Below are 95519 nucleotides of genomic sequence, written 5' to 3'. Positions count from 1 at the left end.
GCTAAGCAAACCCAAGAAAAATCCGAATCAATCACAGAAGTTGAGCAAGAGGATATTATTTGTATTGTTCCCATTTAAGTTTAACGCAAAGTTTATTTTGAATACGTTTTATTTTTAAGTGAGCTAAGAAGAAAATCGATTTATAATCGATTATGATGAAGCTTGTGGATATACATTCGCTTCGTTCAATCAACGAAGTTGATTCTATTCTTTGCTCGCTAAAAGTTGGAGAGCAGGAATATAAATCTTTGCGTAGAAAAAATATGTAATACTTAAATAAGATATGGCTTAATGATAATGGACAATCAAAATTGGATAAAGCAAATTTTGTATTCCCTAAATTTTTCAACTGATAGATTTATTTGAACAAACTAAAATCCATTCCTATTGAATTGAATTAATATCGTTCAATAATTCTTATTAACTGTAGTTTTATCGAATTTCCTAGCCCTGATAGTAACGGTTACCCCACAGTATGAGCTGGAAAGAGCAAAGGCTTTGGTATTGGAATGTTAAGGCACGAGGAGTATGAGTGGATAGCAGGATACAGCTCCTGAAATAAATAATCCATTAAAATTATTTTGTTGGCACTTTCTTGTTATGTGACAATTCAGGAAGTTTATCTGTAGAACGATTTTAGAGCTCTTTTATAACCTTTCTTTATTTAAAACGACATTATTCTTTCAATAATAAAGTAAGCTGTAAAATGACCTTATATAAAGGGAAATTAATTTAAAATAAATAGAGTTCAGTTTATTTTTCCTCTTTTTAACCTTTCCATGTTAATTATGTAAGATTTATTTATAATTATAAACATATATAACCACCCCGAAAGAGTAGCTATATATTTTCTTATTTAACTGTATTTACCGTTTTATATGTCATTATTGTTGTCCGGGCATTTAAAATCGGTGCTGCAAGCTGCACATATTACTGTACCATTGCAGTAATACATACAAAACTCTTGTTCCGGAAGCTTGATTCCTCCTCCGTTAATGTCTTTTAGTTGGTTTTTCTGTAATTTTTTTAGATTTTTCATATTGTTTTAATTTTATTTTTGTAATTAATGTAAATATAATCAATTTGTATTTTGTTTTATCCTAAAATTTATTTTTTATAACATTAAAATATAACTAATGAATGATTTTTATTTAATTGTTTGATTATTAGTTAAATATATGTTATATTTAGTTCAGCGTTATCCGAAAAGCTTACAGAGTAGGAATTACCAAAACATTGATAACTATGAAAAATTTCAAAAAACTTTCAAGGGAAGATAAGAAAGGCTTAATTGCTGGAGATATCGGACCAGCTTATTGCTTTGATGGTGAGGGACCAGGAATGGGAGGATGTGCAGCAGGATATATTTGTTCTGGAGGCAAATGTGTACCTTATGAAGGTGGTCCGGGTGGTGGAGGAAATCCTGGTGGTGGTGATACTTATACATGCATCTGTCCATGGGGAACTTTTACACAGTCTACTCCATGTCCGGATTTTTATTGTATAACAGGATAACCTATTAGAGTAAATAAAAAAGTCAGTAATATTGAAATTACTGACTTTCTTCTTTTTATTTTTTAATCAATCCTAATTCGATCAGTCTCTCATGCAGGAATTCTCCGGCAGTAGTATCTTCGTATAGTTTTGGATTGTTTTCGTCAACACAGTTTTCAAGTGCATTTAAAGACATAGCACTGATAGGGTGCATAAAGAAAGGAATTGAATATCTTGAAGTGCTCCACATTTCTCTAGGCGGGTTTACCACTCTGTGGATGGTAGATTTCAATTTGTTGTTAGTATGTCTTGAAAGCATATCTCCAACATTAATCATCAATTCATCCGGTTCTGCGATTGCATCGATCCATTCTCCGTTGTGATTCTGAACCTGAAGACCTTTTCCCTGAGCTCCCATTAAAAGAGTAATAAGGTTAATATCTCCGTGAGCTGCTGCTCTTACCGCATCATCCGGTTCCTGGGTGATTGGCGGATAGTGAATAGGTCTTAAAATTGAGTTTCCTTCAGCGATCTTATCGTCAAAATAGTACTCATCTAAACCAAGGTGCAATGCTAAAGCTCTTAAAACATACTGTCCTGTTTTCTCAAGCATTTGGAATGCCTCTTTACCTACTTCATTAAATTTTGGAAGTTCTTCCACGATTACGTTGTCAGGATACTCTTTTTTGTATTCTGAATCATCAGACAGGTATTGTCCAAAGTGCCAGAATTCTTTTAAGTCTCCTTTTTTGAAACCTTTAGCCGTTTCTTTACCGAATCCTACATAACCTCTTTGTCCACCAATTCCAGGAATCTCATACTTCTGTTTTGTTTCCACTGGTTGTTCAAAAAAGTTTTTTACCTCTCCATACAAATCTTCTACTAGGTTGTCATCAAGAAAATGGCCCTTTAAGGCTACAAAACCAATTTCTTCATAAGCTTTTCCGATTTCATTTACAAATTTCTGTTTGCGTTCCGGGTTGTCCGAAAGGAAATCACGCAGGTCTACACTAGGTATTTTATCCATTTTTAGAAATTTACGAATAGCAAAATTACATATTTTTTAAATTAAATGATTTTAAAATCATTATTTATAAGTTAAATTTGCTGTATGAAAAAATATTCTTCTAAGAGAAGTATCCAAATACTTGCACATCTTCTTCAGCAGTACGGAATTGCAGACATTGTAATTTCCCCGGGATCAAGGAATGCTCCTTTGGCGATTCACTTTTCAGAAGTGGATAGTTTTAATTGTTACAGCATTGTAGATGAAAGAAGTGCTGCTTTCGTAGCAATGGGAATGGCAAAAAGTGAGAAAAAACCTGTAGCAGTGACATGCACGAGTGGATCTGCTGTGGTTAATTACTATCCTGCGATTACTGAAGCATTTTATCAGAATGTGCCACTTTTGGTACTTACAGCAGACCGACCTACGGATTTTGTTGATATTTTCGATGGGCAGACAATCAGACAGAAGGATGTTTTTCATCAGCATTCTTATGGTGATTTCCAGCTTTTGGAAGACAGCAAGGAAAATGCAGAAGATATTAATTTCGATATCATAAAAAAAGCAATCGAGCTTTGTTTTGAGAAGCAAGGTCCGGTACACATCAATATTCCTTTAGAAGAGCCTCTATACGAATTGGTTTCTGAGCTTCCTACTTTTCCAACGGTAGAAAAGACGATCAAGCATAAAGACTATGAAATTCCATCCAATCTTATTGCAGAATGGCATACGTCCCAAAGGATCATGATACTGGTAGGAACAAGGGATTATAGCCCTGAATTGGAGAATCAGTTGACCCAGTTGGTGAAGAATCATTCTGTGGTGGTATTAAGCGAAGCAAATTCTAATTTGTATCACGAGAAATTTTTCAGGCATATAGACCGCTATATCTTCAATTTTACGGAAGAAGACTATAAAACCTATGCTCCGGATCTTTTAATCACGGTAGGACAAAACGTGGTATCTAAAAAAGTAAAACAATTCCTTAGAAGCGCACGCCCAAAACAGCACTGGCATCTGGATGAAGTGTGGCAGCCGGATACTTATTATTCATTGACGGAAAAGATAGAAGTAAAACCTGAAGTTTTCTTTTCAAAACTGTTGAAATTTATTAATCTGGAACCGAGACCTTATTTCAATCTTTGGGATGTTTTAAGAGATAAAAAAGATGCTAGGCATGAGCAGTTTTTAAATACTGTTGAGTTTTCTGATTTTTACTTTTTTAATAAAGCGGCTCAGACCATTCCGGAGAATTATAATATTCATGTCAGTAACTCTTCCGGAATCAGATATGCACAGCTGTTTGATTTTGGGAAAAGGAAAGTATACTGTAACAGAGGAACGAGCGGAATTGATGGCTCAACATCCACGGCAGTAGGATTTGCCATTAAGAATGCTAACCCTACATTGCTGATTACTGGAGATTTGAGTTTCTTTTATGACATTAATGGACTTTGGAATCAATATATCCCGCCGTTTGTAAGGATTATGATTTTTAACAATGGTGAAGGAAATATCTTTAAAATCATTCCGGGACCAGGAAATGCCAATCCAAATACCCTGGATGAGTTTATCGCAACGAAGCACCGCAAGAATGCTGAACATCTTGCGAAACATTTTGGTTTCTCCTATATCAGAGTGGAAGATGAGCTTACCCTGGACAGAGTACTGGAGAATTTCTTTAAGCCAGATGCACAGCCGAAAATCCTGGAAGTAAACACCTACGGGAAAAACAGTGCAGATGTACAGAAGGCTTATTTTAATTTTCTAAAGGAAAACTAAAGGTCCAGATACTCTTCATTCCCCGGCAGATTTATAATTCTGTCGATAGGATAAATAAACATATCATCAAAGTCATTTAAGGCATTGATAAGTTGAAAGTGGCTGAATTGCTTTATATTCTGTAAAGTAATTTCAGCCTCTTTTATTTTTTTATGCTTTAAAAGATGCTGTCTTTGTACCCCGTTTAAGAGATAAGTAGTGGGAGTAAACCATTCTTTACCTTTTAAAAATAAAAGATTGGAAAATGATGTATCGGTGATATGGTTGTTTTTGACGATGATAATTTCTTCAGCTTTAGACTTCATTTTCATTTTATCCAATTCTTTACGGTCTTCAAACTTGAAAGAATAATCAAAACTGTTGTTTTCTACCAACTGGAAATTCTGTATTTCAGGAATAGCATAAGGAATCATCTGAGTCCGGATTCTTTTGTCCAGATCATAGGCAATCCTAAGTTTGAAAAGTCCGTCTTCATCATGCTGCAGATTTTTATAGATTTTTGCAAGATCAATAGAGTCATCCTTTCCGAAGTGGGAAAATGTCTGATTGATACGTTTCTGATGGAGTTCCAATAGAAAAATCTCCTTATCTTCTACCTTAATGCTTTCAATGAATTGGGACATAGATTTTATTTTTCATTTCCTGATATTCGTCTTCTAATTTACTCATGTGCGTTATACCGCCTCCGCTTTTGAAATAAAGTTGATCATTTTCCTTTTCAATAAAGCGTATCATTACACAGCTGTCGACATTTTTACCATCGAACCAGCCACAAACTCCTGTATAGTATCCTCTATCATATCCTTCAGCATCCAGAATGATTTCCAGTGTTTTCGGCTTCGGAGCTCCCAAAATAGAGCCAGCAGGAAGAAGTTTTTGCATAATGCTTCCTAACTTACCGTCAAATTCAGACTTTATTTTCCCAGAAATTTCTGAACTCATAGCATACAAATCTTTTTGTCTGGTCTTGATGAAATCAATATGTTGGAACTGATCAACTTTTACATCATCAGCCACCATACTCAAATCATTGCGGAGCAGGTCTACTACCGTATAATGTTCAGCCTTTTCCTTTTTATCATTCTTCAGAATTTCAGCCGCATTTTCTATTGAAGCATCAATGGTTCCTTTCATCGGATAAGTCAGAATTTTACCATCAATAATCTTCACAAAAGTTTCCGGAGAAAAAAATACAAAAAAATCTTTATAAAAAACCTTGTACTTTGCTTCTGAGTGATAAAAAATTTCTTTGAGGCTTAAATTGGTCTCAATTTTAGTTTTTCGGGTATAGTTTACAAGATATGAATTTCCCAGACGAATATTTTTCTGAACTTTATCAAACCCCGTTTTGAAGCTTTCTAAAGTCTCCGGAAATGTTTTCCATTCTACTTTTTTATCTAAATCATACTTCTTTTTTGTAGTTGAAAAGTTTTGAAAATCAATAAGTAAGCCTTCTTTTTCAATTTCGCTTTCCTGATAGATTTCAACATTCTCCAAAAGGAAGTCGATGACGAAGAAATAGGGAACCTTCTGAAGAGAAAGCTCATCCATTTCGATAAATTTTTGATGATTCACTGAAAACATTCCGCAAAAATAATTATTGATGTTTACTTTTGCATAAAATTTTTATGATGCAGAGCAAATATCCTCAGAAACCGGGAATAGATTTTATACTGAAGCAGGCGTTTTTTTATTGGAACAAAACACTGATCTATCAGTTGATGTTCTCAATACTATTTTTTGGAATTTTTCTTACCTCCTTTTTCCTTTTTGGTTTAAAGTATGAGATATTTGCACAAAACGCTATGCTACAAGAAGCTTTCCAGCAGGGAACTCAGGCTTATCTGGCGAAAGTAGCAGAATTAAGTGCTACAGAAAGCTATCAGATGTTTGTTCTGGCTATTTGGGCAACAGTAGCATTTCTTTATCCCCTGAATCTTGGCTTTTTTCAGATTTTCAGAAAGCTTGATCTTAAAGAAAAAATAGAATTGAGCGATTTGTTTGCAGGATATTATGGGATTAACTTCTTCAAGTATCTTGGATATTATCTGTTTTGGTTTATGATCTACAGATTTACAATACCTACAATATTCTTAGCTGTTATCTGGGTTGCGATGACCGTATTTGTTGCTCCTCTGATGTTTTTTACCAATAAGAGAATCTTTGAAGCCATTTCTTTAAATTTTAAAGCACTAAAGATGTATTTCGTTGAAATTATGGTGTGTATATTAGTTGCTGTTCTGTTTAAATATCTGGGATTCACACTATTATTAGTAGGTGGTTTGTTTACTTTTCCGTTCTGGAATGCCATGATTTATTCATTGTATAAAACAGTTTTTTCAGAAAAAGGCTAAATTTAAATACGGTTTAATATGTTTTTTTACTAAAAAAAGTTAAATTTGGTAAAATCATTAAAATATTAAACTATGTCCGAATTTAACGAATTTGACCAGCAGGGTTCTGTACCCAATAAAGAAACAGGATCCATTATCTCGCATGCACTTGAAATGTATAAGGGGGTTTTTGGCTATGCTGTTGTAGCTATGATAGTGTATCTTGTAGGAGGATTTCTTATCCAGACCATTACCGGATTCAATTCTGCAGCAATAATGGAAGAAGTACAGTCTTCAGGTGATTATGCCAACTTCAGGTATTGGGATACTCCAGGATTTTCAATGTATATGACATTTTCCAGCCTTTTCCTGCTGTTATTAACTCCATTATACGTTGGTTTGATTTATATGGTTAATAAATACAACACAAAAAATCCTATTGAATTTTCCGATCTGTTTATTGGATATCGTCAGAATTTTGTTAATATATTAATATACAGTCTTATAGCGGGTGTTATTTCTTCAATAACAATGACGTTCTGTCTTTTGCCTTTCTTTTTTGTGTATCCTTTTCTTTTAATAGGATATCCTATTTTATTATTTGAAAACGCTTCTGCTATGGAAGCTCTGAATAAATCTTTTACTATTGCGAAAGAAAATTATGGAGTTTTCTTATTAACAGGTTTCCTTGGAATGTTAATTTCTGCAGCGGGAGTTATTCTTTGCTTTTTTGGCATTATTTTAACTGCTCCATTTATCATGGTCGTAATGTATTCTACCTATTGTGCGTTTGTAGGAAAGCCAAGACAGATCATGTTCACCAAATAATAAATTAAGATTTTAAATTTTAAAATAATGAATAAAGATAAACAGATAAGCAGTGTTGCCATTAAGCAGATTTCTTTGCTGGTCATTATTTTGGTCCTGGCAGGATTGATCTGTTTTAATCTTGCATTGTTTATACCCTCTGTTTTAGGTGCTATTACCATTTACGTAGTTTGTAGAAAATATAATTTTTATCTGCAGGAAGAAAGAAAGTGGAAGCCTTCATTAGCCGCTTTTGCATTAATGTTTGCCAGTCTTATTGTTTTGATTCTGCCGATTTATTTTATTGCAGATTTAATCATTGATAAGCTTGGAAATGCTCAGGCATACATGGCTAAATTCAATATCTTTCTTGATAAAATACATGCTTATATCTATTCTAAGACAAGTTTTGATATTCTTAGTCAGGATAACATGAATAAGCTAAAGGATTCTGTTGGAAAGTTTTCAACTTCAGCCTTAAGTGGCACATTCAATACGCTTACCGTAATAATGTCCATGTATTTTATTCTATATTTTATGCTGGAAAAGCCAAGATTATTTGAAAGAATACTGACAACCTCTGCTCCTTTAAAGAGAGCAAATATCTCGTTAATTGGTGAGAAACTGAGAAAGCTTATTATGGCAAATGCCATTGGTATTCCCGTAGTTGCGATAGGACAAGGAATTGTATCTCTTATCGGGTATCTTATATTCGGAGCTCCGGGACCTGTATTGCTTTTTGCTTTGACTGCGGCTTCATCTGTGATTCCTGTAGTAGGAACGGCAATTGTGTATGTTCCTGTCTGTATCTTTATGATTGCGGAAGGAAATACAGCTCAAGGTCTTGGTCTTGCTATTTATTGCGTAGTCGTTGTAGGGCTTACAGATAATTTGCTTCGATTTACTCTTCTGAAGAAACTTGAAAATATCCATCCACTGAATACTGTTTTCGGAATTATTATGGGGATGAACCTGTTTGGATTTATGGGATTGATATTCGGACCTATACTTATCTCACTTACCTTGCTTTTGATACAAGTATACAGAAATGAATTTTCGGATGAAGAAACTCCTCCGGATTTGGAATTGCCAGAAAATAGAGATTTAGAAAATAAACTGATTTAATTATATAAAAGTGGAGGGAATAAATCCGGAAATATTAAAAGAAATTTGTGTGTTTAAAATGCCATTCGGAAAATACGAAGGAACGGTTTTGGCAGATCTTCCGATAAGTTATCTTGAATGGTTCAGCCGAAATGGTATGCCTAAAGGAAAGCTGGGAATGCAGCTATCAACCGTTTATGAAATTAAATTAAATGGTTTGATGGATTTGCTTATTCCTATCAGAGCATCAGTCAGAAATGGATTGTAAATTATAACAGACATGTTTGAAAAATATAGTTCGGGCGGCATCGAAGATGCCGCCCGAACTATATTTATTTTATCCCTAAAAGATTACGCTTTCAGGGCTGCTATTTCATCCCTTAGCTTAGCTGCTTTAATGAAGTCAAGATTTTTTGCAGCGGCTTCCATTTCTTTTTGTTTCTGCTCAACTATTTTGTCGATATCTTCACCAGTATAGCTGGCTTTTGTTTCAGCAACTTTTTGAAGAATTTCTTTTTGAGTATACTTTTCATCCGGGAAATCCTTACTTCTTCCGACAAGATTTTCAGAAATCTTTTTATTTAATGCTTTAGGTTTCAGACCATGCTCTTCGTTGTACTGCATTTGTTTGGCACGACGATATTCGGTTTCATCTAAAGTTGCCTGCATAGATTTTGTGATTTTATCTGCATACATAATGGCTTTTCCATTCACATTCCTTGCGGCACGTCCTACCGTTTGGATCATTGATCTTCTACTTCTAAGCATTCCTTCCTTATCTGCGTCCAGAATTGCTACTAATGATACTTCAGGTAAGTCTAGCCCTTCTCTCAGCAGGTTTACTCCAATCAATACATCAAAAAGCCCTAAACGTAGATCCTGCATGATCTGAATACGTTCCAGCGTTTCCACATCAGAGTGAATGTATCTCGTTCTGATTCCGAATTTTGTGAAGTATTTGGTAAGTTCCTCAGCCATTTTTTTGGTTAAAGTAGTTACTAAAACTCTTTCATCAACATCAGACCTTTTCTGAATTTCTTCCATTAGATCATCAATTTGGTTTATGGTAGGTCTTACCTCAATGATAGGATCTAAAAGCCCTGTGGGACGGATAATCTGTTCAATATAAGCACCTCCGGTTCTTTCCAGCTCATAATCTGCAGGAGTTGCTGACACATAAATAACCTGATTCTGCATGGCTTCAAACTCTTCAAATTTTAAAGGTCTGTTATCCATAGCAGCAGGAAGTCTGAAACCAAATTCTACCAATGATTCTTTTCTGCTCCGGTCGCCACCATACATAGCGTGAACCTGTGGAACAGTAACGTGGCTCTCATCGATCACCATTAGAAAATCTTTAGGGAAATAATCGATCAGGCAGAAAGGTCTTGTGCCCGGAAGTCTGCCGTCAAGATATCTTGAATAGTTCTCAATACCGGAACAATATCCCAGCTCCTTGATCATTTCAAGATCCAGTTCCGTTCTTTCCTGAAGCCTTTTCGCTTCCAAAGGTTTTTCAATAGAATTAAAAAAATCTACCTGCTTCATCATATCATCCTGAATCTCTCTGATGGCACCATTTAAGGTTTCCTTTGAAGTCACAAAAAGATTTGCCGGATAAATCTGAATCTGGTCAAAAGTAGACTCTACATTTCCTGTCACAGGATCAAAACTCTGAATTTTTTCAATCTCATCCCCAAAAAACTGAATTCTGATTGCATTATCAGCATAAGCCGGGAAAACGTCTATAACATCTCCTTTCACACGGAATGTTCCTCTTTGGAATTCATTCAATGTTCTGGCATATAAAGCATTCACTAATGAATGAAGAAGCGCGGTTCTTGTTACCTTTTCACCAATAGCAATGGAAATTAATGACTTGTGAAACTCAGTAGGGTTACCAATACCATAAATACAGGAAACGGAAGCAACAATCAAAACATCTCTTCTTCCGGAAAGAAGGCTGGCAGTAGCAGAAAGACGTAATTTTTCTACTTCTTCATTGATGCTCAGGTCCTTTTCAATATAAGTTCCGGTGGTTGCAATATAGGCTTCCGGTTGGTAATAATCATAGTAGCTCACAAAATATTCTACCGCATTATTAGGGAAAAACTCTTTAAATTCCATGAAAAGCTGCGCTGCTAAAGTCTTGTTATGAGCCAAAACAAGAGTTGGTCGCTGAACATTTTGAACAACATTGGCAACAGTAAAAGTTTTTCCGGAACCTGTTACTCCTAGAAGGGTCTGGTATTTCTCACCAATCTCAATTCCGGCTGTAAGTTTTTCAATAGCTTGAGGTTGGTCTCCGGTTGGTTTATATTCTGAATGAAGATTAAAATCCATAAGAAAGAATGTATACAACAAAAATACGAAAGAAATAATTGGCAGGATAATGTTTTGAAGGTGAATATTTTGATCAGTTATAATTAATGAGATTTATGGAAACTTTAAAATGTATAATGATGTATATTTTTTTGCCATTAATGCACGAATAAAGGATTAACAGATTAATACTATACTGAAATTTCAATGATTTTTTAAAGCCTTGTAAGAAAAGCCGTTTAATCGATAAAGGTTGAAATAATGTATGTAAAAGTTATTTAACTACTCTTTTTATCCTATTCACGAAAAAAGCGCTAATAATTAGCGCTTTTGAATTTTATGGACGAGTAAAGGTCATTGTTGCGGGAATCTTTAGAACAGATGCTACTGCTTTTCCGTCTTTTATTGCCGGTTTCCAGGTGGTTTCATTACTTATTTCGGTAATGGTTTTTTGAAATTCCTTGTTGAAGAGTTCATTATCTCCCGAAGTGGTCACATTGGTTGTTTTTCCAGCTTCATCAATATAGATATACGCCAGAGCACTTATCGTTTTACCTTTAAAATCTCCTAAGGCACCTACATCCATACGATTGCCTATTTGACTTCGAAGACCTTTTAATCCTTCAGGATATTGTGCTTCAATATAGTTTTCATTTTGTCCGGTGCTGATATTTGTATTTTTACCTTCTTTGCTTTCTGTAGTTGCTTTCTTTGGAGATAGAGTATCTGCTACAGCCTTTAAATCTTCTTTTTTTAATTCTTTTGCTTCCTTTTCAATCTTTTCAAAATAAGAATGAGGAATCAAACTAGCTTGGTCTGGCTGTGTTTTTTTCGTTGTTTCTGTCTCATTTCCTACTTTACCCGTATCGACATTTGGAAAATCATTAGTAGGGCTTCCTGCATATGTCCTTTCTGAAAATAAAGTAACTGCTGTAATAAGAGCAGCTACTCCTGTTGCTTTTTTTAGAAAACTGAATTTTGATTTTTTTGCTTTCATCATAATAAATCTTTTTTTGGTGTTATTAAAATTAAATGAGTGAGTAAGAGCTGGGTTTTGATGGATCAGAATCTCATCAAGAATTAAATTTTGATATTCTTTGATATTGATGTTTTTGCTTAATACCGATTCATCTGCTAAAAACTCATGATTGCTGATAATGGCTTTTTTATACAGAAAAATAACCGGATTAAACCATGTGAAAATTTTGAAAAGATCTGCAATGAAAAGATCTATACTGTGCTTTTGATCAAGATGACTTTTTTCGTGAAGGAAAATTCTCTGATCAATCACATTATCTTTTATATAACCTTTTCCCATATAGATTGTATTCCAAAAGCTAAAGGGTGAAAGATTATCAGGAGTAAATACAATATTGTAATTTTGATAAGATTGTTTTTCTCCCTTGATTTTTCTGATGGCTAAAAGTGCCAGAATACTTTTTGTCAATAGGAAAAGAGTAATAATACCATAAATAACCCATACAATATTCATCCAGTTTAGATTTTCCTGTTTTGAAGATACTTGGATGGTCTGCTGTATTGTCTCTTCAATGATCAGCTGTGGTTTTGTTGTAGGAGCTGCCTGTATTGTAATGGTAATAAACGGAATTACATACGAAACAATAAGTGAGCTTAATAAATAGATCCGGTTAAATCTATACATCTTCTCCTTTTCCAAAAGCAAATAATAAACAGCAATAAATATCGAAGCGCACAATATTATCTTTAGAATAATAGGTAACATCGCTATTCTTTTATCTGATCGTTAATAATATCACGAAGTTCTTTCAATTGCTTTTGGCTGAGTTTGGCATTGGAAGTAAAAAATGAAGCAAACTGAGTAACAGAGCTGTTGAAAAAACGGTCAATCATAGAAGTCATTTCTTCCTTGAAATATTCCCCTTTTTCTACTTTTGGATAGTATTCACGGGAATTTCCATATAGTGTATAGCCTACAAGTTCTTTGTTTTGCATTCTTTTTAGCAATGTAGCTATCGTGGTTGCAGCAGGTTTTGGCTCCGGGTAAGCTTCTAAAATATCTTTCATGAAGATCTTTTTCTTTTCCCAAAGAATATCCATCAGAACTTTTTCGGAATCGGTGAGTTTTATTTCTTTCATTCTACAGTTTTGTAATTTGTTCTACAAATGTAGAATAAAAATTTAATTGTGCAAATTTTATGGCATTATTTTTCCATTCAATTTATAATCACCAATCGTAATATTATGAAAATCAATCAATTTTATGTGTCCGCATTGAGTGTTTTTCTTATTTTGTCTTCATGTAAAGAAAATCACGCTAATGCCCAAAAGATAGGAATAGACGGAAGTGTTGAAACAGAAAAACCTAATTCTGAGTATCAGCCCGCGTTTAAAGGTCAAACAAGAATTAAGGCGGTAAAAACAAATACAGCTTATCAGGTGGATCTATTAAATAAAGATCTGGGAAAACCTTGGGGGATTATTAATCTGCCAGATGGAAGGTTCCTGATTACAGATAAAAGAGGATCGATGAATATCGTCTCAAAAGATGGAAAACAAATTTCGAAAATAGAGGGTTTTCCGAAAGTGGATTCCAAAGGACAGGGCGGAATGCTGGATGTAGCTCTGGATCCGGATTTTAAAACTAATAATATTATTTATTTCAGTTTTTCAGAGCCATTTGGTAAAGGAAACTTAACTTCCGTAGCAAAAGGAACACTTTCTTCAGATCTTAGAAATATTTCGGAAGTAAAAGTTATTTTCAGGGCTGAACCTTCCTATGACGGGGATAAGCATTACGGAAGCAGACTGGCTTTTGATCAAGATGGAAATCTGTTTGTGAGTACGGGGGAAAGGTCTGATAAAGTCACTCGTGTTTATGCACAGAGAACAGATAATTATCTTGGTAAAATACTTAAAATTACAAAAGATGGAAAACCGGCTCCGGGAAATCCATTTATAGGAAAATCCGGTTACAAACCTGAAATTTATGCTTACGGAGTCCGAAATCCACAAGGATTGGCTATAGATCCGAATGGGCAGCTTTGGGATGTGGAAATGGGACCAAGAGGGGGAGATGAAATTAACCTTATTCAGCCTGGAAAAAACTACGGCTGGGGTGATGTAACCTATGGCATCGAATATTCCGGAGATAAAGTAGGACAGGGAATTACTCAAAAAGAAGGAACGGAGCAGCCGGTTTATTATTGGGATCCTGTAATTTCTCCCAGCGGAGTTACTTTTTATACCGGAAATATTGAAGAATGGAAAGGCAATTTATTCATAGGCTGTTTAAGTGGTGAGCATATTAACAGAATCGTGATGAAAGATAATAAGGTTGTAGGAGAAGAACGTCTTCTAACAGATCAAAAAGAGCGTTTCAGAGATGTCCTGAATGGTAATGATGGAAATTTATACGCAGTTACAGATAGTGGAAAGCTTTATAGAATTTCAAAAAAATAATAAAAACTCCTGAATTTTCAGGAGTTTTTTGTTCAGAAAGTAAACTATTCTTTCGCTAAAACTTAAAGTTAAGTCGGGCAAATACCTGTCTTCCTGCAAAACCCATTTGTACAGGGTCAAAAATACCTCCGGATTCTGTGTTTCCAGTTGTAACCTGTGTGGTTTGCAAAGTGGGATATCTGTTGAAAATATTCTTACTTCCAAGGGTAAGATTAAAATTCTTAGAAAATTCGTAGCCAAAAGAAATATCTGTAGTTACTTTCGCATTGTAAATCTGTTCTGCATCATCATAGCCGATCAGTGTAACTTTATCAAATCTTACAAGCTGTACATTAGCATTGAATTTATTGATCTTATAATTAAGATTCAGATTAACCTTGGTCTTTGGTGCGGAAGCAAGAATAAAACCTCTTTCTCTAGGGCTGAGGTAAGTGTTTTCCTTACCTTGTAACTGCTCGGAAGTATTCACTTTTGTGATTTCCATATCATTATAATTTCCAGCAAGAGTTGCAGTCAGTTTTCCTGAGCCTAGATTTTCATTATAGCTTAGAATAACATCAACTCCTTTTGTACGGGTATTAATGGCATTGGCAAAGAATTGTACCTGATCAATATATGGATAATCGTTCTGAACATCCTTAGGTAAATCTTCCCTTGAGAAGTTTCCTGTCAAAACAATTCTATTTTTTACATTGATATAATAACCATCAATCGTTGCGGTAAATTTCCCTGTATTGAAAGCAAAACCGGCACTTCCATTGATAGAAGTTTCCTGTTTAAGCTGAGAAATACCCACTCTGTTTGCAAGATCACTATCATTAGACGCTAATTGAATGGTAACCAATTTACCACCCTGAAAATTAGTAAACTGTTGACTGTAGTACTTCTGAGCCAATGATGGCGCCCTGAACCCTGTAGAAACAGACCCGCGAAAAGCCAATTGGGGAGTAATGGCATATCGTGTCGCGAACTTTCCGTTTAATGTACTTCCAAAGTCATTGTAATTTTCAAACCTTCCTGCTGCACTGATCATCCAGTTTTTGGTAATATCAAGTTCAGTGTCTACATAAGCGGCAAAATTATTTCTGTTTTTAGCAATATCAGAAGAATAGCCAGGAAATCCCTGGGATCCGCCAGGTCTTTTGTTGTTGTCAGATGGGGCAAGGGGATTGGTAACCAATAAATAATCGGGTGTGTCAGGTGTAACAATGTTCCCGTTGATGTCATACATCGCATAAGAAGCTTCTTCTCCCTTTAGAATATCAAATTTTTCATATCTGAATTCAGATCCGAAAGCAATATTTAAACCTTCCAGAACTTTAAATTGTTTCACAGCATTAAAACCTGTCGTGTTCTGTAATAAAGAATGTCCTCCGGCATAAAATCGGGTAGGAGATTTAACACCTAAAGTGGCATTGATGGTATTGGTGATATCATAAGTGAACCTGTTGTTGCCAAAAGCATTATAAACATCCACATCCCAGTCTGCTACTTTGAATTTTAAGCCATTGTCAAAAGTAAAATCTGTAATGCTGGTATCTTCAATAGGATCAAAGCCCATCGGATAAATTTCAGGAATATTTCCATTGGCATTTGCTGTTCTGGTCCATGCATAAGCCTTAGTATTTCTATGGGAAAATCCCTGCCGTGAATAAAATTTCAAACCATCAGAAAGTGGCAGTTCAATATTTCCGAAAAAATAGACATTCTGTGCTTTTGCATCGCCAAATCTTTGCCTTGGTGCCGGATCGGGATCATTGTAAATTGCCGGATTTGCATTTCTTATCGCATAGTCTTTAGTGATAAACTCAGCTGTAAAATTACCAAATCCTCCTTTTGAACCTATTTTAGTTCCCAGATTTCCACTGAAATCGAAAGTGGTTCCGTCAATTTTATGATCCGATACAATATCATTATTTCCAGGACTTTTAAATAAATTCATTCCTGAAAAGACATTTCCTTCAAAACCTTTATCCCGATCATTCAGAATAACATTGATTACTCCTGCGATAGCATCAGATCCATATTGTGCAGAAGCGCCATCACGCAGTACTTCCACTCTTTTAATAGCTCCAATCGGAATGGTGTTCATATCATATCCTGTATTTCCTCTTCCTTTAGTTCCGAAAAGGTTGATCAATGAGGATTGATGATATCTTTTTCCATTCAATAGGAGCAGAGTCTGATCAGGTCCTAAACCTCTTAATGTCGCAGGATCTACTGCATCGGCACCATCAGATCCAGATTGTTTGTTGGAATTAAAAGAAGGAGCGGAAAATTGTAAAAGCTGATTCACTTCTACCTGCCCTGTTGACTGGCTTACCTGTTTGATATCAATAATGTCGATAGGAACGGGCGTGTTGACAACCGTTCTTTTCTTATTCCGGCTTCCGGTAATGGAAACTTCTTCAATTTTTGATTCCTTGGCTAGGGTATCCTTTATTTCCTGAGCATAGGACAGGGTAGAAGCAGCAAGAAAAATAATGCTGATGTATTTTATCTTCATAATGATAATTTTGAGTGGTGATTCTCAAAATTATCATTATTTATTTTTAAATCAATATTAAAATCGTTTATTTGTTATGAATGTCTTAATTTAATATTGTTTTTGTTATTATGATGAATATTAATAATCATTATGCTTAATTATGTGAAAATTTTAGACATTAAAGCTTGTAATGATTCTGTTAATTCCTTCTTCAAGAATTTCTTGCGAAGTTGAAAAACAAATTCTAATATGACCTTCTGCTCCTTTGCCAAACCACCTTTCTGATCCCGGAACAATAGCAACTTTTCCCTGTTGTAAAACATGCTGAGCAAACTGGTCGCTTGACATGCCGTTTTTTATTTTTGGAAATAATACAAAAGTGGCTTCCGGTAGGTTGGGAGCTACAATATCAGAATTGCTTAATAATTGATAAGCAAGGTCTCGGTTGTGCTGTAAATGATTTAAAAACTCTTTGTACCAGGGCTTTGCTTTTTCCAAGGCTACACTCCCTGCAATTTGTGATAAAGTTGAAACTCCTTCAATGGTAGAATTGAAATTAGATTTCTCTGTAAAATCTTCAAGAATATCTTTATTACTGCATAAAACAGCTCCAATTCTCAATCCTGCAATTCCAAATGATTTTGAAAACCCATACACGGTAAAACTCTTTCTTTTTGCTTCTTCAGAAACAGACGAATAGGTATGGAAATCTCTTTGATCATAAATAATATCACTCCATATTTCATCACTCATCACCCATAAATCATGAGCAGATGCAATTTCAGAAACCTTTTTCAGTGTTTCTTTAGAATAAACCTTTCCAAGCGGATTATGAGGATTACAAATGCTGATAAGCTTTGTTTTGGGATTAATCAGTGAAATCATTTTTTCAAAATCAATCGCTCCGCTTGTAGTATCTACCGGACATAGCATTACCTTTCCGCCAGCGGTTTCCACAGATTTTTTAAATAGAAAATCTACAGGATCCAGAATAATGGCTTCATCCCCTGGCTGCAAAACGTAAGATGCTATCAGATACATTCCCTGAGCAGCGCTATTGACTGCAAGAACATTTTCAGAGGAAAAATCTCCATGCTTTTCCTGATTGAAATGATCGGCAACGCTTTTCTTAAATTCCGGAAGTCCGGAAAAAGGACCATAGCTCAAATACCCGTCCTTGATGTATTCAATGATCCCCTGTTCTATCTCAGGAGCTGTTCTGAAATCAGGATCTGCTGCGGTAAGAGGGATAATTCCGTCTTCTAATGTTGCCCATCTTCCATTGTAGGCTTTTCTTTTGAGAGCTTCAAAATTAATATCGTTATTTGTAAACATTTTTATTTATAGGATATGGGTAAAATATTATCTGTATGTTGATTTGTAGGAAGCAAAAACTGGCTTAGTAAGGTTCTGCCGTTTTGGATGTGTATTTCAATCTCAGGTTTCCTTTTTGCTTCATATTTTTTGAAAATTTCGGCTATGTTTCCTCCTTCAACTAAATATTTAGTTAGCAGGTGTGCGTCTTTTAAGGCTGAAGTAACTCCTTGGCTTGTAAATGGGATTAAAGGATGTGCTGCATCTCCAATAAAAACGATATTATCTTTGTAAAACGGGTTGAGCTCTTCCAGTTCATAAACACACCATAAATGTACATTTTCATAGCTTGATTTTTGAATAATTGAGGAAACTAGCGGATGCCAATCCTCAAAAACTTCAAGCATATAGTTCTTTAAGCTGTCACAAGAGCATTCATTAACCTTGTATTTTTCATTATCAAACTGAGAATACCAAAGAATCGTATCAGCTGAAAGTTTAAGAATGCCAAAAGTAAGCCCGCCCTGATCATGATGAAATTTCATGAAATCATTTTCAATAGTATCTGCAATTTCTTTGTTTTTAATGATGTTTACAACCTCGCTTTCTCTTACAATTTTCATTTTTTCATCCTTGAAAAGGCTTCTTCTGATCCTGCTTCTGGAACCATCTGAAATGATAGCCAGATTAGCATCAATATAGGTTTCATCAGATTGTTTCAGTCTGCCGATTTGAGTTTCACAAGGAATTATTGTTGTGTTATACGTTATCCTTTCAGGAGAGATATTTTGGGCTAAAAGATTGATTAAAGAGTATCTTGAGATCGCAAAAACACTGCTGAGATCTTTTTCTCCAAGTTTTTTTCCGGTATGGGAGTATTGAATGTATTTTTTCAGAAAATTTCCATGTTTAAAAAGAAGCGAAGGATCAATAATCTGAGAGAGATATTCTATTCCTTCCTGTGGAATAAGAAAGCCATGTCCTGCAAGATCTTCCTTTTTTCTTCTTTCGTAGATATGATAGTCTATCTTGTGTTTTTCTAAGTAATTCGCCATGCTTAAGCCGGAAATACCAGCGCCTACGACAGCAATTTTGTTCATGTTCGGAATAACGGATTTTTTCAGGTTGGTGTTTAATTTATTTTTGATCTTATTTTTAGATCGTTGCAAAAGTAAATTAAAAACATTCATTATTTATAAAAAATAAAACAATTTGGTTTAAAATTATTAAAAAATAAAATGAAAAACATAAGATAAATTATATAGTAAAATATTGATTTCCTGAAACTAAAGGATTTTAAAAAATAAAAACCGGAAAGAATTCCGGTTTTGTGTGTTTATGCTTTTTCAAGCTGTACGGTAAAGTGTCTTAATATTTCTGGCTCCCAGGTAATTTTATATCCTTTGGCTACCTCTTCACGTCTTTCATATACATTTTTGATGGCAGCTGCAATATAATCCATGTGGTTGTTGGTATAGGTTCTCCTAGGAATTGCAAGACGTACTAATTCCAGCTTTGGATAACGGTTTTGTCTCGTCTCAGGATCTCTGTCTGCAAGTAAAGTTCCGATTTCTACTGTTCTGATTCCAGCTTCTTTATAAATTTCAAGACCTAAAGTCTGTGCAGGGTATTCTTCGCGGGAAACATTCGGAAGGAAATTTAAAGAATCAATAAATACAGCGTGTCCACCAATTGGTTTTTGAACCGGAATTCCATATTCAATTAATTTATTTCCAAGGTATTCTACCTGAGATATTCTGCTTTCAAGATAAGCGAATTCTGTAGCTTCATCAAGACCTACTGCCAATGCTGCCATATCTCTTCCAGCCATTCCGCCATAAGTAATGAATCCTTCGTAGATGATCGTAAAGTTGGATGCCTTTCTGAAAACCTCTTCATTATTCAATGCAATAAAACCTCCGATGTTTACCAGACCGTCTTTTTTAGAACTCATCGTCATTCCGTCACCGTAAGAGAAAATTTCTTTACAGATTTCTTTAATGGTTCTGTTTTCCTGCCCTTGCTCTCTTTTTTTGATAAAATAAGCGTTTTCTGCAAATCGAGCCGAATCAAAAAATACAGGAATTCCGTATTGATCGGAAAGAGCTTTCACGGCTTTCATGTTTTCCAAAGAAACAGGTTGTCCACCTGAAGAATTACAAGTAATCGTAATCAGGCAGAAAGGGATGTTTTCTTTTGGATGGCTTTTATAAACTTCTTCCAATTTTTCAAGGTTGATATTTCCTTTGAAAGGATGAAGGTCATTGATGTCAAAAGCTTCATCAATTGTACAGTCGATAGCGTGCGCTTTTCTGAACTCGATGTGTCCTTTAGTAGTATCAAAGTGCGAGTTACCAGGAACTACATCTCCTTCTTTTACCAATACAGAGAAAAGAACATTTTCAGCGGCTCTTCCCTGGTGTGTTGGTAATAAATATTTGAATCCGGTAATTCTTTCAACAGTATTTTGTAGCTGCTCGAATGAACGTGACCCGGCATAGCTTTCATCACCGGTCATTAATGCTCCCCATTGTCTGTCAGACATAGCGCCGGTTCCGGAATCTGTTAAAAGATCAATGAAAACTTGAGAAGACTTTAAGTTGAAAAGATTGTAATTCGCTTCTTTAAGCCATTGCTCTCTTTCAGCTCTTGTGGATGTGCGGATTTCCTCCACCATTTTAATGCGGAAAGGCTCCGCGTACGGTAAATTCATGGGTTGGTATGTTTTTAAATTGTGTGTAAAAGAAAAATCTCTTTGAAAATAATTTTCAAATTCATCAATGTACATCTAAAGCGTAAAGGGAATTATTCCGGTGCTTTAAATATATTTTCATCAGAATGGAATCCGGCTACACCGCCGCTTACTGCAAACTTCATTGCGGAAGCAGCAGTCATCCCCACTACAGGTTTGATGTTTTTTTCTTCAGTAACAATTACCCATCCAGAAATTGCATAGGAATGGGGTAAATATACCGCAACGTAATTATGCTTGTCAACGTCCGACATTTCTTTTTGAGTTAAAAAACCGATTCTCCATATTTCAGGATTCTCATTGGTTTTTACCCATACAGGATCGTTGAATTTTTTCTTGTCGCCCACAAATGAAGACATAACGTCTTTTGTAGGAGTGTAAATGTGCTTTACTCCCGGTGTCTTTTCCAAAAGGCTATCCATGGTATCGAAGAAAAATCTTCCCACCACAAATTTATTTCCAAGATATCCTAAAATAGCAGTAATTAATATTGTTGATACGAAAACGAGTCCGGGAACCTGCTTTGCAAGTGATGGTACAAGGTTGTCAATAGCACTGACAATATACCAGATCACAAAAATAGTCAGCCCGATAGGACCAATAATAACCAATCCCTGAAAAAAATTCTTCAGAAATGAATTGGCAATACTTTCAAAGCTAGGTTTCTTCAACTTTTATTCTTTACTGTTTTATATCTTAACCGTGAATGGTTTCTTTATTTCCGTAGGATTTAATGATATTGGCTTCATATTCCAGCCATGCTTCCCAACGATTGTTTACCTTGTCAGGATCTCCAAGCTGCCTTGCAAATCCAATGAAAGTAGTATAGTGGTTAGCTTCTGAAATCATCAGTTCTCGGTAAAAAACTTTAAGCTCTTCATCTTTAATGTTTTCTGTAAGAACTTTGAACCTTTCGCAGCTTCTGGCTTCAATCATAGCGGCAAAAAGCATTTTGTCTACAATAAGATCTTCTCTGCTTCCCTGAATGATAAATTTTGCCAGTTCATTGACGTAATCATCTTTCCTGGCTCTCCCGAATTTGTAGCCTCTTTTCTTGATAATCTCATGAACCTGATTAAAGTGGTCAAGCTCTTCCTGTGCAATAGCAAGAAGTTCAGTCACAATTTCAGGATATTCCGGAAGCATAGTAATCAGCCCGATAGCGTTGGTAGCTGCTTTTTGTTCGCACCACGCATGATCCGTTAAAATTTCTTCAATGTTTCCTTCTGCAATATTTGCCCACCTTGGATCGGTAGGTAGTTTCAACTTAAACATGTTGTAAAATTTTTGTAAATTTAAAACAAATTGGACATATTTGGTGCTTCCAATGGGATAGAATTTTATTTCTGTTGAGTTTTATATAACCACAAAGCTTATTTCTGTGGTATTTACCAATTATAAGTTGCTTAATTATTAACGCTCAACTGCTGTTTTTTCTCTGAGAAATTCTAAAATCTTCCAGCCAAAAGAATCCACCTTTTTCAATCCTGCTGAAATGATAAATGCCAAAGCAATATTAATAATATAAATAAGGATCATTAAAATCCACCAAGGCATATTGTCTTTTAAAGGAACAACAAGAAAATAAACTAATGAAGAGCTGATTCCCTGTGCAAAATAGAAGAAAATAGCATTTTTACCAATATGAGTGATGAGGTTTTCTTTTGTGATTTTCAATCTGTTGTAAAGTACAAATAATGTTGCCAGAGAAAAGAATGTCCAGATGATATAAGGTATCTTTGGTGGGAATTTATTTTTATTGATCTTATAAAATATTTCAGTTCCGTAATACCAGAACATCCATCCCAAGGCAATTGCAACAAGCGTGTACAGAACAGGAATGATCTTAGTAGGGATCTTTTTTCCCCGCATTTTATTTCCAATTAAAAATACAGCCAGATAAAATGCTACATATCCGACTTGTCCGGCAGGATAATATTCAGGAAAAATATTGAATATTAAAGTTAAACCAAGGCACAATCCTATAAACCAATTGATGTGTTTTGGGAAAAATCTTAAGATCAGTACTCCAAAAACAGTAAGGATATAATATACTTTCAAATACCAGAAACTACCCATTACTACAGGAAATGTATCCGCATTCGTGTATTGATGGAGATACCAATTGCCCAAATTCTGCCATTGAGGCACGGTTGAAATACTGGTGGTTGAATATTTTGAACCGAATGTAGAATAAAAACTTTGAAGTGCCTCCAGTGAAAAGAAGGTTAGTCCAAAAACCTTAAAGAAGTAATCTAAAAAGAAAAGAAAAGTCACGAAAATCATATAAGTAATCTGTAACTTTAAGAGTCTGTACAATGTTTTTTCAATATTTGCGCCGGAAGTGATTCCGCTTAAGGCATAGAAAAGTGCTACATCAAAAACCAAAGAAAATACTCTTATTTCAGCCGGAATATAAAATTGTCCCGACCAGAAAGCTGTATGGATAAAGATGATAGAGATTGTTGCCAATCCTTTGGCGAAATCAATGTAGAGGTCTCTGTTCATTATATTGAGATATGGGTCAAAAGTAAATAAAACTTCTGTTATTTTTCAAATACGCAAAAAGAGACAGAACAAATTTGTCTGCCTCCTTTCTTAAATATGCTAAAAATGAATGTTTCCTTATTTTAGGTTTTTAAATTCTTCCGCAGAAATTTCTCCGGATTGAATTTTTCTCAGCTCATCTATATATTGACTCATATAAGCATCAATCTCAGGGCTTACAGTGTTTTTAGCCATTCTGTAAGTTCCGTTAAGAACGCCCTGATAATAATAGAAAAAGTTGTAATCAAAATTTGAAGCATTAAGATCATATTGTCCTAATAAGAATCCTAGACGTACCGCAGATCTTCTTTGTGCTGGTGTGCCGTGGTGACCCGGACTGTTTGTCTGGTAATCTCCGATGCTTTGTGCAAATTCATAAGCAGCAGCAATTTCAGAGAAGTTTGTCTTATTATATCCGTTGGGTCTTCTCAGGTAATATCCTGCGAAACCATCTGCTTCAAGCTCATTTGGTCTTGCTGTATTTTCTGTTACGGAAGGAAGTCCGAAGATATATTGTAGCTGGTGTCCGTATTCATGAGCAAGGATCATCGCATTTACAATATCTCCACCTTTAGATTTCGCATCATAATAGATGGCATATCCGTAATAGATTTTTCCTGTAGAATAGGAAATAGCATTATACGTGGAGTTGTAATTAGATGGATCATCTACAAATCGAAGTGTAGGATTGCTTCTGCCCCAAAGACCTGCAATTTTAGTCATTTGTGCATTCATGAAGTTGGTGTCAGTAGAATTCTGAAGTGTGGTTTTTAATACCGCAGTAGAATTCCAATTGTTATCTACATAGTAGCAGATTTTTTCAAGATCTCCAGGTTGATCGATCTTTGCATTAAGTGTTTCTTGTTGAGGAAGAACAGCGTCTTCCATTTTGTCATCACTACATGCTGTCAGGAATGAACCAGCAATGGCGCCTGCAATTAAGCAGAGATTAAAGTTTTTTTTCATATAAATAATTTAGTTGGTGAAACGAAGGTATAAAATTATCTCTTATATATGAACACTTTATTAGAAAAAATTATTCAAAACATAGTGAATAGGATTTTAATTAAAAAAATATAGCTTTGATTGTAAGTTAATTAGAAATTAAATTGTATATTTGCACCTCGAAATAACTAAAAATTTATAAACAATGTTTGCAATTGTAGAAATAGCAGGGCTTCAATACAAAGTTGAACAAGACCAGAAGTTGTTTGTAAACCGTTTAAAAGGAGATAAAGGAGGAAAAGTTTCTTTCGATAAAGTTCTTCTTACTGTAAACGGTTCAATCACTGTAGGCGCCCCAGCTGTAAGCGGAATCACTGTAGAAGCAGAGATCCTAGACCACGTAAAAGCTGATAAAGTAATCGTTTTCAAAAAGAAAAGAAGAAAAGGTTACAAAGTGAAAAACGGTCACAGACAATCTTTAACTCAAATTCAAATTACTGGTATTACAGGATTTGACGGAGCTAAAAAAACAGCTAAGAAGACAACTAAAAAAGTTGAAGCTGAAAGCGCAGAATAATTTATAAACCAAAAAACCTTAAAATAAAATGGCACACAAGAAAGGAGTTGGTAGTTCCAAGAACGGTAGAGAATCGCACTCTAAAAGATTAGGTGTGAAGATTTTCGGAGGACAAGAAGCTATTGCCGGAAACATCATTGTTAGACAAAGAGGTACTCAACACCACCCAGGTGATAACGTTGGTATCGGTAAAGATCACACTTTGTTCGCATTAGTAGATGGTAAAGTAGTTTTCAGAAAGAAAGCAAACAACAGATCTTTCGTATCTGTAGAACCAAACGCATAATCATAAGCGTTATAAAAATTAAAGCCTCAACATTTGTTGAGGCTTTTTTTTGTTTTAAAGTTAAATTTTTCATAAATACTCTATTGAGAGTGAAATATTTATTAACAGTCAAATAATAAATTAATTACGAAAGACAAAAGCCTAAACAAATTAAAAACAAATAACTATGAAAAATCTTAAAAAACTAACAAAAAAGAATTTAAAAGAAATTAATGGTGGAGCGCAAAACTGTCCTCCTGTAGTCAGTACTTGTAATGCATGGTGTAAATGGACTTCATGGCAAAAGCTACATTGTCCCAATAATATATTTGAAGAACCTTGCGAGTATATTTAATAGAAATTATTTTTTTATTGAAATGAGAAAGCTTAAGAAAATTACAAAAAGACAGTTGAGGTCCATCAATGGGGGAAATGATTATATGTGCCCTGACTTTTTGGCATCAACATGTGTCCAGTGGTGTGGGCTTACTCTTTGGCAGCGGGAATACTGTCCCAATGCAATGGAAGAAGTTGTGCCATGCGTTTGCTGATCTTATAGTTTGAATAAAATAAAATCGGGCGGCTTCGAAGAAGCCGCCCGATTGTTATATATGTATGTTTCTTAAAATCCTACCTGGATTCCTGCTTTTACACCAAATTTTGAAATATCAGGTCTGTCTAGATAATTTCCTCGCCAGTTAAAATCAACCCTAAATAATCTCAGGTTTCCGATCCCAATATTCTCTATCCCAAATCCATATTCATAATAAATATGCTCACTAGGAGCAGAGTATTTAAATCCTTCCACATTGATAGCTTTAGAGGCATCACTTAAAGTCCCATAAGCAGCTCTGATAAAAGCAACTTCTCTCAATTTTAATTTTTTAATCAAAGGAATATAAGAGAGAATCTTTCCGTTAAAATGGTGTTCCAGATGAAGGGTTGTATAAGCATCCGCAACAAATTCATAATAGTTAAGCTGAGAGAATGTATTCGGAGCTAATCCATAAGAAAGATTAGCAGGAATAATATTTTGTAATGCTAATGGAACAGTATTGAAGTTCTTTCCTGCCTCAAAATTAACAACAGTTTTTCCTAAAGTTCCAAGTAAGAATGGCTTCTCAAACATAAACTGTAGTTTATCATAATTGAAGTCTGCATTAAATAAGCCTTCTATACCTCTTGTATATCTTAAAACAATAGTTGGGGCAAGGTTTCTAGCCTGATATCTGTCGATTCCGGTTTGGGAAAATTTTGCTCCGGGTTTTGCAATAACACTGAAGGTTACATGCGAGTCATTAACCGTTTTTCTAAGGTTTCCGTCCTGATAATACATAAGATTAAACTTCTCAGGAATTGCAGATTTTATACTTTGCATTACTCCGTCTACCCTGAACTGAATATTTTTCCAAGGTTCAATAGCTGCAAACACACTGGTTTGATTAACAGAACTCAAGGAGATATTTTCACCCCTTGCAAAGAATGTGCTGGAAGATAAAGTACGTGATGCCAGTCCGTCACCTGAGGTAAGCTGCCCTCCAAGCTGAACGATATCTCTGCTGGTTCCGGCTCCGATCATGAATCGGTTAAGTCTGTTAAACATATAACGGGCTTCAACGCCATATTTCACTTGTTGATCCTTAAATCCGTAAGCGGTATAAAACTGAACTCTCCAAGGGTCATTTAATCCAAAATATGATCTCGCCCCGATTCTGATTCTGTCTCCTTCTACATCATTTCTTCCGTATATTGAAAAGATAGGACCTAAATCTACGCCTTTAAAAGCATTATAATAACGTGAGCCAAGGGTCTCGAATAATTTTACAATTCGATTGAATTTTGGAGTCTGCTGTAGCTGATCAAGCATATTATAGACTCCTTGCTCTGATTTGGATAAGCTGTCAGGTCTTGCTTTTGTCCAGTATGTTTCATCTCTGTCTGTAAACTTATCTTCGTATTCCTCTTCCTTACGTTTAAATACATTTGGATCAAGAGGTTTATTAAATTCATAATTGGAATAATCAACTGATCTTTTAGCGATAATGCTTTTTGATCCTTTCTTCTTTGAAAAAGGGCTCATTTCAAACTCTGTAACAATCTTTTTAGGAAGGAATGTAGCGTCATCAGGGTTATCGTATTCTAATTGTGTATAAACACTATTGACAAAGTTGACATTGATTTTTTGAGTAGATCTCAATGTAGCTCCTACCACTGCATAATTATCGGTATCTATATAAAGATTTCCCTGAAATGCCAGTACATCTTTTCTTTTAGGTTGATATTTGATATGAAAAGCTTTTTCTCCACGAATGGAAATGGTATCCACCAAAGTATAATCATAGGTGCCAAACCCATCAGCACCCGCAGGGCTTTGAAATCCGATATCAAAGTAGTTTAGGGTATTATCGTAAATATTAATATCACGATATAAATTTTTAGCAGACACAGTAATTACCTGATTGTCTTGAAACCCTGAAGTCTTTTGTGCAATCAACGTTCTCTTGCTGTCTGTATTGGGCTTATTTTTACCATAATTCTCATATACGGCTTCATTCAGGAATATAGGAAGTCCTAGTCTGCCACTTGCTGTGGAATCTGCGTAGGTGAAGATAAAATCCAGTTTATTAAAGATTTTTTTCTTCATGAATGTACTGTCGATGTTGTTCAGATCATATTCGATCTTTTCGTATTCTTTGTATGAATAAGTATCGAATTTTCCAAGCCCGTTATTTCTTTTTTGTGCCCATACTTTCTGCATGATGGCATAAGCAGGGTTTTCCTTTTTGTTTTTGTATTTTGTTTTTCCTCCTTTCAAAACGATTTCCTGAATATCGCTGACTTTTGCCTGAGAGAGCTGCACGAAAATATTTTCTGCATTTTCAGGAGTGACCTCTATTATTTCCGGAGTAAAGTTCTTTCTGGAAAACTTTAGTTTATAAATGATGCTGTCAGACTGAATACTGAAGCTTCCGGATGTTGTGGTAAGGGAGGGAATAGTATTGTCATTAATAAAGATATCAACTTTACTAAGTTCTTTGTTTTTGGCATCAACAATTTTTCCGCTGGCTTTATTTTGAGCGTATACAATACTTGTAAAAGTCAGGAAAAATAATATAAAATAGTGTTTTTTTGAGTTCTTGTTTAACATCATTCGTTTCTTCAGGCAATTAGCACAAACAAAAAGTATGCAGTTTTTTAAAAAATATATAAAAAAATAAAAAAAAATACAGTTCTTTCTAAAACGGCAAATTTAACGAAAATAGTACTTGGATAACGGAAAAAATTATCAGTACTTCATTTAGCTTAAAATATATTCTGTCAGCCAATTAATAGACATTTGAAAAGTTGATGATTTTGTAGATTAATTTATTTAAATAGGCTGCTTTTTATGAAGATATAAAATAAGAACTTCGTAACGATCTTTATAAAAAAATGAATTATTTTAAAATGGCTCTAAAATAAGTCTTGGTTCAGTCTCAAAATTTGTGGATGTAGTGCTAAGTTTTTAAGTTCGGAGGATGTATATTCCTGATAAATTAGTAAAACTCTTACTTCCTGATTTTAGTAGAACACTTTGAATCAGTCTTAAAAACTGGGATTACATTGCTGAGATTTTTGGAATTTAATATGACGCAAAGTTTTATAATCTTATCTCATATTTTTAAGAAAGCAAAGGATGGAATCAATTTTATTGATTCTTTCTAAGCGTATGTTTATCCGCAGCGCTTTTTCACCGACAAAGTTGTCCTTCTTAGCTTCCTGAAAAAAACATTTGAATCTCCTTTCTTTGTGATTAAAAAGAATATATTTCTTCAATACAAAGTATGCAAGATGTTTTTTGAGTCCACAACTTATGAGACTGGTTCTAAATCTGTAGTATAGGCATAAAAAAAGACCTACATTTCTGTAAGTCTTTTTGCTCCTCCTGCTGGGCTCGAACCAGCGACCCTCTGATTAACAGTCAGATGCTCTAACCAACTGAGCTAAGGAGGAATGTCCTTTGTTTTAAGTGGTGCAAATATAATATGAATATCCGTACGAAGCAAGTTTTTATCTCTTAATATTTAAGGAAAATTGCTATCATTTTATTTTTCAATAAATTAAATTTTTATTGTTTAAATGGTGGAGTTAAATTTTATGCCGAAAAATTCATGAATAATATTTTTTGTACGGTTTGGAATAGTTAAAGATGATTCGAAATAAAATTAAAATGAGTTTTTTTGTAATATTTTACTTGTAAGTGAATTAATGTGTTTTGTTTTTTCAGTATTTTAGCCACTTCTGTAGATGTAAAAAAAATTAAATAACCGATGATAAAAGAAACTATGGTTTTATCACTGGAGAATAAATACAAGAACTGTTCATTTATTCTTACAGGAAGCTATAAGACCGGAAAGATGAAGCCAAATTCAGACATAGATATTATTATTCTGTCACCAGATGTAGCTATTTCTCACAACGAAAAATTTTATATTGAGGAAATTGATAAATATATAGACTGCCTTGTTATTCCTAAAAACAGAATAACTGAAGAACTTGAAAAGTCATACGCTAGTAAATCTGGAGCACTAATCAGGATGATTGCAAAAGGTGAGCCTCTGTTGAGTGGGGATGAATCACTAACTTCAGTTTTCGAAACATGTGATTTTCTGTATCATAAAGGAAAAGAATATGAGATAGACGAACATGATATTAAAAATAAATGCATTAAGATTTCCAACGCTATAGATGATCTTGAGGACTGTGATAACAGTATTGATAAATTTACTTTGTTTTCAAAGATTTTTGATGAAGTAAGTCAGTTGTATTGTATTGCCAATAACAGATGGGAAAGCAATGGAAAAGCAAGACTTGCAGAACTGAAGATTATCGCTCCGGATTTTGTAAAAGATTTTGATTATGTGATCAATGAATTATTCAATGAAGAAGTAGCAAGTTCTGAAACCCTTGAAATATTAAGGAAACATCTGAATATTTTCCATAATTTCCATAATCAGTATTCCACCAGAAAGGCATTTTTAGGAACACCGAAGATGACTATAGAGGTCATGGATGCAAGTATTGCTGATTATAAGGGAATTATTAATCTAATTTCATATTATTTCAATAAAAAATTTAAGCTTTATATAAAATCATTTTCATTTGAGTACAAAGAAACTCAGGCAAAAACTTTCCTGAATATAGAATTACTCAATAATGACTCTGGAGTTAATAAGGCAGATATATTTAATGCTATTAAAGCAGATGTTTTACATCCGTTAAGTAGCTACCTTACTCAGAATGTATCGTTTAAAGGTACGTTTGGAGGGGTAGTACTGAATACTAAATTCACTTCTTTTAAAGAAAGATTCTCGTATATTTTAACACAGTATCTTAAAAAAAATAATCTTGATTACAAGAAAGAAGATATCTTTGGAACAGGTTTTCTACTGTCATTGTATGTTTATAAATTGATTAACAACAATTTGAAAAACAGGTTCTCGAACTATGTGTACAATGAACTTCTTCCTTCATCTTTCGACGTTAGAGCTTTAAAGAGCTATGAGGAGCTGGTTTTTGAAAAAGAAAAGGTTGAGAACCATTTCAAATTAAAATATGAGAGTAATCAGGCTAACTTCAATAATTTTATCAATGCATTTTTAAACGATGATACCGTTGAAGCAGAAGATGTTTTGGACTCATCATCATTATTAGCAGAATTGAAAACAGATCTTAAAACAATAGTTTCCGATATTGAGAATAATGAAAAAGATTACTTTACGTTTGAGTATGATAATTTGAACCTGGCTTCTTTGGAAGACGCAAAACATCTGATTTCTTTCAAAAAATTACTAGAGTCTGTATTTAATATTCTTGGTATTCCATCTATAGACCGGACATTTATATTCTATATCCTTAATAATTATCACCATGCCTCAGGAAGAGAATAATATAGAAATTTATAGCGAAGAAGTTCAGGATATTCTTGAGAACCGTCCCAATTGGATTATAAGAAATAGTATTTTATCAATTTTTCTTATGCTCGTTATCGTTATTTCCATCAGTTTTATTATTAAATATCCTGAGTCTGCAGATATTCAAGGTCTTAAGATTGAAACTCAAACGCCAAGCTATCAGTTTGTATCTCAAAATTCCGGTAATCTTAAGCTGTTGGTAGAGAATGGTAAAAAGGTAAGTGAGGGTGAGTGGATTGCTCTCATAGAAAAGAATATTAAATATAATGATCTTTTAACTGCGTCTAAGTTTATAGAAAGCACAGATGTACTTATTAATCAGAATAATCTCGAGAAAATAAAGGTCAATACAGCTTTGAACCTTGGTGAACTTGAGATTTATTATTCTAGTTTTATTAAGAACCTTGATGAATACAGAACCTTTAAAAGTGTGGATCCTAATGCTTCAAGAGTAGATGCTTATACTCAGGACCTATCCAATAAAAAGAGTGCTCTTTCATCAAAGGATAATGAGATTAATTCTGTAAAGGAAAACCTTTCTATTCTGCAAAAAAAGGTACAGACGAATGATGAACTTTATAAGAAAGGGTATATCTCAAAAACTGATATGGATAACATCCAGAGAGAATACAATGAACTCAAAAAAGTATATCATAATCTTACTTTTCAATATAAAACGGAACAATCTGATATTGTACAGACTGCTTATAAATCTAAACAAACGATTGCAGATAATAAATTAAGTGTAAGTGATCTGAAAAGGGAATGTATCAACAGCTTTTTGGTATTTAAGGAAGAGTTTTCGAAATGGAAAGAAAAAAATATTTTTATTGCTCCTTATACCGGTGAAGTAAACTTTTTTAATGTCTGGAACAGTAATAAGTTTACCACAGTGGGAGAGCATCTGATTTCTTTACGTCCACTTTCGCAGGATATGTTGGGCAATGGGCTCGTTTCCGGGAAGTTTTTGGGAAAAATAAAATCAGAGCAAAAGGTAATTATCAAGCTGGACGGCTATGAAAGTACGGAGTATGGCTTTGTTACCGGAAAAGTGAAAAGGATTTCATCGTTTCCAAATAGTGAAGGCTTTTATAATGTAATTGTAGATCTCCCAAGTACTTTAAAGACCTCTTATGGAACCAATATTCCCTTTAGTCCTGAGCTGAGAGGAAAAGGAGAGGTCATTCTTAAAGATCAGACGCTCTTTGAACTCTTTATAAAGAATGTAAAAAAACTAATAGATAATGGAAATTCTTAACCACGGAATTGGAAGAATATGTAGTATAAACACAAATCTCGGAAATCAATTATTACACACTTCACAACACTTCAATAATAACCTATCTCATATACTGAAATTAAGCCTTGAACTTGAAAATAAGAAAGAAATAACCTTAGATAATCTTCATACGCTCAATATTTCTATTAAAGACAAAGAAATTAATAATGGTATTCAGAATATTAGACGCTCCATTTATAATAATAAAAGTATAAAATCAGGTGATTTAAAGAAAACCGTTGATTATTCGGAGGTTTATTCAGAATATATTTCTTTAAAAGATGCGTACGAAAAGGAATTAAGTCTGTTCAAAAGCGAATTCGATACAGAGATCAAAGACAAAAGAGAGGTAATAAAAGTGTTGCTGGATAACCCTTTATTACAAAATGGATTCCTGATCAGCAGTGACTCTCTTATATCTTCAATTGATAAATATGTCCCGGAAATCACAGTAAACAAAAAGAACAGACAGAGGGAGATTGGCTATTTAAAATATTTAACAAGATCTATATATAAACCAACACCATTTAGTTCACTTACACAGCTGAGCAGGGTTACTTTTAAAAAGCAAGATACTATTGTTGCAACAAATTCTTTACCGGGTAATATAACCAGTTTTATAAGAGTAAACAATATTATCTTTCAGATTTTGCGAAATTATTTTGTAAGAATTGAAGAGATATATGAATCACTAAGGATTTCTATTAATCCATCTCTTGTTGTAGATCATGAAGAAGGTAAATGTAAGATACTCATCAATAAGAATAATTATGAATACTTCCATAGTTTTGATAATAATGGGGTGATCAGTTTTATCATCAGTTTTTGTAATGAAAATCCTGACATTGCGTATTCTGAGCTGGTAAAAGTATGTATTGAAAATATTGCGGCTGATGAAGATTCTATAAAGAAATATGTGAAAAAGCTTTTCAATATAGGATTGATAGAGTTGGATTATTTTGCTTCAGGAACGGATATAGATTGGATTGAAAAGCTTTTACAGGAATTTCCCAATATTGCAGATTCTGAACCCAAAACAATGGTGATCAATCTGCTTACCATTTTAAATGACTGTAAAAATCGTTATCAGGCGAATTTTGGAAATATCAATGAAAGAAAACATATTCTGGATGAAGCCTATCAGATCTTTAAAGAAAGTATTTTTTTTCTTAGAAAATTTATTTCTAATGCTGGTAATAAAGAAGAAGGATCTGAAAAAGAAGTTGATTTTAAGTTTTTATTTAAAAAAGAAAAAATCTTTTTGGAAGATACATCAAGAGAAGATAATATAAGTTTAAGTAAGGAAATTTTTGATGAGAAACTTCAGAATTTAACAAATCTTACTTTAATCTCAAATCAGTTTTCTGGTATCAAAAAAAAGAGAAAAGAACTTTTCGATTTCTTTGAAAAAAACTATGGAAAAGAAAATGTGAATCTTCTCAACTTTTATGAAGATTATTACAGGTTTCTTAAAGAGAACACAAAAGAAAAACAGGATTCTTCTACAGTTCAAACTGCTACAAATACAAGTGCACAAAAAATTTTAGATTATCTGAATCACTTCTCAGATGAAACAGGGAATGTATCTATAGAGGCTAAAGAACATATTTATTCTGAGGAAAATCTTTCTTTATCTATTTTCTGTCAGATTGCAGGCGATAACATTATTGTTAATAGCTCAGGCTGGGGGTATGGTAGGATGTCAAGTAGATTCCTTTATATGTTTGAGACTGGCTTTCTGGATGACGTTATTCGGCTCAACAATAAGCTGGAAGATAGTGATACAATTTATTCAGAAGTAAATGATTCATCTTTTTTCAATGCAAATTTGCATCCGCCGTTATTTCCTTTTGAGTGTAATATTCCGGGAGGGCATAAAAATGTAGATGATAAGCATCAGATTAAAGTAAGTGAGCTTGTTGTAAGAAGAAATAATGAGACTAAAGAATTAGAATTATTCAGTCCCGATAAAAATAAACAGGTATATATTCATGATTCTTGTTTTCAGGGAGCAAAAGGACGTTCGCAGCTGTTTAATCTATTACTGAATTTCTCAGATAAGGTAACGCCTGCAAATGTATTTCTATTGGGTGAGGTAAATAAAAAATACAAAGTTTCTTTGAGCGAAACTATTGCAATGTATCCAAGAGTGGTATATGCAGAAAATATTGTTTTACAGAGAAAGTATTGGATGATTGATGAAAAGGAAATTACTGAACTGAATCAATTTTCTGAATTAAACGATCATGAATATTTGATTGCTCTTACGAGCTGGGCTGAAAAATATAAGATCCCGTATGAGTTTTTCATAGTACTTAATGTTGGCAGGAATAAAGACAGTAATTTCTCACCCGATGATTATAAACCTCAGTATATCAATTTGCATAATCCAGTATTTATTCATTTAATCAGAAAACTTTTAAGTAAGGCAAAAACAATTAAAATCAGTGAAACTTTGCCAAACACAAAAGACGTTGTTGGTATGGCAGATAATAAATATATCAGTGAATTCTTAATACAGTGGTACGATGGAAAATCTTACAGAAAATAAAGTGTGGGTATCTTCCCATATTTTTTATACTGATCATAATAAACTTTTGATAGAAGCATTACCGGAATTCTTAAAATATATAAAAGAAACCTTTTCAATTCATCAATATTTTTTTATCAGATATTGGGAACTAGGTCCGCATGTACGTCTTAGAATACTTGTGGATTATTATGATCAGGAAAATTTAACAAAAGAGATCAGAAGGTATTTCGATAAGTTTCTTGAAAAGAATCCATCGGTAAGAAAGATCAATGCAGACCATTTTAACCCGAATAATTCAGTTCAGTTTATTACCTATGAACCTGAAGTGGAACGATATGGAGGGGAAGAGGGAATTATCCTGGCTGAAGATCATTTTCAGGCTTCAACAGAAACAATATTGAGTTTGATGTCCCAAATTGGTAGCAACTGGAATTTAAGTATAGCTCAGGGAATCGTATTGCAATTGTCTTATATATTTTTGAAAAGTACTTCGTTGACCAAAGATGAGATCATGGAGATGTTGCATATAATGGATAACAGCCATTGGAAAAAGAAGGCACGGCAGGTTTCTAAAACTGAAAATGTAGAACTATTATTTCAAAAACAATATGAAAAAAATAAGAAAGCAATTTCTGCCAGGTTAGAAATACTTGATACTATATTTACACATGAAGAGAATACGGATGACTCTCCGATTCTTAAATGGCATCAGTATATAAAAGAAAAAGATATTCAATTGAAAAAGGCTACACTAAATAAAAAAAGACATTTTATTTATATCAGCTACCTTCATATGTTAAATAACAGAGCTGGTCTTTATAATCATGATGAAGGATATATAAGCTATATTCTGTTCAATATTTTTAACAATAATGATTAGATAATGTATAATAAGAAAAAGGAAGCTAAAATAGCTTCCTTTTTATTTTAAATAAATTTATTAGCATTTACCATCACAGCTTCCCTCTGTCTGATCACCAAACTCATCGTTTCCGGTATTGGTCGTTTCTCCACCACAGTCAGTTCCTCCTCCATAAGTGGGCTCAGTGCCTGTTGGATCACACTCTTCACCTAATGTAATCTCATCATTTGTTCCATATTCTGGATCAGTAGGATCCACTTCAGTTTCTGTTGTATCTGAATATGCTCCATTCCCTCCCTGTACTTTGATTAGTTTTGAGTTGTCAATTTCAGTTAAAAAGCTTTCTAATTTTAAATCCTCTAGTGTTAATTTTTTCTTTTCCATAAATTGGTTATTTTTTTAATTCAATCCGGCTAATATAGTATTTTTTTTGTAATTCTCAGATTCTGGATTTATGATATTTTACTTAAATAAGGTAGAATTTGTTGATCGTTTAATAAATATCAGATAATCAAAATCTTTTGATATGTCATTAGGAAAAAATTCCTGTAAATGATTAACAGAACCTGTTATTCTAAAATCATATTCCTGAATAATCCATTGGATTTTTTCATTATTATCTTCTTTAATTTTTTTTAAATCCAGAATAAAATAAGGTTCATTAATTGAGTTAAGAATATATTCATAGGTACCTTGATAGGATTTTTGAGCTTCATAAGTTGCTAACCCCTTATTTCCCATTGCAGTATATGTACCTGAATCAAAAGCGAAACCAAATGTAATATAATCGCTCCCTAGTTTTTCAGACAGATAATTACCCATTCTTTTATCTGTTTTTTTTATATGAGTATTATGAGCCCATAGAACAATTTTTGAATCCGGATTATTTTCTTTTATCCATAGAAGATTTTCAGCCATATACTGATCTCTGGTTTTTGAATTCAGATCTGTATACTGTTCCAGAATCCGAAGGTTCTGATGAATCCATGCATTGTCTTTTTGATTAAGATTTAAAGTATTGATTTCTTTTTTTAGCTGTAAGATGATAGCAAGTGCCATATCCTTATCATTTCTGAGCATGATAGCTTTCTTATCATTTCTTATTTCATTATTAAAGGTATTCAATACAATATTTAATTTGTCAATTTCATTTAATATTGCAGGTTGATTGCTAAATTTTCCTTTTAGGGTCTTTATTATCATAGCATAGCTTTGCATATCAAAGCCAGTGAAATAAACTTTATTGTTGGATGATTGATTATATTTTTTCATCCATTCTATCATATTCAGAACTTCAATTGTTTTCCAGGTCCAGAAGTGCATACCACTTAAATAATTTTTAGCAGATCCTTCCCCTCCAATTGTATAGTTGTTTACTTCATAAGATTCAGGCATTGCTGCTTCAATAGAGAAAATGGTAAAGTTGTCATTTTGTACCATGTACCTAATCATGCGGTCCTTCATTTTGAAAATTTCCGATGATCCGTGTGTAACTTCTCCCAATGCTACTGTTTTGGAGTCTCCAATTAATTTTTTGAGAATTTTGAGATCATTATTATCTGCAGAGTTTGGATCATAGGTCTTTAATGGATAAATATATTTTCTTAACAGATCTGATTCTTCCTGGGTTAGTTTTTCTTTTTTTGAAATATCTTCTATTGCATTATTATCAGCAAATATTTTAAAATCATCAAACCAAGCGGTACCATTAGCTTTAAAAAGTCCTCCTAGGGTAATTTTCTCCGCATCAGGAGAGATTTTCATTGTAACAGATACTTCTTTCCAATCGGAATTTCCTGTAACTCTTCTGTCTGACATATTATCAAAGGAAATGATTTTATTATTGGCATCATTTATTCGTACCCAGAGCCCTGCATTACCGTTTTGTGTAGATTGTACTTTTATTTTTCCTACAAAACGGAGTTCTTTTCCCCGAAATAGTTCTAAGGGAAGTGTATAAAAAAAGCTGGCAAAGTCATTGGGCTGTGGAGAATTACTGACAATCTTCAAGCTGTTGTTACCAGAAAATTTGATTGTGTTATCAATATTATAAAGATAATTATTGCCAGCTAAATTCCATTTTAAGGGTCGGTTTTCATCATTTACTTTTTCAAAATCTAAATTCAGAAATTTCTGAGCAATAATTGTATGAAAAAGTAATAAGAAAATAAGTAATATGTGTTTTTTTAAGAACATTTCTGTAAGTTTTAAGCCTATAAAAATAAAGAACAGTTTAATTTCTTATTAAACTGTTCAAAAAAAAATTAATTATTATTAGAGGCAATTTATATTAATTTACCATTGCCCGTCTAAAAATAAATATAATTAGCATTGTACCGGTCCAGAGCCACCATCACAGTCTTGACTGTTAAGTGTCTGGCAAGCATCACCATCCTGTGTAGGACAGTAATCTGATCCTCCAGTGGTATCACAATTCTGCTCACCTGTATCACAACCACCGTCTTCAGAATAATCGCCATAGGCACCATTACCCCCTTGTACTTTCACAAGTTTAGAATTATCGATTTCAGTTAAAAAACTTTCTAGTTTCAGATCCTCTAGTGTTAATTTTGTGTTCATAATTTTTTTTAATTAATGTTTGTTTATTGAAAATTTTCTAGGATATTTCTTATTTAGGAATGTATTGAGGTTTTATTTCTCAAACTATGGGCTCCCTATTGATCAGGACCAGGGCATCCGTCTCCTTCAGTACAGCCATCTGTCTCGTTACAAGTATTGCAGACCGGGTTATCTGATCCATCTGTGTCACCACATACACCCATTGTTTCCAAATCGTCGCAGTATATTCCACAAGAGTCTTCGGTTTCTCCCCCATAAGCCCCATTACCTCCTTGTACTTTTACCAATTTAGAATTGTCGATTTCAGTTAAAAAGCTCTCCAATTTAAGATCTTCTAATGTTAATTTTTTGTTCATGATTTTTTAGTTAATGTTTGTTTTTATCAAAAGTTTTCTTAGATATTTGATTAAATTAGCATCGTAATTCTGCTGAATCTCCATCACAATCGTCACTCTGCAGAGTAGGGCATTCGTCACCAAAGGTTTCTGTATAATCATCACAACTACCGCAGCCGGAAGGCATTGTAGGGTTATCGGCTTCACATCCCATACTGCAGTTATCCTCAGTTTCTCCTCCATAAGCCCCGTTACCTCCTTTACTTTTACCAATTTAGAATTGTCGATTTCAGTTAAAAAACTCTAATTTAAGATCCTCTAATGTTAATTTTTTGTTCATAGTTATTTATTTAATTTGTGTAAAATTTTCAATGGTAATTGAGCCGACTAATATAAAAACTTTTCTTTAAAGTTTCCTATATCAGTGAAAAATTGATTTTGGAAAACCCTGTTTTTTACGACTATAAATTGCTCTGTATCGTTATTTACTAAAGACTTTTCCTTTAAAAGTATGATGTTATTCATTAATATTTCTAACCAGTGTGAATCAGAAACTGAAAGTTTTTCTTCAAAATCACGGTCGGTTTTATTAAAAAAAACTTTTTCAAGAGCATAATTTCTTATCGTTTCAGCATAGAATTGATAACGAGATCTATAATCCTTATTTTTAACCTTAATCCTGAAACCGTCATCGTATTTTAATACAAAACCTTCCAAAATTTTTTCGGTTTTCATTTCATATAAATCTTTAAGTGAAAAACCTGGATTAACTTCAAATCTCTGAGGCAAATGGAAAACGTCTTTGTAAGCATGAATATTGATCTCTTCCTGTGTTTCATTATTGATAACACCAATGAGATAAAGATCCTCCGTTAGCCCGTAATCAATGACAACGCGGTTTTCGGGAATAATAATTTCAAATAGATACGTGCAATTGCGATCAAGAAGGTGAAAAATGTCAGAATATTTTTTATGTAAAACCTCAGTGGCTCTTATTGCTTGAAAAGAAGTGAAGCTTCCTCTTGTACTGATGTAAGGAATGTCTTTATACCAATACATAATGCCCAATGCGCCATCTAATTTCTCGAGAATTTCAATAGGTAGTTTTGAGGGAATAAGTGTATTCGGAAGTTGTTCGATTTCAAAAAATTTACGGAATGGAAGTGATACTATTTCTCCCTTTTTAGTAATGATCAGTCCTCTGCTATTTAAGGTTACCTCATTCCATACAGCTTCCTGAGAGGCTTTTCTTGTGTAATTTAAAATGTGTAATTCGGCATAAGGATGTTTTACAATGGAAATATAACCATTGCTGTAATTGTGCTTAATATCTTCTAAACTAATCATAAGAAATAATGAAGGATAATTGCCTGTCTCCAGAAAATAAGATTAATGGCTTCTTCTTTTGTATAAAAATTAGCTGATGTCACTTCGCTGTCCTGCAGTTTTAATGACGAAATAACATCTTCTTTATCTCTGTCGCTGATATCTACAAGAAAATAATGCAGCTTTTTGGTAACAACTTTATTATTGATATAGGGGATCATATTATAAGACGATAATATGATATTTTCCTTTTTAAATTTTAATCCTACTTCTTCATAGGTTTCCCGTATGGCTGCATCCATATAATCCTCTCCGTTTTCCATTAAGCCTTTGGGAATCGAAAAGTTTTTTCCGGGAATTCCTTTGGGCTTTATCAGAAGGATTTCTTTTTTATGCTTAATAACCAATCCGCAAGATTCTACCATAATACTATTTTTTTATACGGAAAAATTCTAATGCCTTTTCCATGTAAATATCTTTTCCATTTTTAATGTCTTCAGCTGTTTCATTTACTATGATATCCGGGATTACTCCAACGGCATGAAATAAAGATCCGTCAGGATTGGTAACTTTCATACCTGTAAATGATACCTGAAATCCGTTTGAAAGGTTAATATCATTTCTATTTCCGTTAGCTCCGGCGGTAGGTCTGCCAATAATAGTGGCCAATTTATAATATTTTACTGTTTGTGAAAACATTTCTGCGTTGCTCACACTTCTTTCATCTACCAGTAAAACAGCATTGATCTTTAATGGGTTATCCGAAATGAATTTTCTTAAACGATGCCCATTACAGGTTTCCTTATAGTATTTGAAATCCGGTAAATAAATTTGCTTGGAGCATAACCATTTTGTAGAATCTACAATAGGTAATAAATAATTTAGCAGGCGATGTTTTTGATCTGTTCTTGGGTAGCCTCTTAAATCTATAATCAGATTTTTATATTTTCTGATATTGGAAATCTCCGCTTCCATTTCTTCTTCAGAAAGCTTATCCATGTTCACATAATAGGTATCCTGATTTACTTCCTTTGCTTTTGTAACATCGTCCCGCGTATAGAAGTCTATATTAGGAACAAACTCTATATTTCTGGTTAAAGTAATTGTTTTTCCTGCCTTAAGGCTTAAATTTAATGTACTATTGTACGCTCCTCTCAATAAGGCAAGGGAAGAGTTCCATTCTCTGAAATGCTTTGATCCGGAAAGGTACTGTTGAAGACTATCCATATATTTTGCAGTAGGAATACCATTAATAGCTGTAATGATTTCTCCTTTCTGAATATCCTGAATATCCGGCTTCACATTTTTTACAACTAATACATTGTTTCTGTATCTTACCGAAATTCCAGGGACATATTTTCTTTTCTCAGTAAGCCCCTGATAAGAAACAGTCATATGCCCATCATTGAAATTGGAAATAAAACGAGATAGAGTAAGATAGTTGTCGTACTCATTGGAATCGTTATAAGCATCTTTCAAGGCTGTTTCCAGAACGTTGTCCCAATTTATTTTTACAACATCCTGATAAGGGTAAAAATGTTTAAAAATATTCCAGCAGATGATGACATTTGCAAGAGCTGTATTTCTGTTAAATGGCTGTTGTTTTAATGAAGTTTGTATAATCCTAAGTTGTTGTGGATCAGAGACGGGAAGAGTTGAAGTCTGATCAGAGTATACAACAGTTGGTATATTTAAGCTAATATTACTAGAAAGATCAAGTTTCACGTACTTATCCCAAGCAATTTCATAGGGCTTTGAACCGTTGATAGAAGTATCTTTGAATTTAAATCCTGAATCATATCTTTCCAATATAGTTTCAGAATCATTGGCTTTCCATTCTTCGCTGGTGAATGAAGGAAGGGGAGAAGAAACCCATTGTTTTTTATCATTCAGTAACCAGAGTTTCACATTTCTGAATTCAGATCCCGGTTTGGATGATAGCAAACCAAAATTGATTCTGTTAACAGGCAGGTGATTACTGATCAATAATTCTTTCTGTTGCCAATCTATTGATGTAATGGGCTCGTACTGATGAGTCTGAAAAAGTGGCTTTTGATTATCAGCTGTATAAATATTAGCATAAGCAAAACTTGTAGCGCTATTACTGCTTTTTGCTTCATAAGTAATCTTTATATCGGATTGAAAATGACTAGGTTTTATGTTAATATATACATAGCTGGATTCATTTTTGGAAGCAGTTTCCTTATTGAACCTTTTGCTGGTATAATCTTTTCTGACCTTTATATTATCTATACCCAATCCGTTATGAACCCAAAATACAGGATATAAAGAAAGAGTTGTATTCCAATGGTAAGGAGTTGTTGTAAAAGTTACAGAGGGAGCTATAGGTTGGAATAAATTTTTTAACTCTGTTTCAAATTCTTTTTGGTTTTTTGATTGGGATATTCTTTCAACTCCATAGGATGCAAAGTAGTTCCAATCAATAGAAGCTGCTTCCTCACTAGGATGGAAGTACCTGATTACTCCGTATGTTTTTGCAAAGTCTTTTAGCTTTTGTAGTTCAAAAACGGTCTGGGCATTTAAAGTGAAAAAGAATAAGGTGAATACTAATATTCTGATCTTGTGATACATAAGTGTTATTGTGAGGATTTGGAGAATAAAAATAGCCAATCAGGATTGGCTATTTTAAACCTTTGATTAACAATCAACCATGCTTTCCTCTTCTGGACAACATTCGGAAATACCGGTAGGTTCTTCTCCGGTAGTACACTCTAATCCACAAGTTTCAGCACTAGGTAATTCATCTGTGCAGCAGTCAGAACCTTCTGTAGGATGGGTTTCCATCTCTGTTTCACAACTGTCTACACAGCTGTCCTCAGTAACATCGCTACCATATGCCCCGTTTCCTCCCTGAACTTTTATCAGTTTAGAATTATCAATTTCTGTCAAGAAGCTTTCTAATTTTAAGTCCTCTAGTGTTAGTTTTTTGTTTTCCATGTTTTTGTTATTGTTTTTATTTACTGTTATAATATTTAACTTATTATATTGTGTGCTTAAAAAAGTATGATGTAATTAAACTGGAGTTTTCATCGAATTACAATTGACTGTATATATTTTAGAATCTTTTTCCAGTTGAAATCTGATTTTTATGAAAGCTTTTCGCCTAAGATTTTTGAAGGTTTTTTCTCACAGTGTTGATTTGTTGCAAAAATATAAAAATCTTATGATAGTTGTTTTTTTACCAAAGAAAAATATTTTCCGTTTTTAGCAATAAGTTCCTCATGTGTACCCTGTTCTGCAATTTTCCCCTCATCAATAACGATAATGTTATCAGCATTTCTTACCGTACTTAATCTGTGAGCTACAATAATGGTTGTTTTCTCCTTTAGAAATTCCTGCATATGATCCATGATTTGAGATTCATTTTCAGAGTCTAAAGCATTAGTTGCTTCGTCCAGAAATACAAAGTTGGGATCTTTATAAAATACTCTGGCTATTAATACCCTTTGTCTTTGTCCCTGGCTTAAGCCATGTCCTCCTTTCCCAATTCTTGTATTATAACCATATGGAAGTCCGTCAATAAACCCTTGGATATTAGCCATTTTTGCAGCCCATACTAATCTGTCTTTATCAATCATCGTGTCTCCAAGACTGATATTTTTTGCAATCGTATCGGAGAAAATGAAACTATCCTGTAAGACGGCACCACAGTTTTCATTCCACCACTGAGGATTGATATTATTGAAGTTAACACCACCAAGAGAAATCAAGCCCTTTTCAGGCAAATAGAACTTTAAAAGAAGTTTCAGTATGGTTGTTTTTCCTGAACCACTTTCTCCTACAATAGCTGTGAGTTTTCCTTCGGGAACCGTTAAACTGATATCTTTTAAAACGAGATCATCCTCATTTTTTGAATAAGAAAATGAAAGATCTTTTAAGACAATATCTTTACTATCCGGCATGATGGTAATGTAGTTTTCATTGGTTTCAGCCACATTGTTTTTAGAATAAATTTCGTTTAATCGTCTGAAACTAAGTTCTGCCATCTGATACGATCTGATGAAGGATACAAAATCTGTAATAGGAGCATTTGCCTGTGCAATGATAAATTGAATGGCAAACATAGTTCCTAAGCTGATTTCCCCATCAATTACCGACTTTGCTGCTAAAAAAGAGATCAAAATATTCTTAATCTGATTGATAAACAAAGATCCGGACTGCTGGGTCTGGTTGGCATAAAGCATTTTCTTTTTCTGCTCAAACATAGAAGCCTGAAGCTTTTCCCAATCCCATCTTTTAATTTTTTCACTGTTGGAAAGTTTAATTTCCTGTACCCCGTCGAAAAGCTGAACCAGGGAACTGGTATTTCTTGAGTTTAAATCAAATATTTTGATATCCAGTTTTTTACGGATATTCTGGAAAAAGAACACCCATAAAACATAAAGAATACTTCCGATAAAAAATACAGAGAATATCAGTTTATTATAATAAAATATGATTCCTCCGAATAGCAGAAGGTTAATCATAGAAAAAAATATGCTTAAAAATGTTCCCGTCAGAAAACTTTCAATTCTTGAATTATCATTGATTCTCTGAAGAAGATCACCTACAGAACGGCTGTCAAAGAACATAAGAGGGAGGTCTAGTACCCGTATCAGAAAGTCGGCAACAATAGAGATATTAATTTTTGTTCCGATATGCAGGAATATCCAACTTCTTACATATCCGGCAAAAGCATTACCGATATTAAGAAGAATTTGAGCAATAAGAATGAGGTAAACCAATTCAATATTACTTCCGTTGATCCCTTTGTCCACCATTGCCTGCGATAGGAATGGTAGAATAAGCTGAATAATGGTTCCTACCATTAGCCCAAGGAAAATCTGGAGTAACAGTCCTTTATGTGGTCTTAAATATTGTAGAAAATAGATGAATGAATCGAAAGATGTAATTTCACGTTTTTTCTTATTGATGTTATCGCTATAAAAAGATGGTGAAGGCTCCATAAGTAATACATTACCTTCTTCTTTAAACTCTTTTAATGTCCATCCCTCAAGGAATTCCTTATGGGTATATTTTATCTTACCGATTGCTGGGTCTGCAACGTAAACATGTTTATCAGTTTTTTTATAGACTACAATGAAGTGATTGCTTTTCCAGTGTGCGATAAAAGGAAAAATAAGTTTGTCTATGCTATCAAAAGGTACTCTCGCACTTAGTGTTCTTAATCCGATGTTCTCAGCTGCACGACTCAATCCATATAATGTTACCCCTTGGTTGGAGATGGCACTTTTATCTCTGAAGTATTCTACAGAATAGATTGCCCCATAATGTTTGGCAATCATTTTTAAACAGGTAGGACCACAATCCATCTGATCCAGCTGTTTATAGAATTTAAATTTTTTCATATTTGATTTCTAGAGCTCTGTTTTTTAATAAATAATAAACATTGCTGATAACGTTTTCTTGTATTAGTTTTTTATTATCCGGAGATTCATCAATAATATTATAAAAATGATTAATTATATCTTCTAAAAAAGTATTCTCATTACCTTTCAGATAATCAATAATGTATGTCTGAACCTTGGATAGGGAAATGAACATGTTCTCGTAATCTGGAGTAATTGCATATTCATATTGCCCGATATTGTTTTTATTATTTAAAGACCATTTTTCATTACTCACGGGGTTCCAGTCCCACTTGGTCTGAAGAATCTTGACATTGTCGCCGACATTTACCTGTATCTTGTTAAAATTATTACTTCTTATATTAGATTTAAAAAAGTTGAAATCTACTTTGTTTTTAAAAAACTCATAAGAATGACTTTCAATGCTAAGCTGAACGTCCTTTATATTTTGCTCAAACAAAAATACATCATTAATGATCTCATCTTCCAATCCTGTAACTTTTTTTCTGATATTTTCAATTTGAAGATCTTCTTTACCTAAAATCAAGTCAGGATATTTTTCGTGAATTAACGAAAAAGTTTTTGGAAATAATGCTGCTGCAAGGCTGTTGTAGATATTTTTGTTGTATATTTTAATAGAAGCGGCTGACGAAATTTTTGGATATAAAATGTTTATAGTTTCTTCACCGGAAAATTCGTTAAGATGCTTATAGGCTTTGAGAAGGAAATAGAATGTTCCCAGTTCTCCCATAAACAGCCCATATTCATTTGTTTCAGAGTCATTATAACCGTTAATAAATGATTTATGTTTATCATAATATACAATAAGTTGATTACATTTATCCTCTAGATGCTTTCTGTAAATGTCTGGGTCTATAGCTTTGTTCTCAATAAGGCAGAGCAAATTTCCTGTACCGCTATGACATAAAGAATGGTTCTTGGAAGTTTCAACAGAAAGAAGAATTTCATTAATAATATCTGAAAATATATTCTCTCTTACACCTATGATTCCCGGTGCACCATGACACCATGCGTACATATGCTTTGTTTCCAGGAAAAAATTTTTATTATTGATTCTGGCATTTTCATCAAATTGAGGACCGTCTTCAAGCTTGTATGGAAATTTTCTGAAATCCAGCCAATTTTTAATGCTTGGCTCATAATATTCATCTTCATATCTTAAAGCAGAATCGAAAATTTCTTTAAAATCCTTGTTCCCTGTGAGTTTGTAGAGCTCGTTAAATACAAAACCTATTCCTGACGCTCCATGGGAAAAGCCAGTAAGTCCTTTATTGATTCTTGCCGTTACATCCCAATAGATATTTCCGTTTTTGGATGTATAAGATTTGCTAAGAATATAATTTATATAGAAGTTAATGTCATCCAATAGCCATTGTTCCTGATAGCCATTGGCATAAATATGTAAAAGACCTAGTAAAATTCCGGAAACGCCATTCAATAAATCAATAATTGGATGCTCAATAAGACTTAAATGAATTTTACTTTTTTTAGATATCTCAACACAGTAATTTAAATATTTATCCTCTTGGGTGTGAATAAATACTTGCAAAAATGAATATGCAACCCCCATATTTCCCGTATAAAACGAGTAAGAAGCGTTTTCATTGAGGTCATTATAGATTATGTCTGCAACTTTCTGTATTTCAATTAATAGAGTTTCATCATTCGTAATGCTATATAGTTCTATTAAATAAATAATAATTCCTGATTTTCCAGTATATATTGAATTATTTTTCGTTTTTAATAAATTATTGATTGCAAAATGGCGGTTTTCCAAATTGAATTTAAGTAATATATTTGCATCCATAACGGACAAAAATATGAAAATGATTAGATTTGATAAGAATCTTTTAGATAAATATGCGAAATATTCCTCCATTAGCGTAGAGAAGCATCCTACAGAGGATTTGTACCTATATGGTTATCATTCAGGACTAGAAAGGTCCAATGTAATTTGGGATGATAATAATATCCATTGCCGAGGACTTATCATCAATGGTGAAGGTGAAGTTTTAGCAAGACCATTTCCGAAATTTTTCACTTTTAGAAGATATATTAATGAAGATACTTTACTATTGAGCGAAGGACAAAATTTTAAAATTCCCGAAACAGGATTTAAAATTTTTGAAAAAGTAGATGGAACAATGACTACTCTATATTGGGTAGATGATATGCCTTTTTTAGCAACACAGAGATCTTTTGAAAATGTTAATGCTAAAGAGGCTACAAAAATTCTTTATGAGAAATACTCTCACACATTCTCTAAGCTAAAACGGGACAGAACCTATGTTTTTGAGGCTATTTTCCCGGAAACCAATGTTCTTATTGATTATGGAACTTCGCGTGATCTCTATATGATTGGTGTTTTGGATAATGAGACAGGAGATAATCTTCCTCTTGAAGATTTAGGATTTCCAGTAGCAAAAGATTATACGGAAATCTATAAAGATGTAAAAAACTTTGAGGCTCTTCAAAATCTCAATCTCCCTAATCAGGAAGGCTTTGTTCTTGTTTTTGAATCAGGTGAAAGAATAAAGCTCAAGTTTCCTTGGTATAAAGAAGCTCACAAAATTATGGCTGAAATTATCCAGAAAGAAAAACAGCTTTATCTTATGAATAGGCAGCTTGCACAAAAATTAGGATTAAAAAACTCTTATATCACAAACCTTTTGATCTGGGATCATCTGCGAAAAGGAACAAATATTGAAAATATTCATGAAAATACACCTGAAACTTTTTTTGCCGTAGGAGTGGAACAGTGGATTATTAATACTAAAAATGATCTTGAGAATGCTTTCAATAATGCTAGAAATTCCAATCCTAATCTATCTGAGGAAGAACTTTGGCAAATGGTAAAGCCTGAAAAGGTAACATTTTTCAACTATGATAAGAAATTGTCAGAAACTGAATATTCTACCAATATGTGGAAGAGAATTAATAGACTAAAAAAAATATACAGATAATGGTAAAAAGTCTATTTCTGGTATTTATTTTTATAGGCTTTTATTCTTTTTCGCAAACCAGAACACTTTCGCTATCTGAATGTTATAGCGTTGCTAAAAGTAATAACCTGATCATTAAAAACGGAATTAAAGATTCCCTGATAAGTGCTGTTAATGTACGTAAAGCGAAAGACCGATTTCTTCCTGCTGCTACGTTCAGTGGGGCAAATAGCTATGATCTTGGAACAGCTATTAACCCATCATCAAACATCAGAGAGAATAGAAACAGAAATTCTATTACAGGAAATTTTAATTTTAACTGGACCGTTTTTAATGGTTTCAAAAGAAAACTTGATGTAGATGTTCAAAAACTGAATCAGGATGTTGTACAGGAGTCCAATAAAAAAACACTGAGGGATATTTATCTGCAGGTTCTTGAAGTATATACGGATTTATTAATTGCGGATGAACAGATAAAAGTTCAGGAAAACAATGCTAAGATCAACAATACCATTATTGATATTGTAAAATACAGAATAGAAAAAGGTGATGAGATTAAAATCAATTTAAAAAACCTTGAAGCAAGAAAGCTAAAGACAGATATTGATATCAGAAAGTACAGAAACGAAAAAGAATTACTGTATTACAACCTGAAAAGTTTATTGAATATCAATGATAATTTTGAGATTCAGAATATTGATATTGACGTAGATTCAGATGTAATAAAAGATGTTGAATCTAACTTGGATAATATTTTATCATTTCCTGAAATAAGAATAATTAACATTGCCCTGGAAAAGGAGCAAAGAAATCAGAAAATGATGCAAAACAACTATATGCCCAGAGTATCTTTGGGATATAATTTTAATAGTTTCTACTCTCATATTTTAGGTGAAAATGATGTTTTAACATCTGGAGGCAGGGTGATTGATGATAATTACACATTTTTCGAACAATTAAAGAACAATAAAAACCATTATTTGGCGCTTAGTGTTTCTGTTCCTATATTTTCACAATTTCAGAATAAAAGAGATCGCGAAATTTCAAAAATTGAAGTAGAAAAACTTAATAATGATTTGTTGAGAAAAAAAGATGAGATCACCAATACGGTTAACCGTTTTAAGAGAGATTTGGAAACCAGCTATCAGGAGCTTGATTATGAGAAGAATTATATGAATGTGCTTGTAGAGTTGCTGGATATCAATAAAGAAAAATATAAACTTGGGATCATTCCTTTATATGAATTAGAAAGATTCTCTAATGAGTATGAAAATGAGAAAGTAAACTTTTTACAAACCAAGATCAGGACATTTTATCTGTCTAATTATCTGAAGGTTTATTTTGCACAGAATTAATACTAATCATAATAAAAAACGTCTCCTCTTAATGGGAGACGTTTTTATTATGATGAAAATCATTTTTTTAAGTCCTTTAATATTTCCTGAACTGCTCTTTCTAGTTGAGGATCATTATCCGTTTGTCTGTCTATAAATGTATTTTTAACATAAATATCTGGTTTTACACCGGTTTTCTCAAGATTTTGTCCATCCAGGGTATAGGTTCCCCATGAAGGTAGTCTATAGAAAGATCCGTCAACAAGGCTTTTTCCGGAGGTGAAAATAATCCAGCGGTAAGTTTCCTGTCCGATGATTTTTCCTAATTTCAGTGCCTTAAACCCGGCTGCAGTCATTTCAGCATCACTTAATGAACCTTCATTGATAAGTAATACAATAGGTTTTCCTGAAGGTGCAAAATTAGGCTGAGCAGTCATTTTTCCTTCGCGATATTTCCATTGTAAATAAGGTTTTTGTGCCAGGAAATTAAGGACTTTATCATGAACATTTCCTCCGGTGTTAAAACGAAGATCCAGGATAACAGCATCTTTTTTGTTTTCCTGTTCCACCATATCCAGAAGGAATCGGTCAAGTTCGTCCGTAGACATGTTTTTCATATAAGAATAAGCAATCCTGTTATTGCTAAGCTGATTGACACGCTGACGGTTATTAAAGATCCAATCATCATAAAGCAATCCTTTCAACTCTGTATTGGAAATAGGATGTACTTTGGTTGTAATATTTTTCCCATTACGGTTGAATGTCAATGTAAGCTCATCCAGTTTTTTTGGAGTTGTAAAATAAATTTCATTGTTTTCTTTAGGATCAATAGTTTTTCCATTCACCGAAATCAATTCATCTCCTGGTTTGATATCTACGCCAAATCGGAATGCCGGTGATTTTCGAACGATGCTTTCAACAGTATATGGAGCATCTTTTTTAAAGATAATTCCGGTTTCGTTAGTGAAATAATTCAAATAAGTACTTTCCTCTTTTCCGCTCGATGAAAATCCAATGTGTGAAGAGTTGAGCTCACCTAAAAGATCATTCAGTAAAATTCTAAGATCATTTCTGCTGTTTACATACGGAAGATACTTTGCATATTGTTCTTTTTTTCCTTTCCAGTCGATCCCGTGGAATTTTTCATCGTAAAAATTTTCTTCCACACCGGTCCATGTTTCATCATACATCTGTGTAAATTCAGAAGCAAGATTTTTGTTAAAAGTATACTGTATGGCAATCTTTTCCGGTTTTAATGCAGAAATCGGGGTCTTGTAAATATTTCCATCTATTAATGCAAATAAGTTTTTATCATTTTTAGTGATATAATAGGCTGCTTTATCAAAGACTTTTTCAGATTTTGCAGGTTCAAAGTCAGTGAATACTTTTTTGAATAGCTGTCGTTTTCCGTTATCCTGATTAGAATTAAACAATAAAATTTCTTTTTTATCATCATTGAAAACTATAGGATCGTCCTGATATCCATATCGGTCAGTAACTAATTCAATCCTTTCAAGGGTATTTTCAGGATTTACTTTCAGTTCTTTGATGATAGGTTCTTTCTCTTCTTTTTTCTCTTTATCGTCGTCTTTTTTAGCTTTTTTATCTTTCTTATCCTTTTCTTCTTTGTCAGACTTTGTATCCTTTTTTTCTTCTACGAAAAGCTTATCGAATTTCTCAGATTTATAAGGCTCATCAAACCAGTCTAAAGCCATTCTGTAAATATTGGACTTCTGCATTCCTAAAGGATAGGAAGGGTTTGTTCTGTCGCTGGTAAAATAAATATATTTACCATTGGGTGACCATGTAGGATCTTCTTCCGAAACACCCGTGTTGGTAAGGTTAATAGTTTGCCCTTTTTTAATATTATGAATAAAAATATCCAGTTCAAAATTCCTTTTTGCAGAAAATAGGACATATTCATTATTCGGAGAGAACGACGGTCTGGAATTTTGGAATGCCCAGATTTCGTCTTTTACAATTGTTGTAGAGTTGAAGCTTTTCAGGTCTAATAACCTTACTTCATCTCTGCCGCTTAAATAAACCGCTTTTGAAAGATCATTATTAAGAGTGATGCTGCGATTATTTCGAAGATCATTTGTTAACTGTTTTAGCTGTCCTTTTCCGTCTGCGGATATAGTAAACCAGTTTTGGTAGCCCTTATCGGTTTGGTTAAAAAGCAACGTGCGGTTATCTTTCAGCCATTTTGCCTCCATGACGCGCTCTTTTCCATCAGAAACCTGTTGTGTGAATTTTCCCTCAATATCAGATACGAATAAAATTCCACGGCTCACAAATGCCATTTTTTTGCCATCCGGAGAAATATCATAATAAGAAATATTGTTTTCTACACTGAAGTTCTGCTCTTTTTCTAATGTCTTGTTCGTGTTGAGATTAACATTCAGAAGAGTTGTGTTCTTTGTGGTTATGTCGTAAGTGTAAAGCTGGTAATCTTTTTCAAATATAACTTTAGATCCGTTAGCAGCAACGAAGGGTTTTTTAATAGAAGTGTCAAACTGTGTTAATGCTGTCTTCTTACCATTTTCTATTTTAAAAAGATTGTATTCGTTGTTATTTTCGTCGGAAATAAAATAAATGATGCCATTTTTGTCTACACTTGGATTAAAATCCTTTCCTTCATAATTAGTGTGTTGCGTGTACGTGTTAGACTTTGGATTGTAGCCTAAAATATCAGGGTTATTTGCTCCTTTATAGCGTTTACGGTGGGTTTGATTGGCGCTTTCCGAAGAACTTGTAAAAAGATATTCTCCGGCTGGTGTTTCTGCAAGCCCGTTAGTATTGTTAAAATAATTGTTGAATAATTTCTCTGGAGTTTTTCCTTCAATTGTAGTCCTAAAACTTCCGAAATTGTTGTTTCTGTTTGATGTAAAATAAATGGTTTTGCTGTCCCATCCCCAGTTTTCCATATCGTCTTTTCCGGTATGGAAGGTTAATTGTTTTATAGTACCTCCTTCGGCAGGCATTATATAAATGTCATAGTTTCCGTATTGATTAGAACTGAAAGCAAGCCATTTTCCATCAGGAGAAAGGCGGGGATTGATTTCTTCTCCGTCTAATGCTGTTATTCTCGAAGCGTTTCCTCCATTGGAATCTACTTTCCAGATATCTCCGTCATAAGCGAAATACGCTGTTTTTCCATCCGGGCTTAAAGAAGGTGTTGATAAAAAATATGATTTCTCCTGTGCAGAGATTTGAATACTAGCAAAGGCTGCTAATAATGAAATAAAAATTCTTTTCATGGAATAATTTGATATGTATGCAAGTTAATAAAGAGTTTTCGAAATTTCTTTATTAAATGATGCGATAACTTCGTAAAAGTTAAAATATCTCAGTTTTATTAGTCTCAAAAATTGGGTGATAATATTGTATATCTATTTAATTTAATGCAAAGTTTTTAGCTCCTTATTGCCTATTTCAAGGGGACAAAGGATGGAATCAGTGAAATTGATTCTTTCTAAGCGTACGCGTATCTACATCGCTTCATCAGCGACTTTTGTCGCTTTCTTAGCTCCCTTATCAATAATCAATTCCATCATGTCTTTGCGTTTAAATAAAATTTAAATATAAAGCTTAGAGGAGTAAAAAGATAATTTGTTTTTTCTTCAGATTAACGAAACTTTTTACTTAGTCCACAACTTTTGCACCTGATCCAACTTTTTCCGTATGATAAGAATAGAATTAGCTAAAAGAAATAAAAAAAGACCTACATTTCTGTAAGTCTTTTTTGCTCCTCCTGCTGGGCTCGAACCAGCGACCCTCTGATTAACAGTCAGATGCTCTAACCAACTGAGCTAAGGAGGAATGTCCTTTGTTTTAAGTGGTGCAAATATAGGACGAATATTTATACCCTGCAAATATTTTTAAGAAAATTTTTAAAAAATTATAAAGTTCCCATAATCGCTTTAACAATATCGCTTCCGAAAATAAGAACCATCAATCCTAATAGGAAGATAACTCCCACCATTTGAGCGTTTTCCAGAACTTTTTGCGGAACCGGTTTTCCTACAATCATCTCATATAATGTAAATATAACATGTCCACCATCAAGCCCCGGAATAGGAATAAGGTTAAGGAATGCTAACCAAACAGAGAACATTGCTGTAAAGCCCCAGAATGCATTCCAGTCAATAGAAACACCACCTTGAGCATCTTTGCTTACTGGCATATTTTTTACGATAGCAAGCGGACCTCCAACTTTTTTGTATCCCTGAACTTTTTTGTTGAAGACTAGCTTAAACTGTTTGATTTGGTATGTTAAACTTTCAATTGTAAGGGTAAACCCTCTTGAGACTGCTCCGAAGAACGAATAATCACTGTGAACGTTGTATTTCTCAATTTCTTTGTATGATAAAACACCTATTGTCCCTTCCTTGGATACAGGAATATGTAAATCAGCTGTTTCGTTGTTTCTTGCTACTTTGAAATCAACTGTTTTTCCTGCATTAGGAATAACAAGAGGCTTAAGTTCGTCATAATAAGTAATAGGAGTTCCGTTGATGGCAAGGATTTTATCACCTACCTTTAAACCTGCATCCATTGTAGATTTTGTAACGATTGTATCAATGATAGGAGTCATTCTTGGAGTTAAGAATGCTCTTGGCTCAGGATCGTTAAATGCGATTACTTTTCCGTCATCATTAGTAGGGAAGGTAACTTCTTTTCCATTTCTTAATACTGTGATTTCATCACTTAACAGAACGTCTAGGGCAAGTTTTTTGAAGTCTTTCTGAACTTTTCCGTCTACTTTTAAAATTTTATCTCCATCCTGGAAGCCCATTTTCTTAGCTGCTTCTGTGTAATGAAGAGGAGTTGTGATTTTATCAGCTTCAAAGATGTTTTCACCATTCTTTCCTACCAATGCAGAGAAGATGATCCATGCAAGGAAAAAGTTTACGGTAACACCTCCCAGCATGATGATTAGTCGCTGCCAAGCCGGTTTTGATCTGAATTCCCATGGTTCAGCAGGTTTTTTCATTTGAGCGGTATCCATGCTTTCGTCTACCATTCCGGCAATCTTTACATAACCTCCGAAAGGAAGCCATCCGATTCCATATTTGGTTTGTTCAGGATATTTTCTCCAATCGTCGTCAGAAAGTTTAGATATATCGATAGGAACTTCTTCCTTTTTTCCGTTTACCTCTATTACTTCAGTATCCGGAAGATTCTGAGACAAGAATTTATACTTCCATTTTCCGTTAACTTTCTTCATAGAGAATATGGAGAAGTAAGGGTCAAAAAACAGGAAGAATTTCTCTGCTCTGGTCTTGAACCATTTTGCCGGTAAGAAGTGCCCAAGCTCATGAAGAACTACAAGTATAGAGATACTCAGAATGAACTGGAAGAGTTTGATTGCTATTTCCATTAATAAATTTTAGATTTTAATTTGCAAAGGTAACAATTATCAAAACTATGCCAAATAAAAAAGCCTCTCGAAACGAGAAGCTTTGTCATATTTAAGACTATTTGATTATAAATTGAACGAAACTCCAAGACTTCCGTTATTACCTACCTCTGCAAATACTCCAATTCTTTCTGTAAAGAAGTATCTTGCTCCGATATGAGCACCTATCCCAAAGTCTTTTCCAAGAACTCCAACATCTACACCAGGATAAATGTCCAGTTTTGCAGGCAGGCTTAATGCTTCTTGTAAGTGAAAATTCAGTCTTCCGAAAACAAATACACGATTATCCTTATCGTTATTCTTGTAATTGCTGAAATAACCGTTAAGTCCGGCTCCTACTGATATGAGCTTATTAAGCCCATAATCATAAGTTCCTGTAATACCTGTTCCATATCCCCAAGCGCTTAAACCCAGCTGAACTTTCTGATCTCCTTTTCCTGTCCATGCTTGAGCATGAGCTGTAACACCGAAAAAGAATATCATCACCATAAAAACCAATTTCTTCATAAATTTTTTTAATTTTTAATGATTTTAATAAAAATTACCTGCATCAAAAATAGAACCGAAAAGCATTGAATACTATAAAAATAGAATACTTTAATAAATATTAAGAATTACAACACCTTTTTCTTCCATAAACATAAAAGCCGTATTTTTATACAACAGATTTGGAATAATAAAAAAGTAAAAAGATGAAGATTGTAGGACTTAATTTGGATATTGTCTGGAAAAATAAAGATGAAAATTTTAAAATAATAGAGCATGAACTGCAGAATCTAAGCGCAGATCTGTTTCTTCTTCCCGAAATGTTTTCAACGGGTTTCTGTATGGATGCATCAGAGGTTTCAGACAGAAATGAAGAATCTCTGGAGTTTTTAAAGAAGATTTCTAAAGAGAAAAATGCAGCTTTCTGTGGCAGTGCTCCGGTAGAAGAAAATGGTAATTTTTATAACAGAATGTATTTTGTAAAACCAACTGGCGAAGTCTCTTTTTATAATAAAAGACATCTTTTTTCTTTTTCCGGAGAAGATAAAGTGTATACTCCAGGAAAAGAACGTGTGATTGTTGAATATCAGGGAGTAAGATTTCTTCTTCAGGTTTGCTATGATCTTCGTTTTCCGGTTTTTGCAAGAAATAATGATGATTATGATGCTGTTTTATATGTGGCAAACTGGCCAGAAAAAAGAGTAGGAGCATGGGAACATCTTTTAAAGGCAAGAGCTATTGAAAATCTCTCTTTCGTTTTTGGGTTAAACAGAATAGGAACGGATGGGAATAATTTATTCTATCAGGAAAGCTCTCATTGTTTCTTTGCTGATGGACGGGAAATTGCAGATAAAAAAGGAAATATTGTATCAGCTGAGCTGGATATGAAAGAACTGAAAGATTTTAGAACGCACTTTCAGTTTTTAAATGACAGAGATCAATTTTCAATTGATTGATAAAAAATAAGGCTGAGTATCATTGATATTCAGCCTTATTTTTATCTTACATATATTGTTGCAGAAGATTGGTTAATGTATTAACGTCATGTACTCCGCTTTCCTTCCATAGCAATTCTCCGTTTTTGAAAACAGCTAATGTAGGTACTCCTCTTACTCCATATTGTGCAGCAAGGGCAGGATACTGGTCTACATCTACCTTTATGATTCTGGCTCCTTCGCCAATATTTTCTTTTACAGTATTTAAAACCGAAGACTGAACCTTGCAGGGCTGGCACCAAGTGGCAAAAAAGTCAATAAGTACCGGTCTTTCGGAATTGATGATTTCCTGAAATTTTTGTGACATATAATTGGGTTATTAATTTACTTTTTATCGGATTCGTCCTGAATACCTTTTACGTTTTTCCAGCTGGTCCCGTCATAGGCTTCAACTCCGTTTTTCTTTAGGATTTCCATTGCCTGATCTGCTTGTACCCCTTTATTGCAGAAAACAACTACTTTTTTTCCTTTCAGTGTTTCAATATTATTCTGAATTTCAGCTAAAGGGATATTAATAGCATTTTTGGCTGTTCCTGCGGCATATTGTTCAGGGATTCTGACATCAACTAAAGTTACATCGGAACTGTTTACCACTTCCTTAATGTTCGCTTTTGCTGCTGTAGGTGTATGATTTGTTTTACAGGCACTTAACGCCAATAATGATGCAAGGGCAAATCCAAAGAAATTGATTTTCATAAGCTTATGACGTTTTGGATTGACAAACAAAGTCAGTAGTTGGAAGTTTTTCTGTCTTTTTAATCCCGTTAAAACCTCCTTCTATTTCAGTGAAGTTTCTGATTCCGTGAGAATTAAGGATGCTGGCTGCAATCATGCTTCTGTATCCTCCTGCACAATGAAGGAAGAAATGCTCAGAGTCATCAAGATGACGCGCCCATTCACTGATGGAATCCAAAGGTCTGTTATAGGCATTGTCAATATGTTCTGCAGAATATTCTGTTAGTTTTCTTACATCAATTACTTTAGCATCCGCTGTAAATTGTTCTGCAAATTCAGCGGGAGAAATTCTTTTTACTTCGTCTGTTTCCTTTCCTGCGCTTTTCCATGCTTCAAAACCTCCTTTCAGATATCCTACGACATTATCAAAACCTACTCTGCTTAATCTTATAATTACTTCCTCTTCAGTTCCTTCATCTGTAATTAACAATAAAGGGTGTTTTACATCTACAATAAGCGTTCCTACCCATGGGGCAAAATCTCCTTTTAATCCAATATTGATAGAGTTTGGAACAAAACCTTTATGGAAATCTGCGGCTCCTCTTGTGTCAAGAATTAAAGCTCCTGACTCTTCTGCCAAAGCTTCGAAATCTTCCGGAGAAACAGGTTGTAATCCTTTATTCATTACTACTTCCAGACTTTCATAACCTCCTTTGTTTAAGGCTACATTCATTCCGAAATATTTTGGAGGAGCAGTCAGCCCGTCAAGCACTTCTTTTACGAAAGTTTCTTTATCCGGCTGATTAAGCGCATAGTTTGTTCTTTTCTGGTTTCCTAAAATATCTACTGTTTCCTTTTGCATATTTTTTCCACATGCAGAACCGGCACCGTGAGCAGGATAAACAGTAATGCTGTCATTCAAAGGCATAATCTTCGTCTGAAGACTGTCATACAGAATACCGGCAAGATCTTCCTGAGTAAGGTTGGTAGCTTTCTGAGCAAGATCAGGTCTTCCTACATCTCCTAAAAACAGAGTGTCTCCTGTGAAAATTGCTGTTTCAGTACCGTTTTCATCTATTAAAAGGTATGTACTGCTCTCCATGGTATGTCCCGGAGTGTGGAGTACTTTAATTTTTATCTTTCCAATTTCAAAAACCTGATTGTCTTCCGCAATGATAGCGTCAAATTCCGGCGCTGCAGTAGGTCCATATACAATAGGAGCTCCTGTTTTCTTGCTCAGATCCAAATGTCCTGATACAAAATCCGCATGGAAGTGGGTTTCAAAAATATATTTTAAAGTGACATTGTCTTTTTCCAGACGGTCCAGATAAGGTTTTACTTCTCTTAAAGGATCTATAATGACAGCTTCATTTTCTGATACAATATAATAGGCACCCTGAGCCAGACAGCCCGTATATATTTGTTCAATTTTCATTGGGTATTTTTTTAATAGTTAAAGATACAAAGTATTAGATAAATTCTAAATGAAATGTTAAATTCCATTGATAGTTTCTTTCAATGCTTACATTAAACAAATGTTTAAAGCTGTTTGTTTTCAGCAAAAAGAATGCCTTACATAAGGTCAAAATACAAATGCTGTTTTATATCATGTTTGGTAAATGAAATAGGCTTTGTAAGTGGTTTATTTACTGTATTTTGTAAAATAATGAATATAGAATTTCATTAGTGGTTGTAGAAATTCCTTTGTCTATTTTGAACTGGTTGTAATCTTCTTCTTTATCAGCACCTTCCTGATAATCAATTAACCCTTTATATTTATCATAGATGTAATCCTTAGTTCTTCCGTTGTCTGCGATTTTGATTATTTCACTGAAATAGTTTTTAGTACTTTCCTGTATCTGCCAGTCATTCTCATGAGCCTTGTAGAATTCTATCATTTTTTCAATAGAATATACTTCAGAATCAATTTTCATATCATTGAATCCCGTCATGACTTCTTTCTTTTCAAGATTGTTTTTAAGCCATTCTATTTTAGCTTCAGCCGCAGCAATAGTTGCTTTGGTCATCATGGAATCTCTTTTTACAATAGGTGATAATCTTAGATCCGGAACTTTTTCGATTGGAAGAGGGTTTTTAGCAGCAACATCTAATATTCCAAAGTAGTTTTCAACTTTTTCTTTCAGTTCTGCAATCTGAGCTTTCGTCATATTATCACTTGAAACTCGTGTTTTAAAATCCCATGTTCCACATTCATAAATGGCAAGAAGTGAGCTTTTATCGGTAAACTTTACTCCTTTGAAAAAATCACGTTCACCAAGTGCGTGATCAAATATTGAGTAGGCATAATTTACCTTTGCATTATCATTGGAAAGACTCCCGAAAGAAGGTTTCAGATTGGTTTTCTTATTGGAGTTTTGGTAAAGAACATAATGATAAGCTTCAAAATTGTCTCTGAGTAATTGATTATCTACAATTTTTTTAGGATATAAATATAATGTAAGCGTTGTTTTGTTCTTTTTAGTTATTTGCTGTACATAGCTTACAACAATATGTTTATTCTGAGGATCGTAAGATTGTATACTTTCTCTTTGAAAACCAGCCCAGAATTCAGGGAATATTACTGAAGTGGCAGGTTGAGTAAAATCTCCTTTAATGGAAAGAGTTACAGGTCTTTTGCGCTCCTGAGATAAAACAACCGTAAATAACAGAGAAAAAGCTAAAACTAAATTTTTATTAAATAGCTTCATGAGTAATAGCATATGGCATTATTTTTAATAGCTAAGGTAAACATTAATTTATTAAACATAAAAACAAGGCTTACAGATATAATATTGTTTTGGTAATTAAATATTTTATAAAAAACTTTATATTTATAAGTTTAAAAAAAAGTGATCAGATGGCAGACAAAGCACAATTTATTGAAGAATTAAATGCAAGATACACTCCGAAAGGAGATCATATTATATTAGGAAAAGGAATGTTGGATGGAGAAGTCGTTACAGAAGTGAATGTTACCATTCCTTTGAAAACCATTAACCGCCACGGGCTTATTGCCGGAGCTACCGGAACAGGAAAGACAAAAACATTACAGGTCTTCGCAGAACAGCTTTCTCACCAAGGAATTCCATCGCTTGTTCTGGATATTAAAGGAGATTTCTCAGGAATTGCTGAAGCAGGGCAAATGAACTCTATTATTGAAGAAAGATACGCAAAAACGCAGCTCCCATACACTCCGCAAGGTTTCCCGGTAGAATTAATGAGTATTTCCGGTGGAAAAGGTGTAAAGCTGAGAGCTACTGTGACAGAATTTGGTCCTGTTTTATTAAGTAAAATCCTTCAGCTTAATGATACCCAGCAAAGCATCATGTCTATTGTGTTTAAATACTGTGATGATAAAGGGCTTCCTTTGATTGATCTTAATGATCTGAAAAAGGTATTGCAGTATGTAACAGATAATCCTCAGGGAAAAGCCGAGCTTGCAGCCAATTATGGATCAATAGCTCCTGCTTCATTGGGAGCAATTTTAAGATCAATTGTTGCACTGGAACAGCAGGGAGCAGCAGATTTCTTCGGTGAATTAAGCTTTGATGTTCAGGATTTACTGGAAACCAGAGACGGTAAAGGAGTTGTAAGTATCCTTAGGGTTGCAGATATTCAAAATAAACCTCAATTGTTCTCCACTTTCATGCTTTCACTTTTTGCCGAGATCTATATGACATTTCCGGAAGAAGGAGACAGTGGAAAACCGAAGCTGGTATTATTTATAGATGAAGCTCACTTGCTTTTTGATGAAGCGTCAAAAGCTCTTCTTTCGCAGATTGAAACAATGGTAAAACTGATCCGTTCCAAAGGAGTGGGAATTTATTTCATCACGCAGATCCCGGGAGATGTTCCTGAAAGTGTATTGTCTCAGCTGGGTTTAAAAATTCAGCATGCATTGAGAGGTTTTACAGCAAAAGATAAAAAAGAAATCACAAAGGCAGTTGAAAACTATCCGACAACGGAATTCTACAATGCGCCAAGCCTTATTCAGAATTTAGGGATTGGAGAAGCTTTTGTAACAGCCTTAGATGAAAAAGGTATTCCTACACCATTGGTTCATACCTACCTTATTTCCCCGGAATCAAGAATGGATGTTCTGAGCGAAGCGGAGGTTACAGATTTAACATCAAGATCTGCAATGGTTGCTAAATATGAAAAAGCGATAGACAGGGAATCGGCATATGAAATATTAACTGCCAGAATGGAACAGGCAGCACAGAATCCTACATCTACTCAAAGGTCAAGACCGGTAAAAGAAGAACCCGGAATGTTTGAACAGGTATTACAGAGCAAAGCCGGAAGAACATTCACTAATACATTGATGAGAGAAGGCGCAAAAGCAATCCTTGGAATGTTTGGTCTGGGAGGCAGAAGAAGGTAATATTAAAGCATAATCTATGATGACCTGCTGTATTTTGACATATTTTTTGTTACTTTAGCAGGTTATCTTTACGGATAAGGAAGTACTATCAGAGTAAAGAACTAAGATTTTAATTATTAAAAAAGCAGTTAACGGGAAAATAAATGTATTCAATTATAGACATAGAAAGTAATGGTGCAGGTTATAGAAATGAGTGCATTATAGACATTGCCATCTACAGATATGATGGTCAGAAGATTACAGACCAGTTTCTCTCTCTTGTCAATCCTGAAGGAGATATCACTCCTTTTGTTCAGAAACTGACCAGTATTACACCGAAAATGGTTAAAACTGCTCCGAAATTTCATGAAATAGCCAAAAGAGTTATTGAAATTACTGAAAATACAACACTCGTAGGTCATAATATTGATTTTGATTACAGAATGTTGCGCCAGTCGTTCAAAAGGCTTGGTTATGATTTTAAAATCAATACTTTAGATACAATTCCTTTAGCGAAAAAACTCATTCCTGATGAGGTAAGTTATTCATTAGGTAAATTGGTGAAATCATTAGGGATTCCTTTGACCAATCATCACAGAGCGGATGGAGACGCAAGGGCAACTTTGGAGCTGTTCAAACTTCTGATATCAAAAGATACGGAGAATGAAATCATCCAGAAGCAGCACGATGAAACCAATGCGAAAACGTATATTAATAAGATTAAGGAGCTTACGCAGGATCTTCCTAATGATAAAGGGTTTGTTTATTTTCAGGACGAAGCCGGAAGAATTATTTTCACCGATTATGTTCAGGATATCAACAAATTTTCAAAAAAGGTTTTCAATTCCAAATCAAAAAAATGGGAACAGGTTCAGAAAGACTCAGAACAAATCAATTTTGAACTTACCGGAACAGATATTATTGCTAAACTGATTCTTAATTCTAAAAATAGTAAGAAAAAAGAAGTATTGCCTTTTGGCTTGTATTTCAGAAATGGCAAATACATGGTTGAAAAGAATACACTCAATAAAACTGAGAAGCCGATTCTTAAATTCAGATCATTTACTCAGGGAGCAAAAGCAGTTCAGTTTATTGGAGCACAGAAAGAATATAATGATGTTGCAGTACTAAAACAAAAAATTGAATTCAGGAAAAGGAATGAGCTTTGGTTGGGAACGGGAAGAAAGCTGGGTGAAAAACTATTTCTGATCATTGAAAACGGAAAAGTAATATCCTTTGGATTCTATGAATTGTTTACACAGATACAGACATTAAGTAAACTGGCTAAGCTAAAAATAGACCTTCCTATTTCTTCATCGGATTTGAATAATGAACTGCAGCTAGCACTTCTGCGTGGTGATTTTGAGACATTACCATTACCGAAATAATAGAAAATCTATACGTTACAGATAAGATGCTTGTTCAAAACAATTATCTTAAAGTGAAAAATAAATAGTATTTTTGCAAAAAATAAATAGAAGCAATGCAAAATTTTAAACAAATTAAAACTGGAAAAAAGGGAGCTGTAAAGTTCTCTAAGGTTTGGAATATTTAAAAGAGTTGTCTTGCATAAAAAATAATTAATGTGGCAGACTCTTTCTTGGAAGAATCTGCCTTTTTTTATGTTAAAATGAAATTATGAATTCAAAAGAATTATTAAAGATCGCCAATGAGTTTGGTACACCGGTGTATGTTTACGATGCAGAATCCATCAAAGTTCAATATGAGAAACTTACATCTTCTTTTTTAAAACATACAAAGTTCTTCTATGCAGCGAAGGCGTTGACGAATATCAATATCCTTAAGTATGTCAAGAACTTGGGTGCTTCTTTGGATTGTGTATCTATTAACGAGGTTAAACTTGGATTAAAGGTAGGATTCCCAAAAGAAAAAATACTCTTTACTCCAAACTGTGTTGATCTGGCTGAAATAGAAGAAGCAATGGCTTTTGGAGTTCATATTAACATTGATAATATTTCTATTCTTGAGCAATTCGGGAATAAATACGGAAATTCTTATCCGATTTTTGTAAGAATCAACCCGCATATCTTTGCAGGTGGAAATTATAAAATCTCAACAGGACATATCGATAGTAAATTCGGGATCTCCATTCATCAGCTTCGCCACATTGAAAGAGTGATGAAAAGTACGAACGTGAATGTTGAAGGGCTTCATATGCATACGGGAAGTGAGATCAAAGATCCGGAGGTTTTTCTTCAGGCACTGGATATTATGCTTGAGCTTGCTGATCATTTTCCTAATCTGAAATATCTGGATATGGGAAGCGGTTTCAAAATTCCATATCAGGATAATGAAGAAGAAACTGACGTTAAAACTTTAGGTAAAAAAGTTGAAAAAGTTTTAGGAGAATACTCAAAAACAACAGGCAGAAAATTCGAATTATGGTTTGAACCAGGAAAATTCTTAGTCGGAAAAAGTGGTTACCTTTTAGTAAAAGCGAATGTGATTAAACAAACAACAGCAACTGTTTTCGTGGGAGTAAACTCAGGATTTAATCACCTGATCCGCCCGATGTTCTACGACTCTTACCACCTGATTGAGAATCTTTCCAACCCAAAAGGAGCAGAAAGAATTTATACTGTAGTAGGAAATATCTGTGAAACTGACACTTTTGCCTGGGACAGAAAATTAAATGAAGTAAGAGAGGGCGATATCCTGGCATTCCACAATGCGGGAGCGTATGGTTTTGAGATGAGTTCAAACTTCAATTCAAGATTAAAGCCTGCCGAAGTTTTATTCCTTGACGGAAAAGCTCATTTGATCAGAAAAAGAGATGAATTCGAAGACTTATTGAGAAATCAGATCGAAGTAGTAATGTAATCTTATAAAAATAATAAATGAACGGCTGTCCCCTAGGGCAGTCGTTTTGCTTTTACACAATCTATATTGCGTTGTTGAATTAACCTGGTAAGTTTTCCCTACATAATAAAATGCTTTATACAGTGAGGGAATTCTCGAAAAATTACATTTTTTTTAATATTTAATCTGTTGATAGTTTCTGATTAATTGGTTAAATTTGATAGAGTTAGGATATTGTTGTTCTAATGATCAAAAGAAAATAATTACCAAATCTATTGAGTTATGGCTAAAAATATAGCAGAGCAGATTGTAGAAATGCTCGAAAATGCCAATGTGAAAAGAATTTATGCAGTAACAGGAGACAGTCTCAATCATCTTAATGCAGCAGTTAAAAAAAGTAGTATCAAATGGATTCATGTGAGACATGAAGAAGTGGGAGCATATGCAGCCGCTGCCGAAGCTGAACTTGATGGCTTTGCAGTATGTGCAGGAAGTTCCGGTCCCGGGCATGTACATTTAATTAATGGAGTATATGATGCCCACAGATCCCATGTTCCCATGCTGGTGATAGCATCTACTATTCCCAGCGATGAAATGGGAATGGATTATTTTCAGGAAACCAATACTATAAAGCTTTTTGATGACTGTAGTCACTACAATCAGATGATCACCAGACCGGAGCAGGTACAGAGAATTGTGCAGACTGCTATTCAACATGCGATTTCTAAGAAAGGCGTGGCGGTGATAGGACTTCCGGGCGATGTATCTGAAATGGACGCAGAAGAAGCAACTACTTCCAATCAAATTTTTAAAACAAACCCTATTGTCAGACCATCAGATGAAGAATTGAAAAACCTTGCTTCACTGATTAATAATAGCAAAAAAGTAACCCTTTACTGTGGTATTGGAGCCGCTGATGCAAATAGAGAAGTGATAGAGCTGTCCAAATTGTTAAAAGCGCCGGTAGGATATTCATTCCGTGGGAAAATGGCTATTCAACCCAATAATCCTAATGAAATTGGACTTACAGGATTACTGGGATTTCCTTCCGCCTATCATGCGATGCATGAAGCTGATCTGGTCATTCTTCTTGGAACCGATTTCCCGTATCAGAAATTTATGCCGGTAAAAAATAAAATTGTTCAGATAGACGAAAGCCCGGAAAGATTAGGGCGAAGAGCAAAGCTCGAATTGGGATTGACGGGAGATATCAGACAAACCATTTTGGCTTTACTTCCAATGCTTACTGAAAAAACAAATGTAGATTTTCTCAATGAACAACTTGCTTTTTATGATAAAGTGAAAGAAAATCAGATGGAATACGTCAAAGATTCTGGTAAAGAGGATGCTATTCAGCCGGAATATGTAACCCATACTTTGGATAGATTAGCAACAAAAGACGCGATATTCACTGTAGACACAGGGATGTGTTGCGTTTGGGGAGCAAGGTTTATTACAGGGACCGGAGAAAGAAAAATGTTAGGCTCTTTCAATCATGGTTCAATGGCAAATGCAATGCCTATGGCGATTGGTGCATCACTTACCTATCCCGGAAAGCAGGTGATCGCCATGTGTGGGGACGGTGGTTTATCTATGCTACTGGGCGATATGGCAACCATTTTTCAATATAAACTTCCGGTAAAGTTGATTGTTTTCAATAACCGAACCCTTGGAATGGTAAAACTGGAAATGGAAGTAGGAGGAATGCCGGATAATGAAACAGATATGATCAATCCGGACTTTGCGCTGGTAGCACAAGCGATGGGATATCCCGGAAAAAATGTACACAAACCTGAAGAAGTTGAAAATGCCATTAAAGAATGTCTTAATTATGACGGACCATACCTTTTAAATATTTTTACCAACCCTAATGCATTAGCACTTCCTCCAAAAATTGAGTTTGACCAAATCGTGGGAATGACAAAATCTATGGCTCAGCTTATGTTAGGTGGGAAAATGGATGAGGTCCTGGATACTGTTAAAACTAATTATAAACATATTAAAGGCTTGTTGTGATCCCAAAACAATGTATGATAAGCATTATTTGAAAGTTTTTATCATCATCATATCCTGAGAACTTCACACTTTGTGTGAAGTTTTTCTTTTTTATAAGGCGGGTAAATATTTACCTTTGCTTAATAATTCTATAATAAATCAAGCTATGAGAACGATACTTTTATTTTTTGCCTTATGCGTTGCAAACTTTACATTTGCCCAAGAGCTTGAGGATAGGGATGATTCCTTTATTGTAGAAAACAATAAAAACATTTTCAAAATAGACATAAAAGAGCCTTTTTTACAGGTTGCCGTAAAATGTGGTGATTTTAAGCCGGCATCTTTTGAAGGAGGAGCATCAGCATATAAAAATGTATTGAGTAAGTATATGTACACCTATCTGAATGCAGATTTCTATACTTTAAGCGGAGATTTTACATTTACACTGATCATTGATACCACAGGAAGAGTAATTGATGCTGTAGGAGCACCTAAAGTTTTACACAGTGAAGCTTTCTTTGATGATATGCAATATGTAGTAAGAAGAATCAAGAAAAATTGGAATCCTGCGACCTGTGACGGACAGCCGGTAAAATCGCAAATGAAAATAAGAATGAACTTCTCGTCTCTGTCTGTGGATATGTAATCTAAATCAAAGTAAGATAAAGCCCCTCACGGACAACAAATTCTTATAAAAAACAAAGCATTTTTTACAATAATTTTTATCGTAAATATTTAGTGGAAGATAGCCCTGCCATTCTGTCACAATATTTTGTATCTTTGCAGACTCATCTGTTCGTAATTTAAAATTCACGGAGCAATTCTCTGTGTTTTAATTTCGAACCAAAATTGATTATCGTGCAGGAAAAATATATAGACGAAACAAAACAAGGTGAAGCTTTTGCTATTGCTGAAAGACCGGAAAATTCTAAAAAGCTGTTTTTAGAAAGCTATGGTTGTCAGATGAACTTTTCGGATTCTGAAATTGTTGCATCCATCCTTAATGAACAAGGATACAATACAACAATGAAGGTTGAAGAAGCAGATCTGATTCTGTTAAACACCTGTTCTATCCGTGAAAAAGCAGAGCAAACTGTAAGAATGCGTCTTTCACAATTCAAGAATCTTAAAAAAGAAAAGCCCAATATGACGGTTGGGGTTCTTGGATGCATGGCAGAAAGACTAAAAACTAAATTTTTAGAAGAAGAACAATTAGTTGATCTTGTTGTTGGTCCGGACGCTTACAGAGACTTACCGAACTTACTGAAAGAAACTGATGATGGTAGAGATGCTATCAATGTAATCCTTTCGAAAGAAGAAACCTATGCCGATATTAATCCGGTTCGTTTAGGCGGAAACGGCGTTACAGCTTTTGTTACCATTACAAGAGGTTGTGATAATATGTGCACCTTCTGTGTAGTACCTTTTACGAGAGGTAGAGAAAGAAGCCGTGACCCACATTCCATTATTGAAGAATGTAAAAGCCTTGCGGAGAGCGGATATAAAGAAATTACCCTTTTAGGTCAGAATGTAGACTCTTACTTATGGTACGGAGGAGGTCCTAAAAAAGATTTTGCCAAAGCTTCAGAAATGCAGAAAGCAACAGCCGTAAATTTTGCTCAATTACTTGATCAGGTGGCTAAAGCAGTTCCTGAAATGAGAATCAGATTCTCTACATCAAACCCTCAGGATATGAGTATTGATGTATTCAAAATGATGGCAAAACACGACAATATCTGTAAATATGTGCATCTTCCTGTACAAAGCGGAAGCAATAATATGCTTGAAGCCATGAACAGACAGCATACCCGTGAAGAATACCTTGAACTGATCAGAAAAGCGAAGGAAATTGTTCCGGATGTAGCTTTCTCTCAGGATATGATCGTAGGATTCTGTAATGAATCAGAACAAGATCACCAGGATACCCTAAGCCTGATGAAAGAAGTAGAATATGACTATGGTTATATGTTTGCATACTCAGAAAGACCAGGAACTCCGGCACACAAGAAAATGGAAGACAATATTCCGGCTGATGTGAAGCAGAGACGTCTTGCTGAGGTTATAGCGCTTCAGGGAGAACTTTCCAGAATGAGAATGAAATCTTATGTAGGAAGAATGCATAAAATCCTGATTGAAGGAACTTCCAAGAAAAATGAAAACCAATGGAAAGGAAGAAACTCACAGAATGCCGTATGTGTTTTTGATAAACTGGAGGGGCAGCAGATAGGTGACATTGTGGACGTTTTTGTTTACGATAATACCCAAGGCACACTTTTAGGAAGAACTGCGGAATAAAGTACGTTTTGACAAAGGCGATTTATCTTTTATTATTCATTTTTACTCTGTTTTCATGTCAGGCTGAAAAGAATATGAGCAGATATCCGGATACCGTAGGTGATATAACATTTGATAAAAAACTGGATGAAGCCGGTTTTAAGAAATGCGGAGCAGGAAAGGACATTCCTTTCAGCTTTCAATATTATCACGGACCGAAGATGTTCCAGTATAAAGGTGAGAAAATTGCCATTGTTGAAAAACTTAAAAAAGAAAATATATATTCAGAAAAGAAAATCAATGGTTATATTACCGTTAGATTTTTAGTAAATTGTGAAGGGAAAACAGGAATGTTCAGACTTAAGCATATGAATTCGGATTTGAAAGATATTGCTTTGGATGAACAGCTGGAAAATAAACTGTTAGAATTCACGAAATCATTGAACGGCTGGATGCCGAAAGAGATAGAAGGTTTAAAAGTAGATTACTATCAGTATTTAACCTATAAAATTGAAGATGGAAAAGTTTCAGAGGTATTACCTTAGCTTTTTGTTACTTATAGTGTACACCAATACTATTGCACAGGTAAACTGTAATGCGATAGAGGGTGAGGACTGCAAAAAAGCCTGTGAACTTTACAATAAAGCTTCAGATTTACAAGGCTTCAGAGAATCTCAGGAAGGTTTCGATAAAGCAATTGAGCTTTGTCCTGATTTCTCCAATGCCTATATGGAAAAAGCTGTGCCTTATCTCAAAAACGGAGATTTTGCCACCTGGAAAATACTGATTGATAAAGCCGTAGCCCTAAATCCTAAAATGCACCTTGGCTACAGAGGCTGGTGTAAATTCCAGTTTTTAGGAGATTATAAAGGGGCTATTCAGGACTTAGAAGAGTTCCGAAAATATGATCCCGAAGATCTTGGACGTTCCTTAAACGGAGATTACCATCTGGATGTAGTGAAAGCTATGTCTTATAGTGCTTTAGGACAAAAAGAAAAAGCGGCAGGGATTATCGAAAGACTGCTTGCTACAAACGGTTATGTGAAGGGAATGTTTGATCATTACCAGCTTGGAGTAACCTATTTCGAACAGGGAAAATATGATAAAGCCCTGGAAAATTTTGAAAAACAAAGCAAAGAATACGACTTTGCCGAGAACATATACTTTAAAAGTAAAGTTTCTAAAATCAGAAACAAGGATTATTTAGATTTAAAAATGTTAGCCTTACAAACGTATGATGACGGAAAGACTATGAAAGACGTCTACACCCATCATTTTAACAAAGTTTACAGAAAGCAGATCGCTGAGCTGTAGAATAATTAACATTGAATCAATAATCAAAAATTTACTTATGAGCAACGAGTTACAAAACATAAAAAACCGCTTCGGAATTATCGGGAACTTTCCGGCACTCAACAGGGCACTGGAAAAATCTATTCAGGTAGCTCCTACAGACATCTCCGTTCTTGTTATCGGAGAAAGTGGGGTGGGAAAAGAATTTATTCCGAAGATCATTCATTCAGAATCCAGAAGAAAACATCAGCCATATATTGTCGTAAACTGTGGAGCTATCCCTGAAGGAACCATAGACTCAGAATTATTCGGTCACGAAAAAGGTGCCTTTACAGGAGCTACGGCTACCAGAAAAGGATATTTTGAAGTAGCAGATGGGGGAACAATCTTTTTGGATGAGGTAGGAGAACTTCCATTACAGACACAGGTTCGTCTTTTAAGAGTACTGGAAAGTGGTGAATTTATGAAAGTAGGTTCTTCACAGGTTCAAAAGACCAATGTAAGAATTGTAGCGGCTACCAACGTCAATATGATGAAAGCTATTCATGACGGAAGATTCCGTGAGGATCTATATTATCGTTTGAATACCGTTCAGATCGATATGCCCCCTTTGAGAGAAAGAAAAGGAGATATTCACTTACTGTTCAGAAAGTTTGCAATAGATTTTGCAGAGAAATACAGAATGCCTGAGCTTGAATTAGAGCCCAGTGCAGTTCATTACATAGAAAGTTATTCTTTCCCGGGGAATGTCCGTCAATTAAGAAACTTAGTTGAGCAAATGACCGTTGTGGAAAGAAACAGAAACATTACAGCAGAAAAGCTTGCAGAATATATTCCGATGGAAACACATTTGCCGATGGTTGTTAATAACCAGAGCACTCCCAAGCAGAATGATTTCGGAAGTGAAAGAGAAATTATGTATAAAATTCTCTTCGATATGCGTAATGATATTAATGATTTAAAATCCTTAACTTCGGAATTAATAAAGAACAGAGGAACTGCAGACTTAAGCAATCATGAGAAAAATCTGATTAACAGAATTTATACTCCTGAAAATCAACAGCAAGTAAACTCAGGGTCTTTATTGTATTTTGAAAATAGTAACGATACTCCAAGCGTTCAGACTCCAACCATTATTTCAAGTCCGGAAGATAGCTATGAAGATATTGAAGATATTGAAGTGGAAGAAAACCGACCAGAATCTTTATCCCTTCAGAATAATGAAAAGGATTTGATTATCAAAGCATTGGAGAAGCATAAAGGACGCAGGAACAGAGCTGCGGATGAGCTTGGGATTTCGCAAAGAACCTTATACAGAAAAATAAAACAATATAATCTGGAAGATTAATCAAACATAAATAATGAAAACATTTTTAGCGCCTAAACCAGTCAATTTTAAACTTGGAGAATATATCAATAAAGGTATTGAACTTCTAAAGAAAGATTTCGGAAATATCTTTGTAGCCTTTTTATTATGCTGCCTTATGTCTATCATTCCTTTTTGTGCAGCAGTAGCAATGGGGAATATGTACAAATACCTTGGAAAGCTTCATAGAAATCAGCCGGCATCTCCCGGAGATATTTTTGATTTTAAAGATTTTATGCCTTATTTTATTCTGCAGTTAATTATTCTTGGAGGTTTTCTGCTGCTGTATATTCCTTTGATTATCGTAATGATAGTTACAGGAGCTATTTCAGGCAGCGATCAGGGCAACCCGGTGTTGGTATTATTTATGATTCCTTATATGTTTATAATGATAGCGGTTATATATTATTTTGCTTTAAAGTCTTTTTATATTGCTCCGTTAATCAGTCTTAAAGGAATTACAGATATAAAAGAAGCCTGGAATATCTCAAAAGTAATGACTAAAGGAAATCTATTGTCAATTTTTCTTTTCTCATTAATAGTGGGTATTTTAGCTCAGGTAGGTGCTATTGCTTGCGGTATTGGTGTTTTCCTTACTTTACCTTTCTTATACACTGCAAATTATTTTGCTTATGAAGATGCTATTCAACAAATTGAGCATGATGAAATCATTGAAATTGGATCTAAAAATGAATTTTAAAATTAAAAATATTAGTCTGAAACAGCCCGTAAAGGTTGCTATACTCTTCGTTCTGATGAGTGTGTTGAACTCGTGCTACAGTTTTAGCCAGGGTGGAGCTCTTAAAGACGAAAAAACCATTCAGATCAATGAATTTCCGAATAATGCCCCTCTCGTGAACCCGGCATTATCACAACAGTTCTCTACAGATATTCAAAACAGATTTCTGCAGAGAACCACTTTGAAGGGAACAAAAGAAAATCCCGACATTCTGATAGAAGGAGAAATTACAGACTATACAATTACTCCTACAACAATCAGTTCCACTACACAGAATAACCCTTCCGGCGGAGTAATCCAGCAGGCACAGAACAAGCTTATGATCACTGTGAAAGTGCATTATGAGAATAAAGTAAATGTAGAAGCAAGTTTTGACAGAACCTATACTGACGAAGCTGTTTTTAACAGTGACCTATCACAGAGTGACATCGAAAGTCAACAGGTGAAAGTTGTAACAGAAAGAATTATTAATAAGATTTTTAACGACATTGTAGCGAATTGGTAAGATGAATCCGAGAGTTTTAGAATTAATAAAAAATCCGAAAAATATCCAGTTAGAGGACCTTGGTCTTTTAAAGGATGAGATTCATGCATTTCCCTATATTCAAAATATCAGGGCACTTCACCTGTACGGAGTACACCTGTATGAAAAAGAAAGCTACCAGAAAGAACTTTCTACAACGGCAGCCTATACCACTGATAAAAAAATTCTTTATCAGCTGATCAACGGGAAAATCCAACAGGAAGCAAAACAGGAAGAAGTAGTTGAAGATAAATCCCCTTCAAAAACATCAGAAAAACCTGTCCGATATAACTACAAAGACAAAGGCTTCCCTATCAAAAGAGAAGAAACTGCTCCTGAAATAACAGATGAACAGGCTGCATGCAACTTACAAGTAGCTCAGGACATAAAACCTGTGTTCATAAACGGCGAAAGAAACAGAATCCTGTTTGAAGGTGAAGAAAACTTTCTGGATGAAGAAAATACAGAAACAATCGACCTTGAATCTACGCTGGAATCAGGAACTTTGGTAACCCAAAAAACTGAAAAAACAGTAGGGGAATCAATTCAGAATCAAGAAGAAAGCAAAGAGGAACAAAAAGAAATTGAGGAAAATGCTGGTGAAAACTTTACTCCTGAAACAATCATTGATGAAGACCAAATATCCTCTGAAAATGTAGCGGAAAAAGTAGAAGAAGATCACCATCTGAGCTTTGAAGAAATACAACCTCTATCTGAAGAAAATGCTGATGAAAATACAGCTGATCAATCAGTAGAAAATGAAATTATTACTGAAAATGAGGAGGCTTCTCAAGAACCGGAAACAATAGAACCAGAAGAAAATCTAGTAGAACAATCTATTGAGGCTGAACCCATTTCTGAAATTCAAGAATTCTCTGATCCTAAGGTTGAAGGAAAAGAGGAAACAGAAGATACTGTAGATGCAGAACTAAGCTTCCATGGAACAGATGCCTTTCTTCCGGATGTTAAAATTCAGGCAAACAATGAAGAAGTAACCGAATCTGCTGAAGTTACATTGCCTAATGTAAATAAGCATGAGGAGGAAATGAGACGTCTGATTGAAGAGGTTGAAAAGAAAATGAAGGAAACAAAAGCTGAAGCTGCCTTAGAAGAGAAAAAAGACGAGCCACAAGCCGCTGTAGAAGATCATGAAATCAGCTTTGCTGAAACTCAGAGCTTCCACTTTTGGTCTGCTGGGGAAGAAACACCAGTACCATCTGAAGAAGTAAAAACAGAAGCTGTACAAGAAGAGTCTGCTGAGCCTGTAAAGACTGTAGAAGAACCTTCTGATGTAATTGCTGTTGAAGAAAATACACCTGAATTTCAGACTTCGTGGAAACCTATGAGTCTTGAATCAAACATGCCGGATTCTTTAATCAGTAAATCTGTAGCTGTGCCAGCTGAAAATGCTTCCATTGAAGTAGAAAAACCTGTTTCTGAAGTAAAAACTCCGGTTAATGATTCTGAAACTGAAATTATAACTGAAAACTCTACCGACGATTCTTTACCATCCGAAGAAGAAACTAAGGATTCGGTTGAAGAACAACCTGAAAGTAATGACAATTCTGAAGAAAAAGAAGAAGTTATTGCAGCCAAAAAAGATGAAGAGGCTCCTGTAATGAATGTTTCATTCTTTAGTACGGATATTGCCAACCTGAGAGTTGAAAAACAGGCTGATAATAAAGAAATATCAGCAAAAGAAGAAACGAAAGATGTTGTGGAAAATAAGGCTCAATCTCCTGTAGACAGTAATGTTCCAGGGTTTATTAATACCTGGCAGAGTTGGCTGAAAATAGACCGAACAGAAGACGTTGAAAAAGAAAAAGAAGAGATCAAAGAAAAAGCGATTGAAACTTTTATTGAAAACAATCCTAGGATCAGTCAGTTAAAAGAAGAAAGCACCTACGTTGTTAAAGAAAAGAATGATGACATTTCACACTTAATGACAGAAACGCTTGCCAATCTTTATTTTGAACAGAAATTATATTCCAAAGCAATAAAAGCATTTGAAATACTGATCAAAAAGCATCCTGAAAAGAAAGAATACTTTACATCTAAAATTAAAGAAATAAAAGATTTCAGAAGTAAAAACTAAATATAAAAGGTACAGTTGTAAAATACTGTACCTTTTTATTTTATAGATCCTGAGAGGTCGTTTTACCCCGTAATTTTCTCCATGCTTTCCTGCCATAGATAATGACAAGGATCAAAAGAACGATTGCTATAATTGCTGCAATAATCGGTGCTGCCATTGCAAGAATAGACATAATCCCAGCTCCTGCAGTTTCAGTAGTTCCTACCACAGAATTTCCCAATCCTCCGGTAGTTGCCGTAGAAGCAGCCCTTATTCCTGCAAACCCTGAACTGATGGTTGCCGCTGTTCCGCCACCAGCAATTAATGCCAATGCCCATTGAGGAAAAGTACCCATGTCAGCAAACTGACTCGCAAATAGTACAGAACCGGCAACAGTTGCCATAGGAATAGAAACCGTATCCAATAAATGATCAATGAAAGGAATATAATAAGCAAGAATCTCAGCAACAGTTGCTATGCCTGTAGTAATAAGTGTAGGCAATCCTGCGAGCCATTCAAATTGTTCATTCATAGGGATCCAGTGAAAGTACGAAGCAAGGCTCACAATGAACATAGGGAGAAATACCCTAAAGCCTGTGGCTGCAGCTAACCCAATGCCGATAAAAGCACTCAGTACATAGGAAAGATAGGGAACTTGATCTAACATGTTAATTTTCAGATTTATTGTTTTCCCTAAATTACAAAAAGTATCTGAGATGAGAAGGTGTCAAGGATGTTATGAAATGTAAGTGCCCGAAAATGAATTTGTGACTAGGTTTGGAATAACATGTAAAATCAGCCTCCATTAAGAAGAATAAATGATATCATTCATTAAAACCGATAACCCATCACATTGTTGTATTGCGGGAATAAAATTATTTCTTCTGTGCCTCACAAAGCTTAATAAACTGTGCTTCCACATCCTGAAATTTCTGTGGCATTTCCGAAGACATCCAAAACAACATAGCAATAGTTTTATCTCCAAAAGCACTTTTATATAAGTCCTTATTTAAACGATAACATTCTCTTAGCAATCTTTTCACACGATTTCGATGAACAGCCTTTTTAAAATATCTTTTAGATACCGAAACCCCCAGTTTACCACTTTCTATAGGAAGAGTAGGTTTATCTTTCAAAATAATGATTCGCAGATTTCCGGAAGTTCTCCATTTACCTTTTTCAAAAAGTAAACTGATTTCCGCATTCTTTTTGAGCTTTTCCGCTCTGGGGTATTTGAAATTCTGCATTAATCTTGTTTAACTAAATAATTGATCACTTCCGCAGCTGCATACAGTCCGAAAATAGCAGGAATAAAACTGATTGTCCCATAAAATGACTTTTTGAAATTACTTCCGTCTGTCATTTTCAGACTTTCCTCCTTTTGGATTTCATTCGAAAATACACATCTGAACCCTTTGTTGATTTTCTCCTTTTTTAGTCGTTTTCTCACCTGTTTAGCAAGGAAGCAATTGTGAGTTTTACTGATGTCTCTTACCATTACCATGCTTGGATCAGTTTTACCTCCGGCTCCCATAGAACTGATGATTTTAATCTTTCTTCTTCTGGCTGCCTTAATCAGACAAATTTTTGGCGTTACACTATCGATGCAGTCAAGAACGTAATTAAACTTTGCAGCATCCAGAACTTCATCCATTCTCTCAGGATTAAGAAATTCATTGATCTTAACTAGATTAAGCTGTGGATTGATATCGAGAAGCCTTTCTGCAACCACTTCCACTTTATGCTTTCCAACGGTAGAATGTAATGCCGGAAGCTGTCTGTTGATGTTTGTAATATCCACCGTATCACCATCCACAATCGTCATATTGCCGACTCCTGCTCTGGCGAGAAATTCAGCAGCAAAAGAACCTACCCCTCCAAGTCCTACAACCAGAACATTGGCGTTGATCAGCTTATCCAATCCCTCTTCCTTTATCAATAGTTCAGTTCTTTCCAGCCAGTATTTATCCATTTCTTATCGTGTGTAAATTTTCTAAAATTTGTTCGTTGAGTTGATCCAAAGAAATCTCTTTTATTTCCGAAACCTTAAGGTACAATTCTTCGATCTTAAAATCTTCATTGTCAGTTTCTAGAAAGATTTTGTCTAATGGAGTGTTTTTTAAAATATCCTGCAAAGATAGATTATACAAAACAGCTTTTCCAAAACTCAGGTAAAAATTATTGGCAAGAAGATCCGCTGCGATCTGTTGTTTTTTATTAAAACCATGAATGATCATAGGCTGATGAGACTTTTTGCCTAATGAAATCACCTCATAAAATTTTCTTACACAATGTATAATAATTGGTTTTTTTACCTCATTTGCTATCTTGATCTGCTTAAGAAAAACCTTCTCCTGAATTTTCTGATCTATCGGCACAATAGAATCCAGTCCACATTCTCCGATGGCAAAACAATTATCAAACATCATACTTTTCATCCACTGAAGCTGTTTATCAATATTAATAATATCAATGTCCTGAGGATGAATCCCTATTGAATAAAGGGAGTCTGGCGGAATTTGTTCAATCTCCAAATTGTAAATTCCGTCTTTGATATATTTTTTATGATGATGAAAATCAAAAAATTCCATCTTCAAAAATACTATTATTTAGATTTAATATAAAATTATTAAACGAACGTTTACAATTGTGTTAAAAATTTCTTAACTTTACTCAAAGTACACTTCATGAAGAAAAAATTTACAGAAAAACAGATTCACATACTTGATATTGCAGAAGAGCTTATTGCAAAAAAGGGATACGAGGGGACTTCTGTAAGAGATATTTGTTCCAAAGCAAACATCAATGTTGCAATGATCTCTTATTACTTCGGTTCTAAGGAGAAAATGATGTCTTATCTCTATCAGTACAGAGTACTCAAAACAAGAGAGAATTTTTCAGAATTTGCAGATACTATTAAAGACGGCAAACCTGAAATGCAAATGCGCGAAATGATAAAATATATCGTTTCTCAACTTTTTAAATATAACTATTTTCATGGTTTTGTAACGCAGGAGCTTCGTCATACAGAAAATTTAAAAGATGAATTGCTGGATTTTTATCAGCTATTCGTAAAAAAACTGGATGAAGTTATTAAAAAAGGAGTGGCTTCCGGAGTGTTTACCTTTACACCGAAGCCCGAAGATATCCTTACCATGATTATCGGTTCCACCTTGTTTGTTATAAGAAACAAAAATTTTTATGAGCTTTACGTTCCTAGCAAAAATGAAGAAGCCTATGCTAAAGAAGCTGAGAAAAAGGTAAGAATGAATCTCTTACTAAGTGTTTTTGCCATTTTAGGATACGCTGCAGACTAAAATTACGTTAAATATTCATAAAAAAAAATCTATTGACAAAAAAGTTATATTTTTGCAAATTAGTAAATCGGCTGTATAATCCGAAAACTGTTGAATTTTTTATATGAAAAAATATATTTTAGGTCTTTTTGCTGTAGCCGTGATGGCATCATGTGTAAGCCAGCAGGAAAAAGCAATGAAGAGTGCTGATAAAGATTTTATCCTAAAAGCTGCTAATGAAAACTTCGCTAAGAAAAAGTGGAAAAATGCATTGGCTCTTTACGACAGACTAGCTAATCTTGTGGCAGGAACAGATGATTTTCCTAATGTAGGATTCAATACAGCTTATGCCAACTACTATGATAAGAGTTATAAGCTGGCGGGACATCAGTTCAAAAATTTCGCTGTCAATTTTCCAAAAGACCCTAGAGCAGAAGAAGCTGCCTATATGTCTGCACTTTGCTACTATGAAGGTTCTATGGATTATAACCTGGATCAGTCCAGTACAGAATTAGCGATCAATGAACTTCAGGACTTTCTGAACAATTATCCGAATTCTGAAAGATCTAAAAATATTTCTCAGCTGATCGATGAATTGTCTTATAAACTTGAGTTCAAAGCTTATGAAAATTCAAGACAATACTACAAAATGGGACAGTACAAAGCTGCAAATGTAGCATTGGAAAACGTTTTGGAAGATTTTCCAAGTACAAAACTTCGTCCGAAGATTTATGATTATATCATGAAATCTCGTTATGAGCTGGCGGTAAAGTCAATTTATGATCTGAAAGATGAACGTATTGAAAGTGCTTTAACCTATGCGAAGATGGTGGAAAAAGAACTTCCCAATACGGAATATTCTAAAACGGCATCAGAATTAAGAGCAAAGCTTGAAAAAGAAAAACAGAACTTTGTTGTTGTGAAAAAAGAGACAGAAGCAAAAATTGCAGCTCTTACAGCAAGACAAAAGAAAGCCGCTGACAAACTAGCAGAGCAAGGTAAAAAAGAACAGCAGGCTAAAGATCAGATCACTAATGAAAAGCAAGCAAAGCAGATGCAGAGGGACAGTGCGGCACTTCAGACCCCTCCACCTGCAGCGACTTTCAAAATTCAAAGATAATTCGTAAATTTGCCATCTTAAAATAAAAATAATTTTCTCAAAATGAGTGTAAAAGATACAAAAGCAGAAGTAAATACTATTACTTACGACAAAGATAAGATTGAAGATAAAGTAGGTTCAATCTACGAAGCTATTGTTATCATGGGAAAGAGAGCAGAGCAGATCAATGCGGAGATCCGTACGGAACTTCACAACAAATTGGATGAATTTGCCGTTCACAATTCTACATTAGAAGAAGTTTTCGAAAACAGAGAACAGATTGAGATCTCTAAGCATTACGAAAAACTTCCAAAGCCAACTTCAATTGCTATTGAAGAATGGTTAAACGATGATGTGTATTTCAGAAAGACAGAAGACAGAAAATAATCTTCCGTGTTTTTAATAAATCAAGGTCATAAAGGAATCAGGTTCTTTTATGACCTTTCTTGTTTTAAACCCTGATTGTGGGAAAAAATAAGTAATTTAGTATTTCCAAAAAATTAAAGCTAAATGAGTGTTTCCGGTAAAAAGATACTTATCGCCGTTTCTGGAGGAATTGCGGCATACAAAATTCATTTTCTGATTAGAGATTTTGTAAAACAAGGTGCCGAAGTACAGGTAATTATGACTCCCGACGCAGAACATTTTGTAACGAAACTAAGTTTGTCAACATTGTCGAAGAAACCTGTTTACTCAGACTTCTACGGAGATAATGGTACCTGGAATAGCCATGTAGAACTTGGGCTGTGGGCTGATGTTATCATAGTAGCTCCCTGTACAGCCAATACCTTGTCTAAAATGATTCATGGGATGTGTGATAATTTAGTGATCGCAACTTATATGTCAGCTAAATGTCCCGTATTTATCGCACCTGCAATGGATTTGGATATGTATGTACATCCGTCTACGAAGAAAAACCTTGAGCTTGCTGAAAGTTTTGGACATATCATTATTCCCGCAGAAAATGGAGAATTGGCAAGTGGACTTGTAGGACAGGGAAGAATGGCAGAACCAGCAACTATTTTTAATACGGTAGAACATTATTTTACAAACAATACTCCGGTAAAAACTCTTGAAGGAAAAACGGTTTTGATTACAGCCGGACCTACTTATGAAGCAATTGATCCTGTAAGATTTATAGGAAACCATTCCTCCGGGAAAATGGGATTCTCTTTAGCTGAGGAAGCTTCAAAAAGAGGAGCAAAAGTGATCCTGATTTCAGGACCAAGCTCTCAAACACTTAATGATAAAAATGTAGAACTACATAAAGTAACTTCTGCTAAAGAAATGTTAGCAAAGGTTTTTGAATTTTATGATAAGATCGATATCGGAATCGCCAGTGCAGCCGTTGCAGATTATGCTCCTAAGGATGTAGCTAAAGAGAAAATCAAGAAAAATGATGAAAATCTTACCATTGAATTGGTTAAAAATCCTGATATTCTTAAAACAATGGGCGAGAAGAAAACCCATCAATTTTTAGTAGGATTTGCATTGGAAACCCAAAATGAAGAGGAGAATGCAAAAGGAAAACTGGAAAAGAAAAATCTTGATATGATCGTTCTGAATTCTCTTCGTGACGAAGGTGCCGGATTTAAAAATGATACCAATAAAATCAAAATTTTTACCAAAACAGAGAAAACAGAATTTGATCTGAAATCTAAAGATGATGTAGCAAAGGATATCCTCAATTTTGTGGAAGTTCAACTTTTAAAATAATTTTAATAAATTTCCGTTCTCAATTTTTAATGGACAATGAAATCGTCAGAATTTACAAAGACAAGATCTATGAGGATGGTACGATTACAGGTGACATTTAAAAAACAATAAGTATCTCCATATGAAAAAAATTATAAGTTTATTTTTTCTGGTTTTTATATACAGCGTTGGATTTTCCCAGGAATTACTGGCAACAGTACAAGTAAATTCCCAGCAAATCGGAGGAAGTAACCAGCAGGCTTTTAAATCTTTGGAGAAAAGTCTTAGGGACTTTATCAATAATACCAGCTGGACAGGGAAAAAACTTCAGAACTTTGAAAAAATAAAATGTGGTTTTTCTATTGTTATTTCAGAGAAGGTGGATAACAGGTATAAAGGAACTATTGTTATTCAGGCTGTGCGCCCCGTTTATGCTACCACTTACGAAACCCCGTTATTAAATCTTCAGGATCAGAGATTTGGATTCGAATATATTGAAAATGAAAACCTTATTTTCAATGAAAGACAATTTTCCGGTAAAAACCTTACCGATGTCATCAGTTTCTATGTTTACCTTATTTTAGGATACGATGCAGATAGTTTCCAGTCTTTGAGCGGAAGTCAATGGTTTTCAAAAGCCCAGCAGATTGCCCAAAATTCACAGAACAGAAATTATGAAGGCTGGAATACCATCAATGAGCCGAGAAGCCGAACTATTTTGATTAACGAGATACTTAATCCTAGCTGGAGCCAGCTTCGTTCAGCAATATATACTTATCACAGATCCGGAATGGATAATCTTTTTAATCAGGATCAGACAGCAGCAAAGAAAGTGATCTTTGACACCCTGATGCAGCTGAAAATGTATGAAAATAATTTTCAGCAGGGATTTTTCTTTAATCTTTTCATGGATACCAAAAGTGATGAGATTTTCAATATTTTCAATTCCGGGAATAATGGAGGGATTATCCTTAATGACCTTAAACAGGTGATGATAACTCTTTCTCCCAAAAACATTGATAGTAAATGGAATAAATGGAAATAAACCGTCATCAGAAAGATATTGAAGACATTATTGATAGAACGCTCACTTTTTGGATTGAAAATGAAATCAATAAACTTCCCTGTGCTATTGAAGCAGAAATGCTTGCTCCAGTGCAGACTGATGATGAGTGGAAAACCTGGCTTCCCGTAAAAAGTAGAGTGACAGATGCTGATCTTGAGACATTAGAAGCAGAAATAGGTTTTATTTTTCCCGAAGACTTTAAATTATTCCTTAAGCATAAACATTTTTACTAGCTTCAGATTTCGGAAGTATCATTTTGTTCACATCCCATCAATCTTTGGAGAACGTCTCTACGGGAAATGATATTTGAAACCTATCCGAGGGAATTTCTTTTTGATAAAGGATATATTCCTTTTGCTACATACAGCGATTGGGGATTGATGTGTTTTGATACACATAATGATAACGCAATTGTCCTTTGGGATCATGAAGATGCAGATTCTTTTGAATATCAACACAAAAATTTTTATGAATTATTGAATAAAATTTCAAAAGTCTGAGTTTCATATTTATTAAAATCTGTCATTTCTGTTTTCGTTAAAAAAACTTATTTTTACACTCAATATTAATATCTGATAAAAACGCGGATTATCCATGCTTTCAAGAATTTACATTAAAAACTTTGCCTTAATTGATACACTGGATGTATCATTGAAAAACGGTTTGCAGGTGATTACCGGTGAAACGGGAGCCGGAAAATCTATTATTCTGGGAGCGCTTCGACTTATTTTAGGAGAAAGAGCAGATGTAAAATCAATAGCAAAAACGGAGGAGAAAAGCGTTGTTGAAACTGAATTCAATCTTAATAATCAATTTAAAAAGTTTTTTATTGAAAACGATCTTGATTATGAACTTCATACCATTATCAGAAGAGAAATCCTTCCATCCGGTAAGTCGAGAGCATTTATCAATGACGTTCCGGTAACATTGGATATTCTTAAAGAACTTTCTTCCCAATTGATTGATATTCACTCTCAATTTGAAACATCTAATCTTTTTACGTCAGAGTATCAGTTTAAAATCATTGATGGTCTTTCGGAAAATAAGATGATCATTGAAGAGTATCAACAGGAATTTTCCGATTTTCAGAATCTTAAACTGGTTCTCAAAAAACTAAAGACACAACTTTCAGAATCTACTAAAGAAAGTGATTATAAAGAGTTTTTACTCAATGAGCTTGAAGAATTGAAGTTGGATGATGTAGATTTTGAAGATATTCAGAATCAGCTTTCTATTCAGGAAAATGCAGGAATGATCTCTGAAAATGTAGGTCAGATCCTTTCAAGGTTTCATCAGGAGGAAATAGGAATTTTGTCTTTCTTTAATGAAGCAAAATCAAAGCTTTCAAGAATTTCTGAGGTTTCAACCGGTTTTGCAGAACTTGACGGAAGACTTGAAGCTTCTTTCGTAGAATTGAAAGATATCATTTCTGAACTTGAAGATGAAGCAGAAAAAGTGGAAATCAATCCGGATAACCTTATCTTTCTTACGGAGCTGAATAATAAAATTAATGCCTTATTCCTTAAGCATAATGTAACAGATGTTAACGGGCTGATAGAAATTAGAAATGAATTGGCAGGTGATCAGAAAGGAGCTTCCGAGTTAGAATCACAAATAGAAGAAACAGAAGAAAATATCTCTATAAAAGAAAAAACACTTCATGTTCTTGCAGACAAGCTTTCTAAAAACAGAAAAAAGAATATTCCTGTTTTCATTAAAAAAGCAGAAGGGCTTCTAAAAAAGCTAGGTCTTGAAAAAGCGAAAGTAGATATTGATTTGCAGGATGCTGTTGAATTCAATCAGTTTGGAAAAGAAAATATTCAGTTATTATTCCAGGCGAATTCAGGCTTCCCTTTAAAACCGATTCAGACTGCAATTTCTGGTGGAGAAAGATCAAGGGTAATGCTTGCTGTGAAAAAGATTATTGCAGAAAGTGACGAATTACCAACATTGATTTTAGACGAAATTGATACCGGAGTTTCTGGAAAAGTGGCAGAAGAAATTGGAAACCTGATGCGTGAGATGTCTGAAGATATGCAGCTTATCGTAATTTCTCACCTTGCGCAGGTTGCTGCAAAAGGAAATAATAACTATAAAGTTGTAAAACAGGATATTTCAGGTAGAACTCAATCTACTATTATACCTTTAAGTGAGGAAGACAAGCTGAACGAAATTGCCCAATTACTGTCAGGAAGTAAGATCACTGAAGCTGCTCTTGCACAGGCAAAGGAGCTGATCGGTTAAAAAGGTAAATTCAAGCTAAAAGAAAATCTAACGAATATAAATAGTAAAAGCCCCGAAAAATTCCGGGGCTTTTGGGTATTTAATCTATGTTTCTAAAATTATTTTAAACTACCTACCATATCTTCAGGTTTTACCCACTCATCAAACTGTTCAGCAGTTAAAAGTCCAAGATTAATGGCTTCTTCTTTTAACGTTGTTCCGTTTTTATGAGCTGTTTTTGCAATTTTTGCTGCATTTTCATATCCGATATGCGTATTCAGAGCGGTAACAAGCATTAAAGATTTATCTACAAGCTCTTTAATTCTCTCATGATTAGGCTCAATACCTACCGCACAGTGATCATTAAATGAAATACAGGCGTCAGCAATTAATTGTGCAGACTGAAGGAAATTGTTAGCCATTACTGGTTTAAAAACATTCAATTCATAATTTCCCTGGGTTCCTGCGAAAGAAATGGTTGTGTCATTTCCCAAAACCTGAGCACAAACCATTGTTAAAGCTTCATTTTGGGTAGGATTTACTTTACCCGGCATGATAGAAGATCCCGGCTCATTTTCAGGAATATGAATTTCCCCGATTCCCGAACGTGGTCCCGAAGCCAGCAATCTGATATCCTGAGCAATTTTGAATAAAGAAACAGCCAGTTGTTTTAATGCTCCGTGGCTTTCCACAATAGCATCGTGGGCAGCAAGTGCTTCAAATTTATTTTCTGCTGTGATAAACGGATGATTGGTAAACTTAGCAATATATTCAGCTACTTTCACATCATATCCGTTAGGTGTATTCAATCCGGTTCCTACAGCGGTTCCTCCAAGAGCAAGCTCGGAAAGGTGTGGAAGAGTATTTCTTAAAGCTCTTAATCCAAATTCCAATTGAGCAACATATCCGGAAAATTCCTGTCCTAATGTCAATGGAGTAGCATCCATCAGGTGGGTTCTCCCGATTTTTACTACATCTTTAAATGCCTTAGATTTTTCAGCAAGCGTATTTTTTAGTTTTTCAACAGCAGGAATGGTAACTTCCACTACTTTTTTGTAAGCAGCAATATGCATTGCCGTAGGATAAGTATCATTGGATGATTGAGATTTATTGACATCGTCATTCGGGTGTATTTCAGATTTTTCTCCTAACGTTCCTCCTTGGTTCACATGAGCTCTGTTGGAGATCACTTCGTTCACATTCATATTAGACTGAGTTCCTGAGCCTGTCTGCCAGATAACCAAAGGAAATTGGTCATTCAGTTTTCCTTCCAGAATTTCTTCACAAACCTTTCCGATCATATCTCTTTTTTCAGGTGAAAGAACATCCAGATCAGCATTAGCATATGCAGCTGCCTTCTTTAAATAGGCAAATGCTTCAATGATCTCATGAGGCATTGATCCTTCCGGACCTATTTTGAAATTGTTTCTGGAGCGTTCTGTCTGTGCACCCCAAAGTTTATCTGCCGGTACCTGCACTTCTCCCATGGTGTCTTTTTCTACTCTGTAATTCATTGTGATTGAAATTTTATAGTCTTTTTATACTGAAACCACATTTTTTTCTCTTTTGCGGGTTCATTATTTGGTTAGTATAAAGTTAGTTATAAAGTCAGAAACCCGCAATTTATAATCATTATAAATATCAATTTTAATGACTGATTTTACTCATCTTTTTTTACCGGAAGCCGTATTTTTGTACAAACAAAAAATTGAATGGAATTTAGATATCAGGATCCGTATCCAATTCAGAAAGATGATACGGTGTATAGAAAGCTTACATCAGATTATGTAAAGGTTGAAAAACTGGGTGACAGAGAAATTTTAACAGTTGACCCGAAAGGATTGGAGTTCTTGGCTGAAGAAGCTATGGCGGACGTTTCTTTCATGTTGCGTTCTTCACACCTTGAAAGCCTTAGAAGAATCATTGATGATCCTGAAGCTACAGACAATGACAGATTCGTTGCTTATAACTTATTACAGAATGCTGCAGTAGCGGTTGAAGGAGCTCTTCCTTCTTGCCAGGATACAGGTACAGCCATCGTAATGGGTAAAAAAGGTGAAAATGTATACACTGGAGTAGATGATGGGGAATTCTTAAGCCGTGGTATCTACAATACCTATCAAAAAAGAAATCTTAGATATTCTCAGGTAGTTCCTTTAACGATGTTTGATGAGAAAAACTCAGGGTCAAACCTTCCTGCACAGATTGACATTTATGCTAAGAAGGGAGATTACTATGAATTCTTATTCTTAACAAAAGGTGGAGGTTCTGCCAATAAAACATTCTTATACCAAAAGACAAAATCTTTATTGAACGAAAAATCTCTTGAAGAATTCGTTAAAGAAAGAATTTCAGATCTTGGGACAGCAGCCTGCCCGCCATATCACTTAGCTTTGGTAATCGGAGGTACTTCTGCCGAAGCAAATCTTGCAGCAGTGAAGAAAGCATCTGCAAAATATTATGACAATCTTCCTACAGAAGGAAATGAGGCAGGACAAGCATTCAGAGATCTTGAATGGGAAGCTAAAGTTCAGAAAATCTGCCAGGAAAGTGCTATCGGAGCTCAGTTTGGAGGGAAATATCTTACCCATGACGTAAGAGTGATCAGACTTCCAAGACACGCAGCTTCTTGCCCTGTAGGAATGGGAGTTTCATGTTCAGCAGACAGAAATATTAAAGGAAAGATTACAAAAGAAGGTATCTTCCTTGAGCAATTGGAACAGGATCCAAAAAGATTCCTGCCAGCTACGCCACCCCATTTGGAAGAAGCAATTGAAGTAGATCTGAATAAGCCAATGCCGGAAATTCTTGCTGAGCTTTCAAAATATCCAATCAAAACGAGATTGAAACTAAACGGTACCCTAATCGTAGCAAGAGATATTGCTCACGCTAAGATTAAAGAAATTATCGACAGCGGGAAACCAATGCCGGAGTATTTCAAAAATCACCCGATTTATTATGCAGGACCCGCAAAAACACCGGAAGGAATGGCTTCAGGAAGTTTCGGACCTACCACAGCCGGAAGAATGGATGTTTATGTAGACGAATTCCAGAGCCATGGAGGAAGTATGATCATGCTGGCAAAAGGAAACAGAAGTAAAGACGTTACCAACGCTTGTAATAAATACGGAGGTTTCTATCTTGGATCTATCGGAGGACCAGCAGCTATTCTTGCAAAAGACAATATTGTATCCGTAGACGTTGTAGACTTCCCGGAATTAGGGATGGAAGCAGTAAGAAAAATTGAAGTAAAAGACTTCCCGGCATTCATCATTACCGATGATAAAGGAAACGATTTCTTCGCAAATCTTGCCCACTAATTAGTTTAAAATTAAAATAAATTATAAAATAGAGCTTGTATCTTTTGTGTAAAAAAGAAAAAAGCTTTATTTTTGCCTAAAATCTTTAAGAGAATGATAACTATTTTATCAGCATTTTGGCCGTTCTACCAGTTCCTTTGGACTGTATTTTTCATTACTATGTTCTTAGTAGGATTCTGGTGTATTTTTATGTTCTTCGGATTAGTAATCCCAATGTGGCTTACTGAAGGTTTGAAAGAGTACTTCGGAAAAGTGAAGCCTTTCGATCCTGAAGATATCAGAAGAAAGCTTATTACTGAGCAGGAAGGTGTAGAGACAATCTACAGTCAACCTAAAGGAAACGGTCCTTTCCTTCATGATCACGGACATCATCATTAATTGATTGTCATTGCTTTTTCACCTGAATTCTGAAAAAGTAATATCAAAGCAAAACAACATATATAAACCGCTTAATTTTTTTAGGCGGTTTTTCTATTTATTATTTCTTAAATGCTCCGGTGATACTCCGAATTTCTTTTTAAAAGCGCGGGTGAAATTTTGTATATATTCATAACCACACTCAATAGCGATTTCCTTGATCATAATTTCCTTGTCAGCAATCAGTTTTTTTGCTTTCAGCATTCGTAATTCTGAAATATAATGCGTAACGGTTGTCTGATATTTCGTTTTAAATTCTTTTCGGATAATGTTTTGATTAAGACCTACCATCTTCCCGATTTCTTCGGCTTTAATATTTCTATGGTAGTTTTCATCAATGAATTTTTTGATTGTTTCCGCAATGTTTGAAGTGCTTTCCTGGTTATTTTTTTCATTAAATTGTTCAAAAATGAGGATAAGAAGCTTGATAACCTTTGCCTCAATGAATAATTTCTGAATAACTCCTTTTTTTGAATAGCTAAGTATTTCCTTTATAATCATATGCATTTCAACCGTTATTGTAGGTGGAGTTGATTTTCTTAGGAACATGAAATTATTATGAGTCATATCTTTCAGTATTTCAGCGCTTTCTTTATTCATTTTAGGATTTATAAGATTAAATATATAGCTGTATTTGAGATGAATATGTAAATATTTTAAATTTTCATCTCTTTCGCTCCATAATTCTGACTCATGTTCCTTTGATGAGTAATGTAATATGTATTGATTTTTCTGAAATGAAAATTCATTGCTGCAGTCATATGCTTTAAGATGAATACCCGAGCTTAATAAAAACAGAATATTAAAGCTTGATTTTCTTTCAATCAAAGCCGCTTTTTGAATTAAATCAGATCCTTTATCTTCCTGAATTATAATTTCAATATCCTCAGATTTAAATACAATTTCACTTTTCGAATCGTCCTTCATACAACACATTTACGGTAGGTATTTAAAAATAAACTTAAACAGGATAACTAAAAGTTGGGAAATGATAACCCGTAGTTAATTCTGAGCGGTACTTTTGCGCAAAATTAATTAAATTTAGAATAATTAAAAATAATATTTATGATTGGAGATTTATATTTTGCAGTACGAAAGCTTGGGGTTAGTGTATTACTGACTTTGATGGCAGCAAGTACGATGGAGGCTCAAGAAGTTTGCAATAATACAGATCCGGGAACTAATGCGGGGGATCTGGGATGCGTTTCATTTACATATAATGGACAGCAGGTCACTTATACTACTGTAAGAGCTGCGGATGGAAAAATATGGCTTCAGCAGAATCTTGGAAGTTCGAGAACTGCAGAATCTACCAATGATGAAGAGGCTTATGGCGATCTTTTTCAATGGGGAAGATGGGATGACGGGCATCAATTAAGAAATTCTGCTACTGGATCGGTACCTTCTGTAAATAAACCGGATGGGCTTCAAGGATCTAGCGAGTATATTACAGGCGGTTGGTGGTCATCCAACGGAAGTGGAGATAAATGGGCAGGAACAAATCTGGCGGATGTTACAGAAACTGAATCTATTGATCCGTGCAAGACAATTGGACCAAATTGGGCATTACCTTCTCAGGCAGATTGGGAAAGTATTGTTCCTTTAGAAAGTATATCTTCAATTACAAAAGCTTATGAAGGTCGTTTGAAATTACCAATGGGCGGATACCGCAGCTCAGGCGGAGCACTTACTTTTGTTGGGCAAAGAGGATATTTTTGGAGTTCAGGTACAGCAATAAGTGGCGGAAAATATTTGTATATAGGAACTCTATCTGTTAATCCATCAGCCGGAGGTCCGAGAGGTCAGGGAGCATCCGTGAGATGTGTCAAAACAGAAGCTGGATTGGGAACAACAGACCTTGCCTTTAGCCGTAAAAGTGTTGAAGTATACCCTAATCCTACAAAAGGAATTTTGATGCTTAAAACAGATGCCGTGATACAGAGAGTAAAGGTTGTAAATGCCATAGGGCAAACAATGGAAGCAGATTTCTCAGATCGTCAAATTAATATGAACGGGCTGGCTCAAGGGTTATATTGGGTAGAAATACAATTAAAGAATGGAGAGGCTGTTCTTAAGAAAATTATGAAAAACTAATTTTTTTAAGGAAGCAATAAATATAACTGACGTTTTTTCGTTAGGTACAATAGTTCATTACAATTACTTTTATTATAAAGGCTCATGGATTCATTCATGGGTCTTTTTTATGTGAAAATGCTTATGGAATGAATAAAAATAAGTGTTTTCAAAGAAAATTAATATTATATTCGATAAAAATAATGACATGAAAAATTTTTATTCTATTGTTTTTCTGTTTGTAGGACTGTTTGTTTTCGGGCAGATTAATTATACAATTTCACCCAACCCATTCAATGAAACGGATGCCATTACGCTTACGGTTCCCGGAGATCAGATTGATGAAACTGCCTGGGGAGTTTCCAATAATTCAATCTACATTTGGTCCTGGTCTTATGATGCCAACTATCAAAATAGTCAGGATTGTCTTACCAACGGAAGCTGGGATAATTCCAATGAACTGAATAAACTTAATTATAATGCAGGAACAGATACCTATTCTCTCACATTTACACCAACTGCTTTTTTCGGAAGAACCGGAATTGGAAGATTTGGATTTCTATTAAAAGATAAAACAGGTGCACATCAGACTTCACCGAATGTTTATGTGAATGTTGGCGTTCTGAATCTTACCTTAACCAATCCTGCTGCGAATAGTATTACTTCTGTACCAGCGGGTAATTCAATCAATATTACAGCAACCACGAATGTAAATGCTACATATCAGCTTAAAGCGAACGGAGCCGTTGTGAATTCAACGTCTACACCGTCTCAATCTTATTCTTATAACTACACGGTAACGCAGGATACAACTATGGAACTTATTGCAACAGAAGATGCAAGCTCAAAGAAGGCGGCATTCCTATTGCAGGTGCCCAGAAATGTGGTTGCTGAGGCAATTCCAAACTGGATAAAGCAAGGAATAAATTATAATTCTAGCGATCAGACAAAAGTAGGGCTTGCGTTATATGCTCCCCATAAAAACTTTGTACATGTTATAGGAAGCTTCAATAACTGGGCGGTGAATGATGCCTATTTAATGAAAAGAGATACAGCCAATCCTGATCTGTATTGGATAGAATTGAATGGATTAACGCCACAGCAATTGTATACATTTCAATACAGAACGAATGACTTAAAAAAAGTAGCTGATCCTTATTCACCTCAGATTTTATCTTCATATGATGATCCTTGGATTTCTGCTTCTACTTGTCCTAATCTTCCGGCTTTTCCGGCAGGACAGGATTTTGAGGTTTCTACATTCAAGACAGGACAAGCTGTTTACAACTGGCAGGTAACTAATTTTCAGCGACCTGCAAAAGAAGATCTTATCATATATGAATTGTTGTTAAGAGATTTTACTCAGGAAAAAAACTGGCAGTCTTTAATTGACAAGATCAATTATTTAAAGAATTTAAAAATCAATGCCATTGAGCTCCTTCCAATCATGGAATTTGATGGAAATCTTTCCTGGGGATACAATACTTCCTTCCATTATGCCTTAGATAAAGCTTATGGTACTCCGGAAAAATTCAAAGAATTTGTAGATCTGTGTCATCAGAACGGAATTGCCGTCATTCTGGATGTTGCATTTAATCATGCAACAGGTCGTTCACCATTGGTAAGGCTTTGGAATATAGATCCTGATGGCGATGGTTATGGAGATGTTGCGGCAAATAATCCTTATTTCAATCAGGTTCCAAAACATTCCTATAACGTATTTAATGATTTTAACCATTCCAGTCCTTCAACTCAATATTACGTTGAAAGATGTCTTCAGCAATGGCTGACAGAATATCGTATTGATGGTTTCCGTTGGGATTTAACAAAAGGATTTACTCAAAACTGCTCTGAGAACGATGAAAACTGTACCAATGCTTATCAGCAGGACAGAGTGGATATTATGAAACATTATGCAGACAGACAATGGACAATTGATCCTAATTCTTACATAATATTTGAACATCTTGGAACAGATGCCGAAGAACAACAATGGGCAAATTATAGAGCTGCAGAAGGCAAAGGTGTTATGCTTTGGAATAAACAAACTGAGCCTTACAATCAAAATACAATGGGGTATAAGGAAAACAGCAGCTATGACCGCATGAATCATTCTCTTCACGGCTTTACCAATATGCGGGCAGTAGGATACGGAGAGAGTCATGATGAAGAAAGATTAATGTTTAAAAACCTTGCTTACGGTGCTGTTAACGGAAGCTACAACGTGAAAAACCTTACTACAGCTCTGGAAAGAATGAAGACCTTTGGAGCCACATTTTTCACGATTCCCGGACCGAAAATGATCTGGCAGTTTGGAGAGCTGGGCTATGAGTTCAGTATTAACAGATGTGCCAACGGAACTATTGATAATAGCTGCAGAACAGACGAAAAGCCTATTGCTTTTACATTAGGATATGATAATGATGTCAATAGAAAAGCTGTGTATAATACCTGGGCAAAAATTATCGATATAAGAAATACTTATCAGATATTTAAATCCAAGACATACAGTATAGAATCCAATAACCTTATGAATGATCCTAATGGATTGATCACACGAATTTATCTGTATGATGCTTCTATCAATGGGATGAAGAATGTTGTAGTACTTGCCAATTATTCCACATCAGTGCAAAATGTTGTTGCTTACTTCCCTTATACCGGACAATGGCAAAATTTAATGGATAATACGATCAATAATATTACCAATACAACAGCTTCCATTACTTTACAGCCGGGAGAATTCCGAATTTTCGGGAACTACGAAGGATCTTTATCTGTTTCAGATGTAAATGCAGCAAATAAACTGTCTCTTCAGATCGGAGAAAACCCTGTGAAAAATGGGTTGGCAAAATTAATTTTTAATAAAGTCAAAAATGGTGAAATTATCATCTTCGATATGAATGGTAAAAAGCTCGATTCATTTAGGCTGGATAAAGAAAACGGTATCCATGAGCTGAAAGTTAATTATCCGGCAGGAACTTATCTTGTTCATCTGAAATCAGAAACAGGAATGGCAATTCAAAAGATGATTGTAAAATAAATACAAAGGCAAATTTGCAGATGAGCAGATTTGCCTTTTTGCATATTGAAAAAATTAGTCTACCTTTGCACTAGATTTATCAAGAAAGGTGGAGGGATTTGGCCCAATGAAACCTTAGCAACCTGCATGATTCCAGAAATGTAAAGGTGCTAATTCCAACCCGATGGGGGAGATAAGTGAAGTCAATATTCTTATATGAATTCCATTTCTTGATGTCTTGTGTGTATCTGCAGAATGATCTGTGGAGAAATAGTATTAATTGGCAAGAATAAAGATGAAAAAATTAAGCACAGCTGTATTACTGCTTGGGACAATTTTGGTCGCAGCCCAGGAGCAGGAGGAAAAAGGAAATCAGATCGAAGACATTGTCATCGTAGGAAACCGTAACGTTAAAAGAACAAAACTGGAAACACCGGTTCCGGTAGATGTTATCAATATCGATAAAATTCAAAGATCTTCCCCACAAATGACAGCTCAGGACCTTTTGAACTATGTGGTTCCGTCATTTAATTCCGTAAGACAATCCGCTTCTGATGGTACAGAACACATTGATCCTGTAAGTTTGAGAGGAATGGGACCTGATCAGGTTTTAGTTTTGCTTAATGGAAAAAGAAGGCATACAACTTCATTGGTAAACTATCAGAATACAGTTGGAAATGGTTCTGTAGGAACAGATTTAAGTACAATTCCGATCATTGCCATTGAAAAAATAGAAGTTTTAAGAGACGGAGCTGCCGCACAATATGGATCAGATGCCATTGCAGGAGTTATTAATATTATTCTTAAAAAGAACGCCGGAGCCTCTGCAAGTTTGACCTACGGATTGAGTGGGAGAAATGACGGAGATACTTATCAGGCAGGTGTAAACTATGGAACCTCTCTTGGTAAAAATGATGGTTTTATCAACCTTTCATTACAATTAAGCCACAGAGGTAAAACAACGAGAACCCAAAATCATGATCTTGATATTTTCGGGAAAAATTTTGCCTATGAATTTGCTGATAATCCGGATGTAGCGAGAGAACAGGATGATCTTATGCTGAAAAAAGAAGGACTGACAAGAGATGATTTTAATTTTCAGATCGGAGATGCACAGATCAGGCAGGGACAGTTATTTTTCAATTCAGAATATCCTTTGAATGATAATCTTAAATTCTATTCCTTTGGTGGATTCAGTATCAAAGAAGGAAAAGGATATGGCTTCAGAAGGCTGCCAAGTGAAGATTTTAATATAGTTAAAGAAATTTATCCATACGGTTTTCAGGCAGTATTGGGATCTCAGATCTATGATATTTCTTACGCTGTTGGGGCAAAATATAATGTAAATAACTGGCTGATTGATCTCAGCAATACATTTGGAAGCAATACCTTCAAATATAATGTAAGCAATACTAATAACGCATCCTTAGGCATAAAATCACCAACGAGTTTTTATGCCGGATCGCACAGTTTCCTACAAAATACAGTCAATCTTGATGTTGCTAAAAATATAAAGAACTTCAATATTGGATTCGGAGGAGAATTCAGATTTGAGCAATATCAGATTAAAGCCGGAGATGAAGCCTCATATGCGCAATATGATATTGACGGAAACATTGCTGTGGACGGCTCTCAGGTTATCGGAGCAGGTGGTTCACAATCATTCATCGGTTTTTCACCTGCAAATGCATTGAAGAAAGACAGACATTCCACAGCAGTATACGCAGACATTTCCTATGATCTGGATAAAAAGCTGAGTATAGATCTGGCTGGAAGATTTGAAAACTATTCAGACTTTGGAAATACTTTGAACGGAAAATTAGCTTTAAGATATGAGTTTGTAAAAAATTATGCAGTAAGAGCGGCGGTAGGGACAGGATTCAGAGCGCCTTCGCTTCAACAGCAGTATTTTAATAACTCTTACGCAGATATTTCCACAAGCGGTTTAAAGATCGTTACCAAAGGAATTTTTAGAAATGACAGCCAGGCAGCACGCGATCTTAATTTTGATAAACTAAAACAGGAAACATCGGTGAATACCAGCGCAGGATTTACCTTCAAGCCTTTAAATAATCTATTTATTACCATAGATGGATATTGGATCAGGGTAAAAGACAGAATTGTCATTACCAGTAATATTACCGATGAAAGGCTGGCAAATTATGGAGTGAAAAGCGGTAGATTTTTTGCCAACGCAATTGATACAGAAACCAAAGGAATAGAAGTGGTTGCAACTTACGACTGGAAGCTGGGAGGCGGAAATTTAAATATAAACCTTGCCGGAAACTATACAGAAACAAAAATTACAGGCTTTCATTTTCCTGAAAAGATAGATACCCCAAGGGACGAATATTTCGGTCCGGATCAGATAAATATTATTGAGACACTTTCTCCAAAAACAAAAGCTTCCTTAGGCTTAAATTACGGTATCGGAAGATTCAATTTTCTCATAAGAAATACCTATTTTGGTAAAGTCATAAGAGACGGTTTTCCTTTCGGGGTCGTTCAGGAGTTTTCTCCAAAGGTAGTTACTGACGTAAGTGTAGGATATAACCTTACTAAAAATATCAA

At 34.6% G+C, this 95519-nt stretch carries 81 protein-coding genes, 2 tRNA genes, 1 pseudogene and 1 riboswitch (1 of these 85 cut by a window edge); of the genes and pseudogenes, 42 read left to right on the top strand and 42 right to left on the bottom strand.

Going from position 1 to position 95519, the window contains the following annotated elements:
- Positions 1 to 874: 874 nt before the first annotated feature.
- Positions 875 to 1039, bottom strand: coding sequence for a bacteriocin-like protein (locus tag AC5YGG_RS15485; protein WP_496145361.1), 165 nt, complete (start codon positions 1037 to 1039; stop codon positions 875 to 877).
- Positions 1040 to 1245: 206 nt separating this feature from the next.
- On the opposite strand from AC5YGG_RS15485, the gene AC5YGG_RS15480 reads away from it, so the two are divergent.
- Positions 1246 to 1515, top strand: coding sequence for a hypothetical protein (locus AC5YGG_RS15480; protein WP_496145360.1), 270 nt, complete (start codon positions 1246 to 1248; stop codon positions 1513 to 1515).
- A gap of 55 nt (positions 1516 to 1570) precedes the next feature.
- On the opposite strand, the gene AC5YGG_RS15475 is transcribed toward AC5YGG_RS15480, so the two are convergent.
- Complete coding sequence (locus AC5YGG_RS15475) at positions 1571 to 2521, bottom strand: isopenicillin N synthase family dioxygenase (protein WP_496145359.1); 951 nt, start codon at positions 2519 to 2521, stop codon at positions 1571 to 1573.
- Between the two features lie 84 nt (positions 2522 to 2605).
- On the opposite strand from AC5YGG_RS15475, the gene menD reads away from it, so the two are divergent.
- Positions 2606 to 4282, top strand: a complete 1677-nt coding sequence (menD, locus tag AC5YGG_RS15470) for a 2-succinyl-5-enolpyruvyl-6-hydroxy-3-cyclohexene-1-carboxylic-acid synthase (protein WP_496145358.1) — start codon at positions 2606 to 2608, stop codon at positions 4280 to 4282.
- On the opposite strand, the gene AC5YGG_RS15465 is transcribed toward menD, so the two are convergent.
- Together AC5YGG_RS15465 and AC5YGG_RS15460 are read right to left on the bottom strand one after the other, a co-directional pair.
- Positions 4279 to 4905, bottom strand: coding sequence for an aminotransferase class IV (locus AC5YGG_RS15465; RefSeq protein ID WP_496145357.1), 627 nt, complete (start codon positions 4903 to 4905; stop codon positions 4279 to 4281). The genes menD and AC5YGG_RS15465 overlap by 4 nt on opposite strands.
- Positions 4889 to 5866 carry an aminodeoxychorismate synthase component I gene (locus AC5YGG_RS15460; protein WP_496145356.1) on the bottom strand — a complete coding sequence of 326 codons (978 nt, stop codon included), beginning with the start codon at positions 5864 to 5866 and terminating at the stop codon, positions 4889 to 4891. Before AC5YGG_RS15460 ends, AC5YGG_RS15465 begins: the two co-directional genes overlap by 17 nt.
- Positions 5867 to 5910: 44 nt before the next feature.
- On the opposite strand from AC5YGG_RS15460, the gene AC5YGG_RS15455 reads away from it, so the two are divergent.
- From AC5YGG_RS15455 to AC5YGG_RS15440, 4 genes are all read left to right on the top strand, one after another.
- Complete coding sequence (locus AC5YGG_RS15455; RefSeq protein ID WP_496145355.1) at positions 5911 to 6636, top strand: hypothetical protein; 726 nt, start codon at positions 5911 to 5913, stop codon at positions 6634 to 6636.
- Positions 6637 to 6708: 72 nt separating this feature from the next.
- Positions 6709 to 7443: a beta-carotene 15,15'-monooxygenase gene (locus tag AC5YGG_RS15450; protein ID WP_496145354.1), complete on the top strand. Its 735-nt coding sequence runs from the start codon at positions 6709 to 6711 to the stop codon at positions 7441 to 7443.
- 27 nt (positions 7444 to 7470) lie between these two features.
- A complete protein-coding gene (locus AC5YGG_RS15445) occupies positions 7471 to 8547 on the top strand; it encodes an AI-2E family transporter (protein ID WP_496145353.1) in 1077 nt (358 codons plus the stop codon).
- Positions 8548 to 8566: 19 nt separating this feature from the next.
- Entirely contained in the window at positions 8567 to 8794 is a 228-nt protein-coding gene (locus AC5YGG_RS15440) for a DUF3820 family protein (RefSeq protein WP_076553326.1), read from the top strand.
- Between the two features lie 83 nt (positions 8795 to 8877).
- Here AC5YGG_RS15440 and uvrB read toward each other — a convergent pair whose 3' ends face one another.
- The 3 genes from uvrB to AC5YGG_RS15425 form a co-directional block, all read right to left on the bottom strand.
- A complete protein-coding gene (gene uvrB, locus AC5YGG_RS15435) occupies positions 8878 to 10869 on the bottom strand; it encodes an excinuclease ABC subunit UvrB (RefSeq protein ID WP_496145352.1) in 1992 nt (663 codons plus the stop codon).
- A gap of 316 nt (positions 10870 to 11185) precedes the next feature.
- On the bottom strand, positions 11186 to 12511 hold the full coding sequence (locus AC5YGG_RS15430) for a M56 family metallopeptidase (protein WP_496145351.1): 1326 nt from the start codon (positions 12509 to 12511) through the stop codon (positions 11186 to 11188).
- Between the two features lie 83 nt (positions 12512 to 12594).
- Positions 12595 to 12966 (bottom strand): BlaI/MecI/CopY family transcriptional regulator, encoded by a 372-nt coding sequence (locus AC5YGG_RS15425; RefSeq protein WP_496145350.1) that lies wholly within the window; start codon positions 12964 to 12966, stop codon positions 12595 to 12597.
- A 105-nt stretch (positions 12967 to 13071) separates the two neighbouring features.
- Between AC5YGG_RS15425 and AC5YGG_RS15420 the strand changes: the two genes are divergently transcribed.
- Positions 13072 to 14289: a PQQ-dependent sugar dehydrogenase gene (locus AC5YGG_RS15420; protein WP_496145349.1), complete on the top strand. Its 1218-nt coding sequence runs from the start codon at positions 13072 to 13074 to the stop codon at positions 14287 to 14289.
- 55 nt (positions 14290 to 14344) lie between these two features.
- Here AC5YGG_RS15420 and AC5YGG_RS15415 read toward each other — a convergent pair whose 3' ends face one another.
- The 8 genes from AC5YGG_RS15415 to AC5YGG_RS15380 form a co-directional block, all read right to left on the bottom strand.
- Complete coding sequence (locus AC5YGG_RS15415; RefSeq protein WP_496145348.1) at positions 14345 to 16795, bottom strand: TonB-dependent receptor plug domain-containing protein; 2451 nt, start codon at positions 16793 to 16795, stop codon at positions 14345 to 14347.
- A gap of 153 nt (positions 16796 to 16948) precedes the next feature.
- On the bottom strand, positions 16949 to 18112 hold the full coding sequence (locus AC5YGG_RS15410) for a pyridoxal phosphate-dependent aminotransferase (protein ID WP_496145347.1): 1164 nt from the start codon (positions 18110 to 18112) through the stop codon (positions 16949 to 16951).
- Between the two features lie 2 nt (positions 18113 to 18114).
- Positions 18115 to 19191 carry an FAD-dependent monooxygenase gene (locus AC5YGG_RS15405; protein WP_496145346.1) on the bottom strand — a complete coding sequence of 359 codons (1077 nt, stop codon included), beginning with the start codon at positions 19189 to 19191 and terminating at the stop codon, positions 18115 to 18117.
- Between the two features lie 236 nt (positions 19192 to 19427).
- Positions 19428 to 20804: a tryptophanase TnaA gene (tnaA, locus tag AC5YGG_RS15400; RefSeq protein ID WP_496145345.1), complete on the bottom strand. Its 1377-nt coding sequence runs from the start codon at positions 20802 to 20804 to the stop codon at positions 19428 to 19430.
- Between the two features lie 92 nt (positions 20805 to 20896).
- Positions 20897 to 21514, bottom strand: a complete 618-nt coding sequence (locus tag AC5YGG_RS15395) for a DUF502 domain-containing protein (protein WP_496145344.1) — start codon at positions 21512 to 21514, stop codon at positions 20897 to 20899.
- 25 nt (positions 21515 to 21539) lie between these two features.
- Positions 21540 to 22118 (bottom strand): MiaE family protein, encoded by a 579-nt coding sequence (locus tag AC5YGG_RS15390; protein WP_496145343.1) that lies wholly within the window; start codon positions 22116 to 22118, stop codon positions 21540 to 21542.
- 138 nt (positions 22119 to 22256) lie between these two features.
- Complete coding sequence (locus AC5YGG_RS15385; RefSeq protein WP_496145342.1) at positions 22257 to 23351, bottom strand: acyltransferase family protein; 1095 nt, start codon at positions 23349 to 23351, stop codon at positions 22257 to 22259.
- A 117-nt stretch (positions 23352 to 23468) separates the two neighbouring features.
- The gene (locus tag AC5YGG_RS15380) at positions 23469 to 24356 is read right to left on the bottom strand and encodes a neutral zinc metallopeptidase (RefSeq protein WP_496145341.1); all 888 of its coding nucleotides are present in this window, start codon (positions 24354 to 24356) and stop codon (positions 23469 to 23471) included.
- Between the two features lie 184 nt (positions 24357 to 24540).
- Between AC5YGG_RS15380 and rplU the strand changes: the two are divergent.
- The 3 genes and pseudogenes from rplU to AC5YGG_RS15365 form a co-directional block, all read left to right on the top strand.
- Positions 24541 to 24906: pseudogene (gene rplU, locus AC5YGG_RS15375) on the top strand (50S ribosomal protein L21); the annotation flags it as partial.
- 34 nt (positions 24907 to 24940) lie between these two features.
- The gene (rpmA, locus tag AC5YGG_RS15370) at positions 24941 to 25198 is read left to right on the top strand and encodes a 50S ribosomal protein L27 (protein ID WP_002984034.1); all 258 of its coding nucleotides are present in this window, start codon (positions 24941 to 24943) and stop codon (positions 25196 to 25198) included.
- A 166-nt stretch (positions 25199 to 25364) separates the two neighbouring features.
- Positions 25365 to 25532 carry a bacteriocin-like protein gene (locus tag AC5YGG_RS15365; protein WP_496145340.1) on the top strand — a complete coding sequence of 56 codons (168 nt, stop codon included), beginning with the start codon at positions 25365 to 25367 and terminating at the stop codon, positions 25530 to 25532.
- Between the two features lie 267 nt (positions 25533 to 25799).
- Here AC5YGG_RS15365 and AC5YGG_RS15360 read toward each other — a convergent pair whose 3' ends face one another.
- Both AC5YGG_RS15360 and AC5YGG_RS15355 read right to left on the bottom strand, forming a co-directional pair.
- Complete coding sequence (locus tag AC5YGG_RS15360) at positions 25800 to 28328, bottom strand: DUF5686 family protein (protein ID WP_496145339.1); 2529 nt, start codon at positions 28326 to 28328, stop codon at positions 25800 to 25802.
- 768 nt (positions 28329 to 29096) lie between these two features.
- Positions 29097 to 29170, bottom strand: a tRNA-Asn gene (locus AC5YGG_RS15355).
- A 317-nt stretch (positions 29171 to 29487) separates the two neighbouring features.
- Between AC5YGG_RS15355 and AC5YGG_RS15350 the strand changes: the two genes are divergently transcribed.
- The 4 genes from AC5YGG_RS15350 to AC5YGG_RS15335 are packed head-to-tail and all read left to right on the top strand — an operon-like array spanning position 29488 to position 35823.
- On the top strand, positions 29488 to 31107 hold the full coding sequence (locus AC5YGG_RS15350; protein ID WP_496145338.1) for a nucleotidyltransferase domain-containing protein: 1620 nt from the start codon (positions 29488 to 29490) through the stop codon (positions 31105 to 31107).
- Positions 31088 to 32389, top strand: coding sequence for an HlyD family secretion protein (locus AC5YGG_RS15345; protein ID WP_496145337.1), 1302 nt, complete (start codon positions 31088 to 31090; stop codon positions 32387 to 32389). The genes AC5YGG_RS15350 and AC5YGG_RS15345 overlap by 20 nt, the downstream gene beginning before the upstream one ends.
- Positions 32376 to 34961: a lantibiotic dehydratase gene (locus tag AC5YGG_RS15340; RefSeq protein WP_496145336.1), complete on the top strand. Its 2586-nt coding sequence runs from the start codon at positions 32376 to 32378 to the stop codon at positions 34959 to 34961. Before AC5YGG_RS15345 ends, AC5YGG_RS15340 begins: the two co-directional genes overlap by 14 nt.
- The gene (locus AC5YGG_RS15335; RefSeq protein WP_496145335.1) at positions 34939 to 35823 is read left to right on the top strand and encodes a thiopeptide-type bacteriocin biosynthesis protein; all 885 of its coding nucleotides are present in this window, start codon (positions 34939 to 34941) and stop codon (positions 35821 to 35823) included. Before AC5YGG_RS15340 ends, AC5YGG_RS15335 begins: the two co-directional genes overlap by 23 nt.
- Positions 35824 to 35883: 60 nt before the next feature.
- Here AC5YGG_RS15335 and AC5YGG_RS15330 read toward each other — a convergent pair whose 3' ends face one another.
- From AC5YGG_RS15330 to AC5YGG_RS15280, 11 genes are all read right to left on the bottom strand, one after another.
- Positions 35884 to 36189: a pinensin family lanthipeptide gene (locus AC5YGG_RS15330; protein WP_496145334.1), complete on the bottom strand. Its 306-nt coding sequence runs from the start codon at positions 36187 to 36189 to the stop codon at positions 35884 to 35886.
- A 78-nt stretch (positions 36190 to 36267) separates the two neighbouring features.
- Positions 36268 to 38001, bottom strand: coding sequence for an erythromycin esterase family protein (locus AC5YGG_RS15325; protein ID WP_496145333.1), 1734 nt, complete (start codon positions 37999 to 38001; stop codon positions 36268 to 36270).
- A 129-nt stretch (positions 38002 to 38130) separates the two neighbouring features.
- Complete coding sequence (locus tag AC5YGG_RS15320) at positions 38131 to 38385, bottom strand: pinensin family lanthipeptide (RefSeq protein ID WP_496145332.1); 255 nt, start codon at positions 38383 to 38385, stop codon at positions 38131 to 38133.
- 95 nt (positions 38386 to 38480) lie between these two features.
- Positions 38481 to 38741, bottom strand: a complete 261-nt coding sequence (locus tag AC5YGG_RS15315) for a pinensin family lanthipeptide (protein WP_065396314.1) — start codon at positions 38739 to 38741, stop codon at positions 38481 to 38483.
- A gap of 55 nt (positions 38742 to 38796) precedes the next feature.
- Positions 38797 to 38934 (bottom strand): hypothetical protein, encoded by a 138-nt coding sequence (locus tag AC5YGG_RS15310; RefSeq protein WP_496145331.1) that lies wholly within the window; start codon positions 38932 to 38934, stop codon positions 38797 to 38799.
- 173 nt (positions 38935 to 39107) lie between these two features.
- The gene (locus AC5YGG_RS15305; RefSeq protein WP_496145330.1) at positions 39108 to 40067 is read right to left on the bottom strand and encodes an RNA ligase; all 960 of its coding nucleotides are present in this window, start codon (positions 40065 to 40067) and stop codon (positions 39108 to 39110) included.
- On the bottom strand, positions 40064 to 40471 hold the full coding sequence (locus AC5YGG_RS15300) for an NUDIX hydrolase (protein ID WP_496145329.1): 408 nt from the start codon (positions 40469 to 40471) through the stop codon (positions 40064 to 40066). Before AC5YGG_RS15300 ends, AC5YGG_RS15305 begins: the two co-directional genes overlap by 4 nt.
- 4 nt (positions 40472 to 40475) lie before the next feature.
- Positions 40476 to 42638, bottom strand: coding sequence for a S41 family peptidase (locus AC5YGG_RS15295; protein ID WP_496145328.1), 2163 nt, complete (start codon positions 42636 to 42638; stop codon positions 40476 to 40478).
- Positions 42639 to 42704: 66 nt separating this feature from the next.
- Entirely contained in the window at positions 42705 to 43004 is a 300-nt protein-coding gene (locus tag AC5YGG_RS15290) for a pinensin family lanthipeptide (RefSeq protein ID WP_496145327.1), read from the bottom strand.
- A gap of 224 nt (positions 43005 to 43228) precedes the next feature.
- The gene (locus tag AC5YGG_RS15285) at positions 43229 to 45415 is read right to left on the bottom strand and encodes a peptidase domain-containing ABC transporter (RefSeq protein WP_496145326.1); all 2187 of its coding nucleotides are present in this window, start codon (positions 45413 to 45415) and stop codon (positions 43229 to 43231) included.
- On the bottom strand, positions 45402 to 47243 hold the full coding sequence (locus AC5YGG_RS15280; protein WP_496145325.1) for a lanthionine synthetase LanC family protein: 1842 nt from the start codon (positions 47241 to 47243) through the stop codon (positions 45402 to 45404). Before AC5YGG_RS15280 ends, AC5YGG_RS15285 begins: the two co-directional genes overlap by 14 nt.
- A gap of 13 nt (positions 47244 to 47256) precedes the next feature.
- Between AC5YGG_RS15280 and AC5YGG_RS15275 the strand changes: the two genes are divergently transcribed.
- A complete protein-coding gene (locus AC5YGG_RS15275; protein ID WP_496145324.1) occupies positions 47257 to 48399 on the top strand; it encodes a hypothetical protein in 1143 nt (380 codons plus the stop codon).
- Entirely contained in the window at positions 48399 to 49733 is a 1335-nt protein-coding gene (locus tag AC5YGG_RS15270) for a TolC family protein (RefSeq protein ID WP_496145323.1), read from the top strand. The genes AC5YGG_RS15275 and AC5YGG_RS15270 overlap by 1 nt, the downstream gene beginning before the upstream one ends.
- Before the next feature lie 59 nt (positions 49734 to 49792).
- Here AC5YGG_RS15270 and AC5YGG_RS15265 read toward each other — a convergent pair whose 3' ends face one another.
- From AC5YGG_RS15265 to AC5YGG_RS15250, 4 genes are all read right to left on the bottom strand, one after another.
- Positions 49793 to 52972 carry a S41 family peptidase gene (locus AC5YGG_RS15265; RefSeq protein ID WP_496145322.1) on the bottom strand — a complete coding sequence of 1060 codons (3180 nt, stop codon included), beginning with the start codon at positions 52970 to 52972 and terminating at the stop codon, positions 49793 to 49795.
- Between the two features lie 488 nt (positions 52973 to 53460).
- Positions 53461 to 53534, bottom strand: a tRNA-Asn gene (locus tag AC5YGG_RS15260).
- A gap of 79 nt (positions 53535 to 53613) precedes the next feature.
- Positions 53614 to 55095, bottom strand: a complete 1482-nt coding sequence (rseP, locus tag AC5YGG_RS15255) for an RIP metalloprotease RseP (protein ID WP_496145321.1) — start codon at positions 55093 to 55095, stop codon at positions 53614 to 53616.
- Between the two features lie 105 nt (positions 55096 to 55200).
- Entirely contained in the window at positions 55201 to 55641 is a 441-nt protein-coding gene (locus tag AC5YGG_RS15250) for a DUF6646 family protein (RefSeq protein ID WP_065396338.1), read from the bottom strand.
- A 185-nt stretch (positions 55642 to 55826) separates the two neighbouring features.
- Between AC5YGG_RS15250 and AC5YGG_RS15245 the strand changes: the two genes are divergently transcribed.
- Positions 55827 to 56576, top strand: a complete 750-nt coding sequence (locus AC5YGG_RS15245) for a nitrilase-related carbon-nitrogen hydrolase (RefSeq protein WP_496145320.1) — start codon at positions 55827 to 55829, stop codon at positions 56574 to 56576.
- 46 nt (positions 56577 to 56622) lie between these two features.
- On the opposite strand, the gene AC5YGG_RS15240 is transcribed toward AC5YGG_RS15245, so the two are convergent.
- From AC5YGG_RS15240 to AC5YGG_RS15225, 4 genes are all read right to left on the bottom strand, one after another.
- Positions 56623 to 56922, bottom strand: a complete 300-nt coding sequence (locus AC5YGG_RS15240; protein WP_496145319.1) for a thioredoxin family protein — start codon at positions 56920 to 56922, stop codon at positions 56623 to 56625.
- A gap of 17 nt (positions 56923 to 56939) precedes the next feature.
- Positions 56940 to 57311 (bottom strand): rhodanese-like domain-containing protein, encoded by a 372-nt coding sequence (locus tag AC5YGG_RS15235; RefSeq protein ID WP_496145318.1) that lies wholly within the window; start codon positions 57309 to 57311, stop codon positions 56940 to 56942.
- Between the two features lie 4 nt (positions 57312 to 57315).
- Positions 57316 to 58725 (bottom strand): MBL fold metallo-hydrolase, encoded by a 1410-nt coding sequence (locus AC5YGG_RS15230; protein ID WP_496145317.1) that lies wholly within the window; start codon positions 58723 to 58725, stop codon positions 57316 to 57318.
- 211 nt (positions 58726 to 58936) lie between these two features.
- Positions 58937 to 60010, bottom strand: a complete 1074-nt coding sequence (locus tag AC5YGG_RS15225; protein ID WP_496145316.1) for a hypothetical protein — start codon at positions 60008 to 60010, stop codon at positions 58937 to 58939.
- A gap of 137 nt (positions 60011 to 60147) precedes the next feature.
- Here AC5YGG_RS15225 and AC5YGG_RS15220 point away from each other — a divergent pair, with 137 nt between their 5' ends.
- The 12 genes from AC5YGG_RS15220 to AC5YGG_RS15165 all read left to right on the top strand — a co-directional run bounded on the left by AC5YGG_RS15220 (position 60148) and on the right by AC5YGG_RS15165 (position 74758).
- Positions 60148 to 61674, top strand: coding sequence for a helicase HerA-like domain-containing protein (locus tag AC5YGG_RS15220; protein ID WP_496145315.1), 1527 nt, complete (start codon positions 60148 to 60150; stop codon positions 61672 to 61674).
- Positions 61675 to 61817: 143 nt separating this feature from the next.
- On the top strand, positions 61818 to 63041 hold the full coding sequence (locus AC5YGG_RS15215; RefSeq protein WP_496145314.1) for a 3'-5' exonuclease: 1224 nt from the start codon (positions 61818 to 61820) through the stop codon (positions 63039 to 63041).
- 250 nt (positions 63042 to 63291) lie between these two features.
- The gene (gene lysA / locus AC5YGG_RS15210; protein WP_496145313.1) at positions 63292 to 64494 is read left to right on the top strand and encodes a diaminopimelate decarboxylase; all 1203 of its coding nucleotides are present in this window, start codon (positions 63292 to 63294) and stop codon (positions 64492 to 64494) included.
- A gap of 261 nt (positions 64495 to 64755) precedes the next feature.
- Positions 64756 to 66489, top strand: a complete 1734-nt coding sequence (locus AC5YGG_RS15205; RefSeq protein ID WP_496145312.1) for a thiamine pyrophosphate-dependent enzyme — start codon at positions 64756 to 64758, stop codon at positions 66487 to 66489.
- Positions 66490 to 66634: 145 nt separating this feature from the next.
- Positions 66635 to 67114 carry an energy transducer TonB gene (locus AC5YGG_RS15200; RefSeq protein WP_496145311.1) on the top strand — a complete coding sequence of 160 codons (480 nt, stop codon included), beginning with the start codon at positions 66635 to 66637 and terminating at the stop codon, positions 67112 to 67114.
- 212 nt (positions 67115 to 67326) lie between these two features.
- Positions 67327 to 68763, top strand: coding sequence for a tRNA (N6-isopentenyl adenosine(37)-C2)-methylthiotransferase MiaB (gene miaB, locus AC5YGG_RS15195; protein ID WP_496145310.1), 1437 nt, complete (start codon positions 67327 to 67329; stop codon positions 68761 to 68763).
- Between the two features lie 74 nt (positions 68764 to 68837).
- On the top strand, positions 68838 to 69287 hold the full coding sequence (locus AC5YGG_RS15190) for a hypothetical protein (RefSeq protein ID WP_496145309.1): 450 nt from the start codon (positions 68838 to 68840) through the stop codon (positions 69285 to 69287).
- The gene (locus AC5YGG_RS15185; RefSeq protein ID WP_496145308.1) at positions 69259 to 70056 is read left to right on the top strand and encodes a tetratricopeptide repeat protein; all 798 of its coding nucleotides are present in this window, start codon (positions 69259 to 69261) and stop codon (positions 70054 to 70056) included. The genes AC5YGG_RS15190 and AC5YGG_RS15185 overlap by 29 nt, the downstream gene beginning before the upstream one ends.
- A gap of 37 nt (positions 70057 to 70093) precedes the next feature.
- A complete protein-coding gene (locus AC5YGG_RS15180; protein WP_496145307.1) occupies positions 70094 to 71383 on the top strand; it encodes a sigma-54 interaction domain-containing protein in 1290 nt (429 codons plus the stop codon).
- Positions 71384 to 71396: 13 nt separating this feature from the next.
- Entirely contained in the window at positions 71397 to 72101 is a 705-nt protein-coding gene (locus AC5YGG_RS15175; protein ID WP_496145306.1) for a hypothetical protein, read from the top strand.
- Positions 72091 to 72645: an LPS assembly lipoprotein LptE gene (gene lptE / locus AC5YGG_RS15170; protein ID WP_496145305.1), complete on the top strand. Its 555-nt coding sequence runs from the start codon at positions 72091 to 72093 to the stop codon at positions 72643 to 72645. The genes AC5YGG_RS15175 and lptE overlap by 11 nt, the downstream gene beginning before the upstream one ends.
- A gap of 1 nt (position 72646) precedes the next feature.
- A complete protein-coding gene (locus AC5YGG_RS15165; protein WP_496145303.1) occupies positions 72647 to 74758 on the top strand; it encodes a tetratricopeptide repeat protein in 2112 nt (703 codons plus the stop codon).
- Between the two features lie 40 nt (positions 74759 to 74798).
- Here the strand turns inward: AC5YGG_RS15165 and AC5YGG_RS15160 are convergent, their stop codons facing one another.
- The 4 genes from AC5YGG_RS15160 to AC5YGG_RS15145 all read right to left on the bottom strand — a co-directional run bounded on the left by AC5YGG_RS15160 (position 74799) and on the right by AC5YGG_RS15145 (position 77328).
- Positions 74799 to 75404, bottom strand: a complete 606-nt coding sequence (locus AC5YGG_RS15160) for a DUF4126 domain-containing protein (RefSeq protein WP_496145302.1) — start codon at positions 75402 to 75404, stop codon at positions 74799 to 74801.
- 208 nt (positions 75405 to 75612) lie between these two features.
- Positions 75613 to 75984 (bottom strand): ribonuclease P protein component, encoded by a 372-nt coding sequence (gene rnpA / locus AC5YGG_RS15155; RefSeq protein ID WP_496145301.1) that lies wholly within the window; start codon positions 75982 to 75984, stop codon positions 75613 to 75615.
- Positions 75984 to 76709, bottom strand: a complete 726-nt coding sequence (locus AC5YGG_RS15150; protein WP_496145300.1) for a tRNA threonylcarbamoyladenosine dehydratase — start codon at positions 76707 to 76709, stop codon at positions 75984 to 75986. Before AC5YGG_RS15150 ends, rnpA begins: the two co-directional genes overlap by 1 nt.
- Positions 76702 to 77328 carry a TatD family hydrolase gene (locus AC5YGG_RS15145; RefSeq protein ID WP_496145365.1) on the bottom strand — a complete coding sequence of 209 codons (627 nt, stop codon included), beginning with the start codon at positions 77326 to 77328 and terminating at the stop codon, positions 76702 to 76704. The genes AC5YGG_RS15150 and AC5YGG_RS15145 overlap by 8 nt, the downstream gene beginning before the upstream one ends.
- A gap of 96 nt (positions 77329 to 77424) precedes the next feature.
- Between AC5YGG_RS15145 and AC5YGG_RS15140 the strand changes: the two genes are divergently transcribed.
- From AC5YGG_RS15140 to AC5YGG_RS15105, 8 genes are all read left to right on the top strand, one after another.
- Positions 77425 to 78054, top strand: coding sequence for a TetR/AcrR family transcriptional regulator (locus tag AC5YGG_RS15140; protein ID WP_076553179.1), 630 nt, complete (start codon positions 77425 to 77427; stop codon positions 78052 to 78054).
- 103 nt (positions 78055 to 78157) lie between these two features.
- Entirely contained in the window at positions 78158 to 79153 is a 996-nt protein-coding gene (locus AC5YGG_RS15135; RefSeq protein ID WP_496145299.1) for an outer membrane protein assembly factor BamD, read from the top strand.
- Positions 79154 to 79195: 42 nt separating this feature from the next.
- Complete coding sequence (locus tag AC5YGG_RS15130) at positions 79196 to 79519, top strand: DNA-directed RNA polymerase subunit omega (RefSeq protein WP_039370228.1); 324 nt, start codon at positions 79196 to 79198, stop codon at positions 79517 to 79519.
- A 123-nt stretch (positions 79520 to 79642) separates the two neighbouring features.
- Positions 79643 to 80848, top strand: a complete 1206-nt coding sequence (coaBC, locus tag AC5YGG_RS15125) for a bifunctional phosphopantothenoylcysteine decarboxylase/phosphopantothenate--cysteine ligase CoaBC (protein ID WP_496145298.1) — start codon at positions 79643 to 79645, stop codon at positions 80846 to 80848.
- A 121-nt stretch (positions 80849 to 80969) separates the two neighbouring features.
- The gene (porD, locus tag AC5YGG_RS15120) at positions 80970 to 81872 is read left to right on the top strand and encodes a type IX secretion system protein PorD (RefSeq protein WP_496145297.1); all 903 of its coding nucleotides are present in this window, start codon (positions 80970 to 80972) and stop codon (positions 81870 to 81872) included.
- Positions 81863 to 82126 carry a hypothetical protein gene (locus tag AC5YGG_RS15115; protein WP_496145296.1) on the top strand — a complete coding sequence of 88 codons (264 nt, stop codon included), beginning with the start codon at positions 81863 to 81865 and terminating at the stop codon, positions 82124 to 82126. Before porD ends, AC5YGG_RS15115 begins: the two co-directional genes overlap by 10 nt.
- Positions 82127 to 82192: 66 nt before the next feature.
- Positions 82193 to 82393 (top strand): SMI1/KNR4 family protein, encoded by a 201-nt coding sequence (locus AC5YGG_RS15110; RefSeq protein WP_496145295.1) that lies wholly within the window; start codon positions 82193 to 82195, stop codon positions 82391 to 82393.
- Between the two features lie 94 nt (positions 82394 to 82487).
- Complete coding sequence (locus AC5YGG_RS15105) at positions 82488 to 84137, top strand: DNA repair protein RecN (protein WP_496145294.1); 1650 nt, start codon at positions 82488 to 82490, stop codon at positions 84135 to 84137.
- 98 nt (positions 84138 to 84235) lie between these two features.
- Here the strand turns inward: AC5YGG_RS15105 and fumC are convergent, their stop codons facing one another.
- Entirely contained in the window at positions 84236 to 85630 is a 1395-nt protein-coding gene (fumC, locus tag AC5YGG_RS15100) for a class II fumarate hydratase (protein WP_496145293.1), read from the bottom strand.
- Between the two features lie 198 nt (positions 85631 to 85828).
- Between fumC and AC5YGG_RS15095 the strand changes: the two genes are divergently transcribed.
- Both AC5YGG_RS15095 and AC5YGG_RS15090 read left to right on the top strand, forming a co-directional pair.
- Positions 85829 to 87436 (top strand): fumarate hydratase, encoded by a 1608-nt coding sequence (locus AC5YGG_RS15095; protein ID WP_496145292.1) that lies wholly within the window; start codon positions 85829 to 85831, stop codon positions 87434 to 87436.
- Positions 87437 to 87529: 93 nt separating this feature from the next.
- Positions 87530 to 87814, top strand: coding sequence for a hypothetical protein (locus tag AC5YGG_RS15090; protein ID WP_181575077.1), 285 nt, complete (start codon positions 87530 to 87532; stop codon positions 87812 to 87814).
- Between the two features lie 93 nt (positions 87815 to 87907).
- Here AC5YGG_RS15090 and AC5YGG_RS15085 read toward each other — a convergent pair whose 3' ends face one another.
- Complete coding sequence (locus AC5YGG_RS15085; RefSeq protein WP_496145291.1) at positions 87908 to 88780, bottom strand: helix-turn-helix domain-containing protein; 873 nt, start codon at positions 88778 to 88780, stop codon at positions 87908 to 87910.
- Between the two features lie 138 nt (positions 88781 to 88918).
- Here AC5YGG_RS15085 and AC5YGG_RS15080 point away from each other — a divergent pair, with 138 nt between their 5' ends.
- The 3 genes from AC5YGG_RS15080 to AC5YGG_RS15070 form a co-directional block, all read left to right on the top strand.
- Positions 88919 to 89947: a T9SS type A sorting domain-containing protein gene (locus tag AC5YGG_RS15080; protein ID WP_496145290.1), complete on the top strand. Its 1029-nt coding sequence runs from the start codon at positions 88919 to 88921 to the stop codon at positions 89945 to 89947.
- Positions 89948 to 90134: 187 nt separating this feature from the next.
- Entirely contained in the window at positions 90135 to 92969 is a 2835-nt protein-coding gene (locus AC5YGG_RS15075) for an alpha-amylase family glycosyl hydrolase (RefSeq protein ID WP_496145289.1), read from the top strand.
- 73 nt (positions 92970 to 93042) lie between these two features.
- A riboswitch (SAM riboswitch) is annotated at positions 93043 to 93148 on the top strand.
- Between the two features lie 95 nt (positions 93149 to 93243).
- Positions 93244 to 95519, top strand: partial view of a TonB-dependent receptor plug domain-containing protein gene (locus AC5YGG_RS15070; protein WP_496145288.1) — the 5' portion only. Its footprint extends 148 nt past the window's final position; 2276 of the gene's 2424 nt are visible here — the first part of the coding sequence; its start codon is at positions 93244 to 93246; its stop codon lies beyond the right edge, outside the window.

Source organism: Chryseobacterium sp. CS2K3, assembly GCF_059515185.1.
Note: the sequence above shows the minus strand (reverse complement) of the source record. Positions and strands in the feature narration are given on the sequence as shown.

Bases quoted from the DNA above. Each gene is read 5' to 3' on its own strand.
- AC5YGG_RS15485 (WP_496145361.1), bottom strand. From the start codon at position 1,039: ATGAAAAATCTAAAAAAATTACAGAAAAACCAACTAAAAGACATTAAC.
- AC5YGG_RS15480 (WP_496145360.1), top strand. From the start codon at position 1,246: ATGAAAAATTTCAAAAAACTTTCAAGGGAAGATAAGAAAGGCTTAATT.
- AC5YGG_RS15475 (WP_496145359.1), bottom strand. From the start codon at position 2,521: ATGGATAAAATACCTAGTGTAGACCTGCGTGATTTCCTTTCGGACAAC.
- menD (WP_496145358.1), top strand. From the start codon at position 2,606: ATGAAAAAATATTCTTCTAAGAGAAGTATCCAAATACTTGCACATCTT.
- AC5YGG_RS15465 (WP_496145357.1), bottom strand. From the start codon at position 4,905: ATGTCCCAATTCATTGAAAGCATTAAGGTAGAAGATAAGGAGATTTTT.
- AC5YGG_RS15460 (WP_496145356.1), bottom strand. From the start codon at position 5,866: ATGTTTTCAGTGAATCATCAAAAATTTATCGAAATGGATGAGCTTTCT.
- AC5YGG_RS15455 (WP_496145355.1), top strand. From the start codon at position 5,911: ATGATGCAGAGCAAATATCCTCAGAAACCGGGAATAGATTTTATACTG.
- AC5YGG_RS15450 (WP_496145354.1), top strand. From the start codon at position 6,709: ATGTCCGAATTTAACGAATTTGACCAGCAGGGTTCTGTACCCAATAAA.
- AC5YGG_RS15445 (WP_496145353.1), top strand. From the start codon at position 7,471: ATGAATAAAGATAAACAGATAAGCAGTGTTGCCATTAAGCAGATTTCT.
- uvrB (WP_496145352.1), bottom strand. From the start codon at position 10,869: ATGGATTTTAATCTTCATTCAGAATATAAACCAACCGGAGACCAACCT.
- AC5YGG_RS15430 (WP_496145351.1), bottom strand. From the start codon at position 12,511: ATGTATAGATTTAACCGGATCTATTTATTAAGCTCACTTATTGTTTCG.
- AC5YGG_RS15425 (WP_496145350.1), bottom strand. From the start codon at position 12,966: ATGAAAGAAATAAAACTCACCGATTCCGAAAAAGTTCTGATGGATATT.
- AC5YGG_RS15420 (WP_496145349.1), top strand. From the start codon at position 13,072: ATGAAAATCAATCAATTTTATGTGTCCGCATTGAGTGTTTTTCTTATT.
- AC5YGG_RS15415 (WP_496145348.1), bottom strand. From the start codon at position 16,795: ATGAAGATAAAATACATCAGCATTATTTTTCTTGCTGCTTCTACCCTG.
- AC5YGG_RS15410 (WP_496145347.1), bottom strand. From the start codon at position 18,112: ATGTTTACAAATAACGATATTAATTTTGAAGCTCTCAAAAGAAAAGCC.
- AC5YGG_RS15405 (WP_496145346.1), bottom strand. From the start codon at position 19,191: ATGAACAAAATTGCTGTCGTAGGCGCTGGTATTTCCGGCTTAAGCATG.
- tnaA (WP_496145345.1), bottom strand. From the start codon at position 20,804: ATGAATTTACCGTACGCGGAGCCTTTCCGCATTAAAATGGTGGAGGAA.
- AC5YGG_RS15390 (WP_496145343.1), bottom strand. From the start codon at position 22,118: ATGTTTAAGTTGAAACTACCTACCGATCCAAGGTGGGCAAATATTGCA.
- AC5YGG_RS15385 (WP_496145342.1), bottom strand. From the start codon at position 23,351: ATGAACAGAGACCTCTACATTGATTTCGCCAAAGGATTGGCAACAATC.
- AC5YGG_RS15380 (WP_496145341.1), bottom strand. From the start codon at position 24,356: ATGAAAAAAAACTTTAATCTCTGCTTAATTGCAGGCGCCATTGCTGGT.
- rpmA (WP_002984034.1), top strand. From the start codon at position 24,941: ATGGCACACAAGAAAGGAGTTGGTAGTTCCAAGAACGGTAGAGAATCG.
- AC5YGG_RS15365 (WP_496145340.1), top strand. From the start codon at position 25,365: ATGAAAAATCTTAAAAAACTAACAAAAAAGAATTTAAAAGAAATTAAT.
- AC5YGG_RS15360 (WP_496145339.1), bottom strand. From the start codon at position 28,328: ATGATGTTAAACAAGAACTCAAAAAAACACTATTTTATATTATTTTTC.
- AC5YGG_RS15350 (WP_496145338.1), top strand. From the start codon at position 29,488: ATGATAAAAGAAACTATGGTTTTATCACTGGAGAATAAATACAAGAAC.
- AC5YGG_RS15345 (WP_496145337.1), top strand. From the start codon at position 31,088: ATGCCTCAGGAAGAGAATAATATAGAAATTTATAGCGAAGAAGTTCAG.
- AC5YGG_RS15340 (WP_496145336.1), top strand. From the start codon at position 32,376: ATGGAAATTCTTAACCACGGAATTGGAAGAATATGTAGTATAAACACA.
- AC5YGG_RS15335 (WP_496145335.1), top strand. From the start codon at position 34,939: ATGGAAAATCTTACAGAAAATAAAGTGTGGGTATCTTCCCATATTTTT.
- AC5YGG_RS15330 (WP_496145334.1), bottom strand. From the start codon at position 36,189: ATGGAAAAGAAAAAATTAACACTAGAGGATTTAAAATTAGAAAGCTTT.
- AC5YGG_RS15325 (WP_496145333.1), bottom strand. From the start codon at position 38,001: ATGTTCTTAAAAAAACACATATTACTTATTTTCTTATTACTTTTTCAT.
- AC5YGG_RS15320 (WP_496145332.1), bottom strand. From the start codon at position 38,385: ATGAACACAAAATTAACACTAGAGGATCTGAAACTAGAAAGTTTTTTA.
- AC5YGG_RS15315 (WP_065396314.1), bottom strand. From the start codon at position 38,741: ATGAACAAAAAATTAACATTAGAAGATCTTAAATTGGAGAGCTTTTTA.
- AC5YGG_RS15310 (WP_496145331.1), bottom strand. From the start codon at position 38,934: ATGGGATGTGAAGCCGATAACCCTACAATGCCTTCCGGCTGCGGTAGT.
- AC5YGG_RS15305 (WP_496145330.1), bottom strand. From the start codon at position 40,067: ATGATTAGTTTAGAAGATATTAAGCACAATTACAGCAATGGTTATATT.
- AC5YGG_RS15300 (WP_496145329.1), bottom strand. From the start codon at position 40,471: ATGGTAGAATCTTGCGGATTGGTTATTAAGCATAAAAAAGAAATCCTT.
- AC5YGG_RS15295 (WP_496145328.1), bottom strand. From the start codon at position 42,638: ATGTATCACAAGATCAGAATATTAGTATTCACCTTATTCTTTTTCACT.
- AC5YGG_RS15290 (WP_496145327.1), bottom strand. From the start codon at position 43,004: ATGGAAAACAAAAAACTAACACTAGAGGACTTAAAATTAGAAAGCTTC.
- AC5YGG_RS15285 (WP_496145326.1), bottom strand. From the start codon at position 45,415: ATGAAAAAATTTAAATTCTATAAACAGCTGGATCAGATGGATTGTGGT.
- AC5YGG_RS15280 (WP_496145325.1), bottom strand. From the start codon at position 47,243: ATGGATGCAAATATATTACTTAAATTCAATTTGGAAAACCGCCATTTT.
- AC5YGG_RS15275 (WP_496145324.1), top strand. From the start codon at position 47,257: ATGAAAATGATTAGATTTGATAAGAATCTTTTAGATAAATATGCGAAA.
- AC5YGG_RS15270 (WP_496145323.1), top strand. From the start codon at position 48,399: ATGGTAAAAAGTCTATTTCTGGTATTTATTTTTATAGGCTTTTATTCT.
- AC5YGG_RS15265 (WP_496145322.1), bottom strand. From the start codon at position 52,972: ATGAAAAGAATTTTTATTTCATTATTAGCAGCCTTTGCTAGTATTCAA.
- rseP (WP_496145321.1), bottom strand. From the start codon at position 55,095: ATGGAAATAGCAATCAAACTCTTCCAGTTCATTCTGAGTATCTCTATA.
- AC5YGG_RS15250 (WP_065396338.1), bottom strand. From the start codon at position 55,641: ATGAAGAAATTGGTTTTTATGGTGATGATATTCTTTTTCGGTGTTACA.
- AC5YGG_RS15245 (WP_496145320.1), top strand. From the start codon at position 55,827: ATGAAGATTGTAGGACTTAATTTGGATATTGTCTGGAAAAATAAAGAT.
- AC5YGG_RS15240 (WP_496145319.1), bottom strand. From the start codon at position 56,922: ATGTCACAAAAATTTCAGGAAATCATCAATTCCGAAAGACCGGTACTT.
- AC5YGG_RS15235 (WP_496145318.1), bottom strand. From the start codon at position 57,311: ATGAAAATCAATTTCTTTGGATTTGCCCTTGCATCATTATTGGCGTTA.
- AC5YGG_RS15230 (WP_496145317.1), bottom strand. From the start codon at position 58,725: ATGAAAATTGAACAAATATATACGGGCTGTCTGGCTCAGGGTGCCTAT.
- AC5YGG_RS15225 (WP_496145316.1), bottom strand. From the start codon at position 60,010: ATGCTATTACTCATGAAGCTATTTAATAAAAATTTAGTTTTAGCTTTT.
- AC5YGG_RS15220 (WP_496145315.1), top strand. From the start codon at position 60,148: ATGGCAGACAAAGCACAATTTATTGAAGAATTAAATGCAAGATACACT.
- AC5YGG_RS15215 (WP_496145314.1), top strand. From the start codon at position 61,818: ATGTATTCAATTATAGACATAGAAAGTAATGGTGCAGGTTATAGAAAT.
- lysA (WP_496145313.1), top strand. From the start codon at position 63,292: ATGAATTCAAAAGAATTATTAAAGATCGCCAATGAGTTTGGTACACCG.
- AC5YGG_RS15205 (WP_496145312.1), top strand. From the start codon at position 64,756: ATGGCTAAAAATATAGCAGAGCAGATTGTAGAAATGCTCGAAAATGCC.
- AC5YGG_RS15200 (WP_496145311.1), top strand. From the start codon at position 66,635: ATGAGAACGATACTTTTATTTTTTGCCTTATGCGTTGCAAACTTTACA.
- AC5YGG_RS15190 (WP_496145309.1), top strand. From the start codon at position 68,838: ATGAGCAGATATCCGGATACCGTAGGTGATATAACATTTGATAAAAAA.
- AC5YGG_RS15185 (WP_496145308.1), top strand. From the start codon at position 69,259: ATGGAAAAGTTTCAGAGGTATTACCTTAGCTTTTTGTTACTTATAGTG.
- AC5YGG_RS15180 (WP_496145307.1), top strand. From the start codon at position 70,094: ATGAGCAACGAGTTACAAAACATAAAAAACCGCTTCGGAATTATCGGG.
- AC5YGG_RS15175 (WP_496145306.1), top strand. From the start codon at position 71,397: ATGAAAACATTTTTAGCGCCTAAACCAGTCAATTTTAAACTTGGAGAA.
- lptE (WP_496145305.1), top strand. From the start codon at position 72,091: ATGAATTTTAAAATTAAAAATATTAGTCTGAAACAGCCCGTAAAGGTT.
- AC5YGG_RS15165 (WP_496145303.1), top strand. From the start codon at position 72,647: ATGAATCCGAGAGTTTTAGAATTAATAAAAAATCCGAAAAATATCCAG.
- AC5YGG_RS15160 (WP_496145302.1), bottom strand. From the start codon at position 75,404: ATGTTAGATCAAGTTCCCTATCTTTCCTATGTACTGAGTGCTTTTATC.
- rnpA (WP_496145301.1), bottom strand. From the start codon at position 75,984: ATGCAGAATTTCAAATACCCCAGAGCGGAAAAGCTCAAAAAGAATGCG.
- AC5YGG_RS15150 (WP_496145300.1), bottom strand. From the start codon at position 76,709: ATGGATAAATACTGGCTGGAAAGAACTGAACTATTGATAAAGGAAGAG.
- AC5YGG_RS15145 (WP_496145365.1), bottom strand. From the start codon at position 77,328: ATGGAATTTTTTGATTTTCATCATCATAAAAAATATATCAAAGACGGA.
- AC5YGG_RS15140 (WP_076553179.1), top strand. From the start codon at position 77,425: ATGAAGAAAAAATTTACAGAAAAACAGATTCACATACTTGATATTGCA.
- AC5YGG_RS15135 (WP_496145299.1), top strand. From the start codon at position 78,158: ATGAAAAAATATATTTTAGGTCTTTTTGCTGTAGCCGTGATGGCATCA.
- AC5YGG_RS15130 (WP_039370228.1), top strand. From the start codon at position 79,196: ATGAGTGTAAAAGATACAAAAGCAGAAGTAAATACTATTACTTACGAC.
- coaBC (WP_496145298.1), top strand. From the start codon at position 79,643: ATGAGTGTTTCCGGTAAAAAGATACTTATCGCCGTTTCTGGAGGAATT.
- porD (WP_496145297.1), top strand. From the start codon at position 80,970: ATGAAAAAAATTATAAGTTTATTTTTTCTGGTTTTTATATACAGCGTT.
- AC5YGG_RS15115 (WP_496145296.1), top strand. From the start codon at position 81,863: ATGGAAATAAACCGTCATCAGAAAGATATTGAAGACATTATTGATAGA.
- AC5YGG_RS15110 (WP_496145295.1), top strand. From the start codon at position 82,193: ATGATATTTGAAACCTATCCGAGGGAATTTCTTTTTGATAAAGGATAT.
- AC5YGG_RS15105 (WP_496145294.1), top strand. From the start codon at position 82,488: ATGCTTTCAAGAATTTACATTAAAAACTTTGCCTTAATTGATACACTG.
- fumC (WP_496145293.1), bottom strand. From the start codon at position 85,630: ATGAATTACAGAGTAGAAAAAGACACCATGGGAGAAGTGCAGGTACCG.
- AC5YGG_RS15095 (WP_496145292.1), top strand. From the start codon at position 85,829: ATGGAATTTAGATATCAGGATCCGTATCCAATTCAGAAAGATGATACG.
- AC5YGG_RS15090 (WP_181575077.1), top strand. From the start codon at position 87,530: ATGATAACTATTTTATCAGCATTTTGGCCGTTCTACCAGTTCCTTTGG.
- AC5YGG_RS15085 (WP_496145291.1), bottom strand. From the start codon at position 88,780: ATGAAGGACGATTCGAAAAGTGAAATTGTATTTAAATCTGAGGATATT.
- AC5YGG_RS15080 (WP_496145290.1), top strand. From the start codon at position 88,919: ATGATTGGAGATTTATATTTTGCAGTACGAAAGCTTGGGGTTAGTGTA.
- AC5YGG_RS15075 (WP_496145289.1), top strand. From the start codon at position 90,135: ATGAAAAATTTTTATTCTATTGTTTTTCTGTTTGTAGGACTGTTTGTT.